Below are 115,343 nucleotides of genomic sequence, written 5' to 3' on the forward strand. Positions count from 1 at the left end.
AGAATCGTGTACAGGGTCGAGTTCAGCGGATTACTGGCTCATCGCCTTTTTTTTCATTTCGTCTTTAGACATGGAGTCATGCTTCATGGCGCCTTTGGACATAGAATCCTTACTCATTGAATCCTTCTTCATACCGGCTTTAGCCATCGAGTCTTTGCTCATACTCTCTTTCTTCATACCGTCATGCGACATATGGCCCTCAGACATCTCTTCTTTTTTCATGCTGTCATCCGCGTGTGCGGCACCCGCCATACTCATCATCATTGCGCCGGAAATCAGCACTGCGGCAATCATTTTTTTCATGGTCGTTCCTTAATGTCATGGTTAGCACACTGTGTGCAGGGATAGAAGATGTTTCGTGATTCAGCTACCGCCAAACCAGTTGTAACCTTGATCTTCCCAATAACCGCCGGGGAAGATGTTAGTAATCTCAATAACCTGAATATGCTTGGGGTTTTTATAGCCCAATTTGGTAGGCATTCTCAGCCTCATTGGATAACCATACTTCGGTGGTAAAACTTGCCCGTCATAAGTCAGCGCCAGCAGCGTTTGGGGGTGGAGCGCGGTCTTCATATCAATGCTGGTATAATAGTCGTCAGCACATTTAAAGCTGACGTATTCCGCCTGTAAATCCGCCCCAATCAGCCGGAGAAAGTCTGCAAACCGCACGCCGCCCCAGTGACCAATTGCACTCCAACCTTCCACGCATATATGCCGCGTCACCTGGCTGACCTGCGCCATTTGATAGAGTTCGGTCAGAGACCAACTGCGTTTATCCAGCGCTTTTCCAGAGATTTTCAGGCGGTAAGTTTCACCATCGACTTGTGGAATATCCTCTTCGCCATAGAAAGCATTGAATGGAAAGGGCCGCGTTATCATTGATTCTGCATATTCCGGCGCCAGGCGATCGCGACCAAATAACCACAGCTGAACACGGTCATTCTGACCTGAGATGGCATTAAGGGCCTTTTCCACGCTGGCGTTATTGCTGATATCGCAGCCGGTCAGCATCGCCAGTCCTCCTAACGTCATCCCCTGACGCAGAAATCGCCTGCGCGAGGCAGCGTCCAACTGGCGAGCCACCAATCTTTGCGCTTCCGCTACGATATCCTGCTGCTGTGAAGGCGTGAAAATCTGCTGAATAATCTTTTTCATTTCACCACCCTATCGCCCACGAATCATGGCGATCAGCGTTTTTGGCACCAATCCCACCATGACAATATGCAGGATCAGAAATCCCATCAGAGATGACATCGCCAGGAAATGCACCCAGCGAGCCGTTTCATAGCCACCCAGCAGGTCTCTTAACAGCGGAAACTGTACGGACTTCCAGAGCACCAGACCGGAAAGTACCAGCACGATGCCGCAAAATATGGCAAACAGGTAAGCCATGCGCTGAACCATGTTGTAGTGACTCAGCTCGGTATGCAGCAAACGTCCTCGCAGCGCATCGAGCATATCTTTCATTAACGCCCGCAGGCTCAAAGGCCAGTATTTTTGCTGAAACCTGCCGGTGACCAGATTCATAATCAGGTAAAGTAGCCCGTTCCCTCCAAATACCCACATCGCAGCAAAATGCCACTGCAATGCCCCTCCCAACCATCCTCCCAGGGTTAATTTATCGGGAAAGTCGAAATCAAACAGGGGCGAGGCGTTATAGATGCGCCACCCGCTGGTCACCATCATCAGCACGGCTAAGGCGTTAATCCAGTGCAGTAGTCTTAACCACAACGGATGGATAACTGCCGATTTTGCGTCTGCATTATGGGACAGGTTCATCATAATTGGCCTGAGACGATATATTTCGATAGGAACAGTATTGATCCCGCATCTTCCCGAAAGCCTCACGAAGTATTAAACAAAATGTGATAACTCCAGGATGGCGCATTGTGTAGACTGCACGAATTATCCGCAGCCAGGACCGGCCTATGGACAACAAAAAAATTTTGATCGTCGAAGATGACGGCGATATTGCCGACCTGCTCTCGCTTCACCTGCGCGATGAGGGCTATAACATCACACATGCCGATGACGGGGATAAAGGCGTGGCACTGCTGGAAAAAGGTGGCTGGGATGCGCTGATTCTGGATTTAATGCTACCAGGCATTGACGGGCTGGAAATCTGCCGCAGGGCGCGCAATATGACACGCTATACACCGATCGTAATTATCAGCGCCCGTTCCAGTGAGGTACATCGCGTGCTGGGACTGGAGCTGGGTGCCGATGACTATCTGGCAAAACCCTTTTCGATGCTGGAACTGGTCGCAAGAGTTAAGGCGCTGTTTCGTCGACAGGAAGCAATGGAACGTAACCTGAAAATAGATGCGGGCACGCTGAGCTTTAATGGGCTGACTATCGATCCCATCGCCCGGGAAGTTTTTCTTAATCAGCAATTGATTGAGCTAACGCCGCGTGAATTTGACCTGCTTTATTTCTTTGCGAAAAACCCAGGCAAAGTCTTTTCCCGCCTCAACCTTCTTAATCAGGTTTGGGGTTATCAGCATGAAGGATACGAACATACGGTCAATACCCATATCAACCGTCTGCGCATAAAAATTGAAATCAACGCGGCGGAACCGGAAAAAATCCTGACCGTGTGGGGAAAGGGATATAAATTTTCCACCGGGGCGCGCGACGCCTGAGGAAGCAATATGCAACGGTATACTCTTTCACAACGCCTGATGATGGTATTTGCTTTGCTTCTGGTCGCCTGCTGCGCCATTTCCGGCTATATGCAGGTCCGAACCGCCAGCCAATACAGTCAGTCCGTGACGCAACACCTGTCGGTAAACCTTGCTTCGCAGATAGCCAGCAACAATCCGCTGCTAAGTGAACAAGGCCTTGATCCCAATCTGGTACACAAACTGTTTAACCAGCTGATGGCGGTAAACCCCAGCGTTGAAGTCTACCTGCTGGACAGCAAAGGCAATATTATTGGCAATGCTGCACCCGCAGGAAAATTGCTGCGCCATACAGTGGGCCTCGGTCCGATTAACGCGCTTCTTTCTGGTGCAGCTATGCCAGTTTATGGCGATAACCCCCGAGATCCGGCACGACAGGAAGTCTTCAGCGTTGCACCGCTAAAAATGGCAGGCGAACTGAAGGGGTACGTTTATATCATTCTGCAGGGTGAGGAGTATACCGCGCTGGCAAGCGAGGCGCAGCACCGTTCCGTTATCATGATGGCGCTACGTACTATGGGCCAGGTCATCCTGTTTGGTGGCCTGATCGGAATTGTCGCTTTCCGCTGGGTGACGCGCCCGGTTCGCAAGTTAATCGCCCAGGTGGCCACGCTTGAAAGCGGCGGAATGCAGGCCATTCAGGCGCTTGCCCATCGTAAAATGCCGTCTGCGCCATCGCGCGATGAGGTTGCGCAACTACAGCAGGGCTTTGTTCATCTGGCGAAGATGATTGACCAGCAATGGCAAAGCCTGACCATGCAGGATCAGATGCGGCGGGAGTTTGTCGCCAATATTTCGCATGATTTGCGCACGCCGCTGACCTCGCTTCATGGTTATCTGGAAACACTGTCGATCAAGTCAGATACGTTAAGTTCCGACGAACGCCAGCGTTATCTGAGTATTGCCCTGTCCCAGAGCCAGAAAGTTGGCAAGCTGGCGCAAGAACTGTTTGAGCTTGCAAGACTTGAGTACGGCGTGGTCAAACCGCAAAAAGAAAGTTTCAGCCTCAGCGAATTGGTGCAGGATGTACTGCAAAAATTTGAACTGACTGCCGAATCACGCCAGCAGCAACTACGGATGGACATTCAGCCGGGAATACCGCAGGTTAACGCCGACCCCGGAATGATTGAGCGCGTACTGACAAACCTGATAGACAATGCCTTCCGCCATACACCAGAAGAAGGGTTGATTGAAATTCGCCTTTACCAACAGACAGGAAAAGTGATGGTGCAGGTGAATGACAGTGGGCCTGGCATTGCCGAAGAGCAGAAGAACGACTTGTTTTTTCGCCCAACGCTGCTCAACATGCGTAAGCATCGTGTCGGGGGGCTGGGTCTGATAATAGTACGTCGCATTCTTCAACTGCATGACAGCGACATTCAGCTGGTAGACAGGCCCCAGCGCGGAGCCTGCTTCGAATTTTCCGTACCTGTCTGAACGCCATGATTCAAAGGATGGATCGTCATGCCTCCAGAGTGCCTACAGTCGGATAATCAGAAATGGTACTCCAGGCCCAAATGCCCACTGTACCCCTCTATTACCTGGCCAAAGCTGTGCGCATATTGCACTTCAGCATACAGATTAAGAGTGTGATTCAGCTTGCCGCTGATACCAATCCCCGCCTGCCCGGTCGTTTTCTCCACGTCCGGCGTCAGCGCCTCCCTGTTCATTTTGACACCGGGAGTCCCCCCCAACTGATGAACGATGTCCAGAGTCAGGTAAGGCTGCACAGAGTCACCCTCATAGAACAAACGCAGCCCGCCGCGCGCCTGACCAACCCGAATATTCTGGTCTTTAAGCTTGACGCCGCCCGCTTCGGTCTGGCTGACGTTCAGTAACTGAGTCATCAGCTGAGCCTGAGGCTCCAGCTTCAGCCCGTATCCCAGCGCCAGCGGCTTGCCGACCTCTGCGGATAAAACCACTCCGTAGCTATCCTGTTTCGTCGCCGTCAGGCTGCTGAAGTGGTTGCTGTAGCGGGTAAGTTGACCAACAATATCGAGATAGCTACCGTCATCATGCCAGGTGGTAAAATAGCCGCCGACGCCATAGGCTTTGATGCGAGTCTTCCCGGTATTAACCGACAGCCCCGGTCGCGCACGGCGGGCATAGTCACGGTTTGAAACGCTTTGTTCGCCCAGGGTCAGCAGCGGGCCTGCCTTAATGTTCCAGCCATTAGCAAGAGGATGATTCAGCAAATCCCCGCCTAACTGCATAAAGCTGCTGTTGGTGCTGTAGCCAAAACGTCCCGCGCCGTAGCGATCGTGCCTTGCATAAATTCTTCCCCAGGCGGCCCGATCGCCCCTGTATGCTCCCAGGCGCTGGTGATAGGTGCCGATCGCGTTAAACCCATAGGCCGCGTTCAAATAAGAGGCCATGACATAACCCGCCGTTTCCGGTCGGTAGGTTTTGGGCTCCGGTTGAGACCTCTCCTCTTCTTGATCGTCGTCAGGATGACTGCGGTATGACGATTGCAAATACCACCCCCCCTCATCAACGTTGTTGAGAAAATATTCGTAGTTCCCGGCCACCACTTCGTTTGCCTGAGTAAAGGAGGCCGACTGGGCATCCCCGGCAACCTTGATCACCGGAATACCTTTGTCCGTCAATGCGCCGCCGCCCTCCTTGTTATTGATAGCGACGGTAAACTTACCCTCTGCTTTCCCTGCGACCAGCAGACGATCTGTAGGAGAGCTATCGCCATTAAGCTCAGCGTTGAGAACAAAAAGGCCTTGCCCCGACAAGTTTCCGGTAATCTCCAGAGTCTTAAATTCTCCCTCACTGCCGTAGACGACCTGGCCATCCTGCCTCAAGGTTTTCAAGCTGGAATCACCGCTCATCAACCAAAGGCTGCCGCTATCCAGAGCGAGCTGATTCACATTTTGCGTCCTGCCGCTGAGCAAGGAAGCTCCGGCCAGCGCCACGTCAATACGGTTGATGGCGCTGTCCGTAACAATATCCCCCAGCAACTGGACGCCATCCGTTGCGGAAAGAGCAACCGAGGAGGGGACCAGGATTGGACCGGCTGGACCGCTATTGTCGATCTCGGCCTGCGCAACAAGCGCCTGCCCGTTTCCCCCTTTCACAACGGTGCCATTCTGTAGAGCGAGATTCAGCTGCGAGGCGCCAAACGCCCGGATCCCGGCATCCTTCTCACTGCTCAGAATAACGTTATCCAACAGAGCGCTATGCGGCACTACCGGGTCGCTGCTAAACGCATAGAGGGCCGCAGCAGCCTGGCCGTAGGTGGCGATCTCGCTGTTACGAAGTTCCAGCTTGCCGTGGTAGAGAGCAAGGGCATGGGCTCTGATGCCTTGAGTCTGAATCTCCAGCCCCTCTCCATAAGCTGTCGTAAAAGGCATAGTAAAGATGCCAATACTCCCGTCACCCAGGGTGGAAATCGTGGCGTTCCTGAGATTCACTTTTCCTGTGCGCCCCTCCTGGTGCGCCACCGATATGCCATTCGCATTTACACCCGTCGTAGTGATGCTCAGGTTTTCCCCTTCAACGCTATTTTCGGTATAAATTCCGTGGCCCCTGGTACCGGACGTTTGCAAAGAGCTATTACTGATAAACGCAGAACCGTACTGGGCATTGAGCGCTTTTGCCTGTTCCCCTTTGGTATTCATCACCACACCGTCAGCTCTCAGGTTGGTGTCCTTTCCCGCCAGCCATACAGCATCGGCTAAATAACCCTCCGTATAAATACTGCCCCCCGTCATGTGAGTATCAGAGTTGTGGTTAATATCCAGGCCGTAACCCGCTATATTTTTGGTATCAATGGCAACGTTATTCAGCGTCAAATCTCCCCCCATGACCAGAAAAGCGGCGCCGGCGGAGCTTACCTTGCTATTTTCCAGCCGCAGCGAAGACTGCGCCCCATCGTCCTGATGCAGAAGAACAGCTGAGTATGATTTGGCAGAGGAACGGATAGTAACGTCATTGCCAACCATAGCGCTGTTGCGTGACATCAGGCTATGGTTGGCATTCGCATGTCCCAGCGCTATCTGGACATCATTCAAACGGGCGCTCGCTCCGTCCCACAAAAAAATCCCGCGACCGACGTTACCCGTGTTGTTAATCTGAATGCTATCCGCACTGAGCGTTGCCCCGCCTGTCGCATAGAGTGCCGTACCCAGGTCACCGTTGATATTTAACTGTGTGCCATGAAGAGTGACGTCTCCCCCTTTTTCGGCATAAATACCATAATTGTTAGATCCAGCCGTTGCTATCACGCCAGAAGAGACCGTTACTTTACTGTCCGATGCATGAATCCCACGCCCTGCGTCTCCATGAACTTCAAGGGAAGCCTGGCGCAGGTCAAGAGTCGCCTTATCAGTCACATGGGCAACATGGGTGTTTTTGCTTATGAATGTCAGCCCAGGATGGACAATCATCGAACTATTTTCACCCTTAGCGCGAAGAGGATAGTCATTCTTTTCTTCAGAAAAATAATCTGACGAGACGGTTAACGACTCGCCGTTCTCGACGTTCCAGGGGGAAGCTGCAGAAGCATAAAAGGGAAAGAGGGCAAGCGTAATTAAATTACGCGTAAAGCTACATTTATAAGTAGACATCGTACATTCCTTTGTTAAAGACACAGAGTAATAATCAATGACGTCGGCACTATCCTGAACCAGTTAACTGAAAACTCCGGTAGATCACTGGAAAAACGCTCCTTTACATAGTCGCCAAAATAAAACACCCCATAAAGCGACGAGGGAGTAAAACAGCAAATTTCCGTAAAGCCTTTTGATATAGCACCCTATTTTAGGAAACAAAGCTAAAACCTTCAAATTTTATTTCGATCTAATTTTTTAATTAACTCTTAATCATAAAAAAAGAAACTTTAAAATCTATATAATTTATATTTATGATGAACTTAACAACACGAACCCAAAGAAAAAACCAGTAAGGCAGATAAAAAATAAAATGATAAACATCGCCAAAAAATATTATTCACTTCCTTGAGATATAACTTAAGAAATGTTGAATCGCTGTATTAACCACCAAAAAAAGACAACAACAGACTGTTTTTATTGAGAAAAAAACTAAAGCCCACAAGCCAAAAATGTTAATAATTAATTTTTCCAAGCTGCGCCCGTAAAGTCAGATATATCCTGACACCAGAGAAAAGCAGAGCCCACGATCAAGCCCCGATTCCAAAACAAGCTTAATGATGCCCAAAAAAACGAAGAATGACGAAAGAGTGTTTTCAGGTCGATGCCTGAGCAGTCGATACTGAAAATGCGTCAGATTCGAAACCAGACTCTGGGGGTCGTTAACGTCTACGGTAACAGTAGATCCGAAAGAGATCGTCGGCCAATACGACAAGATCTATTTCATTCATTAATCTGTAAACCAGGCGTTCCACTAAAATGTTTTTGTAACAGGCAGGCACTGTTGTAAGCAACCCGAAATTTGGATTTTTTATTAAATACTCAGAGAGAATAATACTATAGATTTATCTGCTAATTTATAGCATCATTTACCGAAGGTAAATTCAGCTGAACAAGGACATTTCAGATCACCAATCATATTTTTGTCCACGCTAAGGATGGGACATGGCGGAAATTTACCTCATAAACGATAAGGTTATATTTGACACCAAGTTAAATATACTGATTGATAAAGAAAATCCCACGCTAAAAATCACGCTGAATCGCCCTATCTCACGTTGCCTGGTCCTTCTTATCGAGCGTAAAGGCGAGATCATCAGTCAGGAAGATTTTTTTGAATTTGTATGGCGCTCCCATGGAGCGAAGATCACCGCCAACACCTATTATCAAAATATCTCTATTTTGCGCAGAACCCTCACTCAAATGGGACTGGGGGACGAGATTATCAAAACGGTATCACGCAAGGGACTGATGCTCTCGCAGTCGAGCGAGGTCGTTCGCGTACCAAACTCACGAATACCAGCGCGACTTCCTGTTCCAGAGTCGGATGAATCAATCCCCTCCGGGCATGAGGTTGAAAATGCTTCTGTTGAGGATACACGACCCCCCGCCCTCTCCTCTCAGCGCACCACTGTTTTAAAACAACATCATCTTTATTATATTTTCTCCGCGATTATTGTTATTATTTTTATAACTTCCGGACTAATAAAGCATTTCAATACCCAAAACACCGATTTTTTCTCAAATTATAAATACGTTAAAAACATCAAATCCTGCCAGGTATATTCTAATCATACCTTTCCTGGTAATGAGGTGCTGATGCTGAAAGAACGCGATGTTGATTGCGGCTCAGATAAAGTCATTTATCTTTCCTACTATTATTTTTCGCCAGAAATTCATCTACTCTCGTGTAAAAATAACAAAGAAGATAAAGAATTCTATTCTTGCATGTCATACTATTACATAGGAGGTTTGATTGAGACATAAAAAATGGATGGTTCCGGCAATTTTAATTATGATCACAGCATTATTCACCCTGGCCTTCTTCCAGTACAGAGAAGTTCCTGGCATTGAATGCCATGCAAACGTCAGAGTATTTAAAGATAACGTTGAGCTGAAAGTCCTTTTTAGCTACTCAATCAAGGCAGGCTCAGGAGTAGCTAACGTTAGCGGATCGCTGATAACAGAGGGAAAAATCACCGGCAGAATTAGCCGGGTAACAACCTTTAGCTACGTCCAGAAGGGGAAAGTTTATTCATTGCAGTCAAATAATGCGGTAAAATCTAATCTTGATACGTTAGACAATGCGACTTTAGGTCAGTATTTACCTGCTTTTTACCTGGAGAACGCAACCCATCTTATCCTGACCATTGTGCCTCAAAACAACAGCGGTTGGGTTTTCTCAACGGGTAAAGTCCCCTCATTTTTTTGTGAAAAAAGCCATACATCTTAGTAGTGCTAGTACTCTCTTTTTTTCAAAAAGTAGAGTGATACACAGCTTGCCGATGCTGATTTATTGAGATCATCACTGCATTTTACCAGGGAAATTCTATCGGTAAAACGATAAGAAGTAAGATAATAATATTTATAGTAAGGTGCATTACAATCAATTTTATTTTCGCTAAGAAAATCAAACAGTCGGTCCTGTTCACTAAACGATTTTTCAGTAAGAAAAATACAGCGATCGACTATTTTCTCCAGCTGATAGTGGGAAAAATAGGATTTTTGTGACGTAATGCTGAATAAAAGAAAAAAGGTCACAACCAGTAAAAAAATGACCGCACTTAAAGAAAACAGCTGTGTTTTATTCTTAAATGACCAGCGATAACAAGCTCCCCTCCCTGATGGCAGCTTATTTTTAAAACCAACGGCAAGCATACTCAATCTCTCCAGCGGAGCAAGGCCCATAGAAAGAGTACTGTCGGTCTCTTGTGTTGCTAATTTTTCGTCGCTCAACACCAGCACATGGGTGCTGTCAGTTAAAGTCAATCCTTTCCTTGGCACGGTTTTAACAATCTCATCGCCTAATCCCACTTTTGCCAACCCTCTGCGAAGCAGTGAGATATTTTGATAAAAAGTGTTTGCCGATACATGGGCGCCATATCGACTCCAGACCTCATTAAAAAAAATATCCTGGCTGATAACACTGTACTGTCTCTGGATTAAAAGGAGTAAACACCTGCTGGCTGGCGTGTTGAGGATAACGGATTCTGATATTTTTTTTCGAGAGATCAGGATATGGTGATCCACATGAAATTCAACAGTATTGTTAATTAAATATACCCTGCCCAAGGATCCCTCCTTTTCATTTAGCAATGATGATGGTATTGGTCAACTTACACTAAAATAATGTTCAAAAAAAGACCGACAGGCCAAATGCGCAATGAAATAAAACATTATAAAAATCATGGCATTATGTAAAATATCTGGGAAAGTTCCTGGTAATCCACCAGCAATGATTAAGAAAAAAGGAATTTCCCCCTCTCATTTAAGAAAATGATAAATTTAAGAATTCCGTCCAATTGCCTATCGCGCAAAAATTCATTTTTTTAAACTTAGCGCTATACGTTAAAGTTATTCGCATCAGAAACACTGGTGTTACCTGTTCACGTTACAGCAAGCGTAAAAATGCCGGGGTTTTAGTTCACCCGATCCGGTATGGCTTTTCTGTAATGTTAAATGACTACGCCACGGCTATTTTATACGAGAGTAAATTATGATGCCTAAAACCTCGACTATTTCAATTTCTGACGATCATCCGCATATCCTGCACTCATTGAAGCAGCTTTTTTTTTCCGTGGAAGAGTTCAATATCGTAAGTGAATCGACCAATGGTAAAGATCTGCTTACCAGCCTGCTACAGCACCCTACCGATCTGGCTATTACCGATTTCGCGTTGAGTACACATCACGCGTCGATTGAGGGGGTGGCTAAATTACGCCTGCTAAAAGAGAAAGTCCCCAACGTACGCTTGATATTGCTCACCTCACAAAACCATCCGGCGATTCTGATGAAGGCCTTTGATTATGGCGTGCGCGCCATCGTGAGCAAGTCCGATCCTGTCGAAGAAATTTTACACGCATGTCAGAGCGTTATGCAGCAGGGTGGCCGCTATCTTTCCCCTACCATTTCTTTGCTTAAAAATGAATATGACAGTGAAAGCAGCAAAGACAGCGCTCTGACGCCCAAAGAGTTCGAAGTTGTGCGTCTGTTCTCTTCCGGCTGTTCGCTTGCACAGATAGCCGCCCGGCAGAACCGTACTATCAGCACGATTTCCACTCAAAAATATAATGCTATGCGCCGACTTGGCATCACCTCAAATACCGAGCTCATTCGCTACGCTTACTCGCTGGGAATTATTTAATAAGAATAGATTCATTGGTGAATAAGGGATTGGCTCCGTTTTTACCGGGCGCTTAAAGACGGTACAACTACTCTGAGTTTTTACATAATGACCTTAACGCAAGCATTAACGGGATTGATCCTCCTGACGGGCTCGTCATGCCTTCTTCATCCTGCCCAGGCAACCACGTTGTTGCAGGCCGTAGCCGCAGCCAGTGAGTATGACTCGGCGATCGCCGCGGCCCTGAATGCCAAAAAGGCCGGTAATGAGGCATTCGATCAGGGCATTGCTGGCTTATTGCCCTCTATCGGACTGGATTCCAGCTACAGCATTCAGGATCAGCCCCATGCCCCCTATGCCAGGGCCGTCACCAGGCATAACTACAGCGTTAATCTGACTCAGCCTTTATTTGATGTCGCAAAAGTCGCCGCATTTCAGCGCGGCTCGGCGATATCCGATCTGGCTGATGTAGAATTTGTTAGCGCACAGCAAAAACTGATTGGCGAAGTGTCGGATGCCTTTTTCGCCGTGCTCTATCAGCGAGAAGTCTTACAGGCATCGCGCGCAGCTTCACAGGCGTTTCGTCAACAGCTGGCGATGGCCAGCGCCTCTTTACGCATTGGCGAGGGAACGAAAACCGATCTTGATGAGGCCCAGGCTAATTATGATCGCGCCCTGGCTAATGAAATTACCGCACGTAACGATCTCGACGTTGCAAATGGAACCTATCAGCGAATCACAGGATTGAATGCTGATAGCGTAGATCCCATTCGGGCAGAGTGCGTTCGTCCACCGGCGGTGGGCGATATCAAGAATGTCATGGCGATGGCCGCGAAATACAATCTTGAGGTGATTAAGGCAGAGTTTCAGCTGGCACAATCAAAAAGTGATGTGGTGGCGACAAGCAGTGGTCATCTGCCGGTGGTGTCATTGCAGGCAAGCTATGGCGGAAACTGGAGTCGCGCTGAAGGGAACGACCCGATGGATGCTTTCTTCGGCACCACACAGAAAACCCGCAACAGTTCGGTCGGCATCAATGTCTCCGTCCCTATTTTTAACGGCGGCGGCGCGCTTTCTCAGTCTCGCGAGGCGCTACGTCGTCGGGATCAGGCCCGCGATATGCTGGAGGATTCTCGCCGCAAAGCCGCACAGGAAGCCCGCTCCGCCTGGCTTGGCGTGACAAACGGCATGGCCCTGCTGGAAGCACAGAAAAAAGCCAGCCGATCTGCCGCCAGTAAGGTGAAATCTTCCGAGTATGGCCGCGACCTCGGCCTGCGCACCATTGTCGATGTGCTTAATTCACAGCAGGACTTTTATCAATCCCAGCAGAATATTTCTGAAGCTAAATATAACTATCTGACCTCAAAGCTGAATCTGGCTCTTATTTTAGGCCAGCTCACGGTATCGACGCTCGCAGAATTTGAATGTGCAGATAATGAGTTATTGACCAGCGGCAAGGCTGCATTTTCACATCAGGTAAAAGGATAATTATGATGAGCGCTCCCCTTTTTCGCCAGGAAGTTCTGGACGCCAATAAATCTAAATCCATTGGTTCGGTTGCGATTTATTGCCCCCCCTGGCGCTGGCTGGTGATTGCTGTTGTCGCAGCGGTCACGTTATCCATTGCGACCTTTTTCGTTTTTGGCAGCTATACCAAACGCGAATCCGCCAGCGGACAACTGTTACCGGCCGCAGGCATATTAAACGTCGTACCTCCGGTGACCGGGACCGTTATTCATCTGCTGGCCGTTGAGGGCAATATTGTCGAAAAAGGCGATCCGTTGATGGAGATATCTTCTGAAGTCTCCACCCCCCTCGGCGCCACGCGGGAACGAGTAGCCGAACAGTTGCAGATGCAGCGTGAAAGGCTAATTAAAGATCTGGCCGGCCAGTCTGACCTGAATGAAGAGGCGTTAAACGGCCTGAAAGAGCGTATAGCCCTGCTTGAAGCCCAGTCAAAACAGATGGAGATACAGCGCAAACAGCGTGCCCGCCAGGCTGAACTCGCCAAACGCCAGCTCGAAAAAATTCGGCAAATGCTGTCTGAGGGCTATGCCTCAAACAGCCAGCTTGAACAGCAGGAAACGACGCTATTAGAAGCCAACAGCCGCCTGCAGGAGGTGCTGCGCCAGCGCATTGATCTACAGCAGCAGCTGGCGCAAACCCGTCAGCAGCTGCGCGAACAGCCGATCAACGCACGTAATCAGCAGCATGACATTCAGCGCAGGCTGTCAGATATCGATCAATCACTGGCCGAAAATGAGTCTCGCCGTTCAGTCGTGCTGCGTGCTGCGCAAAAAAGCCTCGTCGGCGCGGTACTGACCCAGCGTGGACAGATGGTTTCCGCCGGGCAGTCGGTGGCCTCTCTCCTGCCCGTTGATGAGCCATTGCAGGCAAGAATGATGGTCACCAGCAGAGCAATTGGCTTTATTCAGCCGGGGCAAAAAGTGGTGCTGCGCTATCAGGCCTATCCCTATCAAAAGTTCGGGCAGCAGTATGGCAAGGTCAAAGATGTCTCACGCACCGCGCTTTCTCCGCAGGAAGTCGCCACTCTGACCGGAAACAATAATGTGCAAGAGCAGCTTTACCGCGTGGTGATCCAGCTCAATAAACAGGATATTCAGGCCTACGGCAAAACAGAGCAACTCAGACCGGGCATGGCTTTAGAAGCGGATTTTCTGATTGATAACCGCCGCCTGATTGAATGGGTTCTGGAACCGCTGTATGCCCTGGGCCGCCGCTCAGCGGCATAATCTGAACCCGCAGGTAATTTGTGCAACGGATGACAAAAATGATTCAAAGGAGTGGTTAACGGCATGAGTTTTATTAATTCCTTAACGTTTGGCTGGGGCAGACGTCTGCCGATGATGCAGCAAACTCAGGCCGCAGAGTGCGGGCTGGCCTGCGTTGGCATGGTAGCCAATTATTATGGGCACTCAATCGATCTGATTAGCCTCCGTCGTCGCTTTTCTACCTCGCTAAAAGGCGCCACGCTGGCCGACGTCATGCAAATGGCGCATCGCCTGGGTATGGGCGGACGAGCCCTCAGGCTGGAAGTCGAGGAGCTCGAGAAGCTCCGCCGCCCCTGTATTTTACACTGGGATCTGAATCACTTTGTGGTGTTGAAGAAAGTTCATCGGAATAAGATCACCATTCACGATCCCGCCCGTGGAATCCGTGACATCCCGATGGATGAAGTTTCACGCTGCTTCACCGGCGTGGCGCTGGAGCTGGTGCCTTCGGCCTCCTTTAAGCCGGTCGAGGAGAAACAGTCGATCTCGATGATGAGTCTGGTGGGCAGCGTCATTGGCATCCGCTCGGTGTTTGTACAGATTTTGATTTTATCCGTCGCTATGGAGCTATTTGGCATTCTTTCGCCATTCTATATGCAATGGGTGATGGATCAGGTTCTGGTTTCCGCTGACTACGACCTGCTTTCGCTACTGGGCATCGGCTTTATCATCGTGGTGATCCTGCAAAATGCGATCTCTACCCTCCGGGCCTGGGTCACCACCTGGTTTTCCAGTCTGCTTGGCGTACAGTGGACCACCAACGTGTTTACCAAACTGCTTGGCTTACCGATGTCTTACTTCGAAGAGCGGCACGTCGGCGATATCGTGTCGCGCTTTGGCTCTATCAGTACCATTCAGAGCACGCTCACCAGCCGCTTTATCAGCACGTTGCTTGATGGCGTGATGGCCTTTGCCACGCTAAGTATGCTGTTTATTTATAACAGTGCGCTGACATGGCTGGTTATAGGGCTGTTCGTCACCTATGCGCTGATCAGGCTGGTCTCCTACCGTCCCTTCCGCCAGGCCAATGAAGACCAGATTGTAACCGCCGCCCGGGCACAATCGCAGCTGCTGGAAACCATTCGCGGCGCGCAGGCCGTCAAGCTTAACAACAAGCAAGAAACCCGCATGGTGGCTTACGCTAACGCCCTGGTTGAAACCACAAATAAAGGAATTGTTATCCAGCGGCTAAGCATCGGCTTCAGCACCCTTCAGGGCGTAATCTCCGGGGTTGGCCGCGTCGTGCTGATCTGGCTGGCGGCAAAGCAGGTTTTAGACGGCAATTTCTCCGTGGGTATGCTGGTTGCCTTTATCAGTTTCTCCGACCAGTTTATCGGCCGTGCGTCAGGCCTGATTGATGCTCTGATCGAATTCCGCATGTTGCGGCTTTATGGTGAGCGTCTGGCTGATATTGTGCTGACGGATGCCGAAGAAGATATGGAAGCCAGCGTAGCGGAGCCTGCCAGAACCGCCAGTGGCGCTGGCCCCGCCATGACGGTAAAAGGGTTGAAATTCCGCTACTCCGAAACGGAGCCCTGGGTATTGGATAACTGTTCATTTATCCTCAAACCGGGTGAAAGCGTGGCGATTGTTGGGCCATCAGGTCAGGGTAAAACAACGCTGGCGAAGCTGTTGCTGGGCCTGTTGAAGCCTCAGGAAGGCACTATCGAAGTGGACGGTATAGATATTCGCCAGCAAGGTATGCGCTCGCATCGCGAACGCATCGGCTGCGTGATGCAGGATGACATTCTGTTTGCCGGATCGATTGCGGATAATATCTCCTTCTTTGACAGTAAGTGCGACCAGCAGCGGATCGAGCAAGCTGCCAGGCTGGCGCAAATTCATGACGATATCATGGTCATGCCAATGGGTTATCAGAGCCTGGTCGGCGATATGGGATCTTCTTTGTCTGGTGGACAAAACCAGCGCGTATTGCTGGCTCGCGCACTTTATCGCCAGCCCGATATCCTGGTGCTGGATGAAGCCTCCAGCCACCTGGATGTGGAGCGAGAAAGGCTGATTAATCAGGCCATACAGCTAATGCCGATAACCCGAGTGATCATCGCTCATCGCCCTGAAACCATTCGCAGTGCCGACCGGATTATCTGTCTGGCCAATGGGAAGGCTTTTGAGCTGGATTACGATACGCTAATTAATGTCAGGCAATAATAACCAACGCTCACAAGATGACAGGAATTTGGATTTTTAACGATATTAAAAATAATCAAACCAGATAATATATCGCACTGAGATGAAATACAATAAATTACATCAATCCATTAATAAAACATGATGTTTATTATTAAAAAATCGCAACACTCCAGATAAAAAGTCAAAATACTGCATTGTAAATGCATAGATATTAAATATCGTCAACGTGGAAGATTAAAATACACTGTACGGTGATGAAATAAATAAACCGCGTCTGTGATGCATTCAAAAACCGAGTAATTCCACTTTACTCATTTTAAAAAGGAGTTTTTCATGCGTGAACTGAATATGATGGAAATTGAAGCCGTTTCTGGCGCCGGTTTCTTAGACACAGTCGGAGCAATAACGCTTGGTGCCCTGGTAGGTCTTTCCGTCGGAACTGTTAAGGGCGGCGTTGCCGGCGGCAGCGTGGGCGGCATTCTTGGTTTTGGTCTGATTTCTGCTGGCGTAACCATGGTGATAGGCATGGTCTACGGCACCGTTATTGGTGGAATATTCGGCATGGTCAACGGCTGGAATACCACAGCAGAATACTTTAATGAAGTGGTTGCCCAATGGTTTGATCTGAGCCTGCCGGTTCCGAAAGTGTAATTAACCCTGACGTTCAATCTCCCGGTGGCTATTTGGGTACAGAGGTATTTCTATGCGTTTATTAAAAGAGTCTGATGTTGAGCAGGTAAGCGGTGCGGCATGGTGGTCGCCCTCTACTATTTACGACTTCCTTTATGGCGGCCGTAATGAAAGTTCAGAGGGTAACGTTTCCGGATTTGGTGATATCGAGCGCCGGCCAGTTGATGCCAGCGTTGGCGCTGTGTTAGGCGCAGGCGTGCTGATCATCGCCGCTGGCATCACCGTCAGCTTAGCTACGCGGTTCTTTAATCGTAAGTAAAAAATTTCAGGTCAGCTGACAACTTGTTGAAGTTATTAGTCCGCTGGATAATCATTTGGATTAATTACTATAGATAATTCTCACCTTCTTACGCAGAATTTGAAAACCAATTTATCAGACGATAGCTTGGTTTTATTTTTTATTTAATAAAAGGATTTATCACATGAAATCAAACCTCATTGTTTCTGCTGTTGCTGCCACAATTATTAGTCTTCCAGCGATTGCTGCGGCAGAGCCAGATGGCACCATCACGTTTAACGGTTTTATCAGCAGCCAGACATGTGATGTCAGCGTCAATGGTTCAAAAGACGGCGGCGTAACGCTGCCGAACATCGTGTCTTCCCTGCTGGCCGAGGAAGGTCAGGTGGCGGGCAACACCACTTTCACCGTTAATGTCAAAGATTGCGCAACCAAAGAGGGCAAAGTTCGCGCGTTTTTCCAGGCTGGGACTAATGTTGACTTAGCGACCGGCACGCTAAAAAACAACGGCACAGCCAAGAACGTGCATATCCAAATTCTTGATCCTAAAGGTAATCCACTGAAAGTCGGTGACGAAAGTCAACGTTCAGCGACTAACGAGGAGACCCTGAAAGATGGAAGTGCGGCGCTGGTATACTCGGCTCAATACTACGTGACAGGTAAATCCGAAACGGGTGTTGTTGCGACCTCAGTTGAATATTCTATCGACTATTTCTAATTCTCCGACGGATTTTTAATATCGGTTAAATGTGGGCAGGGTGTCTTTTCAACTTCCTGCCCCCTCTCCCGTTTCGTTTTAACCATTAAGGATGATGGCATGACGTTCCTGACTCAATGGACAGCAAAAAGTTTATTCTGCCAAATCGCTCTGTTTACGGGAATATTGCTTCCTGGCATAAATTCAGCCACGGCAAATATTGTCATCCATTCAACCCGCATTATTTATCCTGAAGACTCTCGTGAAGTCACGATACGAATGCAGAACAAAGGGGAAACGCCCTCCCTGGTGCAAACCTGGATTGATAAGGGAGATACCTCCGTGCCGGTCAGCACGCTTGATGTCCCTTTTGTGCTTATGCCGCCCGTTTCAAGAATTGATGCCCATAGAGGGCAAACCTTGCGCCTGACGTATACCGGCAGCACGTTGCCAAAAGATAAAGAGTCCCTTTTTTGGCTGAACGTTCTGGATATTCCACCGAAAGCAAAAAAGACCGCAGAAAATGAAAACCTGTTACAAATGGCCATTCGCAGCAGATTAAAAATATTTTTCCGTCCGGTCGGACTGAATGCCGAGTCAGCGCTAAAGGCGGCAAAAAATCTTCGCTGGGGTTTGGCGAGAACCCAGTCAGGTAAAGAGTTAATCGCTTTCAATGATTCTCCCTATTTCGTTAACGTATCCTCAATCATCGTTGAAAATGCGGGAGAAAAGACCACCAGCCATAATGGCGAAATGATTGCGCCAGGTGAAAAGCAGACGTTCTCAGTCAAATCAGCGACGAAAATAAATAAAAACGGGAAAATAAATTACACCATCATTAATGATCATGGTGGAACGACTGAATTTGAAGGCTTTGTCATAGAGTAATATTTCCGCCTCTCTGATTGACGCCATTGACTACGACTTTTTTCAGGGTAAATATTATGGATAATAAAATAGCTCATCCTTGGGAAATTAAAGGGAATTGGACCAAACGGCCGTCGCTGTCGCTACTCAGCAGCATGATAATTTTGACACTGATACCAATAACAACAACAGCTAATGAAACAACAGGCGAAAGCCCCTTTTCTGCCACGACCTTCGATACTGATTTTCTTAAAAATACGCCGGGAGCAGACATTGATATTTCCCGTTTTGAACGTGGCGTGCCGCTTCTACCCGGCGAATATCGTCCCGATATCTATATCAACGATCTGTACGTTTCCCGTGAAAATGTCATCATTCGCCAGCAGGATGATCTCTCAAGAATATGCATACAACCTACTCTTTTAGCCCATGCAGGCATAAAACCTGAAGCCATTAATCAACAAAATCTGGCGCGGCTTAATGAACCCGATACCTGCCTGACGGTTGAGCAACTTATCCCCTCGGCGCAAACATCCTTTGACACAGGCGATATGCGCCTGAACATTCAGCTGCCCCAGGCCAGCCTGCAGCGCAGAGCGCGCGGATCGGTAGATCCCAGCCTGTGGGATGCCGGTGAGAACGCCTTTTTTGTCGGCTATAACACGAATTTCTATCAGTCAAAAACGGCGAGTATGGAATCCCAGTCATTCTATGGCGCGCTGAATGCCGGATACAATTTGCAGGGTTGGATGCTGCGGCACAGTGGTTCACTGCGCTGGAAAAATGATTCAAAGCGCCGTTATGACGCTCTCCGTACCTACGTTCAGCGTGATATCACCCCGCTGAAGGCCATGCTGATAGTAGGGGAGTCGAATACCTCTGGAGAACTCTTTGATACTTTCTCATTTCGTGGGGTACAGCTCGCCACCGATGAACGTATGCTTCCGGACACTCAGCGTGGCTATGCCCCAGTCATCCGCGGGATCGCCACGACGACCGCGCATGTGACCATCTCGCAGAATGGTTCCCAGCTCTACGACACCACCGTGCCTCCGGGCGAATTTGTCATTGACGATCTTTATCCCACCGGATACGGCGGGGATCTCCTGGTCACGGTAGAGGAATCTAACGGGCAGACAACCAGCTTTAGCGTACCTTATGCCTCGGTGGCGCAGCTACTGCGTCCAGGCACGACCCGCTACAACGCGGTTGCAGGCACGCTGCAGGACGTTAATCTTTCCTATAAGCCAAAGGTCTTTCAGAGCACCGTTCAGCATGGCATAACAAATGGCCTGACTGGGTATGGCGGATTGCTGAGTACCGGTGAGTATAATGCCGCGCTGCTGGGAATGGCCGTGGGGACGCCACTCGGCGCGCTGGCACTGGATGTCACCGGTGCCAGCGCGTCCTCTCACGGCAGGCAAAGTCGGGGGGCGAGCTATCGCGTTACCTACAGCAAACTCTATATTCCGACCAACAGCAATCTCTCCATCGCCGCCTATCGCTTCTCTTCATCAGGTTACCTGGATCTGAGTAATGCGATGCTGTTCACTGAAGATGCGCGCCATCCCCACCGGGATAACGTCAAGTTGCAGCGCCCGCGTAACCGTCTCTCCATCACGGCAAGCCAGGGACTTCCAGACGGTTGGGGCCAGTTTTATATCAGTGGATACAGCCAGAACTATTGGGATCGTGAAGGCCATGACAATCAGTATCAGGCTGGCTATGCCAATAGTCTGGGCCACCTCTCGTACAACGTTTCAGCTAATCGGGTCGGTAATGCTTTTGGCAGGCAAGAGACCCAGTACGTTCTCTCGCTGTCCGTGCCACTGGGCTCTCACCAGCAGGCGCCTAACCTGAATCTGTATTCCACTCATACGAAAGAGGGGGTATCCACCCAGGCCAGCGTTAGCGGACTGTTGGGAGAGAATAATCAGCTCAGCTATAACGTTGGCGCCTCACGCGACGCCAATAACGAGTATTCCAGCAACGCCTCATCAATGTACCGCACGCCCTACGCCTCTTTGCAGGGGAATGTTGCACAAAGTAGGGATTATCATTCGCTCTCGCTGGGGGCCAGCGGTTCTGTGGTGGCGCTTTCCGACAGTATTACGGCAAGCCCTTACACTGCCACCACCATGGCGATCGTTAGCGCGCAAAACGCTGGCGGAGCTAAGGTGGAAGGCTATTCCGGAATTGTGCTCAATAACAGCGGCAATGCGGTAGTGCCTTATCTGAGTCCTTATCGGATGAATTATATCGCACTCAACCCGGAAGGATTATCGGCAGATGTTGAACTGGAAAGCACCAGCCAGCGAATTGCTCCACGCGCCGGGGCCGTAGTAAAGCTACGATATCCTACCAGCAGCGGACGCGCCGCGTTGATCCGCGCCGTGATGCTTGATGGCGAGGCGTTGCCTTTCGGCGCGCCGGTAACCGACCAGTCCGGTCAGGTGATAGGGGCAGTGACCCAGGGTGGGCAAATTTACGCAAGGATGAGCAGTAACAGCGATCGCCTGCAGGTTAAATGGGGGGAGCATGAACAGCAGCGCTGTACTTTTACTGTCACCCTTCCCGATCGCGATAAGAAACAGTCAGCAAATCTCTATTTCGACCGCGTAGAAAGCCAGTGTGACGCGCTTAATTAACCCAGGGGAAAAATAATGGACTCTCTCACGTCAGCGAAATGGCTCTTGATCAAGGGATTACTGGCACTGCTGCTGCTGTGCGTTGGCCTCCAGACCGCCAGAGCCGAGTTGAAATGCGCGAATGAAAATATCGAGTCAGTTATCAACATTGGCATTAACACGCCGAGGATCGTTGTAACAAAGAGTACGCCCATTGGCACCGTTATCCACCGACAAACGGTCAGCTTTACCGCCCGCTGCAGCTTAAAGAGCATAGCAGGTAGTCCTGAAAACGTTTTTTTCAAACGTGAAGATCTCAGGACGTTGCTGGGAAACGGCCTGAGCCTGTATATCACTTACAGGGGCGATCGTGGCAATACAGTAAAATCTATTGATACCAAAATTACCGTAACCAACCGTAACGCGTTCTGGGGATTGCCCTCCAGCCACTGGCAGCAAATCCCGCTTGAGGTCGAGTTTGAGATCGTCAAAGAGCAGCACGCTGGGGATATTGTTGTCGCTCCTGCTTCATTAACAATATTTACGATTGATTCGCAGATGCGAGGAGGAGATCGCGCCCCTTTCTTTATGAAGGGCGCAAATAAGATCGACTACAGGACGCAGACTTGTGAAATACTCAGCCCGCAACCTTTTATCATATCGCTGGGGACCGTATCTTCGGCCGGGAGCAGTGGATTTGGTACTGCAACAGGCACAACCAGCGCCACCAAAGATTTCTCACTCAACCTCGCCTGTGATGTGGCGGCCTCCGGGACGTTTAAGATCATGATACAACTGGATGGCACTCTGGTTAGCGGATTTGAGAATACTGGCGTACTAGCCCTGAACAAAAAATCGATAAGCGCCAGTGGCGCGGGCATTCAGGTGCTGCACGGCGGAACAGAAACGCCCGTCAGCTTTGCCACGCCGTGGCAGATCGGTAAATTCCCGATGGTGAAGTCTGCGATTTCCATCCCTTTTTCTGTCCGCTACTACCAGACAGAACACAATGTCAGACCGGGAGAAGCTAACGGAACGATGACCTATACCATCAGCTATCTGTAACCAGAGCTGAATGGGTGACCGCTTGCGACTATTTATAACCAGCGGCCACCCATGCTACAGCACGTTATAAGATGTCATATTAACGTTTACTGCCCATCACCCAGAATACTGATATAAAGCTCATTAAACGTCCGGTAGCCATATTTCTTAATGATATTATAGCGGTGAGTGTAAATCACTTTCGCACTGCAATTGAGGGTTTTTGATATATCAGCAATAGACTGACCGCTGATCATCAGCGACAGCACTTCTTTTTCCGTTCGGGTTAATTTTACGTTTTGCTTCTTATGAAACTCAGCAAATTTCTTTTCCTGGATTTTATTTTTGTTCCTTTGATGATACTCACACTTTCTTTCATACTGCGTCAGCGTAATTTTGTACAACCCTGAGGTCTGGCTTTTCTTCTTAACGGAGATGTTTATAACGCTAATATTGTTATAAAGATCCTTCGCGTTTCGTAACCACTTCAGTACGTCCCGTTCATCTAACCTGTCATCAACATAGGCAAGCAAGGTATTCTTGTTTTCATTAAACGCACTGGTAATTGGCTTTAATTCATTTTTCAGAATAACAGGAAGATGGTTCCTTCTTTCGCAAAGTCCTAAATGCAAAAAACTATCCTTAGAAATAAGAACCCGATCGGTAGTACACATTGTAGTTGACCATCCATTTTTATACCAAAAGACAGAGTAGTGTTTCAGGCATTGAGCGATGGATAGCATGAGATAAATGTCCCTGGTGTAAGGTCAGACGTCCGGCATACCATCGCTCAACGGTGTGCATTCTACACAACCCCTACCTACAGCAACATATAATATGGCATAAATATATTTATATAAATTTTTATTCGATTATTAATTCATTAATTGGATTATTAATCTTTTGGTAATTTGATAAGTTGATGTTATTGGACAGATATCCTGAGCAATGGCAAGGCGGGTGACATGACGGAGGCGCTGAAATCAATGAACCCAGCGCCAGAAAGGCTATTTCAGCGCACAGGCCATTACCGGCACGCCATTTTTATCAATCATCATTATATTATCCTCCAGCTTTCTTATGCGGAAAAAAGACTCTTTCTCATTAGAATGCAAAATAAAATCCAGCTTCGGCGGCAGAGTATCCCCGCCGCTAATAGCCATATCCTTCCAGACGAAATCATAAACTGAAGAAGCAACTCTATGCTTATAGCTAAAATTAACGGCTCTTCTTACCCTGTACTTTTCTCCTGCATAGACAACAGTACCATTAAAATTGGCGACGCCTTCTTTATTTTTATCAATCAGGATATAAACGTTAGCATCTAAAGTCGCCATTGACTCATCAGGTAAAAACGTGTCTTTACTCACATTCCCCGAGCAGCTGAACTCCTCGTCGCCTTCCTGATGATAAAACTGGAACAAAATGAAAAAGCACAGTAGAAGTAACGTAGAAACAGCATATTTAAATTTATTGTTATTGAGCATTTTTGCTCTCCTGCGTTCTGGAAAAGTCATTTAGACATTCGATCGCTGTATCCTTTTCCCGATTAAACAGGCAAATCATATTAATCTGTTGAGGTGTATGATGTGCGTTGTGCGCATTACTTAATATTCTGATATAGAAATTGACGTCAAATCTATTACAATCAACATCATACTGTTTAGCTAACCTGGCTATTTCAGTATTAACAGAAGAGGAAGGGTAGATACCGGAACTATCATTATGAATAAATAAACTACAGCCGAACTGACTCCCCACTTTAGAATATTCGCTAACGTGAACGTCATCTCTGCTGGTAAACAAGTCATTTTTAAATATAGAGACAGAAAACATCAGCACAGCAATAAACAGTGTCCAGATAATATAAAAATTAGACAAGGCCCTTCCCACACGGAACGGTTGCTGGCTACGTGGTGAACGGCCTGGTTGTGGTGATTCGGTATCATCAGGTATTGCCTCTGCAGCGGGGACATCACCCTGCTGTTCGCTAACCGACGGGACTGTCGCCACCGGTGCTGGGGAGGTTGCTTCAGGTTTCTGTTCTGGGTCATCCAGTGGGCTTACGGAAACTTCCATTATCAGCCCGATTTTAGGCTGAGTACGGACGAATTGCTGTTCAATGCCCAATCCATCAATGGTTTTTCTGATCAGGCTGAGTGAGTTATAGAGGTTGCTGCCCGATGCACGCAGGCCGTTTTCTGTCCAGGCGCGATCCATCAGATCATTACGTGATATCAGTTCACCGGGGTTCTCACAGAAGACCCGCAGAATTAAGACGGCACTATAGGGAAGCCTCGCGCTTTCTCCGCTGGCTACTACGCTTAGCGATCCCGCTTTATCATCAAAAAGTAGCGTATTATCTAGCAGATAGCGCATATGCCGCCTTAACAAAACACCTATCCATAAAAAAACCAAATCCTGACTTTATGTTCACAAATTAAAAATAGCTTAGTCTGACCATTGCTGTTGTGACAAGGATAGCGAGATGATCCTCGATGGGATATGCCCCTTAACGGCCAGGTTAAGACCATGATGGAAATTAGCCAGCCAGAATGACATCAATCTGCTGGGCGGTCATTTCCTGGCGGCTAGCGTCAGACAGCCGACGATCGGTGATGATGCTGTCAAAGCAGTTCAGCGGCAACGCAAGAAAGGTAGCAATCTTATTATATTTAGAGCTGTCGGCTAGCAGAACCCGCTTACTGCTAACCTCGTTTACCGCGCGTTTGACGGCGATCTTCTCTTCATCAGGGGTGAAGATGCCGCGCAATCCCCAGCAGGAAGCGGAAATAAAGGCGATATCAATCGACAGTCCGCGCAGCGCCTGAGCCGCCGCGTCTCCCACGCAGGAGCGGTTGTCCCGACACAGACTCCCTCCGGAATGGATCATCCGGCACTGGCTGTTATCTATAAAGAAGTTAGCAATTGCAAAATCATTGGTAACGATGGTCAGGTCATCCCGCCGTCCCAGCTCGCGCGCCAGCGCCAGCGTCGTGGTGCCAGCATCCAGATAGATACAGCTGCGCGCGGGAATATGCCGTGCCGCCGCCGCGCCGATCGCCTGCTTTTCCTGACTAAACATGCTGGTCTTGTCCTGATGGGAAGGCTCGCTGGCCAGGCGCTCCATTGAGCGAACGCCGCCGGAGACCGACATTACCGCACCCTGCTCTTCCAGCTTTTGCAAATCACGACGGATAGTCATATGAGAAACGGACAGCCGGTCAGTCAGTTCAGCGATGCTCACCACCCCTTTTTCCTGAACCAGCGCTAAAATTTGTTGATGTCGTTCAATCGGGATCACGATTACTCCTGATGAGGATGGCGTCTCCAGTATCTGCGCAGCACACTGAAGCCAGCCAGGGGCCCACTCAATTTTTATCATTTTATCACGGATTGACGGGGGTTCTCATCCTCCAGTGCCGACACAATGACCGTATCGACATGAACAGGCAGCTCTTTATCCCTGTTTACGAGGGTTCTCTTTGCGTTAAAAAATGTGAGATGTGGATTGTCTTATGTTAATAAACAGGATAAAGCACAAGATCTGATAGCTTTTCGCCCTCATACTCTAACCCATCGCCACCCTGAAATAATGGTTACCAGCACAATCGTTGCGGCGGCTAATAAATGCTGGGCGAAGTCCAGCAGGTTAAGGTGGATCGGGTGGCATAGCGACAGCAAAACTAACGCCATGCACGCGGTCCCTGCGCCAGCGGCTGTCAAACTACGGACGGGAAACAGCGTCCGGGTCTGGCGCAGATAGCCGATCATAATGACGATCATCGGAACGCTGACCACCAGCATAAAAAGATAACAATTGGTGCCTTCCACCTGGCTTGTCGCCGGTTTGAGGCCGCGCATATTGATCAGAATGCTGCCAAGCCATAACAGAGCCAGCGGGATAAACCCTTTCCAACTGAGCGCACGTCGTCCGGGGATACTGATCAGGAAGGCATTGCGGATGGCCAGCGTCCCGGCGATAAAGATGATGAACAGCTGGAATAGCGCCCATGCCATCCCCGGCTGAAGCCAGTCGGTAACAGGACGGCGTACCAGTAAACTGGCTATAGCGCCGCAGGGCAGCGCCATAGTCAGGAATGCCAGCACGCGCCAGCCCGCAGGGTGGGTCCTTTTCACTGGAGACGCACGGCGGCTGAGGGTGGCAATTAAGGCATTATGATCGGTCATGCTTTGCTCCAAAACGGCGAAGATTAGTCAACGCGCGGTGCAGAAGTGATTTCACAGCGGGTACCGTCAGATTGCTCTCCGTAGCCGCTTCCGCCAGGCTCATTTCGCTCAGGTGGACATGCTCAACAATTTGCCGCTGTCGGGTGGATAACTGGTTGAGATAAAGGGACAGCTCTTCGCGGGTATCCCGCCGCTCCTGCGGACAGGAGAGATCGCCCGACTGCATCAGGGACTCTTCTTCCGCCACTTCCCAATGACGCTGGCGACCACGCCGACGTAGCGCATCAATGGAGCGCGCCTGAGCGATGGCCTTCAGCCACGGCAGGAACGGGCAGGCGGGATCGTAAGTTTGGCGAACGCGGTGAACGGCCAGCAGAACGTCCTGAATAACGTCTTCAGTCAATACCGCATCGTCAATCTGCTTACGCACCATCGAACGAATAACCGGCACCAGCACGGTCAGCAGGCGTGTATAAGCCTGCTGGTCCCCAGCCTGCGCTCGCGCCATCAGAATTGGCCATTCATCATGTGGTGTATCAAATCGTCCCATCTACCGCCTTTTTGCCCCTGCCTCCACTTATGCCTTTTTGCCGCTGGCCTGGTTCAGCGCATTCACCACGATTGACGGGGTCAATACCTGTGGCAAAACCTTCGGTGCGCTGCCGTCCGCCGGATAAACAACATATAGCGGCAGACCCCCCTGGCCAAATTCGTTCATCGCATCATCAATATCCGGGTTAAATTTTGTCGAATCCGCGACCATATACACCGTGCCGGTGCGTACTATTGCCTCTTTTACCGCGTCAGTAGAGAGTGTAGTACGCTGGTTAACCTGACAGGTAATGCACCATGAAGCAGTGAAGTCCACCAGGATAGCTTTGCCATGCCCGCGGTTATCGGCAACGGTTTGCGGCGACCATTTCACCTGCTGGACAGCATCCGCCGTTTGCCCGTCGGGCAATGGCGTTCCAGTCTGAATGATCCCCGCGACCGGGATAATAACCGCCACCAGCAGCAATACCGTTGCCCCATACAGCAGCTTATGCGGTTTTTCACGAAAGCGCCTTTTTTGCGCCATGCCGTAGATCCAGGCCGTAAAACCCAGGACCACGGAACAGGCAAGAATGGTCGCCAGCGCGGCGGTACCAGCCTGCTGCGCCAGCACCCAAACCAGCCAGGCAAAGGCGCCAAACATGGGGAAGGCCAGCCCGTGCTTCAACACGTCCATCCATGCGCCCGGCCGGGGCAACCGTTTTGCCAGCCGTGGAAACAGCGAGACCAGGGTAAACGGCGCGGCAAACCCAAGCGCCAGCGAGAAAAAGATCGCCAGAGAAACGGCTGGCGGCTGAACCAGAGCATAGCCTATGGCGCTGGCCATAAACGGAGCCGAACAGGGAGTTGCCACCACGATCGACAGCGCCCCAGTCAGCGCCGAACGAATTAATGAACTCCGTCCAACCTCGATCTCGCCCGCACGCTGGAGTGAAAGCCCGACTTCAAACACCCCCAGCAGGTTGAGGGCGGCCCCCAAAATAATCAGGGCAAGAATAGCGATAACCAGCGGAGACTGGAGCTGAAAACCCCAGCCAACTGCGTTTCCCGTGGCGCGGGCAGCCAGCAGGATGGCGGCCAGCGCCATCATGGTGACGACAACGCCCGCCAGAAATGCCAGCCCTTCGGCACGCGCCGCTTTTGGGCCTCCCTGATGACGCAGCAGGCCGAGCGCCTTCAGAGAAATCACCGGAAACACGCAGGGCATGAAATTCAGGATAATGCCGCCTAAAAAGGCGGACAATATTGCAGTTAACATAACGGGCCTCGGTAGGCTAAAAGATCGGCAGACAGCCTGTATCAGGAGTGAGACGCAGAATACTGTTTCACCGCATCCATCGCTTTCTGAATATGCGTGTCAGGATTGCGGTCGGTATAGCTCAACAGGATCTTACCGTCCGGCGCGATCACATAGGAAGTGCGGTCGGAAATCGTTTTGCCTTTCATCTGCATGGTGGTCTGGTATTCGCTGGCAATCTTAGCGCCAGGGTCCGCCGCTACCGTGAATTTATCGCGGCATTCCAGCTTGGAGAAATCACCGATTTGCTCGGTATTACCGGCCGTTACGCCAATGACGGTTGCCCCCAGCTTTTTAAAGCCGTCGGTAGCTTCGGCAAAATCATGTGCCTCAATCGTACAGCCCTTACTGAAGGCCGCAGGGAAAAAGTAAAGTACCACTGGCCCTTTTTGCAGCGCCTGCTGAAGGGAAAACGTCAGCGGTTTACCAGCCAGTGCGCCCTGGAGTGTAAAGTCCGGTGCCTGAGCCCCGACGGGGAGCGCAGCCTCCGCGTTAAGGGCAGGCAGCGCGAGGCTCATCAAGGCGGCGGCGCTCAGGGAACAGACGAGTTTTTTTGTACGGTTCATGGAAAGCTCCATCAGGGTTAAGATACGACTGTCTTTAACAGTTCGCTGCGGACCTTGAGAAAGTTTCGCCAGAAAAAAAATAAATTTCATCAGCCGCCTGCTGAGTGAAATCCAGGCAGAGGCTGGTCAGATCAGCATGGGTAAGGTTGCGCTGGCCGTTAGCTGGCTTGAGGTGGTGTACAGACTGCTGTGCGCGGTAAGCTCCCGGATAAGTACCTCAACCAGCAGCATGGCGCCGACCTTGGCGCTGAGTATACCAGCGCTAAGCGGTCCTTCCGGCCTGGCGGCGACCAACAGCATATCAGCCAGTTTCCCCAGCGGACTGCTAAGCGTATTACTTAGCATCAGCACTCGCGCCTTTTGCTTTTTAGCCAGCTTCACCACATGCATCAGATCTTTGGTCGACCCTGAGCTGGAGATGGCAATCACCAGATCGCCCTCTTTCACCGTCGAGGCATTCATCGCCGCCCGGTGCATATCATTAAACAGCAGGGCAGATTTACCCAGGCGAAGTAGCCTGTAGTGGAGGTAATCGCCGGTAATGGCGCTGGCCGCCACGCCGTAAATCTGTATCGATGCCGCCTGATGCAGGGCAAGCCCGGCCTGCTTCAGTACCTCACGGTTGATGAATTTTCCGGTATCCCTCAGCGCCTGGACGGACTCTTCGACCAGCGCATCAATACTGTCGCCGCCAGCAGGCATATCCACCTGGTTTTGCTGAATGTCCAGCGCCAGAGCCATCTTGAACTCGGTATACCCCTTACACCTGAGATTCCGGCACAGACGGGTCACGCTCGCTTCGCTGGTCTCACTCTCTTTCGCCAGTTCAGTGATAGTCAGATACAGCACTTTATGAGGATCAGTGACGATAAAGTCCCCCAGCTTTTGCAACGTCGGGCTGTAGCCCGGCAGGCCCTGTCGCAAATGCAGCAATATATTCTCATTTTCCATCATCTGACTTACCCGTATTCCCGATGTCGACCCTGTCTAGTTTGGGGTAAAGCCCCCCGATTGCGCCAGCAGATTCGATCATAAGTGAAAGCTATAACGATAATGGTGGAAATTTTCACCTGACCAAATATATTGTGGTGATAATTATCACCACAACAACGCGTCGGGGTAAAAATTTATGTCACTCTTCAGTGGGGCTGCTTCCGGGGCCTGGTTCGAAAAAGCGCAGCGCTTTGGAAAATCTTTCATGTTGCCGATTGCCGTACTACCTGCTGCAGGGTTATTGCTGGGTATCGGCGGGGCGTTGTCGAATCCGAACACCATCAAGGCTTACCCTTTCCTGGATATTGCCTGGTTGCAGGGCGTGTTCACCATCATGGCCAGCGCAGGGTCAGTGGTCTTCGCCAACCTGGCGGTCTTGTTCGCCGTCGGCGTCGCGGTAGGACTGGCGAAAGGCGATAAAGGCACCGCGGGTCTGGCGTCTCTGCTCGCTTACCTGGTGATGAATGCCACGATCAATGCGCTGTTGAAACTGACCGGCGTGCTGGCGGCGACAGACGCTGGCGCTGTAGGTCAGGGAATGGCGCTTGGTATCCAGACGCTCGAAACGGGCGTGTTTGGCGGCGTAGTAATCGGTATCGTTACCTCGCTGCTGCACAACCGCTATAACAAAATTGCCCTGCCGCAGTTTCTTGGGTTCTTTGGCGGTTCGCGCTTTGTGCCGATTATCAGCTCCCTTGTCGCCATCCTGGTGGGTGCCGTCATGACCGTAGTCTGGCCGCATTGCCAGAAGCTGATTTTCGGCCTGGGTGGGCTGGTGGATGCCACAGGGTACTTTGGTACCTTTATCTACGGCTTCGTCTTGCGCATGTTGGGGCCGTTTGGTCTGCACCATATTTTCTATTTGCCCTTCTGGACAACGGCGCTGGGCGGCTCCGAAATGGTTAACGGTCAGCTGGTGGAAGGAACGCAGCGCATTTTCTTCGCCCAGCTTGCCGATCCCAACACCAGGGAATTTTACGTCGGCACCTCGCGCTTTATGTCCGGGCGTTTCATCACCATGATGTTTGGCCTGATGGGCGCCTGCCTTGCGATGTATCACACCGCCAGGCCGGAGAACCGTAAGCGCGTGGCCGGGCTGCTGCTTTCTGCCGCCCTGACATCGTTCCTGACCGGTATCACCGAGCCCATTGAGTTCTCGTTCCTGTTCATTGCGCCGGTACTGTATGTGATACACGCCCTGTTCGACGGCCTGGCGTTTATGATTGCGCATATACTGCATATCACCATAGGCCAGACTTTTTCGGGCGGGCTGATCGATTTCATTCTGTTTGGCGTGCTGCAGGGCGAGGCGAAAACCCACTGGATGTACGTGCCCATGGTCGGTATTCCCTGGTTCTTCCTCTACTACTTCACCTTCCGTATCGCCATCAACCACTTCAATTTTAAAACGCCGGGGCGTGAAGATGCCGCGGTTGAAAGCGAGCAGGTTCAGGTCACAGAGCGCCCACGGCAGGTGATTACCGCGCTGGGCGGTAAAGAGAACATCGCGGAGCTGGACTGCTGCGCCACGCGTCTGCGCATTACGCTGGTTGATGGCAACAAAATTGATGAAGCCGCGCTGAAAGCAACCGGCGCACGCGCCGTTGTCAGGCGCGGTAATGGCGTGCAGGTCATTTACGGTCCCCACGTCACCATTATTAAAAACGAAGTTGAGGAGTTACTTACGCTATGAAAGCCCCCATGTTGCAACAAATTAAGGGGAAGCTGATCGTTTCCTGCCAGGCCCTGGAAAACGAGCCGCTGCACAGCGCTTATATTATGTCGCGCATGGCCGTGGCCGCGATGGAAGGCGGCGCGGCGGCTATACGAGCGAACAGTCTGGCTGATGTTCAGAAGATTATGGATACGGTGGATCTGCCGGTTATCGCCATTCTTAAACGCGACTATCCCGGTAGCGATGTCTTTATCACCGCCACGCTTCAGGAAGTCGATGAGTTGATGGCGGCGCATCCGCAGATGATTGCTATGGACGCGACAGGTCATACCCGCCCTGGCGAACGCCAGCTGCCGGAACTGGTTGCCGCGATACGCGAGCGTTATCCGGATTTGTTACTGATGGCCGATATTGCGACCGTTGAGGAAGCGCGCCATGCCGCCTCGCTGGGCTTTGACTGTGTAGGCACCACGCTGCATGGCTATACCCGCGAGACCACGGGCAAAAGCCTTGCGGACGATGATTACCAATTCCTGCATGAGGTTATTGCGGCCGTCAGCGTGCCGGTGATTGCCGAGGGGAATGTGGCAACGCCAGAGATGGCCGCGCATTGCCTGTCGTCAGGCGCTCATGCGGTAGTGGTTGGCGGAGCGATTACCCGCCCGCAGCAAATCACCCGTCGCTTCGTCAATGCCCTGGTTGCGCCAGCGTAATCCGGCCGCTCAGTTCCTCACAGGGCCTGAGCGCAAGCCCAGGCGGAGCTCCAGGCCCATTGGAAATTGTAGCCGCCGAGCCAGCCGGTCACGTCCACCACTTCGCCGATGAAATACAGGCCGGGGACATCGCGCGCCTCCATCGTTTTAGAGGAGAGCACGCTGGTATCCACGCCGCCCAGCGTGACTTCTGCCGTGCGGTAGCCTTCAGTGCCGTTTGGCTGAACGCGCCAGCGGTGTAACGCCTCAACCAACTCGCCCTGCTGGCGGCTGTTCAGCTGTTTCAGGGTGCATTCCGGCACGCTGCTCAGCAGTTGCAGGCACTCCACCAGGCGGCGGGGCAGCACTTTTGCCAGCGTATTTTTCAGGCTCTGATTCGGGTGCGCCTTGCGCTCTTGATTAATAAAGTCGCCGAGGTCGCGCTCCGGCGACAGGTTAATAGTGACGAATTCACCCGGCTGCCAGTAGCTGGAAAGTTGCAGCACCGCCGGGCCGGACAGACCGCGATGGGTAAAAAGCAGCGCTTCTTTGAAGATCGTGCCATCTTCGGCGCTCATCAGCGAGGGCACCGCCACGCCGGAGAGCGTCTTAAGCTGTTCCAGCAGCGGCTTATGCAGCGTAAAGGGCACCAGTCCGGCGCGGGTCGGAAACACCGTCAGCCCAAACTGCCCGGCAATTTTATAGCCAAAGGGGGTGGCGCCCAGTCCCGGCATAGAAAGCCCGCCGGAGGCGATAACCAGTTTCTCCGCCTGCGCGACGCTGCCGTTCAGCTCCAGCGTGTAGCCCGCCTCGTCCCGGCTTACGCTCAGCACCTCGCTTCTCAGGCGTAGCGTCACCTTCCCGATCTCGCACTCTTTCAGCAGCAGGTCGACAATCTGCTGCGCCGAGTCGTCGCAAAACAGCTGGCCCAGCGTTTTCTCGTGCCAGGCGATGCCGTGACGATTGACCAGATCGATAAAATCCCACTGGGTGTAACGCGCCAGCGCGGATTTACAAAAGTGGGGGTTCTGCGACAGATAGGCTGCCGGTTCGGTATGGAGGTTGGTGAAATTGCAGCGTCCGCCGCCGGACATAAGAATTTTGCGGCCCGCTTTTTTGCCGTTATCCAGCAGCAGGACACGCTTGCCGCGCTGCCCCGCCTGGGCGGCGCAGAACAGGCCAGCCGCACCGGCGCCAATGATAATAACGTCAAACTTTTCCACGACTCGCTCCGGGCTGCTGAAAAAAACGCTGATTGTAGTGACAAGGGGCGGAGGATGCCAGAGTAACAAAAATGTCATCCGGGAAACATTTTGTAACCGGATGATTTTCAACAAGATCAAATCAGTGATTTCGCCTTTTTGACACATTTATGTCAAAAAAGGCTATATTTCCCTTTCCCCAGCCGCGGTTTCTCGCTGATAATGCGCCGCGTTCATGTCCTCCAAAATGGCTTAACGTTTATGTTACATCTGTTCGCTGGGCTCGATTTCCATACTGGCCTGTTACTGGTCCTCGCGCTGCTGTTTGTGTTGTTCTACGAAGCCATTAACGGTTTCCACGATACGGCCAATGCGGTGGCGACTGTGATTTATACCCGCGCTATGCGATCGCAGCTGGCGGTAGCAATGGCCGGGGTGTTCAACTTCTTTGGCGTGCTGCTGGGCGGATTAAGCGTGGCTTACGCTATCGTTCATCTTCTTCCCACCGACCTGCTGCTTAACGTTGGATCGGCTCATGGCCTCGCCATGGTCTTCTCAATGCTACTGGCCGCGATTATCTGGAATCTCGGCACCTGGTATTTCGGTCTGCCGGCCTCCAGCTCGCACACGCTTATCGGCGCCATTATCGGCATCGGCCTGACCAACGCACTGGTCACCGGCACCTCGGTAGTGGACGCGCTGAATATCCCTAAAATGATCGGCATTTTCCTGTCGCTGGTGATTTCACCGATTGTTGGCCTCGTGCTGGCTGGCGGGCTGGTGTTTATTCTGCGTCGCTACTGGAGCGGAAGCAAAAAGCGTCTGCGTATTCATATGACGCCAGCGGAACGCGAAAAGATCGATGGTAAAAAGAAACCGCCGTTCTGGACCCGTATCGCCCTGATTGTTTCGGCTATCGGCGTGAGCTACTCGCACGGCGCGAACGACGGCCAGAAAGGCATCGGCCTGATTATGCTGGTGCTGATTGGCGTTGCCCCAGCCGGGTTTGTGGTAAACATGAACTCGTCCGGTTATGACATCACCCGTACCCGTGATGCGGTGAACAATCTGGAGCAGTACTATCAGCAGCACGCTGACACGCTAACGCACATCGTGCAGATGGCGCCGCCAGCCGTGCCGACGCCGGAAGAAAACCCCGGTACGCCGCAAGAGTTTCACTGCAACGCCGAGCGCGCGCTGTCAGCAATTCAACATGCCCAGAGCCTGCTGAACAACCTGCAAAGCTACGATAAGCTGAACGTCGAACAGCGCTCGCACCTTCGCCGTTTGCTGATGTGCATCTCCGATACGGCCGATAAAGCCGCTAAAATGCCGAACGTCAGCAGCGACGACCAGCGCCTGCTCGGCAAGCTGAAAGGCGATCTGCTGAATACCGTGGAGTATGCGCCGCTCTGGATTATCGTCGCGGTGGCCTTTGCACTTTCGATGGGTACAATGGTGGGATGGCGTCGCGTCGCGACCACCATCGGCGAGAAGATCGGTAAAAAAGGCATGACCTATGCTCAGGGCATGTCGGCGCAGATGACGGCCGCCGTGTCTATTGGCGTGGCGAGCTATACCGGGATGCCTGTGTCGACAACCCATGTGCTCTCCTCTTCCGTCGCCGGTACGATGCTGGTTGACGGCGGCGGCGTACAGAGTCGCACCATCAAAAATATCCTGCTGGCGTGGGTATTAACCCTGCCGATCTCGATAATATTATCGGGTGTGCTGTACTGGCTGGCGTTGAAGTTCGTGGCTTAATCACCGCTTCCAGGCAAAAGGGCGGAAAGGTCAATAACCTTTCCGCCCTTTTTGTTTTCTGCTGTCGGCGCGGCTCTCAGTGCCAGATGAGCAGCCCGACCAGACTAACCACCACCAGACCACACAGCAGACTGCTCAGGATAAATTGCCCCCGAACCCGTTCGCAGCGGCGAATAAACTCATCATCATGATGGTCACGATAGCGCTGTGACCAGATATAGCGCACCAGCCTGACCTGCTTGCTCGGCTGCCCGTGCGAGGTAAAGAAGCCTGCGCCATCTACGTATTGATAAAGTAAAGGGTCACACCCACGAAGCACCACTAATAACGCACGCAAAGAGGAAAAATAGCGCGCCATATTCACCACACATACCACACAAAGAGCCCAAAAAAGCGCGATGGTGCTGATCATGATCCCCTCCCGGCAATACATCAAAGAGCGTATTCAGCGGGGAACGCCGGACAGGCCCCACAATGATTTGCCAATCACCTCATTGAACCAGACAGAATTGTAATTGTATCCGCAGAGCGACCGTCATTAGCGCATAACATGTCGTTAATATCAGTGTAGGAGATCTGCTTAAATCTTTTCCAGCGATGTTTTACACAACCGCAAGAAAGAGAGAAAAATTCATTTTGATCCCGCTCGCAAAGGGCGCGGCCAACACGCCCTTCCGCTAATCATTCGGGCTATAATAACAGCGAGAATAATAGCGGCGTCGGGGTATTTACTCACCCAAGGCGCGGTACTAAACCTCAACGCATTAAACATTAGCAACGGATTTCAATGTGTTATGATGCAAAAAGACAACTTTGTCGGCGGATAACCCTCCGCAACGAAAGAAAGGAGTATCGTTATGTCTTATAAACACATTCTGATTGCAGTCGACCTTTCCCCGGAAAGTAAGCTGCTGGTCGCCAAAGCGGTGTCGATGGCGCGTCCTTACGATGCCAAAGTGTCGCTGATCCACGTCGACGTAAACTATTCCGATCTCTATACCGGGCTGATTGACGTGAACCTTGGCGATATGCAAAAGCGTATCTCTGAAGAAACCCATACTGCCCTGACCGACCTCTCCAACAGCGCAGGCTACCCGATTTCCGAAACCCTCAGCGGCAGCGGCGATCTGGGCCAGGTGCTGGTCGACGCGATCAGAAAATATGACGTCGATCTGGTGGTTTGCGGTCACCATCAGGACTTCTGGAGCAAGCTGATGTCCTCGGCTCGCCAGCTGATCAACACCGTACATATCGATATGCTGATCGTACCGCTGCGCGACGAAGACGAAGAGTCATAGCGTCAGGCCGGGGCGGAACAGGATTCCGCCCTGCCCCTTGCGACAGAGACCATGGTTAGTCGCTGGTCAGCGGCGGGTAGATATCAAAACGGTGGCTTTTGGTCACCACTGCCGACTGCGTTGCTACGCCAGCCAGCGGCGGCGCATAGTCAGGCCGCTTCACCACCACGCGCTTTTTCGCCAGCCGCCTTGCCGGGGCCAGCAGCCCGTCCGCATCGTCGTCGGCTCCCACCAGCGTTTGAAACACCCGCATCTCTTTCTTCACCAGCGCGCTTTTCTGCCGGTGGGGAAACATCGGGTCGAGATAAACCACGTCGGGTTTCTCCGCCATCTCCGCCAGCGCGTCCAGGCTGGAAGCGTGGATCAACGTCAGACGCTCGCGCAGCCAGCCGCCAATCTCAGCATTCTCATAGCCGCGTCGCAGTCCGTCATCCAGCAATGCAGCGACCACCGGATGACGCTCCAGCATCTGCACGCGGCAGCCAATCGAAGCCAGCACAAAAGCATCGCGCCCCAGCCCCGCCGTGGCGTCAACCACCGCAGGCAGATAGCCGCTCTTAATCCCTACGGCTTTGGCTACCGCTTCACCCCGGCCTCCGCCAAAACGGCGACGGTGAGCCATCGCCCCCTCAACGAAATCAACAAAAATCCCGCCAAGCTTCGGCTCATCCAGCTTGCGTAGCTCCAGGTGCGTGGCGGTCATCACCAGCGCCATCGGCGCGTGTTCATCATGCTGCAACTGCCAGCGAGCGGCTAAAACAGATAAGGCGCCGTCTCCGGCGCCTGATTGATCAACTAAACAGATCTTCACGTTAAAACTATTCCTGAATACCGTAGTGTTCCAGCATGGCATCCAGCTGCGGCTCGCGGCCACGAAAGCGCTTGAACAGCGCCATCGGCTCCTCAGAACCACCGCGCGTCAGGATATTATCCAGGAAAGACTGGCCCGTTTCACGATTGAAAATACCCTCTTCTTCAAAGCGTGAGTAAGCATCTGCCGCCAGCACATCGGCCCACAGATAGCTGTAGTATCCCGCAGCATAGCCTCCGGCAAAGATATGGCTGAAAGCGTGTGGGAAGCGGCCCCAGGCAGGGCTTGGCACCACGGCGACCAGCTGTTTGATCTCTTTCAGCATCTCGAGGATCTGCGCGCCTTTTGCCGGGTCAAACTCGGCATGTAGGCGGAAGTCGAACAGGCCGAATTCCAGCTGACGCAGGATAAACAGCGCCGCCTGGTAGTTTTTCGCCGCCAGCATTTTATCCAACAGCGCCTGCGGCAGCGGCTCGCCGGTTTCATAGTGGCCGGAGATAAAGGCCAGCGCGTCCGGCTCCCAGCACCAGTTCTCCATAAACTGGCTTGGCAGCTCGACCGCATCCCACGGCACGCCGCTGATGCCAGCCACGCCCGGAGTTTCGATGCGCGTCAGCATGTGGTGCAGGCCGTGACCAAATTCATGGAACAGCGTGGTCACTTCGTCGTGGGTAAACAGCGCAGGCTTGCCCTTAAGCGGACGGTTGAAGTTACAGGTCAGGTAGGCCACCGGCTTTTGCAGCGAACCGTCAGCTCGCCGCATCTGGCCCACGCAGTCGTCCATCCACGCACCGCCGCGCTTGTGCTCGCGCGCGTATAGGTCGAGATAGAAGCTGCCGCGCAGCTCGCCAGTCTCATCAAACAGGTCGAAGAAACGCACGTCAGGGTGGTAAACATCCACGTCCTTGCGCTCTTTAGCCGTGATGCCATAAATACGTTTGACCACTTCAAACAGGCCGTTCACCGCGCGCTCTTCCGGGAAATAGGGGCGCAGCTGCTCGTCGCTGATCGAATAAAGATGCTGCTTTTGCTTTTCGCCAAAATAGGTCAGATCCCACGGGTTCAGCTCATCAACGCCGTACTCTTTTTTGGCAAAGGCCCGAAGCTGCTCGATCTCTCTTTCGGCCTGAGGCCGGGCGCGTTTCGCCAGATCGGTCAGGAAGTCGGTAACCTGCGCCGGGTTTTCCGCCATTTTGGTCGCCAGCGATTTGTCCGCGTAGGAGTCAAAGCCCAGCAGCTGAGCCAGCTCGTGGCGCAGCGCCAGCTCTTCCGCCATCACTTCGCTGTTATCCCACTTGCCCGCGTTCGGCCCCTGGTCAGAAGCACGGGTAGAGAAAGCGCGGTACATCTCTTCACGCAGCGCCTGGTTGTCGCAGTAGGTCATCACCGGCAGATAGCTGGGGATATCCAGCGTTAACAGCCAGCCTTCCTGCTCTTTAGCTTCGGCCTGCGCTTTGGCCGCACCCAGCGCGCTTTCCGGCAGGCCAGAAAGTTCGCGCTCATCGGCGATCAGCTTACTCCAGCCCATGGTGGCATCCAGCACGTTGTTGCTGTATTTGGAACCCAGCTCCGAGAGACGCGCGGCAATTTCGCCGTAGCGCTTCTGCTTCTCTTTCGACAGGCCAATCCCGGACAGTTCGAAATCACGCAGCGCGTTATCCACAGCCTTCTTCTGCGGTACGCTCAGGCCTGCATAGCTGGTCTCTTTCAGATTGCGGTATGCCTGATACAGGCCTTCATGCTGTCCCACCCAGGTGCTGTATTCGGACAGCAGCGGCAGCGTCTGCTCGTAGGCCTCGCGCAGCTCCGGGCTATTTTTGACAGAGTTCAGGTGGCTGACCGGAGAAAACAGGCGTCCTAAACGATCGTCCACTTCCGCCAGCGGCTGAACCAGGTTATCCCATGTGTAAGGCGCGCCGAGAGCGACGACTTTCTCCACCGCAGCACGGCAGTCGGCCAGAGCCTTAGTCACGGCGGGTACGACATGTTCTGGTTTAATGGCGGAGAAAGGAGGAAGCGTAAAGGAGGAGAGTAACGGATTGGTCATAGCGCAGTCCTTGTTCATGTCATGTATGAGGCGCGGTTGAAAACGCGATTAAGCTAACATGAGGCTAAGTGTAGTGAAAATCAATGGCTGGCCGACGAGGAAACGTCACGAAAGTTGACGGGAGAAACCCCGGTATACGGCTGGCTTTGCTGAGTTTCCCTTCGGTTCAGGCCTGGTGTGCAGGCTTTGATCTGCATCATTTTCGTCAGCATATTCAGCTATTCCCGGCACGATTCCTGTTGCCTGCTCCGGCTGCCGTCCGCATACTTTCGCCGTCTCCCGATCTTATGGTTAACCACACGGAGTGTTGTTATGTGGTATGTCTATGCCGCCTCACTGTTATTACTTCCCTTCCATCTGCGCGCCTCGCTGGGATTACTGACCCTTGCGCTGGTACTGGCAGTCTTCGACCACACGCTGCAATGGCCCGCGATAGCCGCGCTGGTAGCGATAGGCGCGGTTGCCGTCTGGCGAGGGCGCCTCAGGCAGCCGGGCTTCCCCGCGCTGGCTGGCGAAGCGATCCTGGTGCTGAGCGCGATAGCGCTGATGCTGCACCTGATTCCGGGCTTCTCTAATCTGAAGATTGTCAGCGGCGTCAAGGCCGGGCCGGAGAGTGCCCCCTTCACCTTCTATTATAATTTCGATAAAGCCCTGATCCCCTTCCTGCTGCTTGCCTGTCTGCCTGGCTTGCTGAAACGTCCGGCTGTCGCGCCGAAAAACAGGCTATGGTGGCTGGTGCTGATACTTTCGATGCCGCTTTTGCTGCTGGTTGCCACGCTGGCTGGCGGCCTGCGCGTGGAGCTGCATCAGCCCGAATGGCTGGGCGCGTTTATGCTGGCAAACCTGTTCTTCGTTTCCTTTGCCGAAGAGGCGCTGTTCCGCGGCTATGTGCAGCAGCGACTGAGCCAAAAGCTGGGAAATATCTGGGGACTGGGAGTGGCCGCAGTGATATTTGGCCTGGCGCATGTCGCCGGAGGGCCGCTGCTGGTGCTCTTTGCCGCGCTGGCGGGCATTATCTATGGCCTGGCGTGGCTGTGGAGCGGCCGGGTTTGGGTCTCCACGCTGGTACACTTTGCCTTCAATATGCTGCACCTGATGTTCTTCACCTACCCGCTGTGGCAGCGCCTGCCTGGATAGCGGTCCGCAGGGCTGTTTGGTAACGCCAATACGTGCTGCCTTCGGGCGGCACGAGTCTTCCTTCCCACTGGACAGATTCTGGACTGGTTGAGTTATCGCCACGATATTTATTAGCGGACTTCACCTGCTGGAAGTAGAAACAATGATTGCTTAATCAGTTAAACGGGATTTTCGCATTGTGGTATTCAATACGGATAAGCACTTTTCTCGCCACTGGCCCTGCAAACCTTGAGCCATAAGAGCCGCGCGGGTTTTCAAATAGTATGAATCAATTTCAGCTTCTGTTGGCTCGATGAACGGCACGCCGCAAATCTCACCCACGTTATTTTTATCAATAAACTTTAGTGTTTCTTCGGGGTTTTCAGATAAGGCATAGGCCATTGAGATGTTCAAACCTTCCTGAAAAGAGGTCATACTAATAAAGGGTCGATCCTGAAACTCAGGATAAAGTGCTATCCAGCGGCTTTTACCTTCGGACATATAGATTGCTATTTTCTCATACTCGGAATCTGACAAGTATTTCGTTTCGTGGGTACGTATTGCGGTCTGTACTCTTTCATAGAGCGTTTGTTCTGACGTGCTGACCTGATGAGAAGAACAGGCGCTAAGCAGAAAAAATAATGCTATTAAAAGTTTTCTTTTCATTTGACGAGTAACTCCCTGTCACCGCTATCGGCTATTCTCTTCCTGACATCCAAAGAGGCAACAATGCAGCCATTTGACGCCGTGCCACGTCCGTTATCACCATGAATCAGAAAGCCATCACGACCGCACATGTTATTACCGTGACTTTCAAATCAGAATTCTCTTTTAACTATAATATACCCGTTAAACCTTACGATACAGTCAGTATCGCTTACGAACGCGGATGTCAGGAAAATATTACGTAGCTTGTTTTTATTTTCAAAGGTGTATTCCGCAATGACATTTTTAGCATTATTAGCCATGAACCTCATTGCATATTCATCAACAGTTGTCGGGTCCTCACTGTTTTCGCCACTGAGATTTTTTTCCTGCAAGCCATAGGTTTTTGCTAATGCAAATGTAACAGGCTCCTCGCTTATTATTTTAATTCTTGTATTGACATCAATAAATGCGGAGTTATCCAGATTAAAATCTTCTTTCATTGAAAGCGACATGGCTATACCAACGTCGCCATGAATACCTGTGCAATCGTTCACGTTAACATTAGCGATGCCGTTAAAACTTATCATTGAAATAAACAAAAGTGTAAGTTTAATAATTAATCCGACACCCCTTAATTTCCACAATTGTAGCTACCCTCCCGATTCTGCACGTCCACCGAACCTTTGATATCAGCGCCGCCATCATCCTTAAGCCAGAGGTATGCCGGAATAGCCATAGTTAACTCCTTGTAATAATTTCCGTAAACAGACATCACTCACTGTAATGCGCAGAAGGTGGACGTCAGTTTGATTCACATCATAGTCAGCTGGAGTTGAGTCGGGGCAGATCACAGATTTCGAAAATTATTGGTACTTATATTCCCTGCTATCAGGGTAAAAGCCTCGCTTATATTTTTCACCTGTAACGCTGACGGATGGCCCCGGCAAGGGCGCAAAACAACCAAAAGCGCTGATTTGTTCCTATGCTTTCAGCCCATCTGCTCTTCATCCCTGATATAATCCCTCGCCTTAAAGGTTCTCATGCTTTTTCCTGCATCCGTTGCTGTGCGTCGTTCTGTGGGTAATCCGTGAGGTAATAATTGTAATAAATTGATCGCCATCAATTAAAACCTTATAAATTCAACAGGATACAAAATGCTCAGCTATCGCCACAGTTTTCATGCCGGCAACCATGCCGACGTTCTCAAACATACCGTTCAGAGCCTGATCATCACTGCGCTGAATGAGAAGGAAAAACCCTTCCTCTATCTGGACACCCATGCCGGCGCCGGGCGCTATCAGCTGAGCGGCGAGCACGCTGAGCGCACGGGGGAATATCTGGAAGGGATTGCCCGCATCTGGCAGCAGGACGATTTGCCGGAAGAGCTGGAAAGCTATATCTCCTGCGTTAAGGCGCTGAACCAGAACGGCAAACTGCGCTATTATCCCGGCTCCCCGCTGATCGCGCGCCATCTGCTGCGACCTACCGATAAGCTCAGCCTGACGGAGCTGCACCCCAGCGATTACCCGATGCTGCGCAATGAGTTCCAGAAGGATGACCGCGCCCGCACCGAACGCGCGGACGGTTTCCAGCAGCTGAAATCCAAGCTGCCGCCTCCGTCACGCCGGGGTCTGATCCTGATCGATCCGCCCTATGAGATGAAGTCTGACTATCAGGCCGTGGTGAAGGGTCTGCTGGAAGGCTACAAGCGCTTCGGAACCGGCGTTTTTGCGCTGTGGTATCCGGTGGTGCTGCGCCAGCAGATTAAGCGTATCTGCAACGAGCTGGAAGCCTCCGGCATTCGCCGCATTCTGCAAATTGAGCTGGGCGTGCGCCCGGACAGCGATCGCTTTGGCATGACCGCTTCCGGCATGATTGTGATCAACCCGCCGTGGAAGCTGGAGCAGCAGATGAACAACGTTCTGCCGTGGCTGCTCAAACACCTGGTTCCGGCCGGAACGGGTCACACCAAAGTCAGTTGGATTGTGCCGGAATAACGGCCGTCCACTGGCGGGATAAGCACCGCCGCTCGCTAAAACCTGAATACCGAGAAGTCATAAGCCATCTCGGTATTTGGGAAAATCGCCCGGCACTCCGCCAGCAGCCTCTCTCCATCCTCCCGCAGATATCGCGAGCTTAAGTGCGTGACGATCAGCCGCTTCGCACCCGCCTGTTTGGCCGCCGTGGCTGCCTGCACCGTTGAGGAGTGCCCCCGACCGTTGGCTTTCTCCTCCAGCGCCGCCTCAAGCGTAGCCTCATGCACCATAATATCGGCATTGGCAGCCAGCTCGCTGGCCGCGGGCGTCGGACTGGTGTCGCCAAAAATCGCCAGCGTCAGCCCTTTGGTCGGCGGTCCGAGATAGTCTTTACCCTTGACCACGCGACCATTTTCCATCGTCACGGTCTGCCCGGATTTAAGCCGCTGGAACAGCGCGCCCGGCTTGATGCCGTCGGCCAGCAGGCGTGCAGCATCCAGCGCTCCCGGCTTATCGTGTTCTTCAATGCGATAGCCGTAACACGCCAGCGGATGGGTTAGCGGATATGCCGTCACGCGGAAATGCTCATCGTTAAACAGTTCCCCAGCCTCAATTTCCACCACATCCAGCGGGAAAGTTAACCAGGAGCCGCTGAGGCTAAGCGTCGTCTCAATAAAAGCTTTAATGCCTGCAGGACCGTAAACTGTCAGAGTTTCGCTGATACCATTCATCGAGCGGCTGGTCAGCAACCCCGGTAGGCCAAAAATATGATCGCCGTGCAGATGGGTGATAAAGATCTTATCGATTTTCCCGGTTTTCACCTGGGAGCGCATGATTTGATGCTGGGTGCCTTCACCGCAGTCAAACAGCCAGCAGCCGCCTCGTACACCCTGTAAATTCAGCGCGATGCTGGTGACGTTCCGCTGGCGGCTTGGCGTACCCGCGCCGGTCCCTAAAAATAGCAGTTCCATCCGGCCTCCCTCTGCCAGTTGATAAGCGAAAATAGTGAGCTGATTCACAGTAAATTGAGATTATCGCCGAATACTGCGCGCCAGCCCTATCACAATCATAGACGCAAACTTTGCGGCATTTCACCGAGTGGCGTTACACTACCGCCAAATCATTTCACTGACTTAGAGAATATTCGATGACCAGACATTATGACTACCTTGCCATTGGCGGCGGCAGCGGCGGCATCGCTTCTATCAACCGTGCGGCCATGTACGGGCAGAAATGCGCGCTGATCGAAGCGAAAGAGCTGGGCGGCACCTGCGTAAACGTCGGTTGCGTCCCGAAGAAAGTGATGTGGCACGCGGCGCAAATTGCCGAAGCGATTCACCTGTACGGCCCGGATTACGGCTTTGATACCACCGTGAACAGCTTCAACTGGGCTACGCTGGTCAAAAACCGCAGCGCCTATATTGACCGCATTCACACCTCGTACGATAACGTGCTGGGTAAAAACAACGTAGAGGTGATCAAAGGCTATGCGCGCTTCATTGATGCGCATACCGTAGAAGTGAACGGCGAAAAAATCACCGCCGACCATATCCTGATCGCTACCGGCGGCCGTCCAAGCCATCCGGCCATTCCGGGTGCGGAATACGGCATTGATTCTGACGGTTTCTTTGAGCTTGATGCCTTGCCAAAACGCACTGCCGTGGTGGGCGCGGGCTATATCGCCGTTGAAATTGCTGGCGTGGTGAACGCGCTGGGTTCAGAGACGCACCTGTTTGTACGTAAGCACGCGCCGCTGCGCACCTTCGACCCGCTGATTGTCGATACGCTGGTGGAAGTGATGAACGCCGAAGGCCCGACCCTGCATACCGAATCCATCCCGAAAGCGGTGATCAAAAATGCCGACGGCAGCCTGACGCTACAGCTGGAAAATGGCAAAGAGCAAACCGTTGACTGCCTGGTGTGGGCTATCGGCCGTGAGCCAATGACCGACAACCTGAATCTGGACGTAACGGGCGTGAAGCTGAACGAAAAAGGCTACATCAGCGTTGATAAATACCAGAACACCAGCGTTCCCGGCATTTACGCCGTCGGCGATAACACCGGCGCCGTCGAGCTGACGCCAGTGGCCGTGGCCGCAGGCCGCCGCCTGTCTGAACGTCTGTTTAACAACAAGCCGGAAGAGCATCTCGACTATAGCAACGTGCCAACCGTGGTCTTCAGCCACCCGCCAATCGGTACCGTGGGCCTGAGCGAACCGGAAGCGCGTGAGCAATACGGCGACGACCAGGTGAAAGTGTATAAATCCGCGTTTACCGCTATGTATACCGCCGTCACCCAGCACCGCCAGCCGTGCCGGATGAAGCTGGTTTGCGTAGGTAAAGAAGAGAAGATCGTCGGTATTCACGGCATCGGCTACGGCATGGACGAAATGCTACAGGGCTTTGCGGTGGCGCTGAAAATGGGCGCAACCAAGAAAGATTTCGACAATACCGTGGCTATCCACCCAACCGGGTCGGAAGAATTCGTTACCATGCGATAAGCCATTATCACCCGTGAAAAAGCCAGCGGACGCTGGCTTTTTCATTGGGCAGGCCGGTAAGTCTCGCCTTCACTCGACAAAAAGCGCGTTTATTCCTTCTCCCGATCGCGTATGATTGACACAATTGGAAATACGAATCATTAGCATTCAAACAATTGTCACCTTCACTTTCAGGAGAGAAAATGAAACTACGTTCAGCGCTGGCCGCGTCACTGGTCGCCACAGGGTTGCTTATCAGCAGCTGCCAGGCGGTTTTAGCCACGGAGCAAGAAAACACCCTGCGTATTGAGCACGCCCAGGGAACCACTCAGGTGCCGCTCAACCCGAAAAAGGTGATTATTCTCAACCCGGCAACGCTGGATAACGCCGACGCGCTGGATATTCCGGTGGCTGGCGCACCGAAAAACAGCGCCCATCTGCCCGCGTTCCTCGCGAAGTATCAGGGTGAAGGTTATCTGAATGCCGGAACGCTGTTCGAACCTGATTATGAAGCGCTGGTAAACGCTAAGCCGGATGTGATCCTGGCTGGCGGACGCGCGCACGATGCCTATGACAAACTGAGCGAGATCGCCCCGACGCTGGCCCTGGACGTGGACCCGCAAAACTTTGTCGCCAGTCTGACCCAGCGCATCGAACAGCTCGCCGCCCTGTTTGATAAACAGCAGCAGGCGAAAACGCTGCTGACCGCCTTCAATGCGAAAATCGCCGATATCAAGGCTAAATCCGCCAATACCGGCACGGCACTGGTGATAATGATCAACGGCGGCAAGATGGCGGCCTACACGCCAGGCTCCCGCTTCGGCTTCATCTACGACGTGCTGGGCTTTAAGCCAGCCGCCAGCTTTAAGCAAACGGGCCGTCATGGCAACGTCGTCTCCTCCGAATTTATTCTGCAATCCAACCCTGAATGGCTGTTTGTGCTGGATCGGGACAACGCCATCGGACGTAAAGAGGGGCAATCTGCCCAGCAGGTTTTGGATAACCCACTGATACGCAAGAGCAAAGCCTGGAAAAATCAGCACGTAGTCTATCTTGATTCCTCCTCGCTTTACATCGCCGGGGGGCTGCAAAGCTACAGCCGACTGATGGATACCGTCAGCGCCGCTCTGGACAAAGCAGCACAGTAATTTTCCTGATGAAAAGCTTTCCCTTACTTGCTGGCCTGGCGACGTTGCTGGGGCTGATGGCATGGAGCCTGCTCGTCGGCGCGGGACAGATGAGCTGGCCCGGTGTCCTGACCGACGCAGAGATGCGCGATATCTTGCTAATCAGCCGCGTGCCGCGAACGCTGGCGCTGCTGCTGGCCGGTAGCGCGATGAGCGTCGCCGGTCTGATCATGCAGATGCTGACGCAAAACCGCTTTGTTGAACCCTCGCTGGCCGGCACCACCCAGTCAGCCAGCCTCGGCGTGCTGTTGGTGATGATCGTCAATCCCGGAGCTTCCGTGCTGCTGAAAATGGTCATCGCCGTGCTCTTTGCCCTCGGCGGCACGGCGCTGTTTATGGCGCTGTTGCAGCGTATGAGGATCAAATCGCCGCTGATGGTACCGCTGACCGGCATCATGCTCGGCGCCATTTTCAGCGCGGTCACCACCTTTCTGGCGATGGAGTTTGAGCTGCTTCAGTCGCTGGGCGGCTGGGAGTCGGGCGACTTCTCCGGCGTGTTGCAGGGGCGCTATGAGCTGCTGTGGACGGTCGGCGCGCTGACGCTGCTGGCGATGCTGATTGCCGATCGCTTTACCGTTGCGGGCATGGGGCGCGAATTCTCGGTAAATGTCGGTCTGAACTACCCGCGCATTCTGCTCAGCGGGATGGTGATTATCTCGGCAATCAGCGGCGTGGTGGTGGTGGTCATTGGCGTGCTGCCGTTTCTGGGGCTGATCGTGCCCAATATTGTCAGCCTGGCGATGGGGGATAACCTGCGGCGAACCATCCCGTGGGTGGCGCTGTGCGGCGGCGCGCTGGTGCTGTTTTGCGACATCATCGGTCGCCTTATCGTCTGGCCGTTTGAGCTGCCGGTCAGCGCGATCCTCGGCGTCTTCGGCGCGCTGGTGTTTCTACTGCTGCTGCTGAGGAAACCAAAACATGCAGGCTAGTTCTTCCTCAAGCGAAGCACTGTCGGCAGGCATGCGTCGCCGCGACTCCACGCCAGTTCGCCGCCTGTGGCTGCTGGCCGCGCTGGCGCTGGCCGCAATTGTGCTGTTTATGACGATCAATCTGAGCGGCAACCTGCGCTATATTCTTGTTCACCGTGGGCTGATCCTCGCCACCATGCTGCTGGTGGCCTTCGCCTCTGGCGTCGCCACGCTGCTGTTTCAGACGGTAACCAATAACCGTATCCTGACGCCATCGATCATGGGGCTGGAAGCGCTGTTTATCCTGATCCAGACCGCAACGATCTTTTTCATTGATGCGGAGGGTTTCCGTTCGCTGGGCGTCATCGGCAAATTTCTGGGTGAATCGCTGCTGCTGCTGATTTTTTCGCTCGCTCTGTACCGCTGGCTGCTGACCGGTCTGGGTCTGGATCTGCATAAAGTCCTGCTGATTGGGCTGGTCTTTGGCACACTGTTCCGCAGCCTGTCTGGCCTGCTGCAACGCCTGCTTGCGCCCGGAGAGTTCGCCGTTCTGCAGGGCCGGGTTTTTGCTACCTTCACTCGCGCGCCACCGGAGATCATTGCCCTGGCGTCAGTCATTGTTCTGCCGATCGCCCTCGCCGTCTGGCGGCTGCGCTACGAGCTGGATGTGCTGGCCCTTGGCCGTAGCGCGGCGCTTAACCTCGGCGTGCCTTATCAGCAAAAGACCCTCACCCTGCTACTGCTGGTCTCGCTGCTGGTAGCGATCTCCACCGCGCTTGTCGGGCCACTGACCTTTCTCGGGCTGCTGATCGCCAACCTCACCTATCAGATTATTGGCTCGCACCGCCATCAGTATCTCCTTCCCGGCGTGTTCCTCACCGGGACCATTGCGCTGGTAGGCGGACAGCTGGTGCTGGAGCGGATGCTGAATATGGCGGGAACGCTGTCGGTAGTGATTGAATTCGCCGGTGGGGCACTGTTTCTTTACCTGTTGATCAAAAAGGCGGCGTTATGATTGAAATAAACGGCGTTGTAAAAAAATACCAGCAAACCACCGTGCTGGATCGCATATGCGAGACGCTTCCTGAGGGCGGTCTGACCTCGATTATTGGCGCCAACGGCGCAGGGAAATCAACGCTACTTTCGGTGATAAGCCGCCTGCTGACGCCCGATGCGGGCAGCGTCTCCATTAACGGGCTGGACGTGGCGAACACGCCGGGTAAACGTCTGGCTACGGAGCTTTCCATTCTCCGCCAGGAGAATCACCTCACCAGCCGCCTGACGGTTTACGATCTGGTAGGCTTTGGACGCTATCCGTGGTCACAGGGTCGCCTGACGGAAGACGATCGCCAGCATATTGAGCGGGCGCTGACCTTTCTCGAACTCGTGCCGTTGAAAGATCGCTACCTTGACGAGCTGTCCGGCGGCCAGCGCCAGCGGGCCTATGTAGCGATGGTGCTCTGCCAGGACACGAAATATGTGCTGCTTGATGAGCCGTTAAACAACCTCGATATCAAACACAGCGTAGCGATGATGAAGCAGCTACGGCGGGCGGCCGATGAGCTGAAAAAAACCATCGTGCTGGTGATCCACGACATTAACTTCGCCTCCGCCTGGTCCGACCATATTATCGCGATGAAAGCAGGCAAAATCTGCTATCGCGGGGTGCCTGAAGAGATCATGACCGCTGAGGTAATTGGCGACATTTTTGACACCGAAGTGAGTATTGAGCAGGTCAACAATCAGCGTATAGCGGTTTACTATCGTCAGGAGTAAGGGTGTGGCCGGAGAAAGGGCTCTCCGGCACCGAAGTGCCGGAGACGTGGGCTTAGCGGCGGGCATCCAGCCAGACAGCGTAGGCTTTATCCCAGATAGCGGCTGGCGACCCGGCCTTCCCGAGGCCAAAGCCGTGGCCGCCACGGATGATATTGATCTGCTCAACCGGCACGCCCATTCGGCGGCAGGTATCGTGCATGATCACCGTATTATGCGGGTTGGAGACCAGGTCATCCTCTGCCTGCGCCAGAAACGTCGGTGGAAACTTGCGGGTGACGTAGTTTTCTACCGACCAGTTAGCCTCTTCATTTCGCGAGGCGTTTTTTCCTACCAGTTGCAGATGCGTAGTGGTGTGGGTATAAGGCGGTTCCAGGGTGATAACCGGATAAATTAGCCCGACGCTGTCGACCACTGGCACCACGTTATCGAGCGCGTCCTGCGGTTGGTAGGTTTGAAAGTCAGGGCGTGCGGCAGCCATGCCAAACAGATGCCCGCCGGCCGAGAAGCCGAGCAGATGCACCTTTCTTTCCATCGAACGCACCAGGCGGATCGCCCGCTGGGCATCCTGCAACGGCGCAAGGCTGCCAGCCTGCCACTTTTCACGAGGTAAACGGTAGCTCAGTACATAGGCCGTATAGCCCTGGGCATTCAGCCAGTGCGCAACGGGCCAGGCTTCCCCGCCCATGCCAATCCAGCGATAGCCGCCGCCTGCGGCAATCAGCACCGCCGATCCGTTCGGGTTTTCCGGTTGAAAGCGCTGGATCGCCGGGCTGACAATATTGGACCACGAGCCGTTGGCAGAAACGTGAAGGTTCCCGCTTGGGCCGCCGCCGCCCGGCGGATCGTCCTGCCAGAGCGGAATAATATCTTCTCTGGCAAATAGCTTCCCGGTGGTCATCGCAAGTAAAGTAGCGCCGGTTCCTAAAATAAACCGACGACGACTAATCATCTGGCATTTCTATCCTCAGTTATTACGGGGAGTCGCCTGGTGCTGCCCTTGCAGCACGCCCTTAAAATCATGCAATGAAGATGCCAGAAGTTATTCGCGGAATAACCGCAGTTCATCGGGATTTCAGGGAATATCGCCGGTCATAATTATTTTTATCGGCATGAGGCAAGCGCTCTTCACCGCTTTTTATGCGATCTGCCCCGGTTGATGCAAGCGAAATCGTCATCAGCGTGAAAAAAGAGCGGGATCTGCCCGGAAACCCGGGCAGAGAGGGGATCAGTGGCTGCTGGCTTTCTCTTTGCGCGACATGCTGTCCAGGTAGCCCATCACGAAAGCCGAGAGAACAAAAGTCAGGTGAATAATGACGTACCACTGGAGTTTATTATCAGGAATGTTTTTAGCATCCATAAACACCCGCAGCAGGTGAATTGAAGAAATTGCGACAATCGAGGCGGCCACTTTATTTTTCAGTGAGCCGGAATCCATTTTTCCCAGCCAGCTGAGTTTTTCTTTGTGGTCCGCAATATCCAGCTTAGAGACAAAGTTTTCGTAGCCGGAAAGCATCACCATCACCAGCAGGCCGCCCACCAGCGTCAGGTCAATCATTGACAGCAGCACCAGCACCAGATCGTTCTCAGCGATTGCCAGCACGTCTGGCAACAGGTGAAAAACCTCCTGGAAAAACTTGATCGCCAGCGCCAGCAAGCCCAGTGAAAGCCCGATATAGATCGGCGCCAACAGCCAGCGCGAAGCATAAATAAGATTTTCAGCGAAACGTTCCATAGCATCCCGTAAGCAAATAAACACGGGCGCCATTATAGCCCAGGAAATGTTAAATTTTGCAGCCTGAGCGCGCTGTGGGGCGGAATTTAACGGATTTTACGCAGTGTCGCGGCCAATTTACCTTATCCGGCTGGAGAAGCCCCCGCCACCCAGCGATCCCACCTCGTCAGCCTGCCTCATCACGCGCTGTACCTGGCGCTCATAGCCGTACGGAACCTGGCTAAGCCAGTGGCCGGACCGCGCCTCGCTGGCGCAGCTGCCGGGATCGCACTGAAGGGTAACCACGCCAATGGGCGCGTGCTGACCCAGCGTTGCGGCAAAAGCGGGGCCGCTCATCACCAGGGTGATGAGCAACAGCGTATATTTTTTCATGATGGCCTGTCGCGGAATTTAGGGGTAAAAAGGCTGTCCGGCTACGCTGACTCAGCAGAATTCACGATGCTGATTGCGATAGTCTCTGGGCGTGACGTTAAAATGTTTTTTAAACACTCGCTGAAAACACTGCTGGGAAGAGAAGCCCAAATCCATTGAAATGGTCATGATGGTTTTGTGCGAGCTGACCAGGCTTTTCGCAGCCTGATCCAGGCGACGGCAGCGAATAAACGTCCCCAACGTCATGCCTTTCTTCTCTTTGAATGCCCGTTGCAGGTGCCATTTTGAATAGCCAGAGCGGGCAGCTACCGCTTCAATATTTATGCCGTCGTCCAGATGTTCTTCAATCCAGTCGATGATGACGTCTACAATTTCGCCTTTCACTTGCTTTCTCCTGATCTGCACGGGCCAGACGACACCGGTGCTTTCTGCGCGATGAAATTATAATAAGTTTATGATTTTATGGGAGATAAAGGCGATATGGAAAAAATAATGCAACATATCAAATATTGACGGGGTGAATGTTATAAAGAAGTATAAAATAGTTCAAATAGATATTTTAAATCTTCATTTATAGACATTCTCTATAAGGCAACTTCCATGATGGATCTCAATCTTGTCCGCGTGTTCACCGCCATTTACGAAACGCGCAGCGTCAGCGGCGCGGCGGCGCGGCTGTTCATTACTCAACCTTCGGCCAGCTATGCGCTAGCCCGCCTGCGACAAGAAACTAACGATGCGCTTTTCAAGCGCAGCCGGGCCGGCATGGAGCCGACGCCAACGGCGGTCCAGCTCTATAAGGTGTTTAAAAAGTCCCTGACCGGCATTGAAAAAGCGGTGGCGAATACCCGGACCTTTACCCCCGCGACCTCGCGACACAAATTCCGCCTGGCGCTCTCGGATTTGGGTGAGCTGCTGCTGCTGCCGCGACTCGTCGCCGGGCTGCGGGATGTTGCGCCCGGTATTCAGCTTGAGGTGGTAGCTATCGACGCTATCAGGCTGAATGAATGGCTGCTCACCGGCAAGATAGATGCGGCCATTTGCAATCGCAACGCCTCGGTGTCTTCCGCGCAGCGTGAGCTGATCCTCTACGAACGCTACGTTTGCCTGCTGAACGATCGCCATCCCCGCATCAGCAACAGGCTATCGCTGGAGGAGTATATGCAGGAAAAACATGTCGTTGTGGCGGCAACCAGCGGACATCATATTGTTGAAGACCGGCTGAAGGAGTTCGGGCTGGAGCGGGATATCGCGCTGGAAGTGCCGCATTTTGCCGCGCTTGGCGAGCTGATTGCCTCCAGCGAACTGCTGGTCACGCTGCCCTCCGCCGCGGCGAAAATCTATCTGAGCCGACGTAATGGCCGCCTGTTTGAGCTCCCTTTCCAGGTCCCCGATCAGGAAGTGTTTATCTATGCCCATACCGAGATCGGCGATATCTCAGCGAAAACCTGGTTTTACAACTTCCTCAAGGATGCCAGCCCCGCCATGATGGACCCCTGAGGGAAAACCACAGATTACAGAGTGAAGTCTGCCGACAGAATCTTCGGCCCAGAGCACATTCCAGCAAAGTTTTTACTCCCTCGCGACGTTCAGTGGCAGGAACGAGGCCAGGGCGGAAATCTGGGCGATTATCGGCGACACCGCGCCAGCTTTAGCGGCCCGTGCGGTGGCGCTATCAGTCATTGATCTTCTCCGCAAAAACCTTCACCTTAACTCTTCGCTTTCTATCGGGTACGGGTTCCCGTACTCGCCGTAATGACGGAGTGCAGCTATGTCGCTTACCCTTCTGACGCAGTTGGCCGATCTCCCCGCCAGTCAGTGGGATGCCCTGACCCCGGACGATCAGCCTTTTATCAGCCACGCCTTTCTCAGCACGCTGGAAGAGAGCGGCTGCCTGGGAAAAGGCAGCGGCTGGCAGCCTGAGCATCTACTGTGGATTGAACAGGATGAGGTGCGCGCGGCGCTGCCTGGCTACCGTAAATCCCACTCCAGGGGAGAATACGTATTTGATCATGCCTGGGCCGACGCCTGCCAACGGGCCGGGCTGCCCTACTATCCAAAATGGCTGGCCGCCGTTCCCTTCAGCCCGGTCAGCGGCGCACGCCTGCTGGGCGAGGCTGAGGCGGGGAGAAAACTGCTCCAGCAGATACCGGACTTCCTGGAGCAGCGCCAGCTGCACAGCGCCCATATCAACTTTGGCAACGCCCACGCCCGGACCCTGCTGGCGGAGCAGCCAGACTGGCTGCCGCGCCTGGGCTGCCAGTATCACTGGCATAATCCGGGCTACCGGGATTTTCAGGATTTTCTCGATACGCTGATGTCGCGCAAGCGTAAGCAGATCCGCAAGGAGCGGCAATTGGTTGCCAGCCAGGGCTTTGAATTTGAGTGGCTGAACGGCGACCAGCTTAGCGAATCCCACTGGGACTTTGTCTACGCCTGCTATGCCAATACCTACGCCGTGCGCGGTCAGCGCCCGTACCTCACCAGATCCTTTTTTAGCCTGCTGGCGGAGAAAATGCCGCAGGCTATTCGGGTGGTGATAGCCACGCAGAACGGGCTCGCGGCGGCGATGGCCTTTAGCCTGATTGACGGCACGACGCTGTATGGCCGCTACTGGGGCTGCCTGGAAGAGTTTAACCGCCTGCACTTTGAGACCTGTTTCTATCAGGGAATGGATTATGCGATTGCCCACGGGCTTCAGCGGTTTGACGCTGGCGCCCAGGGGGAGCACAAGCTGATCCGCGGTTTTGAGCCAGTAATTACCGAATCCTGGCATTATCTGCGCCACCAGGGACTGCATGAAGCGGTGGCCGACTTCCTCCAGCAGGAACGCGCCGGGGTAATGGCCTGGGCAGAAGAGGCCAGAGAGGCGCTGCCCTACCGTCGCCAGGGAGAGGAAGGATAAATTACGCTTCAGAAGGGTACGGCCCTCGGGGAAAACAGGGCCGTAGAGCGATTAGCTCTCGCCGACAAAGCCGCCGGTCTGATGCGCCCACAGCCGCGCATACAGCCCGCCCTGCGCCAGCAATTGCTGATGGCTGCCCATCTCGGCAATGCGGCCTTTCTCCAGCACCACCAGGCGATCCATTTTGGCAATTGTCGACAGGCGGTGAGCAATGGCGATCACCGTCTTGCCGCCCATCAGCGTTTCAAGGCTTTCCTGAATGGCGGCCTCCACTTCGGAGTCCAGCGCGGACGTCGCCTCATCCATAATCAGAATCGGCGCGTCCTTCAGCAGCACCCTGGCAATGGCGATACGCTGCCGCTGGCCGCCGGAAAGCTTAACGCCGCGCTCGCCCACATGGGCGTCCAGCCCCAGACGGCCCTGTGAATCGGACAACATGGGGATAAACTCGTCGGCCTTAGCGCGCTGGATGGCCTGCTGTAGCTCCGCCTCGGTCGCATTGGGGCGGCCGTACAGCAGATTATCGCGGATCGAACGATGCAGCAGCGAGGTATCCTGAGTGATCATGCCAATCTGCGCGCGAAGGCTCTCCTGACTGACCTGAGCGATATCCTGGCCATCAATGGTAATCCGGCCGCCGTCCAAATCGTAAAGGCGCAGCAGCAGGTTAACCAGCGTGGATTTCCCCGCGCCCGACGGCCCAATCAGTCCGATTTTTTCCCCCGGACGAATGGTCAGTTGCAGATCGTCGATCACCCGGCGCTCTTTGCCGTAGTTAAAATTGACCCCGTCATAGCGAATTTCGCCGCTGTGCACCTTGAGCGTGGGCGCCTTTGGGCGATCCATGACGCTGACCGGCTGAGCAATAGTCTGTAAGCCATCCTGCACCATACCGATATTTTCGAAGATGCCGTTTACCACCCACATGATCCAGCCGGACATGTTAACAATACGGATCACCAGCCCGGTAGCCAGAGCAATGGCCCCCACGCTGATCAGCGACTGCGTCCACAGCCACAGCGCCAGCCCGGTAGTGCCGACAATCAGCAGGCCGTTCAGCGTGGTGACCGCTACGTCCATATTGGTCACCATTCGTCCCTGTAGCCGGGTTTTCTCCGTCTGATCGCCAATCGCTTCACGGGCATATTCCCGCTCCAGATCGCTATGGGCGAACAGCTTCAGGGTAGTGATATTGGTGTAACCATCGACGATGGTTCCCATCAATTTTGAACGGGCGTCAGAGGAGGCCACCGAACGGGACTTCACCCGCGGCACAAAATATCTCAGGCTGACAACGTAGCCAAAAATCCAGATTAGCAGCGGCAGCATCAGCCGCCAGTCGGCTTCAGCAAACAGGACCAGCGCGGTGATGGCGTAGATCAGCACATGCCACAGCGCATCAACGGCCTGTACCGCCGAATCACGCAGCGCGTTTCCCGTCTGCATGATGCGCTGGGCAATCCGCCCGGCGAAATCGTTCTGGAAAAAATTGAGGCTCTGACGCAGCACATAGTTATGGTTCTGCCAGCGGATCATACTGGTCATACCGGGGTTAATGGTCTGGTGTACCAGCAGATCGTGCAGCCCAATGAAAATGGGCCTCAGCACCAGCGCCACCACCACCATCCAGATCAGCTCAGAGGCGTGATCGCTGAAGAACGTAGCGGCTGGGGTGCTGTTGACCATATCGATAATAGTGCTGAGATAGCGGAACAGCGCCACCTCAATCAGCGAGCCGATCAGCCCCACCACCAGCAGCATGGCAAAGCTCTGCCAGACCTGGCGAAGATAGTAAATGTAGAAGGCCCAGACGCTGTTGGGCGGGGTGTCGCCCGGCGCGTCCTGGAAAATGTCGATCAGTTTCTCAAAGCGGCGATACAGCATTGAAGGCTCACTTTACCAGCTAAAAGAAGGCATTTTAGTGCATTTTTCCCGGTAACTGCGCCAGTTAATGCGATTTTCTGCCTCTCCGGTTAGATCGGGGCAAAACTATTCCTCCGCGTCAGACTCCACCACCACCAGCCTTGAACCGTATTTTGCCCGCTGTTTCAGCGCTGGCGCATTCTCGGTCACAATCTGGCTGATAGCATTGAGCGGGCAGACGTGAGCCAGCGCGCGATAGCCAATTTTGGAGCTGTCGGCCAGCACCACGGTTTGGTCTGCCGCCCTGATCATCGCCCGCTTCACTGGAATTTCCACCGTGTTGATGTTGGTGATCCCGCTGTCGAAATGCACGCCTTCGGAGCCAAGAAAAGCCCAGTCAACGTGGATGCTGTCGATCTTGTCGACGGTTTCCTGTCCTACCAGCGTATAGACATTGTTCAGCATCAGGCCGCCCGCAACGTGTACGGTAATGCCGGGATGCGTGCCCAGCGCCATCGCGGTGTAAATATCGTTGGTCACCACCGTCAGGTTCTTCTTATCCTTCAGGGCCAAAGCCAGCGCATAAACCGTAGAACCGTTATCCAGAATCAGCGATTGCCCGTCCTTCACCAGCCCTGCGGCATAGCGGGCAATGGCCGTTTTCGCCGGGGCGTTCATATGCAGCCGCTCGTTGAACGGCGTGTCCATATCGCTTTCCGCCTCCACCACCGGCAGCAGGCCGCCGTGAGTGCGCATAACCTTACCGTTTTTTTGCAGTAATGAGAGGTCGCGGCGGATCGTTGAACTGTCCACGCCAAAGATCTCTGACAGCTCTGCGGCATTCAGATAGCCCCGTGCGGCAATCATTTCTACAATTAGCGCTCTGCGTTTAGCCGCCGTCATCCGTTACTCCACTGGTCTGTAATTGCACGTTTTCATGCATATACTGACGTAAGGCGTGTACTTTGTCATCCTTGCTGCGCTTTTTTCGCGCTAAAAATAATCAGATTGCACATAAAGGCATCTTGACTGCACGAATTCGTGCATATATGGTTAAACCCATCAGGAATATTCATCTTTAAGAGAAAAAGCTCCATGACGGCATTACGCTCCAGCGACTATGAAAAAGAGTTAGAGCAGCAGGTCAGCGCGCTCACTGACCAGCTCAACTATGCCCTGCCGGGCACGCTGAAATCCCTGGATCTGCGCCAGTACGATCGCATTGTACTGGCCGGGATGGGATCGTCGGATTATGCGCTGATCCCGATCGAACGAGAGCTGATCGACAAAGGCTTACCGGTCTGGAGAATTGATGCGGGCCGCTTACTTGATATGCGAAAAATGGTCACACCAGGGACCTTATTATGGATAACGTCACAGTCAGGCATGAGTGGCGAAGTGGTGGCGGTGTTGAAGTCGGTGTCCAGGCCAAAAACGCTGATTGGCGTCACTAACGATACCAGCAGCCTGCTGGCGAAACAGGCGGATATCGTTGTTGAGTTGAAGAGCGGCGAAGAAGCCACCGTCAGCGCCAAAAGCTACCTGAACACCTTAGTCGCCAGTTACCGTACGCTGTACGCCCTGACCGGCGTAGATGAAAAACCATTGCTGGAAGACGTCAGGGCAGCCCTGCCGAAGATGGCAGAGATAATCAAACGGCGCGCTCCGGTGCAGCAGCTAACCGATCGCTTATTCAGCCACGACAGACCGCGCGTTGCGCTGGTAGGCATGGGAGCCGATGCCGCCACGGCGCTGACCGGCGCGTTGATTACCAAAGAGGCGTCGAAAGTGAGTGCGGAGGGCTTTATTGGCGGCGAGTTCCGCCACGGCCCGATGGAAACATCCGGCGCTGGTATGCTGGCCCTGCTGTTTGGCGATGGCTTCGATGTCACGCTGCAAACGCTGGCAACCGATCTGTTGAGCAACGGTACGGAGGTGGTCAGCGTGGGGCCAGAGGCTTACGCTGGCAGCCAGCGCTGGGAGACGACCGGCAGCACCCCCCTGACCCGTTTACTCTGCGCTATGCTTTGGGTTCAGCATCTGACCGTTACCCTTGCCCAGAGTAATGGCGTGGTGCCCGGTGAATTCCTCTACGGCAAAAAGATAACGGTAAAAATATGACAACGCAGACATTTCCCCTCCGCGCAGGTATTGATATGGGTGGCACCGGCACGCGCATTATGTTGCTGAACGGTGAGCGGGAAGTGGCGTCAGAAACGGTTCCTTCAGCCTGGTTTGCCACGCTTCCTCAGGCGCTGCGGGCGAAGGCGCTGGTAGATAAGATTTGCCACATGCTGCCGCCAGGCTATTCGCTGGCGAGTCTGGGCATCGGTGCCAGCGGCCCGGTGAATAATCAGACCGAAATTATTGAGAATAACGATACGCTGGCCTGCTTTTCCGGCTATCCACTGGTTGCGCAACTGCGTGAAATGCTGGCCGTGCCGGTAGCCATTGATAATGATGCCGTTGTCGCCGCACTGGGGGAATACCATTTAGGCGCTGGGCGCGGTAGCCAGCGGATGATGATGGTAACGTTGGGCACCGGGATTGGCGTGGCGCTGTTAGATCGCGGCGAGCCGCTGCGCAGCTTCGACGGCAAGCATCCGGAAGCAGGCCATATTCCGATCTCTTCCGATCCGGTGACCTGCTACTGCGGCTTGCAGGGATGCTGGGAAACGCTGGCTTCACGCAGCGGGTTGCAGCAGGCGCTGGAGAAAGAGATCCCTAATCTGGCCTGGGATGACAGCACGTTAGCGGTTTTAAGCGAGATAAAGGCGGCCAGCCCAAAAGTGGCGGACATCCTCTATCAATACGGTTATACGGTGGGACGCGGGTTGAATACCCTGCTGGCGCTTTACGGCCCGGATATCACCCTGTTAAGCGGCAGCGCTGCCGCCCTGCTTCCTCTTTATCAGTCAGGTCTGGACGCAGCGCTGACCCGCGCAGACGGGTACGCTGTTAATCATCATATTATTCAATCTTCTCTTGGCGACGCGGCGGGCGCGTCAGGAGCGGCAATACTGCCCACGCTCAGGGAAACCCGTCTTCATCAGTCATAAGTTTTGTGACTTCTTCATCTCTCGACGCCCGGCGGGTGCGTCAAGAACGGCGAGTCAGCCAACATCCAGGGGAACCCGCCAACTGTAAGAAATAAAAAAGAAAGTGCTCGTAATTAATGCCTGGCCCCTTTACTTTACAGGGGAGCCAGGCGTTTTACCTTTCGTGAAATATATTGACCATTCGCTTTTCATTTTACTGAATTGGAGAGTTTGTATGACGAGTCGATCTATCCCCCGCGTTTCCGGTTATTTACTCTCCCTGCTGGCGCTTGGTGCCTCCGGGATGGTGTCTGCGAAAACCCAAATCAACGCTTTATTTATGTCCCAGGCAGCCTACAGCGAGAGCGACGTGCGCGCCATGACCAGCGATTTTGAAAAAGCGCATCCCGACGTTAGCGTTAATCTTGAGTTTGTTCCCTACGAAGCCCTTCACGATAAAATCGTCGCGGCTCGCGGCGCCAGCAGCAACGGTTACGATGTGGTGCTGTTTGACGATATGTGGCCAGCAGAATTCAGTAAATTCAATATGCTGAAGGATATTACCAGCAAAATCAGCCCGGACGACAAGGCTAAAGTCTTTGACGGCGCATGGAGTACCGTCACCTGGAATAACAAACAGTGGGGATTGCCGTGGATCCTCGACACCAAATACCTGTATTACAACAAAGCGATGCTGGCTAAAGCCGGCATTACCGAACCGCCGAAAACCTGGCAGCAGGTGATGGATCAGTCACAGATCCTCAAAGAGAAAGGCATCGTGAAATATCCGCTGGTGTGGAGCTGGTCCCAGGCCGAAGCGCTGGTCTGTGATTACACCACCCTCGTCTCTGCTTTTGGCGGGCAGTTCTACCAGAATGGCAAAATGAACTTTAGCGATGCCGGATCGGTAAAAGCGGTCAGCTACATGAAAGCCTCGCTGGATAAAGGCGTAACCAACCCGAATTCCCGCGAGTACCTCGAGGAAGACGTCCGTAAGGTATTCTCGAACGGCGATGCGGCGTTTGCCCTTAACTGGACCTATATGTACAACATGGCCAACGATCCGAAGCAGAGCAAAGTGGCGGGCGAGGTGGGTATCGTACCGGCACCGTCAGAGAAGCCAGGCGCCGTGGCGGCGATGAACGGTTCAATGGGGCTGGGCGTGACTCAGAACAGCAGCCATCCCGATCAGTCCTGGGACTATATCAGCTACCTGACCTCACAGCCGGTGCAGAACAAATATGCCCGTCTGAGTCTGCCGATCTGGAAGTCTTCCTATGACGATCCGGCCGTGCAGAAGGGCCAGGAACCGCTGATTGCCGCCGCCAAACCGGCGCTGGACGTCATGCTGATGCGCCCAATCACCACCGACTACTCCCGCCTTTCCAATACGCTACAGCAGCAGCTTCAGCAGGTATTGCAGGGACAGGTAACGCCGGAAGCCGGTATGCAGGCCGTCACCAAAAGCGCACAGCGTCTGCATTAAGGAACCACGATGCTCAGTTTGTCGCAACGTGAGCAACGTCAGGCATGGGTGCTTCTGGCACCCATGCTGATCGTGATGGGGATGCTAACCGCCTGGCCCCTGCTTCGCACTATCTGGCTCAGCTTTACCGATGCCGCTCTGATTGGAAACGGCAACGAGGTGAATTATGTCGGCCTGGAAAACTATCTCTATGCCCTGACCGATCCCGACTTCCTCTCTTCCATTTTGCGCACGCTCTATTTCACCGTGGTCTCGGTCGCGCTGGAAGGCATTATTGGCGTGCTGGTCGCGCTGCTGCTCAATCAGAAATTCTACGGCCGCAGCGTGCTGCGCGTACTGGTAATCCTGCCGTGGGCGCTGCCCACCATCGTTAACGCTATGATGTGGCGGCTGAATTTCAACCCGGACTACGGCAGCATTAATGCTCTGCTGACGCAGTTGGGGATCATTGATGGCTACCGCAGCTGGCTGGGATCGCCGGATTCGGCGCTGAACGCGGTGATGCTGGCCGACGTCTGGAAGAATTATCCGCTGGTGACGCTGCTTAGCCTGGCGGCGATGCAGTCGATCCCGGAAGATCTGTTCGAAGCGGCGCGGCTTGACGGCGCGTCAGCTTTCAGGCGATTCCGCGCGATTACCTTTCCGGCCATCGTCGGACCGCTCAGCGTGGCGCTGGTTTTACGCACCATCGACGCTTTTAAAATCTTCGACATCATCTACGTGATGACGCGGGGCGGCCCGGTAGACAGCACCAAAACCCTCAGTTTTTACGTTTATCAGGAGTCGTTCAGCTACCTTCGCGCCGGGAGCGGCGCCGCCTATGCGATCCTGATGACCCTGATGTGCGGCGTACTGATTGCCCTCTATCTGGCGATGCTCTATCGCCAGCGCCGCAGGAGCCTGATCAATGAAGCGTAAAGTGCGCACCTTCTTCCGCTATCTGGCGGCGCTGCTGGTGGCGGTGAGCATCCTCGCCCCGATGCTGTGGCTGTTTTTGATGAGCGTCAGCGACAACAGCGACCTGGCGCGCATTCCGCTTGAGTGGATACCGCGCAGGTGGGACTTCAGCCGCTATGCGGCACTGGTTTCGCTCCAGCCCGGCCAGCCTGGCGTGCTGTTCCTTCATGCTCTGGGAAACAGCGTGCTGGTGGCCTGTGGCGCTACGGCTATCTCCCTGCTGCTGGCCATTCCCGCCGCCTTCAGCTTTTCCCGCTATCCGGGCCGCGAAGGCTGGCTGTTTGGCAGCCTGGCGATTTATATGGTGCCGCCGGTCGCCTTTGTCCTGCCGCTCTACTTTATATTGCAACAGATTAGCCTGCTCAATACGCATACAGGGCTGGTGCTGGTCTACTGCTCGCTGATCCTGCCATTTCTCACCTGGATGCTGAAAAACCAGTTTGATGCGCTGCCGCAGGATATCGAACAGGCCGCGCGGCTGGATGGGCTGCGCTTCTGGCAGGTACTGCTGCGGATCACGCTGCCGCTGGCGAAACCGGTGCTGGGTGCCTCAGCGCTGTTCGGCTGGCTGCTGGCCTGGGACGAATTCTTTTACGCGCTGCTGTTCACCAGCAATATCAGCGCCCAGACGCTGCCGGTAACCATTGCCGGCTTTACCGCAGGTCGCGCGACCGATGACGGGCTGATTGCCGCCGTAGGCATCCTGGCTTCGATCCCGCCGCTGTTTATCGCCATCTGGCTGCAAAAAAGCCTGGTGAGCGGGCTGACCAGCGGCGGCAGTAAAGGCTAGAGGCCGTACCACTTTTGAGGGAATCACTGAATTATGGCTCGTGTTGAACTGGTCAAAATTGCCAAAAATTACGGTAAGCAAGCGGTACTCCGTCCGCTGGATCTGACCATTCCTGACGGCAGTTTCACCGTGCTGGTCGGTCCCTCCGGCTGCGGAAAATCCACGCTGCTGCGGCTGCTGGCCGGGCTGGACTCGCTCTCGGCAGGATCGATCCTGCTGGATAATAAACAGATTAACGATCTGGACCCGGCGGATCGCGATATCGCCATGGTGTTTCAGAGCTATGCGCTTTATCCGCATCTGACGGTCGCCGAAAACCTCGGCTTCCATATGAAGGTCAGGCGGGTAAAACGCGAAGAGCAGGAGAGCAAAATTGCCCGCGTGGCGGAGATCCTCGGCATTAGCAAACTGCTGAATCGCTTTCCCCGCGCTCTGTCCGGCGGCCAGCGCCAGCGCGTGGCAATGGGCCGCGCCATGGTGCGTAACCCGCAGGTTTTCCTGTTTGACGAGCCGCTTTCAAACCTCGATGCGCAGCTGCGTATGGAGCTGCGGGCGGAAATTAAGGCGCTGCATCAGCGATTTAAAACCACCATGGTGTATGTCACCCACGATCAGGTTGAAGCGATGACGCTGGCGGACCAAATTGTGGTGATGCGCGAGGGCGCCATCGTCCAGCAGGGTAGTCCGCTGGAGATCTACGACCATCCGGCGGATACCTTTGTCGCTCGCTTTATCGGCTCGCCGCCGATGAATCTGCTGGAAGGGCTGCCGGAAACCCGCGACGGCGTGTCTGGCGTCCGCTGTAACAGCTTATGGTTCGCGCTGCCCGCCCGCTGGAATGAAGCCGCTTCCCGCCAGCGGGATAAAAAGCTGCTGGTTGGGGTGCGCGCTCAGGACTTCCTGCTGACCTCCTCGCCAGAGCAGCCCACGGCCACCGTCAGGCTGGTGGAGATTACCGGCGAGTCAAGCCTGCTGCACGTTGACTGGCAGGGCTTTCCTCTGCACGTCCAGTTAAGCGGCCGGACCGATGCCCAGCCGGAGCAAAGCCTTGGGCTGGCGATTAACCGTGAAAAAATACACCTGTTTGATGCCGAAAGCGGCCAACGGCTGTAGCTTTTTCCGGCGGAAAATTTTTACGATTTTTCCCGGATAATAATCCGCAGGAATTGCGTGTAGCCTTGCGGTCATGACAATAACACCCCTGAATATAATCCTGACAGCGAGGCGAAGATGACAAAAGGACTGGTGATTTTACTGCACGGTGTGGGCAGCAACGGAGAAGATTTAGCGGGCCTTGGCGCACACTGGTCTGGCGATCTGCCGGACGTGGTCTTTTCCAGCCCCAATGCCCCGTACCGCTTTGAGCATGGACCGGGCTATCAGTGGTTCAGCCTCACTGGTATTACCCCCGCAAACCGCCCTCAGCGGGTAGAGGCGGCGCGGGAGGCTTTCGATCGGCAGCTTACGGCTATCCTCGCCCAGCATCAGATGCAGGAGCAGCTGAATAAAGTGGTGCTGGTTGGTTTTTCTCAGGGTTCGATCATGGGACTGGACGCGGTCGTTTCCGGTCGCTGGCCGGTTGCCGGGCTGGTATCGTTCTCTGGTCGCCTTGCCTCACCCACGCCTTATCAGGTCGCCGCTGACACGCCGGTGCTGATGATCCACGGCATGGCGGACAGCGTTATCCCCTGCGCGGAAACGGAAACGGCGGCCAGCCTACTGCGTGAGGCAGGCGTCACCGTCAGCACGCAGCTCGATCCGTCAGTCGGCCATACTATTTCGGCGCAGGGCGCACGTTCCGCCGCCGATTTCATTGCGCGGTGCCTTGCTTAGCGGCTATCGCCCATTAAAAAAGTGTGATTAAGATCGCACTTATTGTTAATCAGCTAATAGTTTCCATGGTTATTATAACACCCATCGAAGGCACACAGCCTTCACCTGCAAAACATAAAGAAGGAATTTAACCATGAAAACTATCAAAACTCTGTCCGTTGCCGCCATCGCCGCCCTGTCACTGGTTTCTTTCGGTAGCTTTGCTGCCCAGAATATCTCTGCACACGGCTCAACGCTGGATAGCGCAGAAGCCCATATCGCTGCACAGGCTAAAGCCTCAGGCGCTGATTCTTATAAAATTACCAGCGCCCGTGCAGACAACGGCGTCTACATGACCGCTGAACTGTATAAATAACGGATGGTTGCATACGGAAGTGCCAGAAGAGGCTGCCTGCGGGCAGCCTTTTTTGTCGCTGTTTACGGATACTCTTCCAGCACCGGCGGCGTTTTCGCCGGTAGCGAGAGGATGAAGCGGGCCCCCCCTTCAGCACGGTTCACCGCGCGGATTTTTCCGCCGTGGATGGCCATAATCGCCTGACAAATCGCCAGCCCCAGGCCAACGCCAGGCACCGCCGACTCCTTACTGCCCCGCGCAAATTTCTCAAAGATCTGTTTTTCCTGCCCTTCTGGTATCCCAGGACCGCTGTCCCACACCTCAATCGTCAGCCAGCGTTCAGACTCAAGGCCAGCACGAATGCCGATTTTCGCCGCTTTACCGCTATATTTCAGCGCATTTTCCAGCAAATTGCTCAGTACCCGCTCCATCAGCGGCCCGTCAACATAGATCGGCAGCATCTCATGCGGCAGATCCAGCTCAACTTTGCGGCCAGCCAGCGAAGGCGACATCAATTTCAGCGTGCTGCCAATCAGCTCATCCAGCGCCATCCACTCCGCCGTCAGGCTGAAACCACCCGATTGCAGGCGGGCCATATCCAGCAGATTGTTGACCAGCCGGATGGTATTCAGGGTTTGTTCGCGCATCGCGCTGGCCTGCGGCGCGTGCTCCGAGCCTTCGCTTGCCAGGTCAAGCGTCAGAATTTCCGCCTGACCAAACAGCACCGTCAGCGGAGTACGCAGATCGTGTGAAAGCGCCGAAAGCAGCGCGTTGCGCAGCTGTTCACGCTCGGCGGCAAGACGCGACACGGCTTCACGCTGGCTCAGCGCAATACGCTCCAGGGCATTAGCAATCAGTACGGTAAAGGTTTCCACCAGCCGCTGCTGCTCCGGGATCATCAGCTGCCTGAGGTTAAGCGGCTCCAGCACCAGCAGCCCCAGCGTTTCGCTGCCGCTCTTCAGCGGCAGAATCTGCCAGGGAACGCCGGGCAGCGTATCCGTCCCGGCCCCGGCCGGCTGCCCTTTATCAAAGCTCCAGCGCGCTATCGCTTTGTCAGGAACCGCGATCAGCCGCGATTCGCCAACCGCCGTCAGTTCACCGTGCTCGTCAGGCAGCAGCAGTTCGCTGCGTGCCTGAAGAGTGATATCCAGACTGCGGGGCAGTGCCTGCGCAATATCCTGCTGGCTGAGCGAGCGACTCAGGGTTTTCGCCATCTCATACAGATTTCGCGCGCGCTGCTCACGATAGCGGGCCACGCGGGCCTGATAACGAACGCCCGCCGTCAGATTACCCACGATCACCCCAACCGCCAGCATCACGCCAAAGGTCACCAGATACTGCACGTCCGATACGGCAATGGTGCCCGTCGGCATGACGAACACCAGGTCGAACGCCACGATATTCAGCGCGGTCGCCACCACCGAAGGCCAGCGGCCATAGCGCAGCGCCACCACCACCACCGACAGCAAATAGATCATTACCAGGTTGACGGAGTCCACGCCGGGCATCACCCAGTGCCCAATCAGGGTGATCAGCAGGCAGAGCGCCAGGGCGGCCACGCAGCTGAAGTCGCCATTTATCATTCAGCGCCCGGTTATCCGCAACCGGGCCAGAAGGCAGGGAAACCGGCTCATCCAGCGCCACAATCACCAGATCCAGGTCTGGCCCCAGTTGCCCAAGGCGTTCGGCAAAGCTGTCCCGCTTCCAGCGGCGGGCTGGCCGTCTGCCGATAATGATTTTCCCCAGGTTATGTTCCCGGGCGTAGCGCAGCACCGCGCTGGCCTCGCTTGGGTCGGAAAGCGTGGCGGTTTCCGCACCCAAATCCTGAGCCAGCTGGAGCGTGCGCAGAATCCCGCGCCGCCGCGCTTCGGAAAGCCGGTGCAGCCGGGGCGTTTCGACATAGACCGCGTGCCAGACGCTGTCCAGCCTGGCAGCGAGACGGGCAGCGCTTCTCACCAGCTTCTCGCTGCCGGTGTTATCACCGATACACAGCAAAATGGCATCGCGCGTATGCCAGACTTTTTCCCGCCCCTGGCGGTCACGCCAGGCCCGCATCTGATCGTCAACGCGGTCGGCGGTACGACGCAGCGCCAGCTCGCGCAGGGCATACAGATTGCCTTTGCGGAAGAAGTTTTCGATTGCCCGTTCGGCACGCTCGCCAATATAGACCTTGCCCTCTTTCAGACGCTGACGCAGATCGTCGGCAGGTAAATCGACCAGCACGACCTCATCGGCCGCATCGAAGAACGGATCGGGAACCGTCTCACGCACCCGGATGCCGGTTACGCCGCCGACCACATCATTCAGGCTTTCCAGATGCTGAACGTTAACGGTGGTCATCACGTCGATCCCCGCCTCCAGCAGCTCTTCAATGTCCTGCCAGCGCTTGGGATGACGGGAGCCCGGCGCGTTGGTGTGCGCCAGCTCATCCATCAGGATCACCGCCGGATGGCGTGCCAGCGCCGCATCCAGATCAAATTCAGGATGGCGATGGTGCCCGGTTGGCCGTCGGGGCAGCACGGTCAAACCGTCCACCAGCGCCGCCGTCTCCGCGCGCCCGTGGGTTTCAACGATACCGATCAAGACTTCCAGCCCCTGAGCGCGCAGACGGCGGGCCTCCTGTAGCATTGCCCAGGTTTTCCCCACGCCGGCACAGGCGCCAAAGTAGATCTTCAGCTTGCCGCGTCCGCTTTCATCGCTCTGCAATAGCAAGGCGTCCGGGTCCGGGCGCTGGAGTTCGTCGTTCATGAGTGTCCCTGTACGAAAACATGTTGATCGTCAAAACGTTAGTTTAGCGCGTCCAGCGCCATATTCAGCGTCACCACGTTTACGCCCGGCTCGCCGAGAAAGGCAGGAAACGGCGTGACCGTCTGCTCCGCAATCAGCCGCTTCACCTCATCCAGAGGAAGCTGACGCGCCGCTGCCACTCGCGGAGCCTGCCAGACGGCAGCCTCAGGCGAGATTTGCGGGTCCAGGCCGCTGGCTGAAGCCGTGACCAGATCCACCGGCACCCTGGCGCTCGCCTGCGGATTGGCCTGACGCAAAGCCGCCACCCGCTGCTTCACCGCCTCATCCAGCGCCGGATTGCTGCCTGCCAGGTTGCTGCCGGAGGAAGCCTGCGCATTATAAGTGCTATCGCCGGTGGCGGATGGCCGCCCCCAGAAATAGTCCGGATGGGTAAAGTTTTGCCCAATCAGCGCCGATCCCCGCATTTTCCCCGCCTCATACAGCAAAGAACCGTTCGCCTGGGAAGGAAACCACCACTGGGCCAGCGTCGTGGTGAGTAAAGGATAAATCAGCCCGGTGATGAGCGTGAGTAACACCAGCAAAAATACCGCAGGACGTAATTGACTCATGATGCCTACTCCTTAAAACCAACCGGTGAGGGTCAGTAACATATCAATCAGTTTAATACCGGCAAAGGGCACCAGCAGGCCGCCAAAGCCGTAAATCCACAGGTTACGACGCAGTAAGGCCGCCGCGCTAAGGGGGCGATAGCTGACGCCGCGCAGCGCCAGCGGGATCAGGAACACAATCACCAGCGCGTTAAAAATTACCGCTGACAGAATGGCCGAATCCGGCGAGTGCAGCGCCATCACGTTCAGCGCGTTGAGCTGCGGATAGGTCACCGCAAACGCCGCCGGGATAATGGCAAAATACTTCGCCACGTCGTTGGCAATACTGAAGGTGGTCAGCGATCCGCGCGTCATCAGCATCTGTTTGCCGATATGCACCACCTCCAGCAGTTTGGTGGGGTTGGAATCCAGATCCACCATGTTGCCCGCCTCTTTCGCCGCCTGGGTGCCGGAGTTCATGGCTACCGCCACATCGGCCTGCGCCAGCGCGGGGGCATCGTTGGTGCCGTCGCCGGTCATCGCCACCAGCCGTCCCTCGGCCTGGTACTGACGGATCAGCGCCAGCTTGGCCTCCGGCGTCGCCTCGGAGAGGAAGTCATCGACGCCCGCTTCTGCCGCTATTGCCGCGGCGGTCAGCGGGTTATCGCCGGTGATCATAATGGTCTTGATGCCCATTTTACGCAGCTCGGCAAAACGCTCTTTAATACCGCCTTTCACAATGTCCTTCAGCGCCACCACGCCCATCACTTTGGCGCCGTCGCAGACAACCAGCGGCGTGCCGCCGCTGCGCGCCACCTCTTCCACCAGCTTATTGACCTCCGTCGGAAACTGGCCGCCGTTACTGTCGATATGGCGACGAACCGCGTCCACTGCGCCTTTACGCACCATCCGCCCCTGCACATTGACGCCGCTCATGCGGGTCTGCGCCGAGAAGGGAATGAAGGTGGCGCCCATGCCGTTCAGATCGCGCTCACGCAGATTAAATTTCTGCTTCGCCAGCACCACAATGCTGCGTCCCTCCGGCGTTTCATCCGCCAGCGAAGCCAGCTGCGCCGCGTCGGCCAGTTGCTCTTCGCTCACCCCTGGCGCGGCCATAAACTGCGTCGCCTGACGGTTACCGAGGGTGATGGTGCCGGTTTTATCCAGCATCAGCACATCCACATCGCCAGCCGCTTCCACCGCTCTGCCGCTGGTAGCGATAACATTCGCCCCGAGCATCCGGCTCATACCGGCAACGCCGATGGCCGACAGCAGACCGCCGATGGTGGTCGGGATCAGGCAGACCAGCAGCGCCACCAGAACAGTGATGCTGACCGGGTTGCCTCCCCACAGCGTAAACGGGTAGAGCGTGGCGGTGGCCAGCAGGAAGACAATCGTCAGCGCCACCAGCAGAATCGTCAGGGCAATCTCGTTTGGCGTTTTACGCCGCGTTGCGCCCTCGACCATCGCAATCATGCGGTCGAGGAAGGTTTCCCCTGGGTTCACGCTGCACTGAATCACCAACCAGTCTGACAGGATGCGCGTGCCGCCGGTCACCGAGGCAAAGTCGCCGCCCGACTCACGGATTACCGGCGCGGACTCTCCGGTAATGGCACTTTCATCCACCGAGGCTCCGCCCTCCAGCACTTCGCCGTCGCAGGGGATGATATCGCCCGCTTCGACCAGCACCCAGTCACCCTTACGCAGCGAATCCGCCGCCACCTGCTGATGCGCGTCACCATAATGCGGCCCGATCATTTTCTTCGCATCGCTGGTCTTCTGAATGCCCTTCAGGCTGTTTGCCTGCGCTTTGCTGCGCCCTTCCGCCAGCGCCTCGGCAAAGTTGGCAAACAGCACGGTGAACCACAACCACAGCGAAATAGCCCCGGTAAACCCGGCGCTGCCGGGCGTTTTACCTGCCAGCATCGCCAGCGCCAGCAGCGTGGTCAGCACGCTACCCAGCCACACCACGAACATCACCGGATTACGAAACTGCACGCGGGGACTCAGCTTTCTCGCTGAATCGACCAGCGCGGATCGGATCAGCGCGCCATCAAACAGCGCCTGTTGATTACGACTCATGATTCTTCTCTCCGGCAGTTAGTTACCGAACATCTGTAAGTGTTCTGCCACCGGCCCCAGAGCCAGAGCAGGAATAAACGTCAGCGCCCCTACCAGCATTACGGTGCCAATCAGCAGGGCAATAAACAGCACGCCGTGCGTGGGCAAGGTTCCGTTACCCGGAGGCTGAATTTTTTTCATCGCCAGCGATCCGGCGATCGCCATCACCGGGATGATGATGCCAAAGCGACCCACGAACATGCAGAACGCCAGCAGCAGGTTCCAGAACGGCGTGTTCGCGCTCAGACCGGCAAAGGCGCTGCCGTTGTTATTGGCCGCCGACGATACGGCGTACAGCACCTCGCTGAAGCCATGAATGCCCGGATTCGCCATGCCGCTGCGGCCCGCGTCGGTCATCATTGCCAGCGCGGTTCCCAGCAGCACCAGCGCCGGGGTGACCAGGATCGCCAGCGCGGTCATTTTCATCTCCCACACGTCGATTTTCTTACCGAGATATTCCGGCGTACGGCCGATCATCAGTCCGGCAATAAAGACCGCCAGCAGCACGAACATCAACATGCCGTACAGGCCAGCCCCTACGCCGCCGAACACCACCTCACCAATCTGGATCAGCCACATCGGCACCATGCCGCCCAGCGCGGTAAAGGAGTCATGCATCGCGTTCACCGCGCCGCACGAGGCCGCCGTGGTGACCACCGCAAACAGGCTGGAGTTGAGGATGCCGAAGCGGGTTTCCTTGCCTTCCATATTGGCGGCGCTGTCCGCTCCCAGGCTCAGGAAGTGAGGATTGCCGTTGATTTCGGCCCACATCACCACCACCGCCGCCGCGATAAACATCAGCGACATCGCCCACAGCAGCGCGTGGCCCTGGCGGCGATCTTTCACCGCGTCACCAAAGGCAAAGCAGAGCGCCGCAGGGATCAGGAAAATCGCCAGCATCTGCGCGAAGTTGCTCAAGGCCGTTGGGTTTTCAAAAGGATGCGCCGAGTTGGCGTTAAAGAAGCCGCCGCCGTTGGTTCCCAGCATCTTGATCGCTTCCTGCGAGGCAACCGGCCCCATCGGCAGCGTCTGCTTCACCCCTTCCAGCGTGGTGAAATCGGGATAGCCGTTGAAATTTTGCAGCGTCCCCTGGCTGACAAAGAACAGGGCAATCAGCAGCGACAGCGGCAGCAGAACAAACAGCGTGATCCGCGTGATGTCACGCCAGGCGTTACCCAGCGTGGCCAGCGAACGGTTAGCGAAGCCCCGGATCAGCGCGAAGGCCACCGCTATCCCGGTCGCCGCAGACAGAAAGTTCTGTACCGTCAGCCCGACCATCTGGCTGAAGTAGCTGAGGGTGCTTTCCCCGGCGTAGGCCTGCCAGTTGGTATTGGTGACAAAGCTGACCGCCGTGTTTAGCGCAAGGTGCCAACTCAGCCCCGGCAGCTGCTGCGGATTCAACGGCAGACTGGCCTGGCTCATCAGCATGACCATCAGCAGGATCGCCCCGCCAAGGTTGAACAGCAGTATCGCCAGTAGGTAGCGTCGCCAGTGCATTGGCTCGCTATTCACGCCGCTTACCCTCCACAGCACGCGCTCTACCCCCGCAAAACCGGGCAGAGAGCGATCTTCGATCAGCCGGGTCAATCCGCTTCCCAGCGGGCGGGCGAGGATCATCAGTATCACCAGATAGCTGGCGATCAGTAAAAATGCGCTGGCGGCCATCAGAAGGCCTCCGCGTTAATCAGGGCATAGACCAGATAGCCCAACAGCAGAAACACCAGCACAATGCCGGCAATTAAGGCCATGCTCACAACACACCTCCAGAACGCTTTCAGATGCCTGTATTGTTGCGAGCGGGGTGCAAAGTTGATGTAAAAAAACGGGGAAAGGGCGTAAAGAAAGTATAAAAATGGCCGAATACGGCGGCCGCTGGGGCGTGCGAATAAAAACGCAGCGCGGCGTAAAACCGTAATTTGTCTATAGCCTCCCCTTCAGGGGCATGCAAAAATTTTGCCTCTGACACGGCAAATGGATGATGCAAAATGACACAGCTCCCCCGACCTTATTTGATTTCTGAAGGTCAATTTACCCTTCCGGCTAATTATCACGATCGTACGGTTAACGCCTTCGTTCCCGTCACGCCCGCCCCGGCAATGAATGTTTCCCGCGACTATCTGGCCACTGGCGAAGATGCCGCCGCTTATCTCACCCGTCAGCTTGACCAGCTGATTCCACACATGCAGGGCTGGCTTCAGCACCTGCGTGAACCTGTAGAGCTGGGTAACGGCCTGCTGACCGGGGAAATTATTCACATCAGTTTTTTGCGGGAAAATGCCCGAATTGCCCAGATGCAGGCCATTTTCGCTCTGGATAGCGTACGCGTACTGGTGTTCAGCATCAGCAAAATGGGGGAGATTACGGCGGCGGAGTCAAAACTGCTGCGTGATATGCTGTCCAGCTTCAGGTTTCACGATGCGGGCTAAATACCTGCAACGACACGGGAAGTCATGATTTTACCTGCCCGGCAGGAAAGTCGGGCAGGTAAGCGGTACGCTTCAGGTGGTCAGCAGCGTATACAGGGTTTGCAAATCGCGTTTGATCCACGCGATATCCTGGGCAAATTTCTCTTCCGAGACCAGCGGCTGGCGGAATACGGTGATCAACACGTCAGCGCCTTCCTGGTTCGCCACAATCCGCATGGGCACATACACCTCTTTACCAAACCCGGTATCCACATAGTGATCCATCACGCCAAACGCGTTGTGGTCGGTGAAACGGATTTTTACCACCCCCTCCGGGCCATTGGCTTTCCAGTATATTCCTTCCTGCACCAGCGAAGACTGGCTGAGGCCCGTGGCCCATTTTGGAAAATAGTCGGGTTTCCAGATCGTTTCGTAAAGGTCAACCCAGTTACGGGGGATAGTCAGACTGACGGTTTGCGATGGCAGCACGGCTCCTCCTGAATTCTGTTATGACCGAAGATTTAACCATCAGTGGTGCGGCTTGAAAAGCCTGCTGCCGCTAATCTGCAATGCGGATAACGAAACGGCAGGCTGACGCGCTACATTGCCTGCTCCGCGTGAATTTGCGCCTCGCACTGACGCGCCAGTTCCCAGAGCTTGCTGCGGATCACCTGCTTTAGCTGTAGCGTAGACTGCGACTGTGGCCGGTCGCGGCGGCTGACCAGCATCACCTCAAACGGCAGCGGCTGGGCAATCGGCAACACCCTGAGCTGTTCCGCATAGCGCCGTCCGGTAAACAGATCGACAATGCCGACGCCGCCGCCCGCCAGCACCATATCGGCAATCACAGAATAGGTTTTTATATACAGCGGGTTAGCTGGCTGCAACGCTTTATCTTTCAGCGCCCGGTGCAACACATGACCAAGCGGATCTTCTTTCTGCATCATCAGCAAATTGTTCTCGCACAGCCACTCCAGCGTCACCGGCTTATCCAGCGCTGAGCTTGCCGGCAACAGCGCCACCATCGACGAGTGAAACAGCGGTTCCGCCACCAGTTCACCCGGCACCTGCTGACCAAACACCAGCGCAAAATCGAGCCGGTCTTCCAGTAAATTCTGGCAGAGGGTACTGAAGTGCTCCGTCACCAGGTCGACGTTGACAAAGCCGTTCTGCCGACGATATTCCACCATTGCCGGCGCGAGGATCATCTGGCCAAACGCATGGGCCGCGCCGACCCTGACCGTCTGACCTTCACCACGACGAAGCTGCTCGGTCAGGCTGCTGATGGCCTGAAGGCGGCCGTAAAGCTCGCGAATTTCGGGGATCAGCCGCTGGGCCTCCAGCGTGGGGATCATTCCCTGGCTACCGCGTTCAAACAGCGTGAAGCCCAACTGCTGCTCGGCATGGCTCAGCACCCGGCTGACGTTGGGCTGCGAGACGTTAAGCTGTCGCGCGGCCGCGCTGATGCTGCCGGTATCAACAATGGCCTGAAACACCTCAATATGCCGCAGACGCATGGTCACTCACCCCAGGTGGCTTCCAGCACGCGGATCCAGTTGCCGTAGCAGATTTTTTCCAGCAGCGGCCTGCCGTAGCCGCGCTCGCTTAACGCATTGACCAGCAGCGGCAGGCCCGTTACGTCTTTCATATCCGACGGCAGCGTGGTGCCGTCAAAATCAGAGCCAAAGCCAACGTTATCCTCGCCAACTTTTTCCACCAGGTAATCTACGTGGCGGACAATCTCCAGCACCGTAGCATCCTGCGCTTTTTTACCGTCGCTACGCAGAAAGCTGGTGCCGAAATTGACCCCGACAAAGCCGTTCGTTTCGCGGATGGCGGCCAGCTGGCGGTCGGTGAGATTGCGCGACTGCGGGCACAGCGCGTGAGCATTCGAATGGCTGGCAACCAGCGGCGCGCTGCTAATCTCCGCCGTCTGCCAGAACCCTTTCTCATCCATATGCGAGAGGTCGACCATGATGCGCTTGTCGTTGCAGGCCCGCACCAGCCGCAATCCCAGCTCCGTCAGGCCGTTGCCAATATCCGGCGACGAAGGAAAACGAAACGGCACCCCGTCGCCAAAAATATTCGGTCTGCTCCACAGCGGGCCAAGCGTTCGCAGACCGGCCGCATAGAGCACGTCGAGCAACGCCAGGTCTTCATCCAGCGCTTCCGCTCCTTCGATATGCATCACCATTGCGATAGCGCTGTCCTGCATACACTGCCGAATGTCCGCCGCCGTGCGGCAAATCCGCGCGGCTCCGTTTGACTGCTGCTCAATGCGCAGCAGGGTAGCGATCATCGACAGCGTAATGTCCAGCGCCTCGGCCCTGGATGGCGTTGGCTCGATTTCATCATAGTCCGGCACCGCCCGATTATTCCTTACGGCTGGCGCAGTTCTTGCGCTATATCCAGCCGAAGGGACATAAGCTGCGAAAAGTCCGCCAGCAAAACCACCCTGCCTCAGACGCGGCAGATCCATTTGCCCCGCTGCCGGTCCGTTGAGAAATGCCGGGACGGCATCGTCCTGATGGGACAGCCACAGGCGCATCAGGAGATCGTTATGACCATCAAAGACGGGCAGAATGACGGCATCAGAACGTAGTTGTTGCATAGGAAATTTCGCTTTCAGGTTGTGGGATGGACAGCGCCCTTTTTTAAGGGCGGCCTGCACCAGAAAAGGGCAGCCGGCTTCGCGTAAAAAATAAAGGACTTCTGCTTTCAGTACTACCCGACGGGGTGGGTCACTGTCAAGGGAAATAGCAGGGGAAATATTATAATTTTTCTTTTATTTCAACAATTTGCAAATATCACGGCGACCAGAAGACGTTTTCTTAGCGGTAGCCGGTGAAACGCATTGATCTGAGTCTCACGCTTGAGGAATGAGTACGACCCTTAACTGGCAGCAGGCTTAATTCTGCGTCGTAGCCAGGTAGGAAAATGCGCTATCAATGGCCGCATTCACCTCCTGCTCCATCAGCCCGCGCGCCAGCTGGTATTCCGCATGGCCTGGACTGCACTGTCAGGGGCGCATCACCCCTGCGATACCGTCGATATCGACGGAGATAAAAATTTTCATCGGGAAATTCCTTAGCAGAAAGAGTTGGGGCAAAACGCTGCCGCTTTGTGTCGGCGCGACAGCGTTTTCGGCAGTTAACAGTGTGAGAGAGCGACCAGGCGATCCAGCACTTCACTGAGCGCAGGGCGATGGTGTCCGCGAAACCCGGTGACCGCCTCCGCGCTGAGCAGCGCATCCAGCACCGCGTGTTCGGTCGCATCGGCAGCGGCGGCCAAAAGCGGCTCCAGAGCGGCCTCCTGCGGCGGCTGCGGGATAGCGCAGGTCGAGAAAGCCACCGAAATATCGCCGGAGCCGTGGCCCCAGTAGCTTCCCAGCCTGCCCAGCCCCGCTCCGGCGCGCTTCGCGATGCGTTTCAGCTGGCGAGCTTCCAGCGGCGCATCGGTCGCCATAATAATGATGATGGAACCGGCATCACGCTGCGGCGTCAATTCAGGCAGCAGCGGCGCTATTGCCTCACCCACCCGCACGCCGTCCAGCGTCAGCGCGGGCAGCGCACCAAAGTTAGCCAGCACCAGCACGCCCAGCGTCGCGTTGAGCGAGGGAATTAGCCGTGAGGCGGTGCCAATGCCGCCCTTCAGGCTGAAGCAGCTCATGCCGCGCCCGGCACCGACGCTGCCACGGGCAAAATCAACGCTGGCGGAGTGGAGCGCCTGCTGCGCCATGCTTTCGCTGACGGCCAGCGCCTGAATATCATTTAACCAGCCGTCGTTGCACTCCAGCGCCAGCGGGTTAACGGTCGGCAGCGAGCGTCCCAGCTCCGGGTTAAGGGCGATAGCCTCTCTTACCAGGGCAGTAAACAGCGTGCCGACCGCCAGCGTATTGCTGAGCAGAATCGGCGTTTGCAGCACGCCCAACTCTTCCACCTGCACCAGCCCAAGCGGTTTAGCAAAGCCATTCAGCACCGACGCGCCGCAGGGCAGCGGCTGCATAAACAGATTGTCGCCCGGCGGCACAATAGCGCTGACTCCCGTCTGTCGCTCGCCGTCATCCAGCGTCGCGTGCCCAACCCGTACGCCCGGCACGTCGCTCAGGCTGTTGGCGGCGCCGCAGACGCCGCGAGGGTTGCCCAACCGGCGCGTTTCGCGCCAGCGGTGCAGTAACAGGTTGAGTGCCGCCTGCTGATAATCCATCCGTTTACCCTTTTAGTTTGGGATCTAATGTGTCGCGCAGCGCGTCGCCCAGCAGGTTAAACGCCCCCATGGCAACAATTTCGCCTTTGTTGATGGTGAAGGAGACGCCATTCAGCGCGAGAGGTTTACCCGAGCGTCCGCTAAAGCTGATGCTCAAATCCTCAACCTGTAAAAAGGGTAAGGCGCTAGCGGATCGGGTGATGTCTGGCTCTGGTTGAATGCGTTCCCTCATCGTGGCTCCGGTGGCGTCTGGCTCAGAGCCAGATGCGACCCTGGTTGTAAGAGAGGTAAGGAGAGCTGTCCGCCGCGAGCCAAATCGGCCCGTCGAGATCTACGTGTTCCGCCGAGACGGCAACCGGCAGCGCGGCCTCCATCGCCAGCGACGATCCCAGCATACAGCCGACCATCAGCCGCATTTTCTGCCGTTTTGCTTCTGCCACCATCGCCAGCGCTTCGGTCAGGCCGCCGCACTTATCGAGCTTGATGTTGATCATCTCGTAGCGATTACGCAGCCCGGCGATATCGCCAACGTGGTGGCAGCTTTCGTCAGCACAAACCGGGATCGGGTGGTCGCAGCGCTGTAAATCCGCATCTTTACCCGCAGGCAGCGGCTGTTCGATCATCTCGACGTTGTAGTGCGTCAGCGCAGTGAACAGGCTGTTCAAATCCAGTCCGGCCCAGGCTTCGTTGGCATCAATAATCAACGAGGCATTCGGCGCGGCAGCGCGAATGGCCGCCACTTTTTCCAGGATCAGATCGCGGTTAAGTTTGATTTTCAACAGAATGACGCCGCGCGAAACGGCATCTGCGGCGGCGGCGGCCATCATTTCAACGCTGTCCAGGCTCAGCGTTTCGGCCGTGATCACCGCCGCTGGGGGCTGCGCATTCAGACGCTGCCACAGCGTTTGCCTGTTCAGCGCCGCATCAAGCCGCCACAGCGCGCAGTCCAGCGCGTTGCGGGCAGAACCCGGCAGCAGCCGGGTTTGCAGCTCGCTCAGCGTCAGGCCGTTTTCAACTTCTTCCTGAACGGCAGCCAGCTGTGCGGTGACGCTCACTGCGCTTTCGCGGTAATGGGCGGTTGGCGTACATTCACCGCACCCGATAAAACCCTGCTCTTCCAGCGTCACCCGTACCACGGTCACCGCAGTGCGGGTGCCTCGGGAGATGGCGAACGGGCGGGCCAGCGGCAGCTCCACCACCTCAACCTGCATCCGACGCATAGTTAACCCCGCTCCTTCAACAGCGCAGCGATCGCCTTGATGCCAAAACGCACCGGATCGGTGGCCGGTACGCCAAACTCTTCGCTAATCTGCTGGCAGTAATCACGCGCCTCCTGCTCGCTGAAGCCCGAGGTATTAATGGCAAAGCCAGCCAGCTGCACGCTCTCGCTGGTGACGTGAGCGGCGCGCAGGTTGGCCTCGACGCAGTCGGCCAGGCTGACCATCGGCTGGTGCGGAAGGTGGCGCATATGCGGACGGTGCATCTCGTGACACATCACCAGCCAGTGCGGCTGCGCGCCGTGGATCAGGCCCATGCTGACGCCGGCATAAGAAGGGTGGAAAAGCGACCCCTGGCCTTCGACGATGTCCCAGTGATCGGCGTCGTTAGCCGGGGAAAGCGCTTCGGCAGCACCGGCAATAAAGTCAGCAATCACCGCATCAATGGCGATGCCTTCACCGGCTACGAGGATGCCGGTCTGGCCCGTGGCGCGAAAATCCGCCTTCAGACCGATATCACGCATCGCGGATTCCAGCGCCAGCGAAGTGTACATTTTGCCGACCGAGCAGTCGGTCCCCACGGTCAGCACGCGCTTGCCGCTGCGCTTTTTGCCACTGCCGACGTTCAGCGCCGGTCGCATATGGCGAATGTCGAACAGCGCAACGCCCTGCTCCGCCGCCAGCGCCGCCAGCTCTTGGTTATCCGCCAGGCGGTAATGCAGGCCGCTGGCAACGTTCATGCCGGCTTTAATCGCGCCACGAACGGTATCCAGCCAGTGTTCCGGCAGATAGCCTCCGGCGTTGGCGGTGCCCAGCACCAGCGTTTTGGCGCCAGCCGCCACGGCAGCCTCAATGCTCAGATCGTTCAGCCCCAGCGAGACGGCGCAGCCGGGCAGACGGATCTGGCCGATGCACTGCTCAGGCCGCCAGACCTGAATACCGCGCGCGGTTTTCGCTGCCAGAGGATCGGTAACATCGCCAAGGAATAACAGGTAGGGTTGAGGGATCAGCATCAGGGTTATCTCTTATCAGGTTTCAGGGTTGGCCTGATAAGACTATTTCACCCTGACGGGAGGTTGGATAATGCTTGTTTATCGCCAGGGTATAGCCTGAAGTTATGCTACCCTTTTTGTTTATCCGTGCTCAGGCGGCGGAAAGCGCGTTATTTATGCTGGGGGGAAGTCGCTATGAAAAAGTCAGCCAGGCTGGCGCTGCTGGGGTTAGTGTTCTCCTCTGCGGCCTGTTCGCAGTTATCCCAACTGCCGCTGGTGCCGCCGAAAGAGGACAGACTGGCGACGCCTGCGGCGGCGAAGTGCGACGTCAGCCTTTGCCAGCAGCAGTGTTATCTGCAGTACAGCCAGTGCGATCGTAACGACGACAGCGGCTGCGGGGCGAAGATGCAGAGCTGTCTTCAAGCCTGCGCCTCACAATGCCGCTGAGGTCAGCGCGAATTCATGGTCTTAATAAGTGCCTGATTAAATTTTTCCGGCTGTTCCATTTGCGGCGCATGTCCCATTCCTGGGAACTCTATTAGCCTGGAGTGGGGGATTAGGACAGCAACCTGTTTACCCAGTTCGTTGTAGTGACCAATCTTCGCTTTCACCTCCGGCGGAGCAATATCGCTGCCGATCGCGGTGGTATCCGAGGTGCCAATCATCAGCGTGGTTGGCATGGTGAGATCTTTGAACTCGTAATAGACCGGCTGTGTGAAAATCATGTCGTAGAGCAGCGCCGAATTCCAGGCCACAATGCGATGCCCGGGGCCGTTGTTCAGCCCGGCCAGCATAGTGACCCAGCGATCGTATTCCGGCTTCCAGCGCCCGACGTAATAGGTGCTCATTTCGTATTTCTTGATGCTGGCGGCGGAGGTTTTCAGCTCGCGCTGATACCAGTCATCCACGCTGCGCCAGGGCACGCCTTTCGCTTTCCAGTCCTCCAGCCCAATCGGGTTGACCAGCACCAGCTGCTGCACGCGTTGCGGATACATCAGCGCATAGCGGGTAGCCAGCATACCGCCGGTCGAGTGGCCCACCAGCGTCACCTTCTCAATGTGCAGCTTAGTCAGCAGGGCCTGCGTATTCTGAGCAAGCTGCTGGAAACTGTACTGGTAATGCTCCGGCTTACTGGAGGTGCAAAAACCAATCTGATCCGGCGCAATCACCCGGTAACCCGCGCGGCTCAGCGCATCAATCGAGTCCTGCCAGGTCACGCCGCAAAAGTTCTTGCCGTGCATCAGCACGGCGGTGCGGCCGTTGGCATTGCCTTTTGGCTGCACGTCAATATAACCCATACTCAGCGGCTGCCCCTGCGAGGTAAAGTCAAAGTGCTGTAGGGGATAGGGAATATCAAACCCCTGAAGTTCCGGACCGAACTTCGGCGTGGTTTCTGCGGCAGCGACGGAAAAAACCGTCACCAGGCCCGACAATAGCAGGCCCCGAAAGATTTTTAACACTGTCTTCATCCTTAACAAAGTCTACAGGCGGTAAAAGAATCAGGGTAAACAAGGCTTAACCATAGCGGATAAAAAAGTCTGTCAGCGAATGTGACATGTAAAGAAGCGCAAAGAGGGGACGACCGCCCCGGCGGCCGGAACGGGTATGGCATTTGCCGACAGTTGTCTCAGTTTTTAACAAAAAAAGCCTTCCCACAGGCTACGCTATGGCGAAATCCCCGAGGCGGATTACATTTATTCTCAGCAAGCCGGAGAGAAGGAGAAGTGTATGACCAACAATGCGGGATGGTGGCTTTCGCTGTTATGGCTGAGCCTGTGCTGTCTTCTCGAACCTGAGGCGCCTGAACGCTCCAGTTTTTACATGCAGGCGTAGTGCTCTTATTTGCCACAGCACTGTGAATAAGGCGTCGATTAAATTAAACGACGCCTTATTAAGTTCTGCCGGATTAAATCGTTAACCACTCAGACATTAACCCACTGTTCTTTGTTAAATGACTTCACAACCCAGCCGTCCTCCTGCTGAAGCGAAAAGAGTGACTATTCCCCTGACGATGCTGGATATAACTGAATTTACGCAATCTATTACCTGCTCATTATTACGCTTGCTATACCGCTTAGCGTACTGTCACTCTTCGTTTAAAAAAAGGAGCAGAGTAATCACGCGCTCTTGAGTAACAAACCCTGACTTTTATTTTATCTCAATAGTCTCCCATATCTTAAGATAAGGATTAATACGTGATAAATTTCAACGTGGGGATAAATATATAGCGCACTATTATTTATTCCCGAACCCTGGCTGAGCATTCACTTTCTGGGCCGCAACTCCTTTACTGATTGATCAACCTCACTAAAACGGACTTTTTCTCCCTTTTTTGCCTTACCGGGAGTCCCGCTGCGACGAGTATTTTGCTACCGTAAGCCTCGCAAAATGTTATCCATTGCCGGACCTGATTACTCCGCTTAACTGGACTCCACTTATAAGGACGTATTATGAACATTGCTCGCCACACTCTGCCTTGCGATATCGTCGCCACGGTTCGTTCCCCAGATAATGCCCTCTCTGCCCCCACGATTATCCTGTGCCACGGCTTTTGTGGTATCCAGGAGTTGTTACTACCGCCGTTTGCAGAGGCATTTACGGAGGCGGGCTTTACGACCATTACCTTCGACTACCGGGGCTTTGGAGCCAGCGGCGGCGAGCGTGGCCGACTGGTTCCGGCGATGCAGATTGAGGACATCCTCAGCGTTGTACACTGGAGCCAGTCATTACCAGAGGTAGACAGCGCCCGAATCGGGCTGTGGGGAACCTCGTTCGGCGGCTGTCATGTGATGGCCGCCGCCGCTGATAATTCAGAGATTGCCTGCGTGGTCAGTCAGCTGGCCTTTGCGGATGGAGAACAGATCGTCACCGGGAAAATGAGCGCAGAAGAGAAAAGCGGCTTTATCGCCACCCTCAATAAAATGGCTGACAAGCAGGCCGCGACCGGCAAAGAGATGTTTGTGGCGATAACTCGCGTGCTGAATGACGAAGAATCAAAAACTTTTTTCGACAGCCATAAGGTGGATTTCCCGGCGATGGATATCAAAATCCCCTTCCTTACGGTGCGCGAGACGCTGAATTATCGACCCGCAGACGCTGCCCAACTGGTGAACTGCCCAACGCTGGTGGTAGTGGCGGGACGCGACACGGTCAATCCGCCAGAGCAGGCGATTGCCCTGTTTAATGCCCTGGGATCGCCGGAGAAAAGGCTGCATATTGAAGACGGTGCAAAGCATTACGACATCTACAGCGGCGCGCATTTCCAGCGCACTATCGCGCAACAGATCGACTGGTTCCAGCGCTGGCTGTAAGGATCAGCCCATAATCCCCATCCAGCCGTGCAGAGCCATATAAAGACCTACGGCGGCGATCAGCGCGCTGGAGAAATAAGGGGCCCGATGGGCGAAGGTACTCAGGCCGCTCCAGCGCTTAGTCGCGTGTTTCAGGCTGAGGGCGGCCCCTACGCCTACGGTGACCAGCGTTAGCGCCAGGCCAATGCTGAAGCACAGTACCAACAGCGCGCCCAGCGAGAAGGCTTTGACCTGAATACACAGTAGCAGGACGGTGATCGCTGCCGGGCAAGGGATCAGGCCGCCAGTCAGGCCAAACAGCACGATCTGGCCGGTGGTGACTTTGCGATTGGCAAACCGTTTTTCAATATCGCTGGCGTGAGCCTTCGCATGGGCATCCTGGTACTCTGCGCTACGGAGATCGATTCGAGGTAGCGCAACGCCGGCGGCCTGACCTGCCGTAAGCGACTGCCCGTGACCGGACGCTGGAACGTGGGAATGCAAGTAACCCGCCGCAGCCGCATGGCTATGAGAGGAGGCAAGGCCATGAAAATGTTGGTGCTGAGCATGTGCTGAGTCATGCGCATAATGATGGCGATCGCTGTGGCCGTGCGTATGATGATGGTCGTGGTCATGACCGTGCGCATGGGGATGATCGTGTCCGTGACCGTTTTGCCAGTCGCGCGCGTCACGCCACGTTCGCCAGGCCATCCAGGCTGCGGTGGCCAGAATGATAAAGCCGGAAATGAGCTGCATCCAGGGTTCTGCGGCATCGGCCGTAAAGCGATTGCTGATGTACATGCCACCCAGCGCAATCGCCCAGACAATCAGAGTGTGGGACAGAGTCGCCGCCAGCCCGAGCAACGCCGCCTGTTTTACCGTGCCGCGCACGGCAATAATGAACGCCGCCATCATGGTCTTGGAGTGGCCCGGCTCCAGCCCATGCAGCGCACCGAGCAGAATCGCGCTGGGAATAAACAGCCAGACATTCCCAACCCCCTGCTGAAGTAAAGCGGCGAAATCCATCATTCTGTTTTCCTGCTGCGAAGTAAGTATGTTATCTATACTATACCCCAGTATACTATTCGATCAAGGAGACCCTATGTCGCACACCATCGCTAATAAGAAAAAACTGCTCACGCGAGTTCGCCGTATTCGGGGCCAGGCCGACGCGCTGGAGAAAGCGCTGGAAAGCGAAACCGAGTGTATCGCCATTTTGCAGCAAATCGCCGCCGTTCGCGGCGCGGTTAACGGTTTAATGAGCGAAGTTTTGGAAGGCCATATCCGTGAACATCTGATGGACGAGCGCTACAGCATGAGCGAAAAAGAGCGGGATATGGAACAGATTGTGTCGGTGATCCGCTCCTATATGAAGTAAGGCTCTTACCCGCCGGAGAACCTGATCCCGAGCCAGCGTTAAAAATAAAAAGGAACCTGGTCGGGAGTTCCTGCCACTCACCTGTTCCCAGCGATCACACTCAGGTGAGTTATCATGCGCATAGTCCATTCCCGCAGCGGCCTTGCCGATACAGGCGGCCCCGCCTCGTCCTCTTCAACCCTGCCCGGCGCAGCAAGCCAGCAGGCACCTGTGCTGAAGAAAAGTGCCGGTGGGATCCAGTTTGGTCAGGCAGGCAGCCAGCAGCCTGCCGCAACGGCAGAAAAAAGCTGCGCGGGCGCTCAGAGCGATGCGATGAAGGAGTTGGCCTCGACGATTGCCGGGCTACTGAAGAAAATGGCCGACTCGCAGGGTAGCGGCCAGGCCAGTTCCTCCGGGGAAACCCAGCAGGGGGAAGCGGCGTGTCCGGCACAGGGAGCGGCTAAGCCGCAGGGAACCAGCGAGGTGGGCGCAACAGCTCAGCCGCAGGCCACGGCACCAGCCGAACAGCCTCAGGCGGCTTCGCCGGGCAGCGACGCGGCCTTTCTCGATAACTCCGAATACTCCTCGCCCGAGGAGCTGAAAAAATACGATTCGCTGGTCGCCAACCTGCCAGCCGATCAGCGCGAACAGGCCGCCAAAGAGATGAACCGCCCGATTGCCGCCGCGAAGATGGCGGCGGCAGGCGGGGCCGACGGGGATAAAGCCAAAGCGTTTATTGATGCCAATCCGGCGCTGAAAACCGCCATGGACGTTGGTAAACACGGCGGCAAGCCGGATGGCAATACCACCAACGGCGACTACAAATCCTTTGCCAAAAATATGGAGAAGTCCCGCGACGCCGCCAGCAAAGATATTGATAATTACAAGAAGGACAACCCAAACGCCGACCCGCAGTCGCTGCAAATGGTGACCTCGGCCGCCATGCTTCGGGCCAACGAACCGCTGGCGAAAGCAGGCGCGCTGAATCAGGATGGCAAAGTCGATAAATACATCACCGCGGACGCGCTCAAAGGGCTGCAGGAAAACAATCCCGGCCTCTCCTCAGCCCTTACGCAGTCGGCGAAGACCTTCTCTCAGCCAGGCCTGATGACCATGCTGGACCAGGGCGGTTTTGAAGGGAAAAGCCTGGCGCTGCACAATCCCGATATGAAAATCAGCACCCACAATATCGACGACTGGATTAAAAAGCAGGCACCCACCAACGGCGGCGAATTTTCCAGCATGATGAGCGATGCCGCGACTCGCAACGCCGTCGCCAATGTGGATATCAGCCAGCTCAACGAAGATGTATTCAACAATCCACAAAATTACAGCGGCGCGCAGAAAGCGGCGGTGATGGTGAAGCTACAGCAGACGCAGGAACAGGTGGACGGCGGCAGCTCGCTGCGCAAAGTCGACAAAACCTCGGCGGCGCTTGACGAGAAGATAGGCCAGCTCCAGAACGACCAGGACGTGAAGGATTATATGAACCAGGCGGTGCCCGCCGAGGAAAAAAATATCATTTCCAGCGATCCGGCTTTGAGTCAGGCGGTCAGCCAGCGCTACGACGATCTGAAGTCCGGCAAGGCGCTGGAACAGGATATGCAGGCGGCGCGGGATGAGGCGGATAAAGCGAACAAGGGCAAGAAGGAAGAGGACAAGAAACCGGTCGATTACAGCAGCGCAATTGGCAATCTTGATGCCGAGCTGAACCTTCAGGGCGACGTTCAGGGTAAGGAGGCAAAAATCCCCACCGCGCAGGAGGTGGTGAACAGCCGTCCTGAGCTGAAACAGGAAATTGAGCGCTCCTATGCAGAGAACTTCACCCAGGGTAAGGCGGTGGAAAGCGGGCTGAAGAATAACAAAAAAACCGATGCCAAAGACGTGCTGAGCGATGTGGATCGGCAGAAAGCGGCCTATGAGGCGGCGATCCCGGACAGCGTCAGCACGGCGGCCGAAGACGGTTATGCCGAAGCCACCATGAAAGCGTTAACCACTACCGGCAAAGGCATGAGCGTACTGAAGGATCTGAAAGAGGCCGGTACGCTGCCAAAAGACAGCGACGTGAAGAAGATGACCGGCAAGGAGATGCTCTCCCAGCTTCGCGATAACGTAGAAAAACAGTCCAGCGCCGCAGGTCTGAGCACTGCGGGAAAAACCGCCCTGGCGGGCAGCGGAGCGCTGGGCGTGGCAGGAATGATTTCGCTCTCTGACCAGCTGAAATCGGGTGATAAGGCCGGTGCCGCCAAAACGATCTACGACGGGGCGAAAGGCAGCGCCGAACTGGGCAAGCTGGGCTATAACGCCGCCGCTAAAGCGCTGGCCAAAGATGCCTCGGCCGGATTAGGGCGCATGGCTGGCGCGGTCGCCGGGCGGGTCGTGGGAATGGTCGCCGGAGAAGCCGCAGGCATGGCCGCAGCAGGCGCTCTGGGTGCGGCCGCCGGCCCCGTTGGCTGGGCGATTGATGCGGTGATGGGCATCGGTTTTGGCATCAAGGCCATTATCGATGCGGTGAAAAAACATAAGGATCAGAAGACGTTCGACCACAATGTCGACCCAACCCTGGAGCAGTTTGGCATTCCTAAAGCCCATTAGCCTTGCACCGCAACTAAAGCATTTGCAATTCAAAGGGCGCCTGGTAGAAGATGCGATAACTTCACCCTTTAACCAGGAGCAGGTATGAAAAAAGTAGCGATGCTGCTCGCCATTCTGGCAGCAACCGGCGCAGCGCAGGCGGCGGATGACACGGACGATCCGGCACAGGGCTACATCGCCAATCTGTGTAGCGTGGTCACCCAGGAAAAAACCGTCGAGTCGACGGACAGCTACATCGCGAAACTGAAGGCGCTGGACGCACGCGGTCAATCGCCTTCCGCCCAGCAAAAGCCGGAGTTTGATGAAGATGAGGCCAGAACCGTGATTGCGGCCTGGCTGAATCTCAGCGACGATCAAAAAAACGAGGCAAGTCAAAGTCAGCAAGCCTGCCAGAATGCGACCCTGGACGAATACCAGAGTCAGGACTAACGCGCTTTGAAGGCCGGGAATCCCCGGCCCGGCCAGGCTCTGCGGGCAGGTCGCCCACGGGTTCAGACGGTGTGCAGCAGGCGATCCAGCTGCCGCCGGAGCTGAACGTTCTCTTTCTCAAGGCGTTCGACCTTATCCATCAGCGTCAGCGCTATCGCAATACCCGACCATTCCAGCTCCAGCTCTATCTGTAACCGCCTGGCCCGTTGTAAACTGCGCAGCGCATGATAATCAAAGATCCAGTTCGACTCAGCCTGCAACGGAGTAATCACTCCCAGCCCAACCACTTCGGTTAACTCTTCGGGCGAAATATCCACCGAGCGGCAGATCTCAATTACCGTGTAGCGTACTTGTTCTGTCATGATGCGGACTCCCATGCTGAACGGGGATTAAATGCAGCCTTCTCCGCCAGTTCACGCCAAAGTGCGGCGGTCTTGTCATCCCCTTTAGCCGGCATAACGACTTTAAGAATGGCATAAAGATCGCCGCCGCTGTTTTTGCCAGCCAGCCCTTTGCCTTTAATCCTCATCTTCTGCCCATTCTGGCTGCCGGCGGGAACGGTCAGCGCGATTTTCCCGGTTAAGGTTGGCACCTGAATCGTGGCGCCCAGCGCGGCTTCCCACGGGGCAAGCGGCACCACGATTTGCAGATTTTGCCCATCGACCTCAAACAGCGGATGCGGAGCCAGCCTGATCACCAGATAGAGATCGCCGCTGGCAGCGCCCTGGCTGCCGGCTACGCCCTGTCCTTTCAGGCGAATGCGTTCGCCGTCGACCACGCCAGCCGGGATTTTAACCTTCAGGGTTTTAGTGACCTCATCCGTCTGGCGGCCAAACTCATCCAGCACCGGAAGGGGGAAGGAGACGTTACGGCTGTCGCCCGCGAGCGCTTCTTCAAGAAACAGCGGCACTTCCATCTCCAAATCCTGGCCCCGCCTTGGCGGATGGCGCTGCGTGCGGCCCTGAAAACCGCTGGCGTGGCGTCCAAAAATGGATTCGAAAAAGTCAGAATAGTCACCGCTACCGCCTTCGGCATGTTGCCACTGGCCGCCCCCCTGGCCCGGAGGCGGTTCGGCAAAGCGCGGGTCATTGCGATGTAAACGCAGGTTGTCGTATTCGGCACGGCGCTCGCTGTCTTTCAGCACTTCGTACGCTTCTGCCATCTCTTTGAACTTTGCTTCGGCATTGGCATCCGTGCTGACATCCGGATGGTACTTTCGCGCCAGCCGTCGGTAGGCCGTTTTTATGGTTTTCAGATCGGCTGCAGGATCGACCTCCAGCAGCGCATAGTAGTCTTTAAATTCCATCTATTAACACCTTCTTGCCACACAATTATTTGAGATAAGCCGGGCTCAGTCCGTCGAAAACAGAGGGGGCCAGACGGCCGCCCCTGGCGATCAATCTATTGAGTGTAAGGCGTAATTCAGGAACGAGGGAGAAAAATCAGACCATGCCGCCGTTAGCCCGGATCACCTGGCCGTTGATCCAGCCGCTCTGCTCGCTGGCAAGAAAAGCCACCACGGCTGAAATGTCGTCAGGCTGGCCCAGACGCTGCATCGGGTTGAGGTTGGCGAGGCTTTGAATCAGCTCTTCGCTTTTGCCATTCAGAAACAGTTCGGTGGCGACCGGGCCAGGCGCGACGGCGTTAACGGTGATCTGGCGGCCGCGCAGCTCCCTGGCAAAGGTCTGGGTAAAGGCTTCGACCGCTGCCTTGCTGCCATTATAAATGGCATAGCCCGGCATTTTCAGCGCCACGGCAGAGCTGGACAGGTTAATGATGCGGCCGCCCTCCGCCAGGCGTTTTCCGGCCTCCCGCAGCGTATTAAAAGTTCCCTGGACGTTGATGCCGAAGGTCTGAGCGAACTGCTCGTCGCTGTGATCCACCAGCGGCAGCGTCTTCATAACGCCGGCATTGTTCACCAGCACGTCAATGCGGCCAAACGCCTGCTCGGCGGCATCAAAAAGGGCCACAACCTCTGCGGAGCTGGCGATGTCGCCCCTGACGGCCAGAGCGTCCACGCCGAGTCCTTTGATCTGTTCAACCACGCGTCCGGCTTCGCTGCCGCTGTTGGCATAATTCACCACCACGTTAAAACCCTCTTCGGCCAGGCGAATGGCGATTTGCGCGCCAATCCCGCGTGAAGCGCCGGTAACAATTGCGACTTTATTAGATGATGTTGTCATGTTGAATTCCTCATTTTAGTGGATAGGAATAGCATGATTGATATTGCATAAAAGATAATTAGTCGCTAATTAATAACTTTATTCCAGTTTAGATAACAATGGAGCCAACGTGGATCGTTTTCAGGAAATGCAGGTTTTCGTGCGGATTGCCGAGCGCGGCAGTTTTACTCAGGCCGCCGAAGATTTACGTATTCCACGGGCAACCGTGACCAACCTGATTAAGAGAATGGAAGAGCGCATTGGCACTCGCCTGCTGGAGAGAACTACGCGCACGGTAAGGATGACCGATGACGGACGGCGTTTCTACCGCCACTGCGTCCGACTGTTGGCCGATATGGAAGAGGCTGAAAACCAGTTTCGCAATACGACGCCCAGAGGCCTTCTGCGGGTGAATATGCAGGGTACGCTGGCGAAGAATTTTGTGGTGCCAACGCTCAGCGAGTTTATCGCCCGTTATCCTGATATTCGTCTGCATATCAGCGAGGATGATCGCTTTGTCGATTTAGTCAGAGAAGGGATCCACTGCGTGCTCAGAGCCGGGAATTTGCAGGACAGCACGATGATTGCGCGCCGCGTTGCCCTGCTGGATCAGGTCACCGTCGCCAGCCCGGCCTATCTGGCGAAATACGGTGAGCCGACCACGCTGGAGGAGCTGAGCGATCATCTGGCGGTGAACTACTTCTCCAGCGCCACCGGCCGGGCAATGCCGCTGGAATTTACCTTGGCCGGAGAGGTGAAGAGCGTTCAGCTTGGCGATCTGGTGGCGGTCAACGGAGCGGAGCTTTACACCGGATCGGCGCTGGCAGGAATGGGGATTGTGCAGGTGCCGCTCTACCGCATAAAGCAGGAGCTTGCAGACGAAAAGCTAAAAATTATTTTACCTGAGCTACCGCCGCCGCCGATCCCGGTGTCGCTGCTCTACCCACAGAATCGCCACGTATCGCAGCGCGTTCGGGTATTTGTCAGCTGGATTAGCGAGGTATTTAAGAACGTACGGTAAACAAGAAGGTGATAACCACCGGTCTGTCCCTGACCGCGGGCTATCGAGGGTTTCTGGCCGGAACCATTAAGACATGGCGCCTGGCGGCACATGTTTGAAAGCTTCAACATAGCTGTGCAACACGCGTTTAAAGAATTTTTTCATCTGGCTACCTGCAATTCAAATTTTTTTAGTAAAACGCAAAAAAAGTATACAATAAGCGCGTTTTTCAGGCAAATAAATTTGAAGCCGATCACAGATTTTCTCGACAATTTAGCAGCCGGAAACTGAACCAAGGGTAAAGGAACGAGCTTTAGCCCACCAGCAGAAGGGAGAAAAGCGAGGAAAATCAGGCAAAAATGGCCAAATGCTCAATCAGGATGCTGCTACCGATGCCGATCAGCACCATACCGCCAAAAATTTCTGCCCATTTGCCCATTACCGGACCGAGAAAGCGACCGAGCAGAATACCGGCCGAAGCCATGATCATGGTAGAGGCGCCAATAGCCAGCGCAGTAGTCACAATGTTGACCTGCAGGAAGGCCAGCCCAACGCCCACTGCCATCGCGTCAAGGCTGGTTGCCACGGCTGTGGTGGCCAGCAGCATAAAGCTGTGGCTCTTAGGCGCCTGTTCCTCAGCCTCTTTTCGACGAAAACCTTCCCAAATCATGCGCGCGCCCAGCACGAACAGCAGCGTAAAAGCGACCCAGTGATCCCACGCCATCACATAGCGGCTGGCGGCAATGCCTACGGCCCAGCCAATCAGCGGAGTGAGCGCTTCGATGATGCCAAAAATCAAGCCGGTGCGCAGCGCCTCTCTGAGAGAAGGGCGATGAAGGCAGGCACCTTTGCCGATGGCGGCGGCAAACGCGTCCATTGACATACCAAAGGCCAGAATGAGTGTTGCATACATGTTCATTGTGGTTATACCGGTTTGAGGACTCTGACCGCACTCTAAGCGGCAAAAAAACAGGTCCCGGCGAAAAAATAAGCGCGAGCGGTTAATGTGAGGGGCATCCTATCATGGGTTTTTGAGAAAAAAAAGACAGTAAAATCAGGTATTTGAGTATAGCCTTGGCTATACTTTTTAACGAATGCTAATTTCGCGGAAAAAAATTCGCCAAAAAGGCTAAAAGAATTACTACGTTAAGCTGGACACCCCTGAGGGCTTTGGGGGAATACCAGGCGAAAAGAAGGGACTTGGCGTGAGATAAATACCGCAATATTTCACGCCAGAAAGCGAGAGAAAGTTGCCCGAAAGCCGGTATAGACCTTGATAGTTGTAAGGATCAGGCGTTCAGCCAGGCCTGACCTTCGGCTTTCATTTTTCGTTCTAATTCGCTGCCACGGGTGGCGAAGAGCCGCTTAACGGGAAAACCGCTTTTTTCCAACAAATACGCGAGCGCGGCATATTCGCGCGGATATTTTTCGGCAACGGCGACGTCCGTTTCCGTCAGCCCCATTGGGAAGGTAAAGGTGCCCATGTCATAAATGCTCTGACGATGGAAAATTTTCCAGACACCATTTCGCTTCTCAACCAGATCGTAAAAGCGGTTATGACCATTGCAGCCGAGGTTCAGTTTGACGTTCTCCGCGATAATAATGGCATTGGTTTCAACAATGGCTTTGTCGCCATTAAAGATCACAAGCGGAGTTCCTGTCAGGTGTTTGGTTCTGAGGTCAGATGCCCCCATCCGCTGCGACCCCTCAATGAAGTCGCTGAACAGCCCTTCAAACCAGGTCACTTCAATGGTGCCGTCAGGGTGAAACAAGGAGCGCAGCGTATCCCACTCGCTCAGGTCCCGGTGGATCCAGCCAGTTATCAGGTCGGTAATTTGCCAGCGATCTTCAAGTCTGTTATTCATGCGCCCTACTCCAGGGTAGAAAATGTTCTGAGCTGGAGTATTCACCTTATCTTCGATAACCTCCAATAGGTTAATATGACCAATTAATCATTTTTTATGATTGATTAGGGAGGCGGTATGGACTTACGTCAGCTACGTTATTTCCTGGCCGTGGCGGGAGAAAAACATTTTGGCCGGGCAGCCCGAAGCTTAAACATCGTGCAGCCCGCGCTAAGCATGCAAATTCGGGGGCTGGAAGAAGAGCTCGGCGGCGCATTATTCCGTCGCACCAGTCGCAGCGTTGAGCTGACGGAAGCCGGAGAAGTGTTTCTCACAGAAGCCCGGCGTACGCTGGAACAGGCAGAGTTTACCCGTAGATCGGTCGAACGCGCTCTGCGCGGAGAAACGGGCACGGTCCGGATAGGCTTTGCCGGAAATGCCATATTCAGCGGTAAACTGTTAAGTGATTTGCGCCTTTTCCGCCAAAAATACCCCGACGTTGAGATGATTATTCAGGAAGTCGGCCCGCAGCAGCAGGTGGATGCCATCCTCTCCGGGCAGCAGGATATCGGCTACACGCCGGACCACAGTAAAACCGTCACGACCGGCATCAACGTGCAGCGGATCGGCGACTGGGAAATGCTGGTGGCGCTGTCGGACGAGCACCCGCTGTCTACGCATCCGCGTATCACCCTGGACATGCTCGCCGGGGAACCGCTAATCCTGTACGACGCCCATGATACGCACGAACATCTGTATGTCATGCTCAGCCAGCAGCTGAAAAATCACTTCCGGGTGGCGCATCGTTCTGCCAGTACGCTGAGCGTGCTGGCCCTTGCTGCGGCGGGACTCGGCCTGGCGCTGGTTCCAGCACCGGTACAGCAGGTCGCCATTCCCGGACTCGTCTACCGCAGCCTGAACGCCCCGGAGTTAATGGCCAACCTGCTTTTAATCAGCCGTGAAGAGGAAACCAGCGGCGCGGTTACAGCTTATCTCGCGTTAGTTAACCCGCGCATGGAATAGACGCGGAAAAAGGGAAGCGCTCGCTGGCGTGAGAAGATTGAACCTGAAGCAAGATTGCCGGAAAATGGCCGCAACTGACCAAGATGGAAGACCGATGAGAAACCCGTTCCTGACCTTTTTAATGCCGATGAGCACGCTGCTGCTGGGGATGCTCTCCGCTCTATTGCTGCCCGCTCCATGGTTTGGCCTCAGCCTGACTTATCGCCTGATGGCGATGTTCCATCTCAGCGATATCGGCCAGCTCTACACGCTGGTTTTTTGCCTGTGGTTTTTACTGCTGGGGGCCATTGAGTACTTTATTATCCGCTTCATTTACCTGCGCTTTGTGAAGGTCTGAAGGGATAATGTTTCAGGGCGGATCGCCGATCCGCCCTGAACAAGGTTATGCGCTGAAGATCATCAGCAGCCCGCTGGAAAAAATCAGCAGCCCGACAAAAAACAGCACGATAACGGTAACAGCCTGGTTGCTTTTCATTTTCACTCTCCTCAGAACCACTGGCCGAAGCGGCGGATATAAACGCGTTTCATCGCCTGAGCCACCACGCAGTAGCCAAACAGCGTCGCGATCAGCCATGGAAAATAAGACCATGGCAGCGGCACCAGCCCAACGGCGTGCCCCAGCGGCGAGAACGGGATAGAGATCCCTGCCGCCATCACCAGAACCGTCGCCACCATCACCGGCAGCGCCGCACGGCTCTGAATAAACGGTATTTTTTGCGTGCGCAGCATATGCACGACCAGCGTCTGCGACAGCAGACCCTCAATAAACCAGCCGGACTGGAACAGCGCCTGATGCCCGACACTGTTAGCGCCAAAAACGTGCCACATAATGACAAAGGTGGTGATATCAAACAGCGACGACGTGGGCCCCATCCACAGCATAAAGCGGCCAATATTCTTCGCATCCCACCGGCGCGGCTTGCGTAAAAACTCTTTGTCCATTTTGTCCCACGGCAGCGCCAGCTGGGACAGATCGTACATCAGGTTCTGAATCAGCAGATGGATAGCCAGCATCGGTAAGAACGGAATAAAGGCGCTGGCGATCAGCACGGAAAATACGTTGCCGAAGTTGGAGCTGGCGGTCATGTTCAGGTATTTGATGATATTGCCGAAGGTTTCCCGCCCTTTAATGACGCCCTGCTCCAGCACCATCAGGTTCTTTTCCAGCAGGATTATGTCCGCAGACTCTTTGGCGATATCCGTGGCGGTATCAACAGAAATGCCAATATCCGCATCACGCAGAGCAGGCGCATCGTTAATGCCATCGCCCAGGAACCCTACCGTATGGCCGTTATACTGCAACGCCTGGAGCACGCGAGATTTCTGCTGCGGCGTCAGGCGGCAAAACACGGTTCTGGTCTCCACCAGCGGATAGAGCTCATCATCACTGAGACGGGCGATTTCGCTGCCGCACAGCGGTTCACCCGGCGACAGGCCGACTTCACGACAGATTTTACTGGTGATGATGGCATTATCCCCGGTCAGCACTTTCACGGTGATGCCGCTTTCCATCAGGGCGGCGATGGCGGCTTCCGCGCTCTCCTTCGGCGGATCGAGAAAGGTTAGCAGCCCGCAAATGGTCAGGTCGCGCTCGTCTTCTTTGCTGAGAGGCCGCCCGAGCGGCTGTTCGCCTAAATCACGCTCTCCCAGCATCAAGACGCGAAAGCCCTGACGGTTCCACTCTTCAGCCTGCTGGCGCCACTGCTCGCGAACCGCCTCGTCCAGCGGACGCCTTTCGCCTGCGTCCAGCCACCAGCCCGCAACGGCCAGCATCTCCTCCACCGCCCCTTTGCAGATCAGCCGCTGCTGGTTATCCTCATCGGCCACCACCACCGACAGACGGCGGCGTTCAAAATCAAACGGCAGCTCATCGATTTTGCGGTAGCGCCACAGCCCGCTGACCGCCAGCTTGCCCTGGCTGAAGCTGAGGATCGCCTTATCCATCAGGTTCTTGATGCCGCTTTGATGGCGGCTGTTCAGCCAGGCCAGCTGTAACACTCTGTCGCTATTGCATCCGTGCGCGTCCAGATGCTGTTCCAGGATAATGCGATCCTGAGTCAGGGTGCCGGTTTTATCCGTGCACAGCACATCCATCGCGCCAAAGTTCTGAATCGCGTTCAGCCGTTTCACCACCACTTTACGGCGCGACATGGCAATCGCCCCTTTCGCCAGGTTGGAACTGACAATCATCGGCAGCATTTCCGGCGTCAGGCCCACGGCTACCGCCAGCGCAAACAGCAGCGCGTCCGACCAGTCTCCTTTGGTAAAACCATTGATAAACAGCACGATGGGCACCATCACCAGCATAAAGCGGATCAGCAGCCAGCTAACGCTGTTCACGCCGCGATCGAATGCGGTCTGAGGGCGGCTACCCACCACGGATTTTGCCAGCGAGCCAAACCAGGTTTCACTGCCGGTCGCCACCACCACCGCCGTAGCGCTGCCGCTGGCAACGTTGGTGCCCATCAGACAGATACCGGGCATACTCAACAGATCGGCCTCGCCGCTGCTCCGCGCGCCGTCCTTCGCCGCGACGCTGGCCATTGCATCGTATTTTTCAATCGGGATGGCTTCGCCGCTGAGAGCGGCCTGGCTGACAAACAGATCGCGTGACGAGAGCAGCCGGACGTCGGCGGGAATCATATCGCCAGCGGAAAGAAAGATGATGTCGCCCGGCACGACGTCATGCAGCGCAATCTCGCTGCGGACCGGCTGAGCCGTCGCGCTGCTGCGGCGGATCACCGTCGCTGTGGTCCGCACCATTGACTTCAGCGCTTCTGCCGCTTTGTTAGTGCGATATTCCTGCCAGAAGCGCAGCAGGCCGCTCAGCGTCACCATCATTAGCATGATAATGACGCCGGTCAGGTCGGTCTCTTCGCCTTTACGGCCAGGGAGGAGATAATCGGTAAAGAAGCTGATGCCCGCCAGCACCATCAGCACCCAGATAAACGGGTTGTTAAAAGCCTGAAAAAGCTGGAGAAGCGCGTGAGGCGCTTTTTCATTCGCCACCTGGTTTTTGCCGTAGCGTTCAAGACGAGCGGCAGCCTCTTCCTGAGTCAGGCCGGTTGGCTGGGTATGCAGCCTGGCGAGCGTGCTGTCCAGGCTCTGCTTAGCGGCGCTGGCAATCGCCAGATCGCGGGCCAGCGCTAAGTTGGCATTGTTCATTTTCATCTGCCGGTTCCTTTTTTTATTTTGTTCAGGCGCGGGGAAAACCTCCTGCGCATGAGGAAACATTGGGCTATTCAGGGATCGGGACGAGGGCAAAACCGGCGAGAGGGTTAGTTGGTGTATCCCCTCCTTTTGCCATTCAGCCGCCTTCGCCCATCGCTGGTCGGAGGTTCTTTCATGGTCAATTCCTTAATGTAGCGAGCGGTATAGTGCGGCGCGGCGGGCGGCCGCGCAGCGGATAAAATCACGGCGCTGGTTTTCCCGGAGGAAACAGGGCATTGCTCAGGAGAGTCATGATTGTTGTACGCATAGCTACCCCTTCTCCGTTTAAAAAAACAGAAGGTAATCAGTTCAGATTCGGGGATGCGACAACCTTAAGAAGAGGATGAAACATTGCCCGCCGTTTTTCGGCAAGCAAACGGAGAGGTTAGCTTACCTTATTAAGATGTAACTTAAGGGGTGACTGTCCAATTTGAGGCTCCGTTGTGTGATTCGCGGTCACTATAGGCCGACCGGCGCAGGATGTAAACCGCAAAAGCGACGAGAAAAATCAGCGACGCCATATAATAAAAAAACAATAAAATCATAAAGATAAATAGTTATCAGGCGTTATTAACGCAACTTTTGTCCCTAAACCAACGCTCAACAATGGTTAAAAAAAGGATCGCTAAACGACCCTTTTCAGCGCTACGCCTGTTGCAGCAGGCGTGGGACACAGGCGGCGGCGACCTTTCTGCCCCCGCCGTGCGTCAGGTTAACCGGATAAATTTTGCGCAATATCCTGGAGTAACCCCTGATGGGTCGGTTGCCAGGCCGCGCGCTGACGGGTCAGCGCGCTTGACGCCGGCATATCCATTGCCGCAAACAATGCCAGCCAGCCAAAATGCGCTTTCGCCTCCTCAGAGGACAGGCTGAGCGGTGGAATATTCAGACCCGTGCTAATCGTTTCCGCGATAGTGCGCAGGGAAATACCCTCTTCGGCCACGGCATGGTAGCGCAGTCCCGGCAGCGGCTTTTCTACAACCAGCCGGTAAAGACGGGCGACATCAAGAAGATGAGCGGCAGCCCACCGGTTGCTCCCCTCATCAATATAAGCTGAAACTCCCTTTTCACGGGCGAGATGAATAAGCGCGCTGACAAATCCCTGCCGCAGCGCATTGTGCACCTGAGGAAGCCGGATGACGGAAACATTGACCCCGCGATCGGCAACGGCGGCTGCGGCAATCTCGGTCGACTTGCGTGGATTTCGCGTCGCCGGGTCATAAAAATCTTCGCTGGCAAGTTGCCCCGTAGCGGCGATGCCCATGGCGGCAACGGAGGTGACGATCAGTGGCCGTGCGGAACCCTGTAACCCTCTGCCCAGCGCATCAATAGCCTGCGCCTCTTTTTTGGCGGTTTCCTCCGGATTTGAAAAACTGTGGTCATAGGCGCAGTGAATAACAGCGTCCGCCTTTTGCGCCGCGTCGACCAGACTCTGAGGATTTTCCAGTTCTCCCCGGTGCGCTTGCGCGCCAACGCTCTTTAGAAGCCGTTCGCTGCTCTCCGACCGTGCAAGACCTGTCACCTGATGGCCTGCCTGCGTGAGTTCTGCGACGATCGCAAGACCGATAAAGCCGGTGGCGCCCGTTAAAAAAATCTTCATCCTGTTTCCCCTCATCAACGGTTTTAGGCTGACAACACCCTCTGTTCTGGCAGTGTAGAGGATGAATATCGGTACGGTCTCTGCTATAAAGGCGTAATTCTATGCAGATCGTACGGTATCCCGTGGACCCACTTTCCGAAGTCCTGTCACTGCTTAAGCTGGAAGCCTATGTCTCCGGTGGATTTCCCCTTCATGCCAACAGCGGACTGGCGTTTAAGCCACATACCGGGATCAAATGCTATGTGGTCGTTGAGGGTTCCTGCTGGGTCTCTGTTGAAGGAGAGCAGCAGCCGACCTTTCTGAAGGCTGGCGATTGTGCGTTCCTGACGTCAGGAAAACCTTTTTCTCTGGCGACAGATCCTGCCTGTCCAGCTCAGCCTTTTATTGCGCCGGACAGGGAAACAGGCGAGGCGCTGGTGATGAATGCGCCAGCGGAAGGCGCTTTTATTCTTGGCGGCCGTTTCTCATTCAGTAGCAGTCATGCCGATCTGTTGCTTCATTCACTTCCGCCGGTGGTACATATCCGCGAAGGAATTGGCACCAGGGTGATGCGTAACGCCATGGAGTGTCTGAGGGAAGAGATGTGCGCTCCGCAGCCGGGCGGCGCGCTGATCGCCCAGCAATTTGTGCAGATTATGCTGGTTCAGGCGCTCAGGCTATTTCTTCAGGAGCAAGGAGATGAGCGAACCGGCTGGCTGTTTGCCCTTTCGGACCCGCAGCTCAAAGCCGCACTCAGCTATATGCACGAAGATCCCGCCTTTCCCTGGACGCTACAGGAGCTGGCAAACCGGGTTGGCATGTCCCGCACAGCTTTTACTAAAAAGTTTAAAACCAGGGTGGGCACAACGCCGATGAAGTACCTGTCGAAATGGAGAATGTTGCTTGCCGGCGATCGCCTCATAAGCTCTGATGATTCGATTACGCAAATCTCATTTTCCGCTGGCTATGACACGGATAGCGCCTTTGGCCGGGCATTTAAAAAAGAGTGGGGATGCTCCCCGCGAGAGCATCGCCAGCAGCGGGCCAATAAAGCTTCTTTCCCGTCATAAAACGGTGCCCAGGAGAAGCTTGCTGCGAATTTACTGTGAGTTGATGCGATCGTTAAAGGCTTTGTAGAAAGCAGCATAGTCGCCCCGCTCAGCGAAACGCTGAGGCTTCACTTTTTCCACCAGAATTTCATCACTATCGGGCTGAGATGTCAGGATGCTCATGGTTTCCTGAATAAAGTCCGCCAGCGGTAAGGCGGCAGGGTTGGCGGCATGTTTTTCCCCCATCAACTCTGTTTGCACCAGAGGAGGAACAAGTTCAGTCACCTGCACCGAAGTCTCCCGCAGCTGATAACGCAGACTTTGCGTCCAGGAGTGAATCGCCGCCTTCGTCGCACAATAAGTGGGCGTCAGAGACAGCGGCAAAAACGCTAAGCCAGAGGACACCGTCAGGATCGCAGCATGGGGCTGCGCCAGCAGGTGCTCGATCAGTGCCGCGGTTAACCGAATGGGCCCCAGCAGATTAGTGGTGATTTCCGCTTCTGCCACGGATATGTCGCCACTTTTGAGGTTTTCCGCGCGCATAATCCCGGCGTTGTGCAGTACAACATTCAACTTGGGATGAGCGGTTTTTAATGTTGAGGCGACGCGGAGAATGGACTCATGGCTGTCAATATCCAGCACCGCCGCATACATCCCCGGATTTGCCGCAACGGTTTCATCCAGAACCTCTTTACGTCGTCCGGCAATAATGATGCTGTTTCCAGCAGCATGAAGAGCCTCGGCCAGCGCGCGCCCAATACCTGAGCCGCCCCCAGTAATCAGAATCGTATTGCCGGTTAATTGCATACTCTTTTCCTCTCTATTTTCGTCAATATGAAACGCCCAGAGATAATCGTGAGGAAAGTATAGGGAGGTTCCTGCTGCCAAACTCGCCAGAAAATACGCAATACTATGCCGGGAATACCAGAACAACATTGAATCTGCGGGCGTCAGAGATGACGACCCCGTAATAACCAGCATTTATCGCTATGTCCTCACTTTTTATTAGCCATTTTTTAGTGATTATTACCATAAAAGCGACGTTTAGCGTTGCCATCCCCCGGCAAATATCACCTGCTGCGCAGGATCCTCTTTTCCGCGCCGGAAGCCCGCCGCAGCGCGGTTTTCACCATTGAATGCCGCCGTAGCAGTGCGTAAGATTCTTTTTCACGTTTTACAAATAAGAAACAATTATGCAAGCCTCCATTGCTCCAACTCTCGACGCCGAAAACGACGCCACTCCGGTAAATTCACGCGGTAAAGTGGTGGTCGCTTCTCTGGTCGGTACCGCTATCGAATTTTTCGATTTCTATATTTACGCAACGGCGGCGGTGATCGTTTTCCCGCACATCTTTTTCCCGCAGGGAGATGCCACCGTTGCCACGCTACAATCGCTCGCTACCTTTGCCATCGCCTTCGTCGCGCGTCCGATTGGCTCCGCAGTCTTTGGTCACTTTGGCGATCGTGTGGGGCGTAAGGCCACGCTGGTCGCCTCGCTGCTGACCATGGGGATCTCAACGGTGGTGATCGGCCTGCTGCCAGGCTATGAAACTATTGGCGTCTTTGCCCCGCTGCTGCTGGCGCTGGCGCGCTTCGGTCAGGGCCTGGGCCTTGGCGGGGAATGGGGCGGTGCGGCCCTGCTGGCGACAGAAAATGCCCCGGCGAAAAAGCGCGCGCTTTACGGCTCGTTCCCGCAGCTGGGCGCGCCGATTGGCTTCTTCTTCGCTAACGGCACCTTCCTGCTGCTCTCCTGGCTGCTGACCGACCAGCAGTTTATGGCATGGGGCTGGCGCGTGCCGTTTATCCTTTCCGCCGTGCTGGTGCTGGTCGGGCTTTACGTGCGTATTTCGCTGAACGAGTCGCCGGTATTCGCCAAGGTGAAGAAAGAGAAAAAGCAGGTCAAAGTCCCGATTGGCACGCTGCTTTCTAAGCATATGAAGGCGACGATCCTCGGCACCTTTATCATGCTGGCGACCTATACGCTGTTCTACATCATGACCGTTTACTCCATGACCTATGGCACCACGCCAGCGCCGGGTGGGCTGGGCTTCCCACGCAATACGATGCTGTGGATGCTGATGCTGGCGGTGATTGGCTTTGGCGTGATGGTGCCGATTGCCGGCATGCTGGCCGACCGCTTTGGCCGCCGCAAAACCATGATTGTGATTACGCTGATGATCATCGCCTTCTCGCTGCTTTTCCCCGCCATGCTGGGCTCAGGGAATCAGCTGCTGGTGATGCTCTTCCTGCTGCTCGGCCTGAGCATCATGGGGCTGACCTTCGGGCCAATGGGTGCGCTGCTGCCGGAACTGTTCCCGACGGAGGTGCGTTATACCGGCGCGTCGTTCTCCTACAATCTGTCGTCGATTCTGGGCGCATCTGTCGCACCCTATATCGCCACCTGGTTAGCGCATACTTACGGCCTGTTCTACGTCGGCATTTATCTGGCGGCGATGGCCTGCCTGACGCTGTTTGCGCTGCTTGCCAGTAAAGAAACTCGCCATGAGTCCCTTTACGACTAGCGCTGGTGAAGTATAAAGCCGGGGGGTTAATTTGGCCTCGTAGCCATTATTTTGCTTGCAGTGTTAACCAAAGATTGACCTATAACCACACCCGCCTCCCGGCGGGTTTTTAAGTGTTGCTATTCACCCTAATGGGATTGGGAACGGCTCATGCCGTCCCCTGCCCCGTTACTTTTTGCTTTTCATCTGGCTGAGCACGTTAGTACATTGATTCTGCTCATTATCGCTTGGCGAAATCAGGGCCAGCAGCGCAGCAGCTGGCGCCACCACCGCACCCAGCGCTACGGCCGCCGCACCCCGGGCAATCAGCGGCGCGGCCTTCACGCCAGGGTCCGGGTTCTTGAACGTGCCTTTGACGTACAGCGGCGAACGCAGGGTAATAATGCGGATGCCCTTGCTTTCAGGATCTATCGACAAATCCATCCGCTCATTAGCGAAGTTAGTGGTGCCTGAGATGTTAATCACCGCGTTTTCAGTATCGAAAACGAACAGCCGGGTCCTGGCTAAACCATTGGTCACATTGAGATCGGCTGCCGCGCAGTTGATGCGTACCTGGTCGTCGCCAAACAGCTTGCCGACCACATAGTTACCGACGTTCAGCCCGACAATCTCCATCAGGCTGCGGCTGATGACCCCATCATTCATCAGCATCTTCAGGTCGCCGTTGCTGGTTGCCAGAATATCAGCCACCGAATTCCCGGTTCCGCTCAGCGAAGCATCGCCGTTCATTTCACCCATGCTGCTTTGCATCGCCTGAACATCCGGGAGAAGCTGCTTGAGCTTCAGCTTGCGGGCATGGAGATCGGCCCGCGCGCGCATCGGCGTGCGGTCGCCTTCCATATGAATGGTCGAATTCAGGCTGCCGCCAGCCACGCCAAAACGCAGCGGGTCGAGCAGCAAATCGCCGTTTTTCAGTACCAGATGCGTGTAGAGGTCGCTGAGCGGCAGCGAGTTACTGTGCTCAATGCGTTTGCCGCTGAACTTCACATCGGCATCCATCACGTCCCAGCTTTTGGTATCAAACTTGTCGTGCGGTAAGACCCGATCGGAAGGCTGGCTGGAAGCATCACCCCGCTTCGCTTTAGCCCGTTCGGTTTTCTCACTGCCCTTACCCGAATTCACCCCGATCAGCGGCCCTAAATCGGCCATTCTCAGCTGCTTAGACTCCAGCGAACCTTCAAGTTTCGGCCGGGGTTTGCCCTGGGTATAGGTCATGGAGCCGTGGATATCGCTGTCGCCAATATGGCCATTGAAATCTTCGTAGCGAAACACCGGGCCGCCCTTCTGCTGGAAGCGGGCGATCAGATGACCATCCGTCTCGTAAGGAGGCGTATCGGGCAGCAGAATGCCGGTCAGACCATAAAGATTAGCCAGCGTGTCTCCCGAGAAGCGCAGCCGGATATCCAGGCCGCCGAGATTAAGCGGGTCTTGTAGCGTTCCGCCCACCTGTACGCGCGTGGTGCCGTTGCGTACGTCAGCCTCAAGCGGGAACGGATTGGTTTTACTGCGCAGCGAAAGCATACCGCCAATTTTACCGTCTCCGGTCAGCTTCTCGTTGTTATAGGTGCCGGAAGCTTTCCAGCCGAAAACAAAATCAGAAGCGCCCTGCCGGCTTTTATCCTCCTTGCTGCCCGCTACCTGAACGTAAGGGACCGGTTTACCGAGCGGATCGACCGTCACCTGGACATCCGCTTTATTAATGGCATCGCGGTAAGCAATTTTCCCCTGATCGAACAGGATGTTATCCAGACGGAACGTCCAGGCGGAAGGCGGCTGGCTGGCATCAGCGTTTTCGCTGCTGGCAAGGTTGAAGGTCCAGTTGTTCTTTTTATCCGCGGTCTGAATAAGCCTGGCGTCCGGCTGCTTCAGCTTAATCCACGGGATATAGATTTCCTTACCGATCAGCGCCAGCGGCGCAAGCGTGGCGTCAACACGCTGTAGCTGCACCATAGTGACGTCGGGAATTTCCGGGGGATTGCCCAGCAGAATATCTTCAGCATGGACGTGCGGCCAGGGCACCCAACTGCGCCAGCCTGGCTCATCCCGATTGCGTTCCCAGGCAACGCCCAGGTCGCCACGAATGGCAAAGGGGCGGTTCAGCTCAGTCGAGACTTTCTGGTTAATTGTCGGTTTGAGGCGGTTCCAGTCAAAGGTCGCAATGACAATCACCACCACGACAATCAGCAACAAAAAAATCCCGACAATCCAGCTAATTATTTTTCCCGTACGCGACATACCCGGTCTCCATTCTCTCTTCGGCCTTATGTAAAGATAGTCGAGAGAATGAAAAAAGGGATCGAATTGGCCGCTGGCGGCGTGACTGTAACGGGTTAAAACACCCTGGCTGGATAAGCTGATAATAAAAATAAAACAGCGTTTTAAAATATTGACTCAGCGCTCCCGCGCGGCGAAACTGGGTAAACCAGAGTGATGAGCGGACTACCATGACGCAGAAAAAAATTGCCGTGATCGGCGAGTGCATGATTGAGCTGTCGCAGAAAGCGGGCGACCTTACCCGAGGTTTTGGCGGCGATACCCTGAACACCGCAGTGTATATTGCCCGCCAGGTGGACGCACAGCGGCTGAGCGTGGACTATGTTACCGCGCTGGGGACCGACAGCTTCAGCAGTGAGATGATCGCCGCCTGGCAGCAGGAGCAGGTTGGGACGGCACTGATTCAACGGATGAGCGACAAGCTGCCGGGTCTCTATGCCATTGAAACGGATGCGCAGGGTGAGCGGACGTTTTACTACTGGCGCAACGACGCCGCCGCCCGCTACTGGCTGGAGAGCGAGCGCTCAGACGAGATCTGCCGTCAGCTGGCGCACTTCGACTATCTCTACCTGAGCGGAATCAGCCTGGCGATCCTCAGCCCGCAGAGCAGGGAAAAGCTGATGGCGCTGCTGACAACCTGTCGGCAGAACGGGGGAAAAATTATCTTTGATAACAACTATCGCCCGCGCCTGTGGCCTTCTGCCGAGGTGGCCCAGTCGGCGTATCAGCTGATGCTGGCCTGCACCGATATTGCATTCCTGACGCTGGACGATGAAACGTTACTGTGGGGAGAGGCGTCGGTCGAAGAGGTGATTGCCCGTACGCACGCCGCAGGCGTCAGCGAGATAGTGATCAAGCGCGGCGCAGAGTCCTGCCTGGTGTCACTGCCGGAGCAACCTCTGCTGGACGTTCCGGCGGTGAAGCTCCCGGCCAGCAGCGTGGTCGATACCACCGCTGCCGGGGATTCGTTCAGCGCGGGTTACCTCGCGGTGCGCCTTAGCGGCGGCAGCGCGGAACAGGCAGCGAAGCGCGGCCACCTGACCGCCAGCACCGTTATCCAGCATCGTGGCGCGATTATTCCTCTGTCAGCAATGCCTGAGTAAAGAGCGCTTTACGCCTCTCAGAACTCAAACCCCACAGGCTGCTTTGCTTCCTGCTGCAACCAGGCCACCGTTTTCAGTAGCGAAGCAGATTTATCGATGTCAGGCGGCAACCACAATGCATAGTGGCTGCCGGGCACGCTAATTTCAAAAGGGGCTACCAGCCGCTGCTGCTGTAACTCATGCGCCAGTGTGGGTAGCCCGCCAATCCCTACGCCAATTCCCTCCACGATAGCCTGTAAGCACACATGGTAATGATCAAAGCGCTGATAGCGCTTGCCACGCAGGTCGGCTACTCCGGCAGCTTCCAGCCAGGATTCCCACTCACCAGCCCGGCTTTGTGACGAGACAAAGACATAGCTGGCAAGATCGGACAGGGTGGTAAGCGGCTGGCGTTGCAGCAACGCCGGGGAGGCAAGTAAGGTTAATCGCTCGGTAAACAGGGGGATACGCTCGAAAGATTGCCATTCGGGGCGCTGCGGCGTCTCCCGCCGTATCAGAATATCAAAGCCAAACTGCCCTTTAAGATCGTGGCTGTGTGAAGTCGTCACGGCTATTTCGATATCAGGATGCCGCTCAGTAAACGCCGCCAGCCGTGGCAGCAGCCAGCGGGTCGCCAGAGTCGTCTGCACATTGATCCGCACTACCCGCGAGCCTGGAGAGCGGCCGAAACGGATAGTTGCATCACCGATAAGGTCAAAGGATGCGCTGATTTCCGTGGCAAAGGCGCGGGCATGATCGGTTGCCTTGCAGCGTTTTCCTTCGCGCATAAACAGCGCTTGCCCGAGCCACTCCTCCAATACCTTAATCTGTCGGCTAACCGCGCCATGGGTAATGCCGAGCTCTTTAGCGGCTTCACTGAAACTCCCGCAGCGGGCAGCGGTTTCAAAGATACGCAGTGCATTAAGAGGGGGAAGGTGCCGCTTGTTCATATGTGACTTTTAGTCTCAGGTATGGCGATATTTAATCGATAGTAAGATCGTTAGTCACTATTTACGCTATTCATCCGCCACAAAGCAATGGGAGTTAATGCGTCTTGTTTAGCTGGATAATAGTTTTCCCGATCGCCATCGTGGCCGGTCTGTTGAGTGGGGTGGTTGGCACAGGTTCTTCACTTTTGCTGCTGCCAGTGCTGGTTTATGCGTTCGGTCCGAAAACCGCGGTTCCCATGATGGCAATCGCCGCGATTATCGGTAACCTTTCCCGCGTTATTGTCTGGCGGCATCATATTTGCTGGCGTCCGGCACTGGTCTATGCCATGACCGGCGCTCCCGCTGCAATGGTGGGCGCACATACGCTGTTGGTTCTACCTGGCTCTGTCGTTGATACCGCCCTCGGACTTTTCTTCTGGGGCCTGCTGCCCTTACGCACTCTGCTACAGAACAGGCAGTGGCGGCTTTCCCTGGTCCAGGTGAGCTTGTGTGGCGGACTTATCGGTTTTCTGACGGGGCTCGTGGTATCAACTGGACCATTAAGCGTACCGGTGTTTATAGCTTACGGACTTCAGGGCGGCGCTTTTCTTGGAAGTGAGGCGACAAGTGCGTTATTACTCTACAGCAGCAAAATAGCAACCTTCGCCAGCATGGGCGCATTACCAACAATAACCCTGTTACAGGGGGGACTGGTTGGCGCCGGTATTATGATTGGCACCGTTATTGGAAAACCTTTGGTGCTGAATTTGTCGCCAAAAGCGTCGGCCAGACTCATTGACCTGATACTGGCCTTTTCAGGCAGTGCTCTGTTGATCAATGCCTGGCATGGCTATTAAAGAAGAAGTGCAGAGATGCGGAAGGGATGGAAGATTAGCGAGTCGACATCTTATTCTTAAGATGTGTTTTATTAGTTTAGTTGCCTGACATTGCTGTTAGGCAACCGAACGCATTCCGATTAACAAATATCTTTTAAAAATTTTGTCTCTGAATTATACTCATCGGCCAGGCATGAATTATCATTAGCTATTTCAGCATCTGTGTTTATGGATTCAAGTATCATAAGCCTGCATTTCTTTCGGATGGTTGCATTCCATGATTCATTCAGACTGACTATATTTTCTTTCTCTTCTGGAATGTTAGCAATTGATTCTCTAACAGCTGAAGCTAGATTTTTTCTTGCTTCAGCTGTTTTTTCTATGGATTTTCTATTTATTTCATCTAACTGGCTCAGTGAATGCAGCACTAACGCTAAAAGAAGAAATAAAAAAGAGAGAAATAATTTTAATTATTTTCATAAAAATCGACCCTTCGTTTGAATCTGTCGTCAGGAACAGTAAACCGGATTGATCTGGATGAAACTCTGCAAGAATAAGTTTGTCTTTGCATATCCGCTCGAAAATTTTTTTCAGTTCTTCGTAGGTCAGAACAAACAGATTTGATTATCACCCCTGAATTATTTCTCCCGCATGAGGAAGCGTTGCCAGGCCAGTGTATTTTTCTTGAGTAATCCCGGCTCGATTTTAAATTATTACCTTCTGCCCTGAAGGTTAATATTCCCTTATCTGGATCTGGCATTTTTCATCCCTTTTCTGCCAATTTTTCCTATCTTACTTTTGGTTTTTCTATGAGTTTACCTGGTTTTTTGCGGTGAGTGAGCCGGATCTCCTTTAGGTTTTTTTCCTGCGCGCGATCCGCACCATCCCCCCTCCAGTAGGTGACGGCGGTGATCGCAAGAGCAGCAATGTGTACTTAATGTGTAAAATTACACACTGATCACATATTCGAAAAAGGCGGCGTGCTTTAATCCCCACAACAAACACAGAGGGAACAACCATGAAACATATGATGATTTGTTGTGGAGCGGGCGTGGCCACCAGTACCGTCGCATTAAACAAGCTACAGGACTTTCTGAAGAAGGAAGGTTTACTCGATCAGGTGCGTATTTCTCAGGGAACGGTGGCTGAAGCCAAAACGCGAGACGATGTTGATTTCATCGTTTCCACCTCTCCCGTCTCACTCTCTATCCCGGTCATCAATGCCTTACCATTACTAACCGGTATGGGAGCCGATAAAGTCTTCAGTAGCGTGAAAGAATTAATTCTGGCCGGGAGTTAAACTATGTTTATCATTGACTACATTGTCAATTTAGGGGCATCGGTAATGATGCCGCTGATCTTTGTGATCCTCGGTTTAATCCTGCGTATTTCTCTGTCGAGAGCAATTAAAGCCGGATTAATGGTCGGGATTGGTTTTATCGGATTAAGCATTACCGTTAACCTGATGATCGATTCCCTGACCCCCGTCAGCCACGCTATCGTTGAGCGTTTTGGCTTCAATTTTTCCGTCCTGGACGTGGGGTGGCCAGCCGCCGCCGCCGTGGCGATGGGCACGCGCGTAGGGGCTTTTGTGATCCCAGTGTGCGTCGCCATCAATATGCTGATGCTGTATACCAAAACCACGCGCGTGCTGAATGTGGACATCTGGAATCTCTGGCATCACGCCTTTACCGGGTCGCTGGTGACCATTATTACTGACAGCCTGTGGCTGGGTATTTTTGCTGCCGCGCTGAACTGCATTATTACGATGGTGATTGCCGACCGCACCAGCAGTGACGTAGAAAAATATCTGAATTTGCCGTCAATTTCTGTCCCACACGGGTTTTCAGCCTCTTTTGTTCCCGCCGCCTGGTTGGTCAATGCAATCGTTGATCGTATCCCTGGGGTGCGCGATATCAAAATTGATACTGAAGTGATCCAAAAACACCTCTCTATCCTTGGCGATCCCGCCTCGTTAGGGGCAATTATTGGCGCGCTGCTGGGTGTTATTGCCGGGATTGAGGTTAAAGCTATTTTGCAAACGGCAATTACGATGGCCGCGGTCATGACCATTATTCCCCGCATGGCGAAAATGCTGATGGAAGGTGTATATCCCATCAGCGAGCGTATCCAGGAGATTGCGCAGTCGCGGGCTGGGGCCTTCGGTAAGATAGCTATCGGCCTCGATTCTGCGGTCAGCGTCGGACATCCGGTGACGCTCTCTGTCTCCATGCTGATGATCCCGATCATGCTGGTTCTGGCGGCTATCGTTCCGGGCAACCAGTTTCTGCCGTTCGCCTCACTCACCGGCCTGCCCTTTGCCTTTGTGCTGGTAACGGCGGTATGCCGTGGCGATATGTTCCGTACTTTGCTTACCGGGTTACTGACCCTTAGCCTGGCCTTATTAATCGGAACCAACCTGGCGCCAATTGTCACCAGCACGGCTGTCAGTACCGGCTTCTCACTGCCGCAGGGCACAACCAGCATCAGCAGCGTGGATTATGCCGGGGCGATGTTGCCGTGGGTGATTATCCAAAGCTTCTACTTTAAAGCGATTGGGGTGGGCATTCTAAGCTTATGCACCCTGGCGTTAGTGATGTGGAACCGCCGTAAGCTGTTACAGGAAAATGCGCAGCTGGCTGAGGCTGGAGAAGAATCGGAGAGTCACCATGTTTAGCGCACAACGCATATTTATCTTTAACGAGGCTATCAGCCGTGAGGATCTGCTGAGAAAATTAGCCGGAAGTTTACAGGCAGAGGGTTTGGTAAAAGCGTCTTTTATCGAGGGCGTATTGTCCCGGGAGCGGGTCTATCCTACCGGGATATTTATGGAGACCCATAGCATCGCTATCCCGCACACGGAATTTGAACACGTAAATCGTACGGGTTTTGCCATCGGCATTAACCGGAGCGGCGTTGAGTTCCATCGTACTGATGAACCTGAACAAGTGGTAGCGCCAGCAATCGTTATCATGATGGCTATCGATCCCACCTGTGAAAAGGTGGCGATTATACAGTCATTATTTGCCCTGCTGGCAGACCAGGAGCGGGTTAGCCAGCTGTGCGAACTGCCGCCAAGTGAGATAGCAAAAGTGTTCACGGATGCCGTTATCACACGATAGAATAACCCAACAGTGTGCGAGGCGATGAAACCGGACGAGCAAGGGAAAAAGATGTTACGAATCAGCGATGTCATTGAGTTAGCAATGGTTAGCCGTAAAACCATCTATAACGCGATTAATAGTGGCCGCCTGAAATATCAGTTAGTGACCATCGATAACCGCCAGGTTCGTATGTTTCTTGAAGAAGATATCTTTAATGTGTTTCCCAAGGCCAGCCGCGCCATCACGCACGAACAGGAAGTTCAGGCCCTGAGGGAAGAGGTTGCTTCCCTCAGGTTTGCGCTTACCGAGTTGCAAAAAGCCGTTAACGCGATGGACCCTGACAGCGAGTATGAAATGAAATCAATTAAACGTCAGACCAAAGACAAGGCCTGATATCCTCGTCCAGTCAGTTTTGTGAAGCAGGAATGTCGGAAACCTCCGGCTTGGTTTCATCAATGGCCGTCGCGGCCGCTTCCGGCTCCGGCGCCATAATTTTATCCCAGCTCTCTTCCAGCGATTTGACGTTAGTTTCCGGCTCACCCTGCGGCTGCATCAACATCATCGTCAGGTCCTGCGACAGCTGCTGGCGCAGCTCCTGATTCATCATTTGCAGCGTCAGGCCGGACAGGAAGCTTTGACGCAGCTTCTGATACTGCTCAGGGGCGATATCCACCACCGCGTTCTGCTGGGAGCGCAGACGCTGACTCATCAACACGTCGGTATCAGTACGAGCGTAGGTGGCAAACAGCTTATTCAGCTCGGCGGTTTTCTGCGCCATCAGCGCATCAAACTCCTCCTGCGGCAGGCCGTTGTCGCGAATATTCGCCATCTCGCGGGCCACCAGATTCAGATTATTTTGCAGCGAGGCGTTATCGGCATCGAGGTTGATCGCGCACTGCGCCCGCTGATACAGCACGCGGCAGTCAAATCCTACCTGCACCTTTTGCGCTTTGTTCTCACTCAGCACGCGCTGAACGTGCCAGAACAGCGCCTCTCTGGCGAGATCGCTCTGCCAGTAGCGCTGTAGGTTCTGTGAATCCCTGATCGGCTGCCAGGGCGTGTCCCACACCAGCGACAGACGATCCTGGGTCAGATTGTTATTCACCAGGTTAATCGGCTGCGGCGGCAGAGGCGAAAGCGTCGGCACCGGCGATGGCGTATCCCGCTTGCCCTTCAGCGAGGAGAACGTTTTGTTGATCTGCTCGGCCAGGCTGCGGCTGTCCACGTTGCCCACCACCATCAGCGTCATCGCGTCCGGCGTATACCACTGCTTGTAGAAGGCGTTCAACTTTTCCAGATCCACCGGCGTAGTTGTCGCGATACCCGGATCGTGGGCCAGCAGCGTTGAATTTTTTAACCGGTAGCGCCACCAGACATCCTGAGGATTGGCAGGCCAGGTGGCGATCGGATCGTCCGCGCCCAGCGCAGCGCTCACCGTCCGTTCATCAATCGTCATATCGCCGACGGTAGCGGCCAGCCAGTTCACCGCTTCTTTCACCACTTCAGGCCGGTTATTCGGCAGGCTGAGGGTATACAGCGTAAAATCATATGAGGTGATAGCCGGCGGCTGCGGGCGATCGGGATCGATACTCTGCTGCCACAGCGAACGCTGTTGGGCAGGATCAAGCCTCGCGTTATGGACCAGCGCCAGACGCGGTAACAGGTGGCTGTAACCAATCTGCTGAGTACTTTCCACCAGCGAACCGGTATTGACCAGTAAACGAACTTCAACGCGGTCGCTGGGACGCTGCGGCGTTGTCAGAACCTGCCAGGTAAAACCGTTGTCCAGTTTTCCCTGCTGCCAGGCGGGATCGGGTTGGAGTGTTTCAGCCTGCACAGTCATGCTGGCTGCGGCCAGCACTATTCCACCAACCAAAAGACGAATTCTGGTGCCCTGCATGTGAACCCCTACTCAATCACAAACCAAAAAAATCACCGGCGATCTACGGCCTGCTGCTATCTACGGTAAGAATAACTCAGGGAAGCCGCTGTTTTTACACGGAACAGCTTCTTAGACCGCGCATTGGCGGGGATGTCCCACCACGAAGTGAAAAATGATAAAAATCTCTGGGGGTTATTATGCAAATGCCCGCCGCGAGGGCAAGTCGCGACGGGCATTTGGCGGGATTTTTAACGAATTAACCGCTTAAAGGGAGTTTTCAGGCAGCTTTTTAGCATTTTTTCCACCGCTCAGCGTCGCCTTGAGCTGTTTTTCATCCAGCTGATCGACCCATTTCGCCACCACAATGGTCGCCACGCCGTTGCCGACCAGGTTAGTCAGCGCACGGGCTTCTGACATAAAGCGGTCGATACCCAGGATCAGCGCCAGACCGGCCACCGGCAAATGTCCCACCGCGGACAGCGTGGCGGCCAGCACGATAAATCCGCTCCCCGTGACGCCTGCCGCCCCTTTAGAAGAGAGCAGCAGCACCACCAACAGCGTGATCTGGTGCCAGATATCCATATGCGCATTGGTCGCCTGGGCAATAAATACCGCCGCCATGGTCAGATAAATCGACGTGCCGTCCAGGTTGAAGGAATAGCCGGTTGGGATAACTAACCCCACTACCGACTTCTTGCAGCCCAGCTTCTCCATCTTATCGAGCATACGCGGCAGCGCAGATTCGGAAGATGAGGTGCCCAGCACGATCAGCAGCTCTTCTTTGATATAGGCGATAAATTTGAAAATGTTGAAGCCGACCACGCGGGAAATCAGCCCCAGCACCACGATCACAAACAGCAGGCAGGTGATATAGAAGCAGATAATCAGCTGACCCAGCTGCACCAGCGATCCCACGCCATATTTACCGATGGTAAAGGCCATTGCGCCAAAAGCGCCAAGCGGAGCGAGGCGCATAATCATGTTAATGACGCCGAAAATCACCCGCGAGAAGCTTTCAATAAAGTTGAATACCAGCGTGCCTTTATCGCCGAGGCGGTGCAGGGCGAAGCCGAACAGAATAGCGAACAGCAGGACTTGCAGAATGTTGCCGCTGGCGAAGGCGCCAATCACGCTGTTAGGGATGATATCTAACAGGAAATCAACGACCCCCTGCTTCTCTGCCTGTTGGGCATACACGGCCACCGCTTTGGCATCCAGCGTGGCTGGGTCAACGTTCATGCCAGCGCCCGGCTGCAACACGTTCACCACCACCAGGCCAATGATCAGCGCAACGGTACTGACAATTTCAAAGTAGAGCAGCGCCACGGCGCCGGTGCGGCCCACGGCCTTCATGCTCTCCATACCGGCAATTCCGGTCACCACGGTACAGAAAATAACGGGAGCGATGATCATCTTGATCAGCTTAACGAACGCATCGCCCAGCGGCTTCATTTGGGCACCCAACTCGGGGTAGAAATGCCCTAACAGCACGCCGATGGCGATGGCTGTTAACACCTGGAAATAGAGGCTTTTGAACAGGGAAGTTTTCATAAAATATCCGTTAACAGCTTAGATGGCGGGTGAATTCGCTATATTTATAGTCTTACACCAGCGCGAAAATAACACTCCGTTAACGGGATTGATATAAATTGACACATATTGCGCCTGTCAGCTTGCCGTTTTAAGAGCTGAATCACTTCAGCACACTTGCTGGCAGGTTACCGCCTGGTTTAAGGATTGATAACGCTGGAAATTGTGTCATCAGAGACTTTATTGTTGCGCAACCAGTTCGAGATATTTTCGGTTAAACACCGTCAGCGGCAGCGCCTCGGAATAGAGATATCCCTGACCGAGATGAATCCCGCGAGCCAGCAGCCAGTCGCGCTGCTGGCTGGTTTCCACGCCTTCGGCGATCACGTCCAGACGGATGATCTCCGCGATAGCGGCAACAATGCGCACCATAGTGTCATCGTTCGGCAGCACGCAAACAAAACTGCGATCCATTTTCAGCTTGCTGATCGGTAAGGATTTGAACTGGCTGAGCCAGTGGAGATTGGCATAGCCCATGCCGAAATCATCCAGCGCGACCGAAACCCCCATCTTTTGCAGCTCGCCCAACAGCGCCAGCGCTTTTTCCGGCTCGCCGATCTGCGCGGTTTCGGTAATTTCCAGTATCAGGCTGCCGGGGATAATACGGTGACGATCAATAAGCTCCTGTAAATGCGCCACCATGTCCGATTCACGGAGCTGAACGGCGGAGAGATTGACGCTTAGCGGCAGGTTAATCCCCTGCTTTTGCCAGGCTGCCAGCAACCGGCAGGACTCCTCAAACACCCAGCGGCCAAGCGAGACGATCACGCCAATTTCCTCAGCGTTGACGATCAAATCTTCCGGCAACATCCAGCTTCCGTCCGGCTGACGCATCCGCAGCAGGGCTTCGGCCCCCACCAGCTTGCCGTTGCGCATATCAATCTGCGGCTGGAGAAACAGCGAGAACTGCTCCTCTTTCAACCCCTGCAAAATATCGTGTTCCTGAGTCAGGCGTTTATGCGCGCGCTCCATCATCGCCGGGTCAAAGAACAGAATTTGATTTTTACCCTGATGACGGGCAGACATCATCGCCGAGGCCGCCCGGCTCAGGAAATCCTGGGCAGTGACATCGCTCTCTTCACGCTGCGCCAGGCCGATACTGATATTCGGACGCAGCTGCATATCATGCAGCGCCACCGGCTGATTGAGGCGCAGCAGCAGCAGTCGGGCCAGCCGCATCGCCCGGAACGGTTTGTTAGCCCGTTTCACCATCAGCACAAAATCGCTGCCTGAGAGCTGCCCCAGCACCGTTTGTTCATCAATACTCTGACGGATTTTTTCCAACAGCGTCAGCAGCAGCGCATTTCGCTGCTCGTCCTTGACCACGCCGTTGGCCTCCAGCAGCGTTTCGATGCGCAGCACCATAACGGTAAAGGTATCTTCGCTGGAAACGGTGTCCAGATGCTGTTCCAGCAGGGCCAGAAACAGCGTTTTGTTCGGCAGATTGGTCAGCGCAAACCGCGTAGTCAACCGGCTCATTTCGTCATGTACCGCTTCCGCCACCTGCTGATTGCGGTTATAGCCGCGGATCAACATGCCCAGCTCATCATCACGATGGCGTTCCGGCAGCGCCAACTGATGGGAGATGGCGTTCTGAGGCGGTAGCTCGTGCAGCTCAGTGGCGATGCGCCGCAGCGGATGAACGATCAGCTTGTTAATGCACCAGCTGATAGCAACCGACAGGATCAGCGCCAGCAGCAGGTAAGTGGTCACCATCGTCGACAGGGCGCTGAGGATAAATTGATAGACTCGCCAGGAGTCAGCCTGCAGTACCAGCAGCGCCAACGGCCTTGGATTAGCCGGCTCCAGCGAGTAAAGCGGCACGGTGATCTTCACCGGCAGTTCAAACAGCCTGGCAATAAACGTTGGAACGGGTTTTTCCGGCTCAAAATCAGTATGCAGAGCCTGTAAGCCGTTTGGCAGCACGACTTCTGCGCGTGCAAGTATCCCCGCTGGTTTTAGCGAGTTAAGGATCAGTTCCGCCTGAGGAATATCGGCTTTCAACACCGCCTGCGACAGCGGTTGCCGCACGGTATGGGCGACATTTTCCATCTGCTGAGCGTAATCAATCCTGCGCTGCTGCACAAAATGGAAAAGCTGGATGACAATAAATATGCAGATGGTCACTGCCGCTACGCCGGAAACCGTCGCCATCTGTTTTATTGTTAAGGAACGACTGACGCGCAAGCCTGTTCTCCGAATTGCTGGGGCCGCCATCTGGAGCGGCAAAAAACTGCCTTGAGTATATCCTAAGGCAGCCGCTTGTTAAGTGCTGCGGTCAGGCAAGCCGATGATT

110 protein-coding genes and 3 pseudogenes are annotated in these 115,343 nt (G+C 54.6%); 52 read left to right on the forward strand and 61 right to left on the reverse strand.

The features are described 5' to 3' along the window. Positions 1–30: 30 nt before the first annotated feature. Genes NG99_RS04825 through NG99_RS04835 form a run of 3 tightly spaced genes read right to left on the reverse strand, consistent with a single transcriptional unit; the run spans position 31 to position 1,779 of the window. A complete protein-coding gene (locus NG99_RS04825; protein WP_034888981.1) occupies positions 31–303 on the reverse strand; it encodes a pentapeptide MXKDX repeat protein in 273 nt (90 codons plus the stop codon). Between the two features lie 60 nt (positions 304–363). After that, entirely contained in the window at positions 364–1,155 is a 792-nt protein-coding gene (locus tag NG99_RS04830) for a molybdopterin-dependent oxidoreductase (RefSeq protein ID WP_034888983.1), read from the reverse strand. A gap of 9 nt (positions 1,156–1,164) precedes the next feature. Continuing rightward, positions 1,165–1,779 (reverse strand): cytochrome b/b6 domain-containing protein, encoded by a 615-nt coding sequence (locus NG99_RS04835; protein WP_052130558.1) that lies wholly within the window; start codon positions 1,777–1,779, stop codon positions 1,165–1,167. 149 nt (positions 1,780–1,928) lie between these two features. Between NG99_RS04835 and NG99_RS04840 the strand changes: the two genes are divergently transcribed. Both NG99_RS04840 and NG99_RS04845 read left to right on the forward strand, forming a co-directional pair. Then, positions 1,929–2,642: a response regulator transcription factor gene (locus tag NG99_RS04840; RefSeq protein WP_034888985.1), complete on the forward strand. Its 714-nt coding sequence runs from the start codon at positions 1,929–1,931 to the stop codon at positions 2,640–2,642. 9 nt (positions 2,643–2,651) lie between these two features. Beyond that, entirely contained in the window at positions 2,652–4,118 is a 1,467-nt protein-coding gene (locus NG99_RS04845) for a sensor histidine kinase (protein WP_034888986.1), read from the forward strand. A gap of 56 nt (positions 4,119–4,174) precedes the next feature. Here NG99_RS04845 and NG99_RS04850 read toward each other — a convergent pair whose 3' ends face one another. Continuing rightward, complete coding sequence (locus NG99_RS04850) at positions 4,175–7,255, reverse strand: autotransporter family protein (protein WP_034888988.1); 3,081 nt, start codon at positions 7,253–7,255, stop codon at positions 4,175–4,177. A 987-nt stretch (positions 7,256–8,242) separates the two neighbouring features. On the opposite strand from NG99_RS04850, the gene NG99_RS27460 reads away from it, so the two are divergent. After that, entirely contained in the window at positions 8,243–9,064 is an 822-nt protein-coding gene (locus NG99_RS27460; RefSeq protein ID WP_052130559.1) for a winged helix-turn-helix domain-containing protein, read from the forward strand. Further along, positions 9,054–9,530, forward strand: a complete 477-nt coding sequence (locus NG99_RS04860; RefSeq protein ID WP_157032555.1) for a hypothetical protein — start codon at positions 9,054–9,056, stop codon at positions 9,528–9,530. The genes NG99_RS27460 and NG99_RS04860 overlap by 11 nt, the downstream gene beginning before the upstream one ends. Positions 9,531–9,535: 5 nt before the next feature. On the opposite strand, the gene NG99_RS28010 is transcribed toward NG99_RS04860, so the two are convergent. Continuing rightward, positions 9,536–10,369, reverse strand: coding sequence for a winged helix-turn-helix domain-containing protein (locus tag NG99_RS28010; protein WP_072017539.1), 834 nt, complete (start codon positions 10,367–10,369; stop codon positions 9,536–9,538). A gap of 424 nt (positions 10,370–10,793) precedes the next feature. Between NG99_RS28010 and NG99_RS04870 the strand changes: the two genes are divergently transcribed. From NG99_RS04870 to NG99_RS04905, 8 genes are all read left to right on the forward strand, one after another. Next, positions 10,794–11,441 carry a response regulator transcription factor gene (locus NG99_RS04870; protein WP_232298172.1) on the forward strand — a complete coding sequence of 216 codons (648 nt, stop codon included), beginning with the start codon at positions 10,794–10,796 and terminating at the stop codon, positions 11,439–11,441. A 114-nt stretch (positions 11,442–11,555) separates the two neighbouring features. Next, positions 11,556–12,908 carry a TolC family outer membrane protein gene (locus NG99_RS04875; protein ID WP_232298173.1) on the forward strand — a complete coding sequence of 451 codons (1,353 nt, stop codon included), beginning with the start codon at positions 11,556–11,558 and terminating at the stop codon, positions 12,906–12,908. 2 nt (positions 12,909–12,910) lie between these two features. Then, positions 12,911–14,173, forward strand: a complete 1,263-nt coding sequence (locus NG99_RS04880; protein WP_332308332.1) for an HlyD family secretion protein — start codon at positions 12,911–12,913, stop codon at positions 14,171–14,173. Positions 14,174–14,236: 63 nt separating this feature from the next. Then, the gene (locus tag NG99_RS04885) at positions 14,237–16,381 is read left to right on the forward strand and encodes a peptidase domain-containing ABC transporter (RefSeq protein WP_034888993.1); all 2,145 of its coding nucleotides are present in this window, start codon (positions 14,237–14,239) and stop codon (positions 16,379–16,381) included. Between the two features lie 315 nt (positions 16,382–16,696). After that, positions 16,697–17,014 carry a hypothetical protein gene (locus NG99_RS04890; protein ID WP_034888996.1) on the forward strand — a complete coding sequence of 106 codons (318 nt, stop codon included), beginning with the start codon at positions 16,697–16,699 and terminating at the stop codon, positions 17,012–17,014. A gap of 52 nt (positions 17,015–17,066) precedes the next feature. Continuing rightward, complete coding sequence (locus NG99_RS04895; RefSeq protein WP_034888998.1) at positions 17,067–17,312, forward strand: hypothetical protein; 246 nt, start codon at positions 17,067–17,069, stop codon at positions 17,310–17,312. A gap of 163 nt (positions 17,313–17,475) precedes the next feature. Then, positions 17,476–18,009: a fimbrial protein gene (locus NG99_RS04900; RefSeq protein WP_034888999.1), complete on the forward strand. Its 534-nt coding sequence runs from the start codon at positions 17,476–17,478 to the stop codon at positions 18,007–18,009. 99 nt (positions 18,010–18,108) lie between these two features. Beyond that, positions 18,109–18,876: a fimbria/pilus periplasmic chaperone gene (locus NG99_RS04905; protein WP_072017540.1), complete on the forward strand. Its 768-nt coding sequence runs from the start codon at positions 18,109–18,111 to the stop codon at positions 18,874–18,876. Positions 18,877–18,949: 73 nt separating this feature from the next. Here NG99_RS04905 and NG99_RS29875 read toward each other — a convergent pair whose 3' ends face one another. Beyond that, positions 18,950–19,129 carry a hypothetical protein gene (locus tag NG99_RS29875; RefSeq protein ID WP_232298196.1) on the reverse strand — a complete coding sequence of 60 codons (180 nt, stop codon included), beginning with the start codon at positions 19,127–19,129 and terminating at the stop codon, positions 18,950–18,952. A 4-nt stretch (positions 19,130–19,133) separates the two neighbouring features. Between NG99_RS29875 and NG99_RS04910 the strand changes: the two genes are divergently transcribed. Together NG99_RS04910 and NG99_RS04915 are read left to right on the forward strand one after the other, a co-directional pair. Next, positions 19,134–21,503: a fimbria/pilus outer membrane usher protein gene (locus tag NG99_RS04910; protein ID WP_232298180.1), complete on the forward strand. Its 2,370-nt coding sequence runs from the start codon at positions 19,134–19,136 to the stop codon at positions 21,501–21,503. Between the two features lie 108 nt (positions 21,504–21,611). Then, entirely contained in the window at positions 21,612–22,547 is a 936-nt protein-coding gene (locus tag NG99_RS04915; protein WP_198138734.1) for a fimbrial protein, read from the forward strand. Between the two features lie 86 nt (positions 22,548–22,633). On the opposite strand, the gene NG99_RS04920 is transcribed toward NG99_RS04915, so the two are convergent. From NG99_RS04920 to NG99_RS04960, 9 genes are all read right to left on the reverse strand, one after another. After that, entirely contained in the window at positions 22,634–23,269 is a 636-nt protein-coding gene (locus NG99_RS04920) for a helix-turn-helix transcriptional regulator (protein WP_084110418.1), read from the reverse strand. 264 nt (positions 23,270–23,533) lie between these two features. After that, the gene (locus NG99_RS04925) at positions 23,534–24,013 is read right to left on the reverse strand and encodes a hypothetical protein (RefSeq protein ID WP_034889005.1); all 480 of its coding nucleotides are present in this window, start codon (positions 24,011–24,013) and stop codon (positions 23,534–23,536) included. Next, positions 24,003–24,905, reverse strand: a complete 903-nt coding sequence (locus tag NG99_RS04930) for a winged helix-turn-helix domain-containing protein (protein WP_034889007.1) — start codon at positions 24,903–24,905, stop codon at positions 24,003–24,005. Before NG99_RS04930 ends, NG99_RS04925 begins: the two co-directional genes overlap by 11 nt. A gap of 163 nt (positions 24,906–25,068) precedes the next feature. Beyond that, the gene (gene ygbI, locus NG99_RS04935; protein ID WP_034889008.1) at positions 25,069–25,830 is read right to left on the reverse strand and encodes a DNA-binding transcriptional repressor YgbI; all 762 of its coding nucleotides are present in this window, start codon (positions 25,828–25,830) and stop codon (positions 25,069–25,071) included. A 260-nt stretch (positions 25,831–26,090) separates the two neighbouring features. Beyond that, the gene (locus tag NG99_RS04940; RefSeq protein WP_034889009.1) at positions 26,091–26,717 is read right to left on the reverse strand and encodes a DUF1109 domain-containing protein; all 627 of its coding nucleotides are present in this window, start codon (positions 26,715–26,717) and stop codon (positions 26,091–26,093) included. After that, positions 26,704–27,267, reverse strand: coding sequence for a sigma-70 family RNA polymerase sigma factor (locus tag NG99_RS04945; RefSeq protein WP_034889011.1), 564 nt, complete (start codon positions 27,265–27,267; stop codon positions 26,704–26,706). Before NG99_RS04945 ends, NG99_RS04940 begins: the two co-directional genes overlap by 14 nt. A gap of 27 nt (positions 27,268–27,294) precedes the next feature. After that, complete coding sequence (locus NG99_RS04950; RefSeq protein WP_034889013.1) at positions 27,295–28,527, reverse strand: protein-disulfide reductase DsbD family protein; 1,233 nt, start codon at positions 28,525–28,527, stop codon at positions 27,295–27,297. A 41-nt stretch (positions 28,528–28,568) separates the two neighbouring features. After that, positions 28,569–29,132: a peroxiredoxin gene (locus NG99_RS04955; protein WP_034889410.1), complete on the reverse strand. Its 564-nt coding sequence runs from the start codon at positions 29,130–29,132 to the stop codon at positions 28,569–28,571. Positions 29,133–29,258: 126 nt separating this feature from the next. Further along, complete coding sequence (locus NG99_RS04960; RefSeq protein ID WP_034889015.1) at positions 29,259–30,086, reverse strand: MurR/RpiR family transcriptional regulator; 828 nt, start codon at positions 30,084–30,086, stop codon at positions 29,259–29,261. Positions 30,087–30,261: 175 nt separating this feature from the next. On the opposite strand from NG99_RS04960, the gene NG99_RS04965 reads away from it, so the two are divergent. After that, complete coding sequence (locus NG99_RS04965; protein ID WP_034889017.1) at positions 30,262–31,818, forward strand: maltose/glucose-specific PTS transporter subunit IIC; 1,557 nt, start codon at positions 30,262–30,264, stop codon at positions 31,816–31,818. After that, positions 31,815–32,513, forward strand: coding sequence for an N-acetylmannosamine-6-phosphate 2-epimerase (locus tag NG99_RS04970; RefSeq protein ID WP_034889019.1), 699 nt, complete (start codon positions 31,815–31,817; stop codon positions 32,511–32,513). The genes NG99_RS04965 and NG99_RS04970 overlap by 4 nt, the downstream gene beginning before the upstream one ends. 17 nt (positions 32,514–32,530) lie before the next feature. On the opposite strand, the gene NG99_RS04975 is transcribed toward NG99_RS04970, so the two are convergent. Next, positions 32,531–33,715 (reverse strand): BaiN/RdsA family NAD(P)/FAD-dependent oxidoreductase, encoded by a 1,185-nt coding sequence (locus tag NG99_RS04975; protein ID WP_034889021.1) that lies wholly within the window; start codon positions 33,713–33,715, stop codon positions 32,531–32,533. A gap of 240 nt (positions 33,716–33,955) precedes the next feature. Here NG99_RS04975 and pitA point away from each other — a divergent pair, with 240 nt between their 5' ends. Then, the gene (gene pitA / locus NG99_RS04980; protein WP_157032557.1) at positions 33,956–35,458 is read left to right on the forward strand and encodes an inorganic phosphate transporter PitA; all 1,503 of its coding nucleotides are present in this window, start codon (positions 33,956–33,958) and stop codon (positions 35,456–35,458) included. A 76-nt stretch (positions 35,459–35,534) separates the two neighbouring features. Here pitA and uspB read toward each other — a convergent pair whose 3' ends face one another. Next, on the reverse strand, positions 35,535–35,870 hold the full coding sequence (gene uspB, locus NG99_RS04985) for a universal stress protein UspB (protein ID WP_034889025.1): 336 nt from the start codon (positions 35,868–35,870) through the stop codon (positions 35,535–35,537). A 445-nt stretch (positions 35,871–36,315) separates the two neighbouring features. Here uspB and uspA point away from each other — a divergent pair, with 445 nt between their 5' ends. Continuing rightward, positions 36,316–36,756, forward strand: a complete 441-nt coding sequence (gene uspA / locus NG99_RS04990) for a universal stress protein UspA (protein WP_034889027.1) — start codon at positions 36,316–36,318, stop codon at positions 36,754–36,756. Between the two features lie 55 nt (positions 36,757–36,811). Here the strand turns inward: uspA and rsmJ are convergent, their stop codons facing one another. From rsmJ to NG99_RS30190, 3 genes are all read right to left on the reverse strand, one after another. Then, complete coding sequence (gene rsmJ / locus NG99_RS04995) at positions 36,812–37,567, reverse strand: 16S rRNA (guanine(1516)-N(2))-methyltransferase RsmJ (protein ID WP_269745664.1); 756 nt, start codon at positions 37,565–37,567, stop codon at positions 36,812–36,814. 7 nt (positions 37,568–37,574) lie between these two features. Next, entirely contained in the window at positions 37,575–39,614 is a 2,040-nt protein-coding gene (gene prlC / locus NG99_RS05000; protein ID WP_034889028.1) for an oligopeptidase A, read from the reverse strand. Between the two features lie 80 nt (positions 39,615–39,694). After that, the gene (locus tag NG99_RS30190) at positions 39,695–39,826 is read right to left on the reverse strand and encodes a hypothetical protein (RefSeq protein WP_269745665.1); all 132 of its coding nucleotides are present in this window, start codon (positions 39,824–39,826) and stop codon (positions 39,695–39,697) included. Positions 39,827–39,926: 100 nt separating this feature from the next. Here NG99_RS30190 and NG99_RS05005 point away from each other — a divergent pair, with 100 nt between their 5' ends. Then, complete coding sequence (locus NG99_RS05005) at positions 39,927–40,751, forward strand: CPBP family intramembrane glutamic endopeptidase (RefSeq protein WP_034889030.1); 825 nt, start codon at positions 39,927–39,929, stop codon at positions 40,749–40,751. 150 nt (positions 40,752–40,901) lie between these two features. On the opposite strand, the gene NG99_RS28800 is transcribed toward NG99_RS05005, so the two are convergent. The 4 genes and pseudogenes from NG99_RS28800 to NG99_RS28025 form a co-directional block, all read right to left on the reverse strand. After that, a complete protein-coding gene (locus NG99_RS28800) occupies positions 40,902–41,396 on the reverse strand; it encodes a hypothetical protein (protein WP_052130560.1) in 495 nt (164 codons plus the stop codon). Continuing rightward, complete coding sequence (locus NG99_RS30265; protein ID WP_084110420.1) at positions 41,393–41,527, reverse strand: DUF2778 domain-containing protein; 135 nt, start codon at positions 41,525–41,527, stop codon at positions 41,393–41,395. The genes NG99_RS28800 and NG99_RS30265 overlap by 4 nt, the downstream gene beginning before the upstream one ends. Positions 41,528–41,548: 21 nt before the next feature. Beyond that, positions 41,549–42,022, reverse strand: coding sequence for a hypothetical protein (locus tag NG99_RS05015; RefSeq protein ID WP_157032558.1), 474 nt, complete (start codon positions 42,020–42,022; stop codon positions 41,549–41,551). Between the two features lie 5 nt (positions 42,023–42,027). Further along, positions 42,028–42,114 (reverse strand): annotated as a pseudogene (locus tag NG99_RS28025) (type VI secretion system tube protein Hcp); the annotation flags it as partial. A gap of 418 nt (positions 42,115–42,532) precedes the next feature. Here NG99_RS28025 and NG99_RS05020 point away from each other — a divergent pair. Then, on the forward strand, positions 42,533–43,375 hold the full coding sequence (locus NG99_RS05020; RefSeq protein WP_034889034.1) for a 23S rRNA (adenine(2030)-N(6))-methyltransferase RlmJ: 843 nt from the start codon (positions 42,533–42,535) through the stop codon (positions 43,373–43,375). A gap of 35 nt (positions 43,376–43,410) precedes the next feature. Here NG99_RS05020 and rnz read toward each other — a convergent pair whose 3' ends face one another. Beyond that, positions 43,411–44,325: a ribonuclease Z gene (gene rnz, locus NG99_RS05025; protein WP_034889036.1), complete on the reverse strand. Its 915-nt coding sequence runs from the start codon at positions 44,323–44,325 to the stop codon at positions 43,411–43,413. 176 nt (positions 44,326–44,501) lie between these two features. Between rnz and gorA the strand changes: the two genes are divergently transcribed. The 5 genes from gorA to NG99_RS05050 all read left to right on the forward strand — a co-directional run bounded on the left by gorA (position 44,502) and on the right by NG99_RS05050 (position 49,704). Next, the gene (gorA, locus tag NG99_RS05030; protein ID WP_034889038.1) at positions 44,502–45,854 is read left to right on the forward strand and encodes a glutathione-disulfide reductase; all 1,353 of its coding nucleotides are present in this window, start codon (positions 44,502–44,504) and stop codon (positions 45,852–45,854) included. 182 nt (positions 45,855–46,036) lie between these two features. Beyond that, on the forward strand, positions 46,037–46,981 hold the full coding sequence (locus NG99_RS05035) for a siderophore ABC transporter substrate-binding protein (protein WP_034889040.1): 945 nt from the start codon (positions 46,037–46,039) through the stop codon (positions 46,979–46,981). An 8-nt stretch (positions 46,982–46,989) separates the two neighbouring features. Then, a complete protein-coding gene (locus NG99_RS05040) occupies positions 46,990–47,949 on the forward strand; it encodes an ABC transporter permease (protein WP_034889042.1) in 960 nt (319 codons plus the stop codon). A gap of 31 nt (positions 47,950–47,980) precedes the next feature. Further along, a complete protein-coding gene (locus NG99_RS05045; RefSeq protein ID WP_232298190.1) occupies positions 47,981–48,943 on the forward strand; it encodes an iron chelate uptake ABC transporter family permease subunit in 963 nt (320 codons plus the stop codon). After that, entirely contained in the window at positions 48,940–49,704 is a 765-nt protein-coding gene (locus NG99_RS05050) for an iron ABC transporter ATP-binding protein (protein WP_034889045.1), read from the forward strand. The genes NG99_RS05045 and NG99_RS05050 overlap by 4 nt, the downstream gene beginning before the upstream one ends. A 52-nt stretch (positions 49,705–49,756) precedes the next feature. Here NG99_RS05050 and NG99_RS05055 read toward each other — a convergent pair whose 3' ends face one another. The 4 genes from NG99_RS05055 to NG99_RS05070 all read right to left on the reverse strand — a co-directional run bounded on the left by NG99_RS05055 (position 49,757) and on the right by NG99_RS05070 (position 52,192). Then, entirely contained in the window at positions 49,757–50,653 is an 897-nt protein-coding gene (locus NG99_RS05055; RefSeq protein ID WP_034889047.1) for an alpha/beta hydrolase, read from the reverse strand. A 276-nt stretch (positions 50,654–50,929) separates the two neighbouring features. After that, positions 50,930–51,436 carry a TIGR00645 family protein gene (locus tag NG99_RS05060; RefSeq protein WP_034889048.1) on the reverse strand — a complete coding sequence of 169 codons (507 nt, stop codon included), beginning with the start codon at positions 51,434–51,436 and terminating at the stop codon, positions 50,930–50,932. Between the two features lie 117 nt (positions 51,437–51,553). Then, the gene (locus NG99_RS05065) at positions 51,554–51,808 is read right to left on the reverse strand and encodes a hypothetical protein (RefSeq protein ID WP_034889050.1); all 255 of its coding nucleotides are present in this window, start codon (positions 51,806–51,808) and stop codon (positions 51,554–51,556) included. A gap of 51 nt (positions 51,809–51,859) precedes the next feature. After that, the gene (locus NG99_RS05070; protein WP_034889052.1) at positions 51,860–52,192 is read right to left on the reverse strand and encodes a helix-turn-helix domain-containing protein; all 333 of its coding nucleotides are present in this window, start codon (positions 52,190–52,192) and stop codon (positions 51,860–51,862) included. A 216-nt stretch (positions 52,193–52,408) separates the two neighbouring features. Here NG99_RS05070 and NG99_RS05075 point away from each other — a divergent pair, with 216 nt between their 5' ends. Together NG99_RS05075 and NG99_RS05080 are read left to right on the forward strand one after the other, a co-directional pair. Next, positions 52,409–53,308, forward strand: coding sequence for a LysR family transcriptional regulator (locus NG99_RS05075; protein ID WP_072017541.1), 900 nt, complete (start codon positions 52,409–52,411; stop codon positions 53,306–53,308). Between the two features lie 271 nt (positions 53,309–53,579). Further along, positions 53,580–54,713 (forward strand): GNAT family N-acetyltransferase, encoded by a 1,134-nt coding sequence (locus tag NG99_RS05080; protein ID WP_034889054.1) that lies wholly within the window; start codon positions 53,580–53,582, stop codon positions 54,711–54,713. Positions 54,714–54,764: 51 nt separating this feature from the next. Here NG99_RS05080 and NG99_RS05085 read toward each other — a convergent pair whose 3' ends face one another. Next, positions 54,765–56,597, reverse strand: a complete 1,833-nt coding sequence (locus tag NG99_RS05085; protein WP_034889056.1) for an ABC transporter ATP-binding protein — start codon at positions 56,595–56,597, stop codon at positions 54,765–54,767. Between the two features lie 105 nt (positions 56,598–56,702). After that, complete coding sequence (locus NG99_RS05090) at positions 56,703–57,479, reverse strand: DeoR/GlpR family DNA-binding transcription regulator (RefSeq protein WP_034889058.1); 777 nt, start codon at positions 57,477–57,479, stop codon at positions 56,703–56,705. 192 nt (positions 57,480–57,671) lie between these two features. Between NG99_RS05090 and NG99_RS05095 the strand changes: the two genes are divergently transcribed. From NG99_RS05095 to NG99_RS05130, 8 genes are all read left to right on the forward strand, one after another. Then, positions 57,672–58,697 (forward strand): SIS domain-containing protein, encoded by a 1,026-nt coding sequence (locus tag NG99_RS05095; protein WP_034889060.1) that lies wholly within the window; start codon positions 57,672–57,674, stop codon positions 58,695–58,697. Further along, entirely contained in the window at positions 58,694–59,635 is a 942-nt protein-coding gene (locus tag NG99_RS05100) for an ROK family protein (RefSeq protein WP_034889062.1), read from the forward strand. Before NG99_RS05095 ends, NG99_RS05100 begins: the two co-directional genes overlap by 4 nt. A gap of 214 nt (positions 59,636–59,849) precedes the next feature. Continuing rightward, entirely contained in the window at positions 59,850–61,100 is a 1,251-nt protein-coding gene (locus NG99_RS05105) for an extracellular solute-binding protein (RefSeq protein WP_034889063.1), read from the forward strand. Between the two features lie 9 nt (positions 61,101–61,109). Then, on the forward strand, positions 61,110–62,018 hold the full coding sequence (locus tag NG99_RS05110; RefSeq protein ID WP_034889065.1) for a carbohydrate ABC transporter permease: 909 nt from the start codon (positions 61,110–61,112) through the stop codon (positions 62,016–62,018). Then, on the forward strand, positions 62,008–62,847 hold the full coding sequence (locus NG99_RS05115) for a carbohydrate ABC transporter permease (protein WP_034889067.1): 840 nt from the start codon (positions 62,008–62,010) through the stop codon (positions 62,845–62,847). The genes NG99_RS05110 and NG99_RS05115 overlap by 11 nt, the downstream gene beginning before the upstream one ends. Before the next feature lie 33 nt (positions 62,848–62,880). Further along, positions 62,881–63,960: an ABC transporter ATP-binding protein gene (locus NG99_RS05120; protein WP_034889068.1), complete on the forward strand. Its 1,080-nt coding sequence runs from the start codon at positions 62,881–62,883 to the stop codon at positions 63,958–63,960. A 117-nt stretch (positions 63,961–64,077) separates the two neighbouring features. Beyond that, complete coding sequence (locus tag NG99_RS05125) at positions 64,078–64,680, forward strand: alpha/beta hydrolase (protein ID WP_034889070.1); 603 nt, start codon at positions 64,078–64,080, stop codon at positions 64,678–64,680. A gap of 133 nt (positions 64,681–64,813) precedes the next feature. Next, positions 64,814–65,035: a YdgH/BhsA/McbA-like domain containing protein gene (locus tag NG99_RS05130; RefSeq protein ID WP_034889072.1), complete on the forward strand. Its 222-nt coding sequence runs from the start codon at positions 64,814–64,816 to the stop codon at positions 65,033–65,035. A 62-nt stretch (positions 65,036–65,097) separates the two neighbouring features. Here NG99_RS05130 and kdpD read toward each other — a convergent pair. From kdpD to kdpF, 5 genes and pseudogenes are all read right to left on the reverse strand, one after another. After that, positions 65,098–67,762, reverse strand: a pseudogene (gene kdpD / locus NG99_RS05135) (two-component system sensor histidine kinase KdpD). Positions 67,763–67,800: 38 nt separating this feature from the next. Continuing rightward, positions 67,801–68,370 carry a potassium-transporting ATPase subunit KdpC gene (kdpC, locus tag NG99_RS05140; RefSeq protein WP_034889074.1) on the reverse strand — a complete coding sequence of 190 codons (570 nt, stop codon included), beginning with the start codon at positions 68,368–68,370 and terminating at the stop codon, positions 67,801–67,803. Between the two features lie 12 nt (positions 68,371–68,382). Further along, positions 68,383–70,431, reverse strand: coding sequence for a potassium-transporting ATPase subunit KdpB (gene kdpB / locus NG99_RS05145; protein WP_034889076.1), 2,049 nt, complete (start codon positions 70,429–70,431; stop codon positions 68,383–68,385). A gap of 18 nt (positions 70,432–70,449) precedes the next feature. Then, entirely contained in the window at positions 70,450–72,135 is a 1,686-nt protein-coding gene (gene kdpA, locus NG99_RS05150; RefSeq protein WP_034889078.1) for a potassium-transporting ATPase subunit KdpA, read from the reverse strand. Beyond that, positions 72,135–72,218, reverse strand: a complete 84-nt coding sequence (gene kdpF / locus NG99_RS28030) for a K(+)-transporting ATPase subunit F (protein WP_071994970.1) — start codon at positions 72,216–72,218, stop codon at positions 72,135–72,137. The genes kdpA and kdpF overlap by 1 nt, the downstream gene beginning before the upstream one ends. 237 nt (positions 72,219–72,455) lie before the next feature. On the opposite strand from kdpF, the gene NG99_RS05160 reads away from it, so the two are divergent. Further along, positions 72,456–72,896, forward strand: a complete 441-nt coding sequence (locus tag NG99_RS05160) for a DcrB-related protein (protein ID WP_034889080.1) — start codon at positions 72,456–72,458, stop codon at positions 72,894–72,896. Between the two features lie 72 nt (positions 72,897–72,968). On the opposite strand, the gene NG99_RS05165 is transcribed toward NG99_RS05160, so the two are convergent. The 8 genes and pseudogenes from NG99_RS05165 to dgcN all read right to left on the reverse strand — a co-directional run bounded on the left by NG99_RS05165 (position 72,969) and on the right by dgcN (position 79,311). Beyond that, positions 72,969–73,364 carry a hypothetical protein gene (locus tag NG99_RS05165; RefSeq protein ID WP_034889082.1) on the reverse strand — a complete coding sequence of 132 codons (396 nt, stop codon included), beginning with the start codon at positions 73,362–73,364 and terminating at the stop codon, positions 72,969–72,971. 110 nt (positions 73,365–73,474) lie between these two features. Further along, the gene (locus NG99_RS05170) at positions 73,475–74,392 is read right to left on the reverse strand and encodes a LysR family transcriptional regulator (protein WP_034889084.1); all 918 of its coding nucleotides are present in this window, start codon (positions 74,390–74,392) and stop codon (positions 73,475–73,477) included. Between the two features lie 2 nt (positions 74,393–74,394). Further along, complete coding sequence (locus NG99_RS05175) at positions 74,395–75,486, reverse strand: dipeptidase (protein ID WP_034889086.1); 1,092 nt, start codon at positions 75,484–75,486, stop codon at positions 74,395–74,397. Positions 75,487–75,795: 309 nt separating this feature from the next. Then, positions 75,796–75,951, reverse strand: a pseudogene (locus tag NG99_RS29880) (M55 family metallopeptidase); the annotation flags it as partial. 74 nt (positions 75,952–76,025) lie between these two features. Next, complete coding sequence (locus tag NG99_RS05180) at positions 76,026–77,081, reverse strand: P1 family peptidase (RefSeq protein WP_034889089.1); 1,056 nt, start codon at positions 77,079–77,081, stop codon at positions 76,026–76,028. Positions 77,082–77,085: 4 nt separating this feature from the next. Next, the gene (locus tag NG99_RS05185; RefSeq protein WP_034889091.1) at positions 77,086–77,313 is read right to left on the reverse strand and encodes a hypothetical protein; all 228 of its coding nucleotides are present in this window, start codon (positions 77,311–77,313) and stop codon (positions 77,086–77,088) included. 22 nt (positions 77,314–77,335) lie between these two features. Next, the gene (gene dgcA, locus NG99_RS05190; RefSeq protein WP_034889093.1) at positions 77,336–78,301 is read right to left on the reverse strand and encodes an N-acetyl-D-Glu racemase DgcA; all 966 of its coding nucleotides are present in this window, start codon (positions 78,299–78,301) and stop codon (positions 77,336–77,338) included. Positions 78,302–78,303: 2 nt separating this feature from the next. Beyond that, a complete protein-coding gene (dgcN, locus tag NG99_RS05195; RefSeq protein ID WP_034889095.1) occupies positions 78,304–79,311 on the reverse strand; it encodes an N-acetyltransferase DgcN in 1,008 nt (335 codons plus the stop codon). A gap of 174 nt (positions 79,312–79,485) precedes the next feature. Between dgcN and NG99_RS05200 the strand changes: the two genes are divergently transcribed. Then, on the forward strand, positions 79,486–79,737 hold the full coding sequence (locus NG99_RS05200) for a hypothetical protein (protein ID WP_034889097.1): 252 nt from the start codon (positions 79,486–79,488) through the stop codon (positions 79,735–79,737). Between the two features lie 2 nt (positions 79,738–79,739). On the opposite strand, the gene NG99_RS05205 is transcribed toward NG99_RS05200, so the two are convergent. Beyond that, positions 79,740–80,750 (reverse strand): alpha/beta fold hydrolase, encoded by a 1,011-nt coding sequence (locus tag NG99_RS05205; RefSeq protein ID WP_034889099.1) that lies wholly within the window; start codon positions 80,748–80,750, stop codon positions 79,740–79,742. Between the two features lie 990 nt (positions 80,751–81,740). On the opposite strand from NG99_RS05205, the gene uilS reads away from it, so the two are divergent. Then, entirely contained in the window at positions 81,741–82,601 is an 861-nt protein-coding gene (gene uilS, locus NG99_RS05210) for a UilS family quorum-quenching N-acyl-homoserine lactonase (protein ID WP_034889101.1), read from the forward strand. 3 nt (positions 82,602–82,604) lie between these two features. Here the strand turns inward: uilS and NG99_RS05215 are convergent, their stop codons facing one another. Further along, a complete protein-coding gene (locus NG99_RS05215; RefSeq protein ID WP_034889103.1) occupies positions 82,605–83,609 on the reverse strand; it encodes a nickel/cobalt efflux transporter in 1,005 nt (334 codons plus the stop codon). A 73-nt stretch (positions 83,610–83,682) separates the two neighbouring features. On the opposite strand from NG99_RS05215, the gene NG99_RS05220 reads away from it, so the two are divergent. The 3 genes from NG99_RS05220 (at position 83,683) to NG99_RS05230 (ending at position 86,961) form a co-directional block, all read left to right on the forward strand. After that, the gene (locus tag NG99_RS05220; RefSeq protein WP_034889105.1) at positions 83,683–83,958 is read left to right on the forward strand and encodes a metal/formaldehyde-sensitive transcriptional repressor; all 276 of its coding nucleotides are present in this window, start codon (positions 83,683–83,685) and stop codon (positions 83,956–83,958) included. Between the two features lie 114 nt (positions 83,959–84,072). Continuing rightward, positions 84,073–86,532: a type III effector HrpK domain-containing protein gene (locus tag NG99_RS05225; protein ID WP_052130561.1), complete on the forward strand. Its 2,460-nt coding sequence runs from the start codon at positions 84,073–84,075 to the stop codon at positions 86,530–86,532. An 84-nt stretch (positions 86,533–86,616) separates the two neighbouring features. Beyond that, a complete protein-coding gene (locus tag NG99_RS05230) occupies positions 86,617–86,961 on the forward strand; it encodes a hypothetical protein (RefSeq protein WP_034889107.1) in 345 nt (114 codons plus the stop codon). Between the two features lie 62 nt (positions 86,962–87,023). Here NG99_RS05230 and NG99_RS05235 read toward each other — a convergent pair whose 3' ends face one another. The 3 genes from NG99_RS05235 to NG99_RS05245 all read right to left on the reverse strand — a co-directional run bounded on the left by NG99_RS05235 (position 87,024) and on the right by NG99_RS05245 (position 89,144). Next, positions 87,024–87,323, reverse strand: a complete 300-nt coding sequence (locus NG99_RS05235) for a chaperone modulator CbpM (RefSeq protein WP_084110421.1) — start codon at positions 87,321–87,323, stop codon at positions 87,024–87,026. After that, complete coding sequence (gene cbpA / locus NG99_RS05240) at positions 87,320–88,267, reverse strand: curved DNA-binding protein (protein ID WP_034889109.1); 948 nt, start codon at positions 88,265–88,267, stop codon at positions 87,320–87,322. Before cbpA ends, NG99_RS05235 begins: the two co-directional genes overlap by 4 nt. Positions 88,268–88,403: 136 nt before the next feature. Beyond that, positions 88,404–89,144: an SDR family oxidoreductase gene (locus NG99_RS05245; RefSeq protein ID WP_034889111.1), complete on the reverse strand. Its 741-nt coding sequence runs from the start codon at positions 89,142–89,144 to the stop codon at positions 88,404–88,406. A 109-nt stretch (positions 89,145–89,253) separates the two neighbouring features. On the opposite strand from NG99_RS05245, the gene NG99_RS05250 reads away from it, so the two are divergent. Then, positions 89,254–90,144, forward strand: coding sequence for a LysR family transcriptional regulator (locus NG99_RS05250; RefSeq protein WP_034889113.1), 891 nt, complete (start codon positions 89,254–89,256; stop codon positions 90,142–90,144). Between the two features lie 66 nt (positions 90,145–90,210). On the opposite strand, the gene azuC is transcribed toward NG99_RS05250, so the two are convergent. The 3 genes from azuC to NG99_RS05265 all read right to left on the reverse strand — a co-directional run bounded on the left by azuC (position 90,211) and on the right by NG99_RS05265 (position 91,988). Continuing rightward, complete coding sequence (gene azuC / locus NG99_RS30325; protein ID WP_134824821.1) at positions 90,211–90,288, reverse strand: stress response protein AzuC; 78 nt, start codon at positions 90,286–90,288, stop codon at positions 90,211–90,213. A 184-nt stretch (positions 90,289–90,472) separates the two neighbouring features. After that, on the reverse strand, positions 90,473–91,042 hold the full coding sequence (gene mntP, locus NG99_RS05260; RefSeq protein WP_034889117.1) for a manganese efflux pump MntP: 570 nt from the start codon (positions 91,040–91,042) through the stop codon (positions 90,473–90,475). Positions 91,043–91,412: 370 nt separating this feature from the next. Continuing rightward, on the reverse strand, positions 91,413–91,988 hold the full coding sequence (locus tag NG99_RS05265; protein ID WP_034889119.1) for a nuclear transport factor 2 family protein: 576 nt from the start codon (positions 91,986–91,988) through the stop codon (positions 91,413–91,415). Positions 91,989–92,105: 117 nt separating this feature from the next. On the opposite strand from NG99_RS05265, the gene NG99_RS05270 reads away from it, so the two are divergent. Together NG99_RS05270 and NG99_RS05275 are read left to right on the forward strand one after the other, a co-directional pair. Continuing rightward, on the forward strand, positions 92,106–92,990 hold the full coding sequence (locus NG99_RS05270; protein WP_034889120.1) for a LysR substrate-binding domain-containing protein: 885 nt from the start codon (positions 92,106–92,108) through the stop codon (positions 92,988–92,990). Positions 92,991–93,084: 94 nt separating this feature from the next. Beyond that, positions 93,085–93,327: a DUF1158 family protein gene (locus NG99_RS05275; protein ID WP_034889122.1), complete on the forward strand. Its 243-nt coding sequence runs from the start codon at positions 93,085–93,087 to the stop codon at positions 93,325–93,327. A gap of 149 nt (positions 93,328–93,476) precedes the next feature. Here NG99_RS05275 and mgtA read toward each other — a convergent pair whose 3' ends face one another. Together mgtA and NG99_RS05285 are read right to left on the reverse strand one after the other, a co-directional pair. Beyond that, positions 93,477–96,161, reverse strand: coding sequence for a magnesium-translocating P-type ATPase (gene mgtA, locus NG99_RS05280; RefSeq protein WP_034889428.1), 2,685 nt, complete (start codon positions 96,159–96,161; stop codon positions 93,477–93,479). 751 nt (positions 96,162–96,912) lie between these two features. After that, a complete protein-coding gene (locus NG99_RS05285) occupies positions 96,913–97,800 on the reverse strand; it encodes an SDR family oxidoreductase (protein ID WP_034889124.1) in 888 nt (295 codons plus the stop codon). A 101-nt stretch (positions 97,801–97,901) separates the two neighbouring features. On the opposite strand from NG99_RS05285, the gene NG99_RS05290 reads away from it, so the two are divergent. Then, positions 97,902–98,849 (forward strand): AraC family transcriptional regulator, encoded by a 948-nt coding sequence (locus tag NG99_RS05290; protein WP_232298174.1) that lies wholly within the window; start codon positions 97,902–97,904, stop codon positions 98,847–98,849. Between the two features lie 30 nt (positions 98,850–98,879). Here NG99_RS05290 and NG99_RS05295 read toward each other — a convergent pair whose 3' ends face one another. Further along, complete coding sequence (locus NG99_RS05295) at positions 98,880–99,635, reverse strand: SDR family oxidoreductase (protein WP_034889126.1); 756 nt, start codon at positions 99,633–99,635, stop codon at positions 98,880–98,882. Between the two features lie 386 nt (positions 99,636–100,021). Here NG99_RS05295 and NG99_RS05300 point away from each other — a divergent pair, with 386 nt between their 5' ends. After that, the gene (locus NG99_RS05300) at positions 100,022–101,350 is read left to right on the forward strand and encodes an MFS transporter (RefSeq protein WP_034889128.1); all 1,329 of its coding nucleotides are present in this window, start codon (positions 100,022–100,024) and stop codon (positions 101,348–101,350) included. 168 nt (positions 101,351–101,518) lie between these two features. Here NG99_RS05300 and NG99_RS05305 read toward each other — a convergent pair whose 3' ends face one another. Continuing rightward, positions 101,519–103,585 carry an AsmA family protein gene (locus tag NG99_RS05305; RefSeq protein WP_034889130.1) on the reverse strand — a complete coding sequence of 689 codons (2,067 nt, stop codon included), beginning with the start codon at positions 103,583–103,585 and terminating at the stop codon, positions 101,519–101,521. 209 nt (positions 103,586–103,794) lie between these two features. Here NG99_RS05305 and kdgK point away from each other — a divergent pair, with 209 nt between their 5' ends. Then, positions 103,795–104,727: a 2-dehydro-3-deoxygluconokinase gene (kdgK, locus tag NG99_RS05310; protein WP_034889131.1), complete on the forward strand. Its 933-nt coding sequence runs from the start codon at positions 103,795–103,797 to the stop codon at positions 104,725–104,727. A 17-nt stretch (positions 104,728–104,744) separates the two neighbouring features. Here the strand turns inward: kdgK and NG99_RS05315 are convergent, their stop codons facing one another. Beyond that, positions 104,745–105,656: a LysR substrate-binding domain-containing protein gene (locus tag NG99_RS05315; RefSeq protein ID WP_034889133.1), complete on the reverse strand. Its 912-nt coding sequence runs from the start codon at positions 105,654–105,656 to the stop codon at positions 104,745–104,747. Positions 105,657–105,760: 104 nt separating this feature from the next. On the opposite strand from NG99_RS05315, the gene NG99_RS05320 reads away from it, so the two are divergent. Continuing rightward, positions 105,761–106,492 (forward strand): sulfite exporter TauE/SafE family protein, encoded by a 732-nt coding sequence (locus NG99_RS05320; RefSeq protein ID WP_034889135.1) that lies wholly within the window; start codon positions 105,761–105,763, stop codon positions 106,490–106,492. A 119-nt stretch (positions 106,493–106,611) separates the two neighbouring features. Here NG99_RS05320 and NG99_RS29110 read toward each other — a convergent pair whose 3' ends face one another. Further along, on the reverse strand, positions 106,612–106,899 hold the full coding sequence (locus NG99_RS29110) for a hypothetical protein (protein WP_157032560.1): 288 nt from the start codon (positions 106,897–106,899) through the stop codon (positions 106,612–106,614). Between the two features lie 590 nt (positions 106,900–107,489). Here NG99_RS29110 and NG99_RS05325 point away from each other — a divergent pair. From NG99_RS05325 to NG99_RS05340, 4 genes are read left to right on the forward strand one after another with little or no spacing between them, the layout of a single operon-like run. Continuing rightward, the gene (locus NG99_RS05325) at positions 107,490–107,771 is read left to right on the forward strand and encodes a PTS sugar transporter subunit IIB (RefSeq protein WP_034889137.1); all 282 of its coding nucleotides are present in this window, start codon (positions 107,490–107,492) and stop codon (positions 107,769–107,771) included. A gap of 3 nt (positions 107,772–107,774) precedes the next feature. Next, complete coding sequence (locus tag NG99_RS05330) at positions 107,775–109,148, forward strand: PTS galactitol transporter subunit IIC (RefSeq protein WP_034889139.1); 1,374 nt, start codon at positions 107,775–107,777, stop codon at positions 109,146–109,148. Further along, positions 109,141–109,593 (forward strand): PTS sugar transporter subunit IIA, encoded by a 453-nt coding sequence (locus tag NG99_RS05335; RefSeq protein WP_034889141.1) that lies wholly within the window; start codon positions 109,141–109,143, stop codon positions 109,591–109,593. The genes NG99_RS05330 and NG99_RS05335 overlap by 8 nt, the downstream gene beginning before the upstream one ends. Positions 109,594–109,644: 51 nt before the next feature. After that, on the forward strand, positions 109,645–109,968 hold the full coding sequence (locus NG99_RS05340; RefSeq protein WP_034889143.1) for a hypothetical protein: 324 nt from the start codon (positions 109,645–109,647) through the stop codon (positions 109,966–109,968). Between the two features lie 13 nt (positions 109,969–109,981). Here NG99_RS05340 and NG99_RS05345 read toward each other — a convergent pair whose 3' ends face one another. From NG99_RS05345 to hmsP, 3 genes are all read right to left on the reverse strand, one after another. Then, on the reverse strand, positions 109,982–111,475 hold the full coding sequence (locus NG99_RS05345; protein ID WP_034889145.1) for a M16 family metallopeptidase: 1,494 nt from the start codon (positions 111,473–111,475) through the stop codon (positions 109,982–109,984). A 246-nt stretch (positions 111,476–111,721) separates the two neighbouring features. Continuing rightward, a complete protein-coding gene (locus NG99_RS05350; protein ID WP_034889147.1) occupies positions 111,722–113,008 on the reverse strand; it encodes a dicarboxylate/amino acid:cation symporter in 1,287 nt (428 codons plus the stop codon). A gap of 219 nt (positions 113,009–113,227) precedes the next feature. Continuing rightward, positions 113,228–115,234, reverse strand: a complete 2,007-nt coding sequence (gene hmsP, locus NG99_RS05355; protein WP_034889148.1) for a biofilm formation regulator HmsP — start codon at positions 115,232–115,234, stop codon at positions 113,228–113,230. Positions 115,235–115,343 lie beyond the last annotated feature (109 nt).

This window comes from Erwinia typographi (genome assembly GCF_000773975.1).
GTDB lineage: Bacteria > Pseudomonadota > Gammaproteobacteria > Enterobacterales > Enterobacteriaceae > Erwinia > Erwinia typographi.

Coding starts and splice junctions, on each gene's coding strand:
- NG99_RS04825 (WP_034888981.1), bottom strand. CDS start 303: ATGAAAAAAATGATTGCCGCAGTGCTGATTTCCGGCGCAATGATGATG.
- NG99_RS04830 (WP_034888983.1), bottom strand. CDS start 1,155: ATGAAAAAGATTATTCAGCAGATTTTCACGCCTTCACAGCAGCAGGAT.
- NG99_RS04835 (WP_052130558.1), bottom strand. CDS start 1,779: ATGAACCTGTCCCATAATGCAGACGCAAAATCGGCAGTTATCCATCCG.
- NG99_RS04840 (WP_034888985.1), top strand. CDS start 1,929: ATGGACAACAAAAAAATTTTGATCGTCGAAGATGACGGCGATATTGCC.
- NG99_RS04845 (WP_034888986.1), top strand. CDS start 2,652: ATGCAACGGTATACTCTTTCACAACGCCTGATGATGGTATTTGCTTTG.
- NG99_RS04850 (WP_034888988.1), bottom strand. CDS start 7,255: ATGTCTACTTATAAATGTAGCTTTACGCGTAATTTAATTACGCTTGCC.
- NG99_RS27460 (WP_052130559.1), top strand. CDS start 8,243: ATGGCGGAAATTTACCTCATAAACGATAAGGTTATATTTGACACCAAG.
- NG99_RS04870 (WP_232298172.1), top strand. CDS start 10,794: ATGATGCCTAAAACCTCGACTATTTCAATTTCTGACGATCATCCGCAT.
- NG99_RS04880 (WP_332308332.1), top strand. CDS start 12,911: ATGATGAGCGCTCCCCTTTTTCGCCAGGAAGTTCTGGACGCCAATAAA.
- NG99_RS04885 (WP_034888993.1), top strand. CDS start 14,237: ATGAGTTTTATTAATTCCTTAACGTTTGGCTGGGGCAGACGTCTGCCG.
- NG99_RS04890 (WP_034888996.1), top strand. CDS start 16,697: ATGCGTGAACTGAATATGATGGAAATTGAAGCCGTTTCTGGCGCCGGT.
- NG99_RS04895 (WP_034888998.1), top strand. CDS start 17,067: ATGCGTTTATTAAAAGAGTCTGATGTTGAGCAGGTAAGCGGTGCGGCA.
- NG99_RS04900 (WP_034888999.1), top strand. CDS start 17,476: ATGAAATCAAACCTCATTGTTTCTGCTGTTGCTGCCACAATTATTAGT.
- NG99_RS04905 (WP_072017540.1), top strand. CDS start 18,109: ATGACGTTCCTGACTCAATGGACAGCAAAAAGTTTATTCTGCCAAATC.
- NG99_RS29875 (WP_232298196.1), bottom strand. CDS start 19,129: ATGTCTGCTCCCGGCGTATTTTTAAGAAAATCAGTATCGAAGGTCGTG.
- NG99_RS04920 (WP_084110418.1), bottom strand. CDS start 23,269: ATGCTATCCATCGCTCAATGCCTGAAACACTACTCTGTCTTTTGGTAT.
- NG99_RS04925 (WP_034889005.1), bottom strand. CDS start 24,013: ATGCTCAATAACAATAAATTTAAATATGCTGTTTCTACGTTACTTCTA.
- NG99_RS04930 (WP_034889007.1), bottom strand. CDS start 24,905: ATGCGCTATCTGCTAGATAATACGCTACTTTTTGATGATAAAGCGGGA.
- NG99_RS04940 (WP_034889009.1), bottom strand. CDS start 26,717: ATGACCGATCATAATGCCTTAATTGCCACCCTCAGCCGCCGTGCGTCT.
- NG99_RS04945 (WP_034889011.1), bottom strand. CDS start 27,267: ATGGGACGATTTGATACACCACATGATGAATGGCCAATTCTGATGGCG.
- NG99_RS04950 (WP_034889013.1), bottom strand. CDS start 28,527: ATGTTAACTGCAATATTGTCCGCCTTTTTAGGCGGCATTATCCTGAAT.
- NG99_RS04955 (WP_034889410.1), bottom strand. CDS start 29,132: ATGAACCGTACAAAAAAACTCGTCTGTTCCCTGAGCGCCGCCGCCTTG.
- NG99_RS04960 (WP_034889015.1), bottom strand. CDS start 30,086: ATGATGGAAAATGAGAATATATTGCTGCATTTGCGACAGGGCCTGCCG.
- NG99_RS04965 (WP_034889017.1), top strand. CDS start 30,262: ATGTCACTCTTCAGTGGGGCTGCTTCCGGGGCCTGGTTCGAAAAAGCG.
- NG99_RS04970 (WP_034889019.1), top strand. CDS start 31,815: ATGAAAGCCCCCATGTTGCAACAAATTAAGGGGAAGCTGATCGTTTCC.
- pitA (WP_157032557.1), top strand. CDS start 33,956: ATGTTACATCTGTTCGCTGGGCTCGATTTCCATACTGGCCTGTTACTG.
- uspB (WP_034889025.1), bottom strand. CDS start 35,870: ATGATCAGCACCATCGCGCTTTTTTGGGCTCTTTGTGTGGTATGTGTG.
- uspA (WP_034889027.1), top strand. CDS start 36,316: ATGTCTTATAAACACATTCTGATTGCAGTCGACCTTTCCCCGGAAAGT.
- prlC (WP_034889028.1), bottom strand. CDS start 39,614: ATGACCAATCCGTTACTCTCCTCCTTTACGCTTCCTCCTTTCTCCGCC.
- NG99_RS30190 (WP_269745665.1), bottom strand. CDS start 39,826: ATGCTGACGAAAATGATGCAGATCAAAGCCTGCACACCAGGCCTGAAC.
- NG99_RS05005 (WP_034889030.1), top strand. CDS start 39,927: ATGTGGTATGTCTATGCCGCCTCACTGTTATTACTTCCCTTCCATCTG.
- NG99_RS28800 (WP_052130560.1), bottom strand. CDS start 41,396: ATGAAAAGAAAACTTTTAATAGCATTATTTTTTCTGCTTAGCGCCTGT.
- NG99_RS30265 (WP_084110420.1), bottom strand. CDS start 41,527: ATGTGCGGTCGTGATGGCTTTCTGATTCATGGTGATAACGGACGTGGC.
- NG99_RS05020 (WP_034889034.1), top strand. CDS start 42,533: ATGCTCAGCTATCGCCACAGTTTTCATGCCGGCAACCATGCCGACGTT.
- rnz (WP_034889036.1), bottom strand. CDS start 44,325: ATGGAACTGCTATTTTTAGGGACCGGCGCGGGTACGCCAAGCCGCCAG.
- gorA (WP_034889038.1), top strand. CDS start 44,502: ATGACCAGACATTATGACTACCTTGCCATTGGCGGCGGCAGCGGCGGC.
- NG99_RS05035 (WP_034889040.1), top strand. CDS start 46,037: ATGAAACTACGTTCAGCGCTGGCCGCGTCACTGGTCGCCACAGGGTTG.
- NG99_RS05040 (WP_034889042.1), top strand. CDS start 46,990: ATGAAAAGCTTTCCCTTACTTGCTGGCCTGGCGACGTTGCTGGGGCTG.
- NG99_RS05045 (WP_232298190.1), top strand. CDS start 47,981: ATGCGTCGCCGCGACTCCACGCCAGTTCGCCGCCTGTGGCTGCTGGCC.
- NG99_RS05050 (WP_034889045.1), top strand. CDS start 48,940: ATGATTGAAATAAACGGCGTTGTAAAAAAATACCAGCAAACCACCGTG.
- NG99_RS05055 (WP_034889047.1), bottom strand. CDS start 50,653: ATGATTAGTCGTCGTCGGTTTATTTTAGGAACCGGCGCTACTTTACTT.
- NG99_RS05060 (WP_034889048.1), bottom strand. CDS start 51,436: ATGGAACGTTTCGCTGAAAATCTTATTTATGCTTCGCGCTGGCTGTTG.
- NG99_RS05065 (WP_034889050.1), bottom strand. CDS start 51,808: ATGAAAAAATATACGCTGTTGCTCATCACCCTGGTGATGAGCGGCCCC.
- NG99_RS05075 (WP_072017541.1), top strand. CDS start 52,409: ATGATGGATCTCAATCTTGTCCGCGTGTTCACCGCCATTTACGAAACG.
- NG99_RS05080 (WP_034889054.1), top strand. CDS start 53,580: ATGTCGCTTACCCTTCTGACGCAGTTGGCCGATCTCCCCGCCAGTCAG.
- NG99_RS05085 (WP_034889056.1), bottom strand. CDS start 56,597: ATGCTGTATCGCCGCTTTGAGAAACTGATCGACATTTTCCAGGACGCG.
- NG99_RS05090 (WP_034889058.1), bottom strand. CDS start 57,479: ATGACGGCGGCTAAACGCAGAGCGCTAATTGTAGAAATGATTGCCGCA.
- NG99_RS05095 (WP_034889060.1), top strand. CDS start 57,672: ATGACGGCATTACGCTCCAGCGACTATGAAAAAGAGTTAGAGCAGCAG.
- NG99_RS05100 (WP_034889062.1), top strand. CDS start 58,694: ATGACAACGCAGACATTTCCCCTCCGCGCAGGTATTGATATGGGTGGC.
- NG99_RS05105 (WP_034889063.1), top strand. CDS start 59,850: ATGACGAGTCGATCTATCCCCCGCGTTTCCGGTTATTTACTCTCCCTG.
- NG99_RS05110 (WP_034889065.1), top strand. CDS start 61,110: ATGCTCAGTTTGTCGCAACGTGAGCAACGTCAGGCATGGGTGCTTCTG.
- NG99_RS05115 (WP_034889067.1), top strand. CDS start 62,008: ATGAAGCGTAAAGTGCGCACCTTCTTCCGCTATCTGGCGGCGCTGCTG.
- NG99_RS05120 (WP_034889068.1), top strand. CDS start 62,881: ATGGCTCGTGTTGAACTGGTCAAAATTGCCAAAAATTACGGTAAGCAA.
- NG99_RS05125 (WP_034889070.1), top strand. CDS start 64,078: ATGACAAAAGGACTGGTGATTTTACTGCACGGTGTGGGCAGCAACGGA.
- NG99_RS05130 (WP_034889072.1), top strand. CDS start 64,814: ATGAAAACTATCAAAACTCTGTCCGTTGCCGCCATCGCCGCCCTGTCA.
- kdpC (WP_034889074.1), bottom strand. CDS start 68,370: ATGAGTCAATTACGTCCTGCGGTATTTTTGCTGGTGTTACTCACGCTC.
- kdpB (WP_034889076.1), bottom strand. CDS start 70,431: ATGAGTCGTAATCAACAGGCGCTGTTTGATGGCGCGCTGATCCGATCC.
- kdpA (WP_034889078.1), bottom strand. CDS start 72,135: ATGGCCGCCAGCGCATTTTTACTGATCGCCAGCTATCTGGTGATACTG.
- kdpF (WP_071994970.1), bottom strand. CDS start 72,218: ATGGCCTTAATTGCCGGCATTGTGCTGGTGTTTCTGCTGTTGGGCTAT.
- NG99_RS05160 (WP_034889080.1), top strand. CDS start 72,456: ATGACACAGCTCCCCCGACCTTATTTGATTTCTGAAGGTCAATTTACC.
- NG99_RS05170 (WP_034889084.1), bottom strand. CDS start 74,392: ATGCGTCTGCGGCATATTGAGGTGTTTCAGGCCATTGTTGATACCGGC.
- NG99_RS05175 (WP_034889086.1), bottom strand. CDS start 75,486: ATGCAACAACTACGTTCTGATGCCGTCATTCTGCCCGTCTTTGATGGT.
- NG99_RS05180 (WP_034889089.1), bottom strand. CDS start 77,081: ATGGATTATCAGCAGGCGGCACTCAACCTGTTACTGCACCGCTGGCGC.
- NG99_RS05185 (WP_034889091.1), bottom strand. CDS start 77,313: ATGAGGGAACGCATTCAACCAGAGCCAGACATCACCCGATCCGCTAGC.
- dgcA (WP_034889093.1), bottom strand. CDS start 78,301: ATGCGTCGGATGCAGGTTGAGGTGGTGGAGCTGCCGCTGGCCCGCCCG.
- dgcN (WP_034889095.1), bottom strand. CDS start 79,311: ATGCTGATCCCTCAACCCTACCTGTTATTCCTTGGCGATGTTACCGAT.
- NG99_RS05200 (WP_034889097.1), top strand. CDS start 79,486: ATGAAAAAGTCAGCCAGGCTGGCGCTGCTGGGGTTAGTGTTCTCCTCT.
- uilS (WP_034889101.1), top strand. CDS start 81,741: ATGAACATTGCTCGCCACACTCTGCCTTGCGATATCGTCGCCACGGTT.
- NG99_RS05215 (WP_034889103.1), bottom strand. CDS start 83,609: ATGATGGATTTCGCCGCTTTACTTCAGCAGGGGGTTGGGAATGTCTGG.
- NG99_RS05220 (WP_034889105.1), top strand. CDS start 83,683: ATGTCGCACACCATCGCTAATAAGAAAAAACTGCTCACGCGAGTTCGC.
- NG99_RS05225 (WP_052130561.1), top strand. CDS start 84,073: ATGCGCATAGTCCATTCCCGCAGCGGCCTTGCCGATACAGGCGGCCCC.
- NG99_RS05230 (WP_034889107.1), top strand. CDS start 86,617: ATGAAAAAAGTAGCGATGCTGCTCGCCATTCTGGCAGCAACCGGCGCA.
- NG99_RS05235 (WP_084110421.1), bottom strand. CDS start 87,323: ATGACAGAACAAGTACGCTACACGGTAATTGAGATCTGCCGCTCGGTG.
- cbpA (WP_034889109.1), bottom strand. CDS start 88,267: ATGGAATTTAAAGACTACTATGCGCTGCTGGAGGTCGATCCTGCAGCC.
- NG99_RS05245 (WP_034889111.1), bottom strand. CDS start 89,144: ATGACAACATCATCTAATAAAGTCGCAATTGTTACCGGCGCTTCACGC.
- azuC (WP_134824821.1), bottom strand. CDS start 90,288: ATGAAAAAATTCTTTAAACGCGTGTTGCACAGCTATGTTGAAGCTTTC.
- mntP (WP_034889117.1), bottom strand. CDS start 91,042: ATGAACATGTATGCAACACTCATTCTGGCCTTTGGTATGTCAATGGAC.
- NG99_RS05265 (WP_034889119.1), bottom strand. CDS start 91,988: ATGAATAACAGACTTGAAGATCGCTGGCAAATTACCGACCTGATAACT.
- NG99_RS05270 (WP_034889120.1), top strand. CDS start 92,106: ATGGACTTACGTCAGCTACGTTATTTCCTGGCCGTGGCGGGAGAAAAA.
- NG99_RS05275 (WP_034889122.1), top strand. CDS start 93,085: ATGAGAAACCCGTTCCTGACCTTTTTAATGCCGATGAGCACGCTGCTG.
- mgtA (WP_034889428.1), bottom strand. CDS start 96,161: ATGAAAATGAACAATGCCAACTTAGCGCTGGCCCGCGATCTGGCGATT.
- NG99_RS05285 (WP_034889124.1), bottom strand. CDS start 97,800: ATGAAGATTTTTTTAACGGGCGCCACCGGCTTTATCGGTCTTGCGATC.
- NG99_RS05290 (WP_232298174.1), top strand. CDS start 97,902: ATGCAGATCGTACGGTATCCCGTGGACCCACTTTCCGAAGTCCTGTCA.
- NG99_RS05295 (WP_034889126.1), bottom strand. CDS start 99,635: ATGCAATTAACCGGCAATACGATTCTGATTACTGGGGGCGGCTCAGGT.
- NG99_RS05300 (WP_034889128.1), top strand. CDS start 100,022: ATGCAAGCCTCCATTGCTCCAACTCTCGACGCCGAAAACGACGCCACT.
- NG99_RS05305 (WP_034889130.1), bottom strand. CDS start 103,585: ATGTCGCGTACGGGAAAAATAATTAGCTGGATTGTCGGGATTTTTTTG.
- kdgK (WP_034889131.1), top strand. CDS start 103,795: ATGACGCAGAAAAAAATTGCCGTGATCGGCGAGTGCATGATTGAGCTG.
- NG99_RS05315 (WP_034889133.1), bottom strand. CDS start 105,656: ATGAACAAGCGGCACCTTCCCCCTCTTAATGCACTGCGTATCTTTGAA.
- NG99_RS05325 (WP_034889137.1), top strand. CDS start 107,490: ATGAAACATATGATGATTTGTTGTGGAGCGGGCGTGGCCACCAGTACC.
- NG99_RS05330 (WP_034889139.1), top strand. CDS start 107,775: ATGTTTATCATTGACTACATTGTCAATTTAGGGGCATCGGTAATGATG.
- NG99_RS05335 (WP_034889141.1), top strand. CDS start 109,141: ATGTTTAGCGCACAACGCATATTTATCTTTAACGAGGCTATCAGCCGT.
- NG99_RS05340 (WP_034889143.1), top strand. CDS start 109,645: ATGTTACGAATCAGCGATGTCATTGAGTTAGCAATGGTTAGCCGTAAA.
- NG99_RS05345 (WP_034889145.1), bottom strand. CDS start 111,475: ATGCAGGGCACCAGAATTCGTCTTTTGGTTGGTGGAATAGTGCTGGCC.
- NG99_RS05350 (WP_034889147.1), bottom strand. CDS start 113,008: ATGAAAACTTCCCTGTTCAAAAGCCTCTATTTCCAGGTGTTAACAGCC.